Genomic DNA, 115,343 nt, shown 5'->3' with positions numbered 1-115,343 from the left:
TCGTTCCACACATCGAAAGGTTGACATTCTTCCAGGAGATTCAGTCATTATCGCAGCTACTCCAGTACCAGGTAATGAAAAATACGTTGGACGCACAATTGATGAGCTGTTCCGTCTGGGTGCCAATGTATATTACAGCGCAGCTAATCCAGGTATCCACGTTTCTGGACACGGAAGCCAGGAAGAACTCAAGCTGATGCTGAATCTGATGAAACCAAAGTTCTTCTTGCCAATTCATGGTGAGTTCAGAATGCAACGTCGTCACGCTCTTCTTGCTGAAGGCGTAGGTATTGAGCCTGAAAATATCTTTATCACGGATATCGGTGAAGTCATTGAAATTCAGAATGGTGGAGCACGCAGAGCTGGTAAAGTTACAGCAGGTAACGTACTGATCGATGGACTAGGCGTAGGGGATGTAGGAAATATCGTATTGCGCGACCGCAAATTGCTGTCACAGGACGGTATTTTGGTGGTTGTTGTTACGCTGAGCAAGCAAGACGGAACGATTAAATCGGGACCAGATATCATTTCCCGAGGTTTCGTATATGTCCGTGAATCGGAAGGTTTGCTGGATGAAGCGAATCGTATTGTCTCAAGTACACTGCATAAGCTCATGAGTGAAAATGTAAATGAATGGGCTTCCCTCAAGACAAACGTCAAGGATGCACTAGGTCGCTTCTTGTATGAGCAAACTCGTCGGAGACCGATGATCCTGCCAATTATAATGGAAGTGTGATTCAATTGAAATTTGTTCAAAAACCTGAATTAAAAACTTAAGTCACAGGCACACAGTCGCCTCTCTTCCCGCAGGAAATATTGGACGGTTTCCGCGGGAGGAGAGGCTTTTTTGATTTCCCGAGACAAGGAAAATCATGGGGTCGGGTATAAAATATTCCATTTACATCCCATACTATAGGGTGAATACGGGTCATATAGATGCGTAAAGCGAAAGGAAGATCACCCATATGGAACAATACAGCAATCTAACATCTGGCAACGAGGAAACGGAAGCGCCAGATCAACCAGAAATTGGGCAAAGACCCGCTTTGCCTGCTATGGAGGCTTTGCAGCAGCTGGGTCAAACCTCCATGCCTGGAGGCGAGTCCAATATTTTTTGCATGACGATTATCGGTCAGATTGAAGGGCATCTCATTTTACCGCCTCAAAACAAAACGACAAAATATGAGCACATTATTCCCCAGTTGGTAGCGGCAGAACAAAATCCTCGTATCGAAGGATTAATGATTTTGCTGAATACAGTTGGTGGTGATGTAGAGGCAGGACTGGCTATTGCTGAAATGATCGCATCGATGAGTAAACCAACGGTGACCATTGTCATAGGTGGGGGGCATAGCATCGGTGTGCCTATTGCTGTGTCTTCCACTTATTCCTACATTGCGGAGAGTGCGACGATGACCATTCATCCCATTCGTATGAACGGTCTGGTCATTGGAGTACCACAAACTTTTGAATACATGGAAAAAATGCAGGAACGTGTTGTACGCTTCGTCGTTTCTCATTCTCGTATTACAGAAGAGCAGTTTAAGGAACTGATGTTTAAAACCGGTGAGTTAAACCGCGATATTGGTACAGCGGTTGGGGGAGCCGATGCAGTGAAGTATGGATTGATGGACGCGGTTGGAGGCATCGGAGAGGCTTTAAAACAGCTGAACACCATTATTGAAACGCGGCGTCAGCAAAACGGGATCGCTGGGATTCAACAGCAGGCTCCGTATGCTCCTTTTTCTCCTAGTGCCACAGGAACTCCTACAGAGACACTGTCAGGGGAGGCTAGTGGGGAGCTACCACAATGACACTATATACTGTAATGCCAATGGAAATGGTATGGCAAGGGATGTGGAAAGAGGCTGAGGAGTTTGCAGAGGTTCGGGTAGACGGTCTACTTATGCAAGTACAGCCGCTTGAAACTCGTCGGGGGATCATTGTACGGTTGTTGGACTGTCCACTGGAAGCCTACCTGAATCCGCGTTATGGACCAGGTCAAGTCATCGAGTGGTCGTAGAAGGTGTCGAATAGTTTAGAAATAGGTCATTTACTGTTGAAAAAGAACATATGTGCGGATACCGGGTGACGTGGTATAATATTCTTCTGGGGGGTGACCTTGTATGTCCAGAAGAAGAAAAAGAAAAAAGAAAGCCGCATTTGGCGGAGTTCTAAAATTTGAAATTTACGGCATTGTGCTGATTACATTAGCGGTCATTGCGTTGTCGGGTGAAGCGGCAGTTGGTCGGTCGCTATCCAAGATGTTTGGGCTCGTACTGGGGAAATTCTATTTTGTTATCCCTCTCATTGGCATTTATTATGGTCTGATGGTGATGATTCACCGCAAGTGGCCGAACCAGTGGAACTCCCGCAAAACGGGTTTGCTCCTGTTAGTATTTGCCTTTACACTTATGAGTTCTATCTCATCTATGGAGCAGCGTTTGGGGCCGATCAACGCGCTTCAGCCGGGCGGAGTGATGACCCAGATACATATAGATATGCGTGAGCAGTTGCTGTCGCCTGACCAGCAGGGTCATACCTCAATGCTGAACAAGGATATCAGCGGGGGTTACGTAGGCGCATTGCAGCTTACTGTTCTGTTATGGCTGTTTGGTCTCACGGGAGCTAAACTGATCATGATTGTTATGTTCGTCATTTGTTTCATGCTGATGACCCAACTGTCCTATGTGGATTTGGTACGGATTGTAAAGACCAAGCTGCTGACAGCCGGGGGAAGTGTGCGCAAAAAATGGACTGGTAAAGCTACTCCGCTTTCAGCATCAAGCAAAGGCAGTGGAAATAGAAAAATCAAGTCTGAGCCCATTCCTGCCTATGAGGAAGACATGGATGATGACTTTGACGAAATGCAGCCTCCTGCACGCAAACAGCCGATTTTCTTCCAGTTGTTTGGTCTCAAAAACTCAGATAAAGCGGACAAGGATGAGCATTCCGTCGATACGGATGAGGATGATCATGATCTTCCATATGAAGCTGAGGACGCGCAGGTCCAGTGGAGAAACGGCAACCAGAGTGAAGAGATGTCTGACGTAGTCGAACACGTTGAGCAGGAAGCTGCAACTCCGGTAAAAAGGTCGCCGATTATTAGGGATTTCTTCGAACAAGTAAAGCATGAGGAAAGAAGACCGGAAGCTGAATTTGGAGAGTCCCTGACAGGGGCAGAGCAGCCAACTTCCATTATTGACGAATCCCTGGATGATGACTTTGTGGATGCCAATGCAAATACGGATATGGATGATTCGACAGCGATCCAGGGGACATTAGAAGGTGCTCAGGGACAAGCTCAGACGATTGCAACTGGGGTGGCAGGCGAAGAGGCTGAAGGTAACCATACAGCTATTCCGGCTCCGCCGCCGCCTAAACCGTACAAGCTCCCATCATTTCGTTTACTTGCTAAACCACAAAACGCAGGCAAAGGTATGGGACAAAAGGATTACATGCAAACGGCACGCAAGCTGGAGGCAACGCTGGAAAGCTTCGGTGTGCGGGCGAAGGTGCTGGAGGTTGTCCGTGGTCCTGCCGTAACGCGTTATGAAATTCAGCCGGACATTGGAGTAAAGGTCAGCCGCATTGTGAGTCTGACGGATGACATTGCGCTTGCGCTTGCTGCCAAAGATATCCGTATGGAGGCTCCGATTCCTGGCAAATCTGCTATCGGAATTGAGGTTCCGAATAATGAAGTTTCCATTGTAACGATGCGTGAAGTAATGGAGACAACCGTTTTCCAGGAGTCAGCTTCCAATTTATCTATTGCATTCGGACGTGATATCGCAGGACAGACGATTGTCGGTAATTTGGCCAAGATGCCCCATCTGCTTGTAGCTGGGGCAACAGGTTCGGGTAAATCAGTGTGTATCAATGGGATCATTACGAGTATTTTATACAAAGCAAAGCCGGATGAGGTCAAATTTTTGATGGTCGATCCTAAAATGGTGGAGTTGAACGTGTACAACGGAATCCCGCATTTGTTGGCTCCGGTCGTGACTGATCCAAAGCGAGCCTCACTTGCATTGAAGAAAATTGTAGTTGAAATGGAAAAAAGATATGAGTTATTTTCCAAATCAGGAACCCGTAATATTGAGGGCTATAATAATCTGATGAAAGATAACCCGGATGCATTTCTGCCTTACATCGTCGTTATTGTGGACGAGTTGGCAGATTTAATGATGGTAGCTGCGGGAGATGTGGAGGATGCGATTGCACGACTTGCCCAAATGGCGCGTGCAGCAGGCATCCACCTTATCATTGCAACGCAAAGACCTTCGGTTGACGTAATTACCGGGGTGATTAAAGCCAATATTCCTTCACGTATTGCCTTCGGCGTTTCCTCGCAGGTAGACTCCCGTACCATATTGGACATGGGTGGAGCCGAGAAGCTACTCGGACGTGGTGATATGCTGTTCATGCCAATGGGTGCTTCCAAACCAGTCCGCGTTCAGGGAGCATTCATGAGCGATCAAGAAGTCGAAAATATTGTTAGCTACGTACGTGAACAGGGTGAAGCGCAGTATGATGAAACGCTAGTGCCGGAGGTGGAAGAGGTATCGGCTGATGCAGATGAAATGCTGGATGAGCTGTACGATCAGGCTGTCAACATCATTTTAGAGGCTAAACAAGCTTCCGTTTCGCTCCTTCAGCGCCGTATGCGGATCGGTTATACACGTGCTGCTCGACTGATTGACTCCATGGAAGCTCGCGGAGTCATCGGCCCTTACGAGGGCAGCAAGCCCCGTGAGGTCCTTATCTCAATGGAGCAATATCAGCAAAATAAAGTAAGTTCCTAAGCATGATCTCTATCCAGCACTACATTAAAACGCTGTTTGTTCGCATGGTGGTTGTTCTAATATGACAACTCCAAGTGCACAAACAGTGTTTTTTTGTGATGTTTTTTGAGGTGTGGCGACTACCTGCTGAAAGAAGATTAAAAGGGTGAATAGCTTTAAGCGGAGCTTGTCATAATAAACGTAGCCATCCTGTTAATCCCACAAAAGAAAGGTAGAGCGCAGCATATGAAAAAGACAATGGTCTGGATTTGCACGGGTATCCTCGCAGCCTCGGCTATTACGTACACAGGACTTTTTAAAAGTGACTCTGCACAGCAGCAAGCAGAGCCGCTGAGCACACAGCAGAAAGTACAAGCGGCGCAACCTTCCCAGCCGACATTCAGCTCGGGAGCGGTTGATTTTGGATCTTATGGTCAGGATGTATATGAGTTGCAATCACGTTTGAAGTTGCTGGGCTTTTTTGGCGGGAAAGTGGACAGCCATTTTGGCAGCAGTACACTAAAAGCTGTTAAGGGTTTTCAAAAGGAATTTGGCATCCGTCCCGATGGAGTGGTCGGAGCAAAGACGAAATTAAAGCTGGTGAATGCTACTCCTAACTGGAAGCCAACGGAAACTCCTATGCATCGTAACAATCAAGGTTCCGCTCAGGGACAGACAGCGGACAATAACGATAAAGCAGATCAAAATGATGAAACGATGGGATCGGCCAACACCATGGGACTATCTGAAAACGATCTTAAAATTATGGCCAACGCGGTCTACGGTGAATCCCGCGGCGAGCCGTTTGAAGGACAAGTTGCCGTCGCGGCTGTTATTTTGAACAGGGTCAAGTCACCTAGCTTTCCCAACTCACCATCTGGAGTGATCTTTCAACCAGGAGCTTTCACAGCTGTAGCAGACGGTCAAATCTGGCTCACACCGAATGAGACTGCACAAAAGGCGGTACGCCAAGCCCTGAACGGTTGGGATCCAAGCGGAGGATGTCTCTATTATTTTAACCCAAAAACAGCCACCTCCAAATGGATTTGGACCCGTCCGCAGGTGAAAACCATCGGGGAACATATTTTTTGCATGTAATACGCCGAAGCAGCCGGGAGCTTGTCTCCGGTTGCTTCTTGGCTTTTGCATGGTTAGAATAAAGATTGGTACACTTTACCTCTTTACAGGAGGATGATTTACAGCAGCTAATGCTAATCAAAGGCTAGACGCAAATTGACGTCACAAAGGAGTTTTGGACTTGAACAAAACAGGTTTCGAGCGTGGCACACGCAGACAACTGAGGATTCATGTACTGCCGACCAAGCGCTTTAAGACGTTTGCTATATCATTGTATGTAGGCACTCCGCTACGGGAGGACACCGTAACTCGAGTGGGGCTGGTACCTTTCGTTCTGCGACGGGGTACAGAATCGTATCCGCAGACTACACAATTCAGAGAACAGTTAGAGCAATTGTATGGCGCGGGTTTCGGTTTCGATGTGTATAAACGTGGAGATTATCAGATCGTGCAATTTCGCATGGATACAATTAATGACAGCTTTGTAAATAGTCCAAATAGTTTACTGGATCGTTCGTTTTCTTTTCTCGGAGAAGTGCTAACGAAGCCTGCATTGGAAAATGGTGCATTTCAAACGGGATATGTCCAGCAGGAACGAGAAAATGTGCGTAAGAAGCTGGAATCTATAGTTAACGATAAAATACGTTATGCTGGTGAGCGCTGTATGGAGGAAATGTGCAAGGATGAGCCTTATCGTCTGCACCCTCTTGGTCAACGATCTGATCTGGACAGTATAGATGCACAGAGCTTGTATAAGGCTTATGGAGAATGGCTGAATCATGCCAGCATGGATTTATACGTTGTGGGAGATACGACGCTAGAAGAAGTTGAGAAGTTTGTTGATCGCTATTTTCAATTGAATCGTTCAGCGGAAACAGGGTATGTTCCTGAACAGCTCAAGTCGGTAGAGCGTGATGTTCAAACCGTTGTAGAGCGTCTTGATGTGAACCAGGGCAAGCTCAACATGGGGTTGCGCACCCCTATTACGTATGGAGACGATCGCTATGCTTCCGCTCTGATGTACAATGGCATTCTGGGCGGGTATCCGCATTCAAAGCTGTTCGTTAATGTGAGGGAGAAGGAAAGTTTGGCGTATTACGCTTCATCACGGTATGACGGGCATAAAGGTATTGGTACGATTCAATCTGGTATTGAAATTCCTAATTATGAAAAAGCGGTTACTATTATCCGCAAGCAACTGGAAGATACGCAAAACGGAGCGATTACTGAGCTGGAAATGACCCAAACGCAGGCGATGATTCGCAACTTGCTAAAGGAGATGCAGGATTCCGCTTTTGAAATGATCGCCTATGATTTTAACAGACAGCTTTCCGGTAAAGAACGGACAGTAGATGAGCTGCTGAGTCAGGTGGAGGCAGTCAAGGTGCAGGATGTTCAGGATGCCGCCCGGACGTTCCGACTGGACACTATTTATTTCTTGAGAGACCAGAAGGGGGAATAGCGGTGGAGCATATACCTTATGAGCATTTGCAGGAAACGCTGTACTATGAAGTAATGGATAACGGTTTACACGTTTATGTGTTGCCCAAACCGGGTTTTCAGAAGACATACGCCACATTTGCAACTAAATACGGCTCAGTTGATAATCATTTCCGCGTAGAAGGTCAACAGCCCGTAAAGGTGCCGGATGGCATAGCCCATTTTTTGGAGCATAAAATGTTTGAAGAGCCTGAAGGCGATATTTTTGCTACCTTTTCCTCTAATGGGGCATCGGCGAACGCATTTACGAGCTTTGATCAAACAGTATATCTGTTTTCGGCAACCGAGCGTATTCAAGAAAATTTGACCACGCTGGTCAATTTTGTGCAGCATCCTTACTTTACAGATGAAAATGTAGAAAAGGAAAAAGGCATTATCGGCCAGGAAATTAATATGTATGAAGATAACCCCGATTGGCGGAGTTACTTTGGTCTGATCGAGGCGTTGTACAAGGTCCATCCGGTGCATATAGATATCGCAGGTACTGTTCAATCCATCAGTACGATTACAAAAGAAACGCTGTACAGTTGCTATGAAGCTTTCTACCACCCAAGCAATATGATTCTTTTTGTAGTGGGCGGAGTGGATCCAGCTGAAGTAATAGAGCTGGTACGTAACAATCAGGCCAAAAAGGACTATAAGCCGCAGGGAGAGATTGAGCGGATTTTCGACGATGAACCCACTACAGTTGCAGAACCACGTCGTGAGGTGAAGCTGGCCGTTTCTCTGCCAAAGCTACTGTTTGGATTCAAGGAGGCTGAAGTAGGCCTAACGGGTGAAGAATTACTTCGTCATGATCTGGAAACCAAGCTGATGCTTGATCTCCTGTTTGGTTCCAGTACACAACTATATCAAAAGCTTTACGATGAGGATCTGATTTCGGACAGTTTTGGTCATGAGTACAATAGTACGCAGCAATATGCATTCTCTGCAATCGGCGGGGATACCAAAGACCCGGATCGGCTGTTGGCGAGAATACGTGAAGAGGTGGAGTCCATTCAGAAGCAGGGCTTTGCAGCAGAACATTTTGAACGGGCACGCAAAAAGAAAATCGGTGGTTATCTGCGTACACTCAATTCACCAGAAAATATTGCACATGAATTTACAAGACATCGCTTCCGGGGCAGTGATTTTTTCCAACTTCTTCCTATTTATGAAAGTATCACGCTTGAGGATGTAAATCGCCGTCTAAAAGACCATGTCCAGTGGGATCAACTCGCAATATCACTAGTGGTGAGTCCGTAATGTCCAGGGAGAGGGAAACGATGACCACCGGGGGCGGAGAATTAAAAGCAATTGGCGATACAACGGTGCTGATTACAGGAGCGAGTGGCGGAATTGGTGCGGCAATTGCTGAGCGTTTTGCAGCTGTAGGGATGAATGTTGTCATTCACTATATGAAGTCTCATGAAAAAGCAAATGAAGTTGCCCGTCGTTGCATGGCTTATTCAGGCAAGGTAATGACCGTGTCAGCGGATCTGCGGAGCAAGGAGCAGATCGAACGCATGCGGGAAAAGCTGGATAATCACGGGATGAAGCCGGATATTCTTGTGAACAACGCCGGATTATCTCATTATGGGCTGTTGACAGATGTTTCGGAAGAGGAATGGGACGAAGTGATGGCCGTCAATGTTAAGGGAACCTTTATGTGCACGCAGGTTTTTATGCCACATATGATTTCCCAACGCTATGGCCGCATTGTGAATGTTTCCTCCGTGTGGGGGATATGTGGCGCATCGTGCGAGGTGTTGTATTCCACCACCAAGGGAGGCATTAACGCTTTCACTAAAGCGTTGGCTCAAGAGGTAGCACCTTCCGGGGTGACAGTGAATGCTGTAGCTCCAGGTGCAGTGGATACGTCGATGCTGGATCATTTGGATAAAGGCGAAATTACCAGTTTGGAAGAAGAAATTCCTGCCGGACGGTTGGCTCGACCTGATGAAATATCTTCCCTGGTTTATTTTCTTGCGCTTCCTGAGTCAGGTTATATTAATGGCCAGGTCATAAGTCCTAATGGAGGATGGGTGACTTAAGGGATAGCGCTTGGAGGAATCCACCAGTATAGTAAGCGTCTGAGAAGAGCATATTATAACTGTTGATTTTAAATCTGAATCATCTAAGGAGGATTTAAGTATGTCAACAGTTGTTCAGAATTTTGATGTTTGGAAAAAGTTCCTTGGTCAGCGTGTAGAGCAAGCGGAGAAGCTGGGAATCAGCCAAGATACCATTTCAGAGCTTGCTTATGAAATCGGTGATTTTCTGGATGAGAAGGTCGACCCAGCGAACCACTCCAACCGCGCACTGAAAGAACTGTGGGGAGTTGCCGATGAGGACGAGCGTCACACCATCGCCCGGCTAATGGTTAAATTGGCTAAGAGCAACGCATAAGTAGGAACCAACATGAAAAGCTCCCTTTTGGGGGCTTTTCTGTAATGGTTACAGAGCTGTTCTTGTAATTCCATTGTAATTTATATATCATAAACGTGATTGAGGCTTACAACACAATGTAGCCTATCGAATTTCAATAATTGGTTTTGTCGAAAGATGTTATTTTATGATACAATAATGCTTTGATTTGGAGTTGTTGACGGTTTGAATGTGAATGAGGTGCTAACGTGACGGAAGAAACGAAACAGTGGTACATGGAGTACAAGATACATAAAAATCGACCCGGACTGCTGGGAGACATTGCTTCCATGCTTGGTATTCTGGGGGTTAATATACTGACAATCAACGGTGTTGAAGGTGAAAGACGGGGGATGTTGCTTGAAACGGACGATGACGAGAAAATACGCATTCTCGGAGACACGTTAAAAAAAGCGAGCAACATTACAGTCACGGCCTTACGTGCTCCGAGACTGGTTGATATATTGGCAGTAAGACACGGCCGTTACATCGATCGGGATTCAGATGATCGTAAAACATTTCGCTTTACACGCGATGAGCTTGGGTTGCTGGTCGATTTTTTGGGTGAAGTATTAAAGAGGGACGGCAATCAGGTGATCGGTCTTCGCGGGATGCCGCGTGTGGGCAAAACGGAATCCATTATTGCCAGTAGTGTATGCGCAATGAAGCGTTGGACTTTTGTGTCTTCAACGTTACTACGACAGACGGTGCGCAGTCAGCTCTCTGAAGAAGAAATGAACCCAAACAATGTGTTTATTATTGATGGTATTGTGAGTACAATTCGGTCAAATGAAAGACATTATCACCTGCTTCAGGAAATCATGAGCATGCCAAGTACTAAAGTGATTGAGCATCCTGATGTATTTGTACGTGAATCAGGATACAGCTTTGACGATTTCAATATCATTATTGAACTTCGCAATAATCCGGCTGAGGAAATTATTTATGATACCTTTACAGCCAGTTATACAGAAGATCTTTAAATAAGCGTAATTATACAAGGAGATGATGACATGTCAGAACTGGGTCAGCAATTAAAGGAGGCCCGGCTGCAAAAAGGATTGAGCCTTGACGATGTTCAGGAAATGACGAAGATACGCAAACGTTATCTGGAAGCCATTGAGACGGGCGATTACAAAGTGCTGCCGGGAAGCTTTTATGTCAGAGCTTTTATTAAAACATACGCTGAAACTGTCGGGTTGAACCCCGATGAGATTCTGGAAGGGCATCAAAGCAATGTGCCTGAACCTGAGCCGGAAGCAGTGATGGAGCCTGTTACACAGAAACGCTCCAGCCGTCCCGCCACGATTGGTAATCTTAAATGGTTGCCTACAGCGTTAATGTGGCTTTTTCTAGTTCTCATTGTTGGGGTTATTTATGCTTATTGGGTGAGCAACAACCATTCAACTCCAAAAACAGCAGAAAACACAACGCCGATTACAACACCAAGTACAACACCAAGCACGTCTACTCCTGATACCACTACGACACAGCCGAACAATGGTCAAACGACGGCTCCAAATGGTGCTGGTGGGAAGACTCCTGATGCGGGGCAAACCGGACAAACTCAGCCAGATGGTACGGGGAATACGGATGCTACTACTCCAGATACTGGACAGCAGCCGGATACGACTACACCACAACAAGGTATAACTGTGGCACAGGACGGCAAGCAAGGCAAGACGACGATTTTCAAAGTTTCCAGTGCAACGGGAGCCACAGCCAAGGTTGATATTAAAGCTACGGGTGAAAGCTGGCTTGAAGTGTACAAGGGACAAAATTCCCGTGGAGAAAAGCTGAGCTACGGTATGACTAAAAGTGGAGATGCCATGTCTTTCGATATTGGTCCGGAAGGTTTATATATCAAATCAGGACGGTCTTCTGCCACAGATATTTCCGTAGCAGGTCAACCGATAACAGATAATAAATCGACTACACGTGTACTGATCCAGCAAGGAGAAGCTTCTTCGACCGGAACGAGTGCAGGAGTGACGGGTTCACCTGCAGATTCTACGACAGGTAGCAGTACGGATTCAGCACAAAATGGTACAGATTCTACAACTACTGATGGTGAATAAACGCCTTGGTGCGAGGAAATACTAATGACTGTAATTCCTGGAAAGGCAGTCATTTCATTTTCCGCAAAGTGAGGTGTATACGTTATGACCGTCAGCTGGATTGTGACTGGGCTCGGTATCATTGTCAGTTTACTGGGCTATTATCTGACACCGAATGCATGGGGCTATGGCATACTGGGCTTTGGTCTTGCTCACATTGTGCTTGGACTCTTGGATATGTTCCGAACTCCAACACGAAGCCATAATTAGATATTTTGACCGTAATTGAAATAAAGGCGTTTTTGTCAGGAAAACTGGCAAGAACGCCTTTTTAGTCAACGGATTATTGGATTTTTGTAAATGACTAGCCTATAATTAGATATTGAACTTTGTTGTGGAAAGGAAAGTGAAACGATGGCTTCAGAAAATTCATTTGATATCGTCTCCAAAATGGATATGCAGGAGTTAACAAATGCGGTTCATCAGACGGAGCGTGAAATTGAAACACGATTTGATTTCAAGGATAGCAAAAGTAGCCTCAAGCTTGAGAAAGAAGCTCTTACGATTGCATCGGAAGACGAGTACAAGCTGAATGCGGTGATTGATATTTTGCAATCTAAAATGGCCAAACGAGGTCTGTCCCTTAAAAATGTGGAGTATGGCAAATTGGAACCCGCTTCTCTAGGTTCAGTGCGTCAGCGTCTTTCGCTTAAGCAGGGAATTGATCAAGATAATGCCAAGAAAATTAATATTCTTATTCGGGACTCCAAGCTAAAAGTCAAAAGTCAGATTCAAGGTGATCAAATCCGAGTAACTGGAAAAAACAGGGATGATTTACAGGCGATCATTCAATTGCTACGTAAAGCTGATTTGCCATTGGAGCTTCAATTTACAAACATGAAATAAAGCCGTTTTCCCTCATATATTTTGTAGGAAAAAACGTTGCTTGATGTGCGGCAGGTTATTTTGACATGCGTTTTGCGCCATATTATACTTGTAACGAAAATGCAGACAATTCAGGTGTATAGCGCTCGTCGAAAGCGATTTACATAGGATTGAATTTAATCCGAAAACTGCCATTTGTAATCAAGTACGATAATCAGGGGAGAGTGTGTTGTGAATTTACCCAACAGAATTACAATAACGCGGATTTGCCTTATCCCGGTGATGATGCTGGCTTTGCTGGTGGACTTTGATTTTTATCCGCCGCCGATTGAGATCGGAGCTTTCAAGCTGCCGTATAATCAGCTGATTGCGGCTATCATTTTCCTTGTAGCAGCCAGCACGGATGGTCTTGACGGATATTTGGCACGTAAAAATAATATGGTCACCAATTTGGGCAAGCTGTTGGACCCCCTTGCTGATAAGCTTTTGGTAACCGCTATTTTGGTTTCCTTGGTAGAAATGGGGAAAATTGATTCATGGATTGTCGTTGTGATTGTTAGCCGTGAGTTTGCGGTTACGGGGCTGCGTCAGATTGCCTTACTGGATGGGTCTGTGGTTGCTGCAAGCAATTGGGGCAAATTAAAGACGATCATCCAGATCGTTGCTATTGTAGCGCTGCTCATTAATAATTTCCCGTTTGTTTTTCTTGGTATACCGTTTGATTTAATAGCGATATGGGCAGCAGTGTTGATCACCATTTATTCGGGTATTGATTATTTCGTGAAAAATATCCATTTGCTGAGCTCCTCCAAAGTTTAACAGGATAAATTTTATGGAAACAGCAATAGGGACTAAACTTATTGCTGTTTCTTTATATAATTCCCATAATATTCGCAGTACAGGAGGAAGAATTGATGAAAGCTGAAATAATTGCAGTAGGAACAGAGTTATTACTCGGACAAATAGTGAATACAAATGCTCAATATTTGTCACAAGAGCTGGCTACAATTGGAATCGATGTATATTTTCAGACTGTGGTTGGCGATAACATAGATCGGCTTCAGGAAGCGATAAGAATTGCTCAGAAGCGTGCGGATATTATTTTGTTTTCCGGCGGTCTGGGGCCGACTCAGGATGATTTGACGAAAGAGGCGATAGCGGCTGTATTGGGGCGAAAATTGCACATAGATCGTCTTGCAATGGACAAGCTAGATCAATTTTTCCGTAACCGTGGGGTAGAAATGACCGAGAATAACCGCCGGCAGGCGCTTTCTATTGAAGGTGCTACTCCACTTGAAAATGAGACAGGGCTAGCTGTGGGCGACGCGATTGCACAGGACGGTAAATTTTATGTAGTTTTGCCTGGACCGCCTAAGGAACTCAAACCCATGTTTGCAAACCATGCGAAACCTTGGTTGCTTCAGCAAGCATTGAGCGGTGAGGAAATGCCAATTTATTCGAAAATGCTAAAATTTGCAGGGATCGGTGAGTCAGCTCTTGAAACCCATTTGTTAGATTTGATCCAATCCCAGACAGATCCTACGATTGCTCCTTATGCCAAGGAAGGGGAAGTCACGATCCGTATATCCACCAAGGCGGCCAGCGAAAGTGAAGCATTAATTAAGTTGACAGCTACGGAAGTAGAAATTCAGCAGCGTCTTTCGGAGTATATGTATGCAAGCGAGGATGTTGCGCTGGAGAAGGTTATCGTAGATCTAATGGCCAAACGCGAACTCACTGTGAGTGCGGCAGAAAGCTGTACAGGTGGAATGCTGATGGAACAGATTACTTCTATACCTGGCAGTGCTGCTATGTTTCAAGGTGGCATCGTGTGCTATTCCAATGAAATGAAGATGAAGTTACTCAACGTGCCTTATGATTATTTGGAAGGGGACCATGCGCCAGGCGCAGTGAGTAAGGAAGTAGCCCTTGTGCTTGCAGAGCAGGCGAGAATGATCATGGATAGCGATTTTGGACTTTCAGTTACTGGTGTAGCTGGGCCTGGGTATTCCGAACGGAAGCCAGTCGGTCTAGTGTATATTGGCATTGCTGAACGCGACAAGGAAACGGAAGTACATGAACTGAGACTGAGTGGCAACCGTGAAACAATCCGACTGCGATCAGTTAAAGCAATCCTGTACAGATTGTGGCGCAGGCTGGTAGAGAACGAGAAACTCTCTTAAACATCTATGTACAGTGTGACTCGTAGAGTTGTTTTAGATAGATATTCATGGTATAATCATCTTATCGGAAGAACCGTTGCAAAGCCTTTTGCCAGCGGTTCTTTTTTTGTTTTAAGAGACAGGTGTAATTATAGAAGAGAGTTGTGCGAATAAAAAAAACGAATGTATGTTCGAAAAAATGCTTGGCAAGCGTGTCAAAACAAGGTATTATTAAAGTACAAACAATGAAGGATGTGAGTTTATTGTCAGATCGTCGTGCTGCGCTGGATATGGCGCTCCGTCAAATAGAAAAGCAATTTGGTAAAGGTTCCATTATGAAGTTGGGTGAGTCTACCCATATGCAAGTGGAAACGATCCCCAGTGGTTCGATTGCTTTGGATATTGCGTTAGGAACGGGCGGCTTTCCAAGAGGCCGGGTTATTGAAATATACGGACCGGAATCATCCGGTAAAACGACAGTAGCTCTTCACGCTATCGCAGAGGTGCAAAAAACAGGCGGACAAGCCGCCTTTATCGACGCCGAGCATGCGCTTGATCCGTCGTATGCAAGCAAGCTGGGTGTCAATATTGATGAGTTGTTACTATCGCAACCAGATACAGGAGAGCAGGCGCTTGAGATTGCCGAAGCCCTTGTACGTAGTGGAGCAGTAGACATTGTAGTTGTTGACTCCGTAGCGGCACTTGTGCCCAAGGCAGAGATTGAAGGCGAAATGGGAGATTCCCACGTTGGTCTTCAAGCACGTTTGATGTCTCAGGCATTGCGTAAGCTTTCTGGAGCCATTAATAAGTCGAAAACCATTGCTATTTTTATTAACCAGCTACGTGAAAAAGTAGGTGTTATGTTCGGTAACCCTGAAACAACACCAGGTGGACGCGCCTTGAAGTTTTACTCTACGGTACGTTTGGATGTTCGTCGTATTGAAAGTTTGAAAATGGGTAACGACATTGTGGGTAACCGCACACGTATTAAAGTCGTGAAGAACAAAGTTGCCCCTCCTTTCCGTCAGGCTGAGGTGGATATTATGTACGGTGAGGGTATTTCCAAAGAAGGTAGCTTGATCGATATCGGTACGGAGCATGACATTGTCGACAAGAGCGGAGCCTGGTATTCCTACGAAGGTGAGCGCCTTGGTCAGGGACGTGAGAATGCTAAACAATTTTTGAAGGAAAATCCGAATATTGCTAGTACGATCGAACAAAAAATTCGGGTGGCCAGCAATTTGGTTACGACGGTTGCTCCGCCTACAGAAGAAGAGTTGGCACAGCAAGCGAAGGAAGAACAGGAATTGTTGGAGCTTGAATAAAGCTTGGTGAACCCTGATTTGTGAACTGGGGCCAGGGTTATGGCACCGTCCGTTTGAATAGCATGATTCTGATGCCCTGCACAGTTGTGCAGGGCATTTTTGCATCAACTAAAGTCTGCTTTGTCGCGGAATCTAACTTTGCGTAGCAGGTGTTCAAAGGCTGCTTTCGTGAATTTCAAAGTGAGGGAAATATATTGCAGTTGGACGATGAAGATGAATACACTTCGGAAGCAAATAAGCAACAAGGGATTTCTCTTTTTCCGGATCATGAGGAATTGATGATTACTAGGGTAGAGCAGGGACAGGGACGCAAACGTGGAAGGTATATCATTCATTTTGGTCCGTATTCGCTGTCTGTATTAGAAGATGTAATGATCAAGTACAATATGTTCAAAGGAACGTCATTTGATAAAAAAGAACTGGAAGATATCGTTCTGGCAGATGAAAAGCAACAGGCTTATGTACTTGCGCTTCGCTATTTGGGGCGAAAGCCTCGCACACGTCAGGAAATTGCCCAACGTTTGTTACAAAAAGAACTGGATCAGTCTGTTATTGACGAAGTAATGGTTCGACTGCAAAGGGAACAACTCGTAGATGATGATTTATACGCCCGCCAATGGGCAAGGCAGCGCATAACTAGCCAACGTAAGGGGAAGATGTGGGTTAGGCAAGAACTTCGTCAGAAGGGCATCTCTAAAGCCTCTATTGGTGAAGCGTTAGGTGAGATCACCGATAATGAGGAGTGGGAGAGCGCTTTGACGGTCGGACGTAAGAAATGGAATCAGATACGTGGTGATATAATGGAGAAAAAAAGGAAAACCTACCCTTTTCTCATGAGACGCGGATATTCGGGGGATATGACACGCCGAGTGGTCAATCATCTCACTGCGGCCGAGCATGACGTTGCTTCAGATGACGAGGAATTGTTGCAGTGGGAGGAATAGTTGCCAAACGGCTGCTGAACCTTTGGCTAGTATGAACGGATAGGATGAGCTAGTTATTACAGGGAAAGCTGCATGGTAGTCTACTAATGTTTGCATTCCCTTGACAATGCCATTTGTCAAATAATAAAATATATATGAAACGATACTTGTGGAACGCCCTTTTTCCTTCCAAAAAAGCGGAATCCACGGGTGAGTTCTCATCGCCAAATAACAAGTGATGCCGCTATGCCAGGCGGAATTGTACATGTGAAAGCATGTGCATATGAAATGAAACGACCTTGTGTCGTTGTCTTAGTTTGACGATCAAAGTAAATGTGACAATTGCAAAAAGTCCCAAGGAATGCCTTGGAGGAACCAACGGGGAGGTGAACAGTATGATGACTGCGATCTGGTTCGTTCTCGTTGCTGTAGCCGCGTTATTCTTTGGGTTCGGGATTGGTTATTTTATTCGCAAATCTATTGCAGAAGCTAAGATCTCCAGTGCGGAAGAAGCTGCCGCGCAAATCGTGGAGAACGCGAAAAAAGAGGCAGAAGCGCTGAAGAAGGAAACGGTATTGGAAGCGAAAGATGAAATCCACCGCATTCGTGCCGAAGCTGAAAAAGAAACTCGTGAACGTCGCAATGAAATTCAACGACAGGAACGAAGATTGCTGCAAAAAGAAGAATCGCTGGATAAAAAATTGGAATCGCTGGAACGCAAAGAAGAACAAGTGGCCAACAAAGAGAAACGAATCGATGAAACCCAGCAGCAAATTGATTTGATTTACAAGAGTCAGGTAACTGAGTTGGAACGTATTTCCAATCTGACGATGGAGGATGCAAGAAGTATTATTCTGACCAACGTAGAACAGGAAGTTCGTCATGAAACAGCTCAGATGATTAAAGAAATTGAACAGCAGGCCAAAGAAGAAGCGGACAAAAAGTCTCGTGAAATCATCACACTGGCCATCCAACGCTGTGCGGCAGATCATGTAGCAGAAACGACGGTTTCTGTTGTCACATTGCCGAACGAAGAAATGAAAGGCCGGATTATCGGGCGCGAAGGCCGTAATATCCGTGCACTTGAAACTCTTACAGGAATCGACCTCATTATTGATGATACGCCGGAAGCTGTTATATTGTCTGGATTTGATCCGATTCGTAGAGAGATTGCGCGTACTGCGCTTGAAAAGCTCGTAGCGGACGGACGGATACATCCGGCTCGTATTGAAGAGATGGTGGAAAAATCCCGTAAAGAGGTGGACGAACGAATCCGTGAGTATGGTGAGCAGGCCACCTTTGAGGTGGGCGTGCATAGCTTGCATCCGGATTTGATCAAGATCTTGGGACGTCTCAAGTTCCGTACGAGTTACGGACAGAACGTATTGAAGCACTCGATGGAAGTTGCATACTTGACAGGTCTGATGGCCGGGGAACTGGGCGAAGACGTTGTACTGGCAAGACGGGCAGGATTGCTGCATGACATCGGGAAGGCGCTGGATCACGAAGTGGAAGGATCGCACGTTGAAATTGGCGTGGAACTGGCGAAGAAGTACAAGGAACACCCGGTCGTCATCAACAGCATTGCTTCACATCACGGCGACTGCGAAGCGACTTCAGTGATCGCCATGCTGGTTGGGGCGGCAGATGCCCTGTCAGCAGCAAGACCGGGAGCGCGGCGTGAAACGCTAGAGACGTACATCCGTCGTCTTGAGAAGCTGGAACGCATCTCCGAATCTTTTGAAGGCGTTGAAAAATCATACGCGATTCAAGCCGGACGCGAAGTTCGTGTCATGGTACAGCCAGAGAAAATTGATGATGCGGAAGCATTCCGACTGGCCCGTGATATTACGAAAACGATTGAGAATGAACTGGACTATCCGGGACATATCAAGGTTACCGTCATACGCGAGACCCGTGCGGTAGAATACGCAAAATAAAAGCATTTCAATGAAAAGTGGCCGCTGCTTGTAGGGCCACTTTTCATTATGTAAGGCAGACTAGGGAGGGCTTTCTATCAACGTATTATTTATTGGAGACATCGTCGGCAGTGTAGGCAGAAAGGCATTGAGGGAGAATCTCCCTTCGCTAAAATCAAAATACAACCCGCATGTTATTATCGTAAACGGAGAAAATGCGGCTTCGGGAAGAGGAATTACCCCAGCCATCGCCAGAGAATTTTTTGATTGGGGCGTTCATGGGATTACGATGGGAAATCATACTTGGGACAATAAGGAAATATTTGATTTTATAGATGATGAGCCACGGATCATCCGCCCGGCTAACTTTCCACCAGGAACACCAGGCCGGGGGTATACCGTTGTAAAAGGTGGAGGTAAAGAGCTGGCTATTGTTAATCTGCAAGGTAGAACCTTTTTGCCAGCTATTGACTGTCCATTCCGTGCAGCAGATGAAATTGTCGATGAACTACGGAAAAAACATAAGCATATCCTAGTTGATTTTCACGCCGAAGCAACCTCGGAAAAAATCGCTATGGGTTGGCATTTGGATGGACGTGCTTCAATCGTGGTAGGTACGCACACACATGTACAGAGTAATGACGATACGATTTTGCCACAAGGAACTGCGTATCAGACAGATGCGGGAATGGTAGGTCCTTATGAGGGAGTGCTTGGGATGCAAAAAGAGGCTGTGTTACAGAAATTCCAGACCCAGCTTCCGGTACGTTTTCAAGTGGACATGGGCAAATGGCACTTTCATGCCATCAGCGTAGAACTGAATGATAATGATGGAAAAGCCCGCAAAATTCAGAAAATTAGACTTAAAGAAGATGAATGGCGGATGGATTAACTTTTTTGTGAGCTACTTAAGGAAAGAATAAGGAAAACTGTCACCAAAAAGCAGGAATTATTTGCTGACCCTCGAATAACATCTAATAGTGGAATCAAACCATCATCATTCCCAGGGGAGGTACTTACTATGGATGTATTAAAAGTATCAGCAAAATCCAATCCCAATTCAGTTGCAGGCGCACTCGCTGGAGTACTGCGTGAACGCGGAAATGCAGAATTACAGGCGATTGGAGCGGGTGCACTAAACCAAGCCATTAAAGCGGTAGCCATTGCCCGGGGATTTGTCGCACCAAGCGGAGTGGATTTGATTTGTATTCCTGCTTTTACAGACATTGTTATTGATGGAGAAGATCGGACTGCGATCAAATTGATTGTAGAACCAAGATAATAAATGTAAGTTGCCTGAGCCTGTTTACGATTTGTAAACGGGCTTTTTTGCATTGTGAGTCTGTTACTATGATTTTTTAAAATAAATTTGTAGTGCTTCAATCTATAAATGGAGGTAAGATGCATGAATGATAAGCTAAAAGTGAATTGGCCTGTTGTTGACTTTCATTGTGATGTGTTATGTAAAATGCAACTCAATACGCAGATTGATTTCAGTCATCCATCGCTTGATGTCACAAAAGAACGTTTGCTAGAAGGTAACGTGCGGTTGCAAACGTTTGCTATATATATTTCACAGGTATTGGGCATGCCAAGATTTGAGCATGTGGTTCGTCAAATTGAGCTGTTCAGGCAGCATGTTACCTCTATCTCAGGTGGGTTGAGACCATTGCTGTGGAAGGAAGACTTGGCAATGTGGGGGCATCAGATGGAGCAAGTAAAACAGGTAGGAGAAGAGAAGCGCACGGAAAAGTTAACGTATGTGGATGGTAAGGGGACGGATCATACATGGGTACCTTGGGCTTTGCTCTCACTGGAGGGGGTAGATGCGCTGGAAGGGAACCCGTTTTATGCAGAATTGTGCTATGCCATGGGAATACGATTGATTGGGCTGACATGGAATTATGCGAACTGGGCGGCTGACGGCATTATGGAACATAGAGGAGGCGGGCTGACTAGCAAGGGGCGTGATTTGGTCAATCGCTGTAATGACCTGGGACTGCTGCTAGATGTGTCGCATTTGTCCGTACAGGGCTTCTGGGAGGTGCTGGAGGAGGCTGCTCTACCACCCATCGCCTCGCATTCGAATGCCTTTGCGAGATGTGCTCATCCTCGTAATCTACGGGATGAACAGATTCGTGCACTGATCGCTCGTAACGGACGGATTGGTTTGACCTTCGTCACGATGTTTCTCAAAGAGCAGGGTACGGTAACCGCTGAGGATCTGCTACCGCACATTGAGCATATTTGTTCATTAGGCGGCGAAAGGCATTTGATGTTTGGCTCTGATTTTGACGGTATCGAGCACCATGTGCAAGGGCTGGAGCACTCGGGTAAATTTCCGGTTTTTGCAGAACTGCTGCTGAAGCATTACCCTGAGGAGCTAGTCAAGGGGTGGCTGGGAGGACATGCACTGGAATACCTGCAAACGAATTTGCCTTCCAAAGTGTCTTCTTAAATAGCTATATACTAAGAGTTATTATTGGCTGCGAATACCTTGACAAAGTGAGAACGATTACGAAATAATTGGAGCATCTTAGAATTTCATGGTGCTAAAATAAGCATAAATAAGGCAGACGTTGGAGCAAGACTGAGGGGACACCATGCTGCACCGCCATATCAGAGGGGGCTCCATTACACAATGTTAATAAAGAAGGTTACCTGGCTTGAGCTCTTTTATGACTTATTGTTCGTAGCTGCTGTCTCTAAGGCCACTCATGTATTACTACATGTTGAGCATGGTAGTATTTCGTGGGAACATATGGAAAAGTTTATTATGATTTTTATCCCAATATGGTGGGCTTGGGTGGGGCAAACGGTCTACAACAATCGTTTTGGGCAAGACAGTATAACGCATCGAATTTTTATGATCCTGCAATTGTTTTTCGTGTTGATCATGACCGCCAGCCTTAATATAGATTTTGATGCGTATTATGTATCTTTTTTTGTTGGCTATATTGGGTTAAGAGGTTTGACTGTCGTTCAATATTTACTTTCGGCACCCAAAGAAACGGCTCATAAACAGGAAACAGCTCGTTTTTTTGGTACCTATTTTTGGATTGGAATAGTCATCTCTAGTTTCTCCCTCTTCTTTGATTCTTGGGTTCGATATTTGATTTTATATACCGGTATAGCTATTGATATCCTCGTTCCTTTGATTGGCCGTAAAAAGTTGGTGATCACACCAATCCATACGGAGCATCTTTTAGAACGCTTTGCACAGTTCACCTTAATTCTGCTTGGCGAATCTGTGATAAGTATGCTTTCTGTTTTACAATCCGATCATTTTACGGTTTCTTCTGTTGTATTTGCTGCTTTGGCTTTTGTATTAGTCATCGCAATCTGGTGGCAATATTTTGAGAATATGGAGAAGCGCGTAGATAAATCAAAACAATCAGCAGGCCAGACTATTATTTATGGTCATTTGTTTATTTATCTTTCCCTTAGCATGCTAGCTGCTTCGATTCAGCTCTTGTTTTTGGGACAAGTAGACTATATCTTTGTGCTTTGCTTTACCTTTGCTTCTGTTTTTATTTACTTTTTGTCGGTTTTGCTGGTATTTCATCAGTACAGATTAAGTCATCTTAAACCTCGTCTCAGAGTCATTTTTTTCTTGACTGGAATACTCTGTGTCCTGTTTATCCTTAATATATTTATTGTCGTTCCCCCTCATCTCATCGTAGCTGAAATCATGCTTTTCTTTCTCCTGTTCGCTAAAACGACGGTTTGATCCGACTTTATATGGAGGATATTTAACGCTGATTGGGGCGAAAAAGGGAACTTTATGCGCTCTCCTTTTCTTTCTTGGCAAAATAGGAGTATAATAGCATGGATGTGTAAAGTATTGTATAGAGAAAAAGGAGTGACCACACGATGAGTAAAATCGTACCTGTCGGCGTTTCCGCCCGTCATATTCACCTGACTCAAGAGCATATTGAAATTTTGTTCGGAGCAGGCTATCAATTAACTGAATTTAAACCATTGTCCCAACCAGGACAATTTGCCGCAAATGAAACGGTAGCTGTAATTGGTTCTAAGGGCCAATTTGATAAGGTTCGCATTTTGGGACCTGCTCGTCCCGCTTCCCAATTGGAAATCTCTCGCACTGATTCCTTTGCTATTGGTGTAAAAGCACCTGTACGCGAATCTGGTAGCATTGATGGTACACCAGGAATCACGGTAAAAGGACCAGCTGGTGAAGTGGAACTGCAAGAAGGCGTGATTGTAGCAGCCCGCCATATTCATTTCCATACATCTGATGCAGCTAAATGGGACATTAAGGACAAGCAGTTGCTGAAAGTACGTGTCGGCGGCGAACGTGGCCTTGTATTTGAAAATGTTCTTGCACGTGTGTCCGATTCTTTTGCTTTGGATATGCACATTGATACAGATGAAGCGAACGGAGCCGGTGTGAAAAACGGTGACAACGCTGAAATCGTAGACTAATATACACGTATTTAAATGGGAAGGCTTAAAGAGTCCGATTCTTGCAAAAGAATCGGGCTTTTTACATACTATATAATTTATAAATACTTCACTTATGTACAAAAAGAACATGAGTTCAAATTACACTCCATGGTATCTGCGGTTGATCTATGGCGATGGCCTATAAATCATGCTATAATTTAGTGTAATGCCTTTTTTAAAGGTTTTTTAGAACTTAAGATAAATTTACCCATGCCTAAAAATACAGTAAAATTACAAATTAGCTCGTGAAATAGATGGTGTAAGGAGTGACTAAGGAATGGAAAAGAAAACAAAAGATTACTCCAAATATTTTGATTTCTCGGATGCGAAGATTATTTCTGAAGATGAGCATAGCAAAAAGATCCGTATTCGCGGACGTGAAATCAACATTATGGCGGAGCCGAACCATAGAAAAGAAAAGCAGCGCGGTAAAGAGGACGTACAGGTATTGTATGATAACACAGTTCCGGATGAGCTCAAGCATATCGGTGAGGGAAAGCATTATATCGTATACACATTTGGTTGCCAAATGAACGAGCATGATTCCGAAACCATAAAAGGCTTGCTGGAGCAAATGGGCTACCAGGCAACCGAGGATCGGAAGGAAGCAGACATCATTTTACTGAACACTTGTGCTATCCGTGAAAATGCGGAGGATAAAGTGTTTGGCGAGTTGGGTCACCTCAAGCATCTCAAAACAGAAAAGCCAGGATTACTGCTTGGCGTGTGTGGCTGCATGTCACAGGAAGAGAATGTCGTTAACCGAATTATGCAAAAACACGGTTTTGTTGATATGATTTTTGGTACCCATAATATTCATCGTCTGCCTCAGCTCGTCAAGGAAGCACTCTTTAGCAAAGAAATGGTGGTCGAAGTGTGGTCTAAGGAAGGCGACATTATCGAAAACTTGCCGAAGAAGCGTGAGGGTATGCGGGCTTGGGTGAACATTATGTACGGTTGTGATAAATTTTGCACCTATTGCATTGTTCCCTTTACACGTGGTAAGGAAAGAAGCCGTCGTCCAGAGGATGTAATCGCTGAGGTACGGGATTTGGCACGTCAAGGCTTTAAAGAAATTACCTTACTGGGGCAGAATGTTAACGCTTATGGCAAGGATTTGAAAGATTTGAATTACAGATTCGGGGATCTGATGGATGATATGCGCAAAATCAATATCCCGCGTGTACGTTTTACGACATCACATCCACGTGATTTTGATGACCATTTGGTTGAAGTGCTTGGTAAGGGTGGCAATTTGGTGGAGCATATTCATCTGCCTGTTCAATCCGGTAATACGGATATATTGAAGAAAATGAACCGAAAATATACCCGTGAGCGTGTTCTGGAACTGGCCGCGAAGATTAAAGCAGCTGTTCCGCATGTTTCTCTGACAACAGATATCATCGTAGGTTTCCCGGGCGAAACAGACGAGCAGTTTGAAGATACTCTATCTCTGGTGCGCGAGGTCGGATATGACTTTGCCTACACATTTATTTATTCACCACGTGAAGGTACGCCAGCTGCTTCGATGGAAGATAATGTGCCTATGTCGGTCAAAAAAGAGCGTCTCCGGCGTCTGAACATTGCTGTGAACCAAAACAGCCTTCGCTTTAATAGTCGTTTGCGTGGCGAAGTGGTTGAAGTGCTGGTGGAAGGCGAGAGCAAAAATGACAGCAAAGTGCTTGCCGGTCGGACCCGTTCCAATAAGCTTGTACATTTTGAGGGTTCTAAGGACCTGATTGGTTCCTTTGTTCAAGTGAAAATTACGGAACCTATGACCTTTTACATCAAAGGTGATCTGGTTGAAACGGCTGTAGCGGTTAACGGATAAAAGAATTTCTAACGGGTTGCATGCGGTCTGAGTAAAGGGCTGTGTGCAAGGCCGTCTAAGTGAGAAAAGGAGCGATGGGCAATGACAGAGGAGCGGTTGCAACAAACAGAACTTCAATCGGCGGCGCGCCAGCATGATCATTTGGTCAATCGCGAAATGATATTGGCAAAAGCCAAAGAATTGGCAGGTATTTTGGGTAGCAGTGAGGAAGTACAGGTATTCCGGAAAGCAGAAGAAAAGATTCAGGATCATGGGCGCATCCAGCAACTGATTGCAACGATGAAAAAGAAGCAAAAGGAAATTGTAGCATTTGAATCCTTGAAGAATCAAAAAATGATTGCCAAAATAGAGGCCGAGCTACAGGAGCTTCAGGAAGAGCTTGACGGTATTCCAATTGTCACGGAGTTTCAGCAGAGTCAGGTGGAAATTAATGAGCTACTGCAAATGGTAATCATGGCGATCCGTGATACCGTTGCTGAGAAGGTGAACGTAGAAGAGGGGAAAAGCACTTCCTCGTCGAATTGCAGTGATTAGAGTGAAATCTATGGTGTGGAGGCGTAGCTTCCACGCCTTTTTTTCGAAAGCAATTTACTATCGTATGTGTTTATAAGACATCAGAGAAATGGGACAACATCGAAGGGATGGAAGCAAGGGAATGGATAAGTTGGGTAAGATGCTAGAGGGAGAAAATAATACTTTTTGGGAGTATTTAGGGTGTGAGCTGATTGCAGCTGATGCAAACGAGGTACAGATCGCTTTGGAGGCCAAACAAGAGCATACCAATGTGATGGGTATTGTCCATGGGGGTGTACTTACTTCATTGATGGATCAGGCGATGGGGATGGTCAGTATGGCTTCACGGAATATGGATCCATGTGTAACGACGAACCTGAATGTTCATTTCTTGTCAGCCATGAGGAAAGGACGACTGGAGGTTAGGGCGCGAATTCTTCATCAAGGAGGTCGAACTATAACCACTGAGGCGGAAGTAAGAGATAGTGAAGGCACACTCGGTTCTACATCTACAGCAACCTTCCGAGTATTACGTACACAAGCAAGTGATTCAGGCAAGGCCTGACACTTGACAAAAATTTTTATTATGTCATAATGAATTTATCAAAACGATATAATATGGTGATGCCAATGGATAGCAATCGTATAAACGAAGAGGCGCAAAAGGCGTCGTACAACATTAAGAAATACCGTACCCCGGATGGAGCTCCAGCGGATATCGTTATGTTTACCTTAACGAAGCGGGAGCGCAAGACGGTAACAAAGACATTGCCTATTCGAGAGCTGAAAGTGATGCTCATCAAGCGCCGCAGTTGGCCGTTTGCAGGACGCTGGGCGTTGCCTGGAGGGTTTTGTCAGGAAGATGAATCTATGTATGGAGCTGCCAAGAGGGAGCTGTTAGAGGAAACGGGTGTGGACGGCGGGCATCTGGAGTATTTGGGTGTATATAGTGGACCGGGACGTGATCCGCGCGGGTGGATTATATCACATGCATTTTTTGCGCTGGTAGAAGAATGGATGTTGGAACAGCGTCAGGCGGCCGATGATGCTTCCGAGGTCGGGTTATTCACGATCCGCGAAGCGTTGGAGGAATTGGAGCTGGCATTCGATCACCGGGATATCATAGTAGATGCTTATCGCAAAATTCAGTTACAGATGCTTCAGACGACGATCGCCAAGCAGTTTTTACCGCTACATTTTACACTGGGTGAATTATATCAGGTGATTCAGAGTGTCGTACCGGATTTCGAAGAGCCAAACTTTATTCGCAAAATAACATCGACTCGTAGCAGGCAGGGAATACTGGAAGAGGTGCGTGATGAGAACGGCAAACCGCTCAGTTCCAACCAGTATTCACAAAGACCTGCACAGTTGTACCGTTTTAGTGACAGAGTACCGCGTTTATCTATCTACACGTAACGTCTAATGTAATAGGTTACGCATAGAATGTACAATTTCACTTTGAGGATAAGGAGCTGACCGTACGATGCAGGCACTAATTGTTATTGATTACACGAAAGATTTTGTGGACGGTAGTTTGCCTGTAGGACAACCTGCGATTGAGTTGGATGAACGGATCGCAGCAATTACGCAGGCATACGTGGATCAAGGGGACTTTGTTGTCATGGCTGTGGATTTGCATGAGGAGAACGACCTTTATCACCCGGAGAGCAAGCTGTTTCCTCCACATAATATACGTGGAACCAACGGACGACATTTGTATGGCAAGCTTCGTAGCCTCTATGAGCAACAAAGTGATCTTATCTACTGGTTGGATAAAACACGGTACAGTGCTTTTGCGGGCACAGATCTGGAGCTCAAGCTGCGTGAACGTGGCATTCTGGAAGTTCATCTGATTGGTGTGTGTACAGATATATGTGTACTGCATACGGCTGTAGATGCTTATAACAAAGGTTTTGCTATTACTGTATACAAGGACGTTGTGGCGAGCTTTAATCAAGCTGGACATGATTGGGCTTTGGGTCATTTTGAAGGAAGTCTTGGAGCCGCGGTACGGTCGGCTGAGGATACGGTTTTACGCCAGAAGAAGTAAAATAACTTAACGATTGTGAACCAATGTCCGATAACAAAATGGAGCCGGATATTGCTGAATCTGGGCAGATGAGGCGGTACGCTGCCACCACAAACCTGGAGACAGTCAGAGAGGATGATTACGATGCAGTCAACGAGCCTCGCATTACATACAGATAAATATCAGATTAATATGATGTACGCCCATTGGGTGAACGGAAGTCATCAGCGTAAAGCTGTGTTCGAGGCGTATTTCCGTAAACTCCCTTTTGGTAATGGATACGCCGTGTTCGCTGGTCTGGAACGCATTGTGAATTATATTGCAAATTTGCGGTTTACAGAAGAGGACATTCGCTACCTGTCTGAACAGGAGGAGAAATACGATCCCATGTTCATGGAGGCGCTTCGCCAGTTTAAGTTTGGTGGAACGGTCCATTCGATGAAAGAAGGGGCACTTGTTTTCCCAAACGAGCCTCTGGTACGTGTTGAAGGAACGATTATGGAAACGCAGCTTGTCGAGACGGCATTGTTGAATTTTATGAACTATCAGACACTCATTGCGACAAAGGCATCACGCATCAAGCAGGTGGCAAGTGACGATACACTGCTCGAATTTGGGACACGGCGTGCGCAGGAAGCTGATGCGGCGATTTGGGGAGCACGAGCAGCTTATGTGGCAGGTTTTGACGCGACTTCTAATATGCTGGCAGGCGAGCACTTTGGAATCCCGACGAAGGGGACACATGCCCATTCATGGGTGCAGACCTTTATGACGGAGCAGGAGGCGTTTGACGTATACGCGAAGGTTTTGCCAGACCAGGTTACACTGTTGGTAGACACCTTTGACACGCTGGAAAGCGGTGTTCCTCATGCAATTCGGACAGCAAAAATGCTGGAGAGTCAGGGCAAGCGTATGAATGCAATCCGTCTGGATAGCGGTGACTTGGCTTATCTATCCATTCAGGCGCGGGAAATGCTCGATGCTGAAGGTTTAGATTACGTACAAATTGTAGCTTCCAATGATTTGGACGAAAATACGATTTTTAACCTGAAAGCCCAAGGGGCACGTATTGATGTATGGGGTGTAGGAACACAGCTTATTACGGCTTCAGATCAACCTTCGCTTGGCGGGGTGTACAAGCTGGTTGAGCGTGAAGTGGATGGCGAAATGTTGCCGACGATTAAGATCTCGGGTAACCCAGAAAAAGTATCCACACCAGGCAAGAAGGATGTATATCGCATTGTGGATAAGAAGAAAGGGAGAGCTGTAGCCGATTATATTTCTTTCCCGGATGAAGAGCGTCCGCGTAATGGTAAGCGCCTGAAGCTGTTTAACCCTTTACATCCGTATATGAAGAAGTATGTAGAAAATTATGAAGCCGTGCCAATGCTTGAGCCTATTTTTATAAATGGACAGAAGGTATATGAGCTTCCTGAGCTGGATGAAATTCGTGCCTACCATACTTCACAGTTGAAATTGTTTTGGCCAGAATATTTGCGGAAGCTGAACCCTGAAATTTATCGTGTAAATCTGAGCGAGAAGGTATGGGAGTTGAAGCAAAAGCTGATCGACAGCTATATGCAGCCCGAAGTTGAAGAAAAAGAATAGTTGGAAGAGGCACCTCATGAATGTATGGGGTGCCTTTTTGTGTCGCGGCATGTAGGAAATAGGAGCTTATTTATAAATTTCTCTCATCACATGTCGTAGCTCAGGGACAATAATGCGTTCCATTGCCAAACGAACGGCTCCGCGTGAGCCAGGCATAGAAAATACAGCTGTCCGACCCACAGTACCAGCTACAGCCCGGCTTAATATAGCTGCTGAACCAATGTCCTCAGAAAAGCTTAAATAACGGAAGATTTCCCCAAAGCCAGGTAGTTCCTTATCCAGTAGAGAGGAGACGGCTTCATATGTAGTATCACGTGGAGAAATACCGGTACCGCCTGTCAAAAGTACAGCCTCGATGTCATTCTGTGCCGCTGCTTCGGATACTAACTGCTGAATACCTTCGTAGTCATCCTTGACGATGACATATCGAACAACCTTATATCCATTGGTTTCTAGTAGATCCATGAGCAGTTGTCCCCCGGTATCTGTTTCCACGGTACGTGTGTCCGAGACAGTCACGACCATGCAATTAACCTGTTGCGGGGATTCCTGTCGATGCTCCTCTACGGAAGACATATTCATTAAAATGTTCACTCCTTGATCGATGGTTAGACATACACTTTTTACAATAGAGCAATGACTGAGCGTATGCAAGTCAGAAACAGGGGCTAAAAATCCATGTGATTAATATCCTTGCACTTACATACTGGAATATAGTACACTTCCTTACATAAGTCGGGATTGTTTTGTTTTTATTTTATTGTAAGCGCGCACATCAAATGATTAATCTCAAGGGTCAGCGGGTAATAGTACAGCAGGGTCAACAACTGGGAGGTAATGTAATATGAATCATTCATACCAACAATGCGTGGATGCTTGCCTGGAATGTATGAACGCTTGCAATGTATGTTACGTAGCGAGTTTGAAGGAATATGATTTAGCTATGCTGCGTGAATGTATTCGAGTGAGTAGGGAATGTGCAGAAATATGCGGATTTGCTGCTCAAATGCTGCAGCGCGGAACGGACTTCGCCGAGCAAATCTGTGAGCTGTGCGCCAAGGCCTGTGAGGTATGTGCTGCTGAATGCAGCAAGCATTCCCATGATCATTGCAAACATTGTGCAGAAGCCTGCCGTCGTTGCGTTCAGGCATGCCGCCAATTGGTGGCAGTGTAATTACATATATGGAACTAGTGCCTGAAGAGGAAATAAAAGGTTGCTTTCTACTGAATAGGTTTGTATAATGATTGGAATTAACGTCATGGAACGGGAGAGTAGCAGCGGAGCCGTATCATTACAGCGAGCCGGAAGAGGTGGAAGCCGGTATGAGGTCCGATGTGAAGCGCACCCGGGAGACGGTTGATCCAACGAGCAGAATTTCTAGTAGATCAGCCCGGCAGACACCGTTATTAGTCATTGGAGTGAAATCGCGATTTGTGTAAGTTAGCTTTAGCTGCACAACCGATTTACGAAGAGTGGTACCGCGGGGATATTGAAGTTCTCGTCTCTTGAATTATTTCAAGAGGCGGGAGCTTTTTTTGTTAGATTCTATAAAAAGAAGGAGAGAGATCATGTTAGTGAGTATTGCTGCTCAAGCGATATTGGCCCATACGGGCTTGGAGGAAAAAGAAATTTTATCTTTATTCGAGGTGCCTCCGCAGCCTGAATGGGGAGATGTAGCGTTTCCCTGTTTTGTGCTGGCTAAAAAGTTTCGAAAGTCTCCGCAGCACATTGCAATGGAATTAGCGGAGCTAGTGAGCCATGAAGAAGGTTTAACTGCTTCAGCATCGGGTGCCTACGTAAATATAATATTGGATCGATCGGTTCATATTCCGCTTATGCTTGCTGAATTGAGCAAAGCTGATTTCCTCAGGCCTAATATCGGACACGGACAGCGGGTGGTCATTGATATGTCTTCGCCCAATATTGCCAAACCGTTTGGTATTGGTCATCTTCGCTCTACTGTTATTGGTGCTGCCTTGTATCGTATTCTTGGTGAAACCGGATATGTTCCAATTAGTGTGAATCATCTTGGAGATTGGGGAACACAGTTTGGCAAGCAAATTGCGGCCTATAAAAGATGGGGAAATGAGGAGCAGCTACAACATGATCCGATTGGTGAATCGCTGAAGCTATATGTTCGTTTTCATAAGGAGGCCGAGCATGATCCGACTTTGGAGGATGAAGGCCGCGAGTGGTTCCGACGTTTGGAGCATGGGGATGCTGAGGCTCAACAACTATGGAAATTTTTTGTTGAAGTCAGTCTGGGTGAATTTGATCGTATGTACCAGCGCCTGAACATTACATTTGACCATGTGCTGGGAGAAAGTTTTTACAATGATAAGATGCAGGCAGTTGTTGCTCAATTAAGAGCAAAGGGATTGCTGGAGGAAAGTGATGGCGCGCTCGTAGTTCGTCTGGAAGACGAGGAACTGCCGCCATGTCTTATTCTAAAAAAGGATGGGACTACCATTTATCCGACACGTGATCTGGCAACAGCCATTTATCGTCATGAAGTGATGAAGGCTGATCGGCTTCTGTACGTCGTTGGTGGGGAACAGAAGCTGCATTTCCAGCAGGTGTTTGCGGTGCTGAAACATGCAGGAGAGGCATGGGCGGAGCAGTGTGAGCATGTGGCGTTTGGATTAATGCGGTTTGCGGGTAAGAAAATGTCTACAAGACGTGGAAAAGTTGTCAAACTGGAAGAGGTGCTGGATGAAGCTATAGCCCGTGCTCAAGCCATCATTACTCAGAAGAATCCCGATTTGCAGGAACAACAGGCAGTAGCAGAGGACGTTGGTATTGGGGCGATTATTTTTGGTGACTTAAAAAACAACCGTCTGAATGAAGTGGATTTTTCGTTGGAGGAGGCGCTGACCTTTGAAGGTGAGACCGGGCCTTATGTGCAGTATACTCATGCGCGCATACGCAGCCTTCTGGAGAAAGCTCATGCCCGCGCCGATGTTGATGTTACTACTAATTCTAGCGACAACGCCCTTGTCCAAGATAGCCATTCTCGTGATTTGAATGACATATCGGATGGAATATTTGGTGACGCAGGTTGGGCGCTGCTTAAGCAGTTGGATCGTTATCACGGACAACTGATACGTGCGGCTCGCCAACTGGAGCCTTCGGTTATTGCGAGATTTGCACTGGATACGGCCCAGGCGTTCAACCGTTTTTACGCCAAGGAAAGGATTGTCGATGGTGGACGCTGGCGTATTCAATTGGCGGAACAAACTGCGGATATTCTAGCATGCGCGCTGCAACTTCTTGGTCTGAAAGCACCGAATCGGATGTAAGCAAAGCGAACAAAGGGGAGCGAGGTTTGCCGGCAGGATACTGCTACCCAGATCCGGTTCTTCCAAGGGGATACTGTAAAAGGTAATCTGTCACAGGCACTTTTGAGGATGTATAAAGATAGTGAGCAGAAAAGAGTTAGACGGGTTACACTAATCGCAGCTATTGCACAGTTTTGCAACCAATTTGTGCATATTTGAAACATTTGATGCTTTTATTGCGTCGGTAAGTATAGAAGCAAAGTAAACATGGAGGTGTATCTCATGAAAAAAAATAAAAGCGTGGCAGTTGCCCTGCTTGTCGTCTGCTCATTGGCTGTGGCTACGTCGGCTTCTGCTTTTCGTGATATAAAGGGAGCTGAACAGGAGAAGATCGTAAACTCACTTCAGGATAAAGGAATTATCCAAGGAATAACCAAGGATAAATTTGCACCGGATCAAACGCTCACCTATGCACAAGGAGTGCATTTGGTTGTTCGTGCGATGGATCTTCAGGTAATGCCTGATTTCACAACGGGTTCCTTTGCAAACATTCCGGCTTCCGCATGGTATGCCCAGTCCTATCGGATTGCGGCCCAACACCAAATCCCTTTGTCACCAGATATTGATCCAAGCACCCGTATGACAAGAGAACAATTTGCGAATATTCTGTATAAAGCAGTGAGTGCAACGGGTGAATATCCAACTGTCCGTATGTTAATTAATGTAGCGGATGGCAAAAAATTAGATCAGGAATCAAACGCAGCAGTTCAATTCCTACTGTTGACCAAAATTGCAAAATTGGACGAACAGAGCAACTTTAACCCGGATCGTAAAGTAACGCGGATGGAGGCAGCAGAAATGGTCTATAACGCATCCGAATTTGTACAAAGTCATAAAACGGTTGAAGCTACTCCTGAAAATCCGGCTGAGCCTGTAGATCCGGTTCAACAAAACAATATTAGTATGAGTGTAGAGAAGGCAAATGACCAGCAGAACAAAGTGACAATTACCCGTCTGCAGGCACCTAATCCAGGTTACGGCATTGAAGTGGATCACATCGACTACGTAGATGATACGAATGCAGTAATTTACTACAAGCTGACAAGTCCAAAGCCAGGGGAAATGAATATTCAGGTCATTACGGATACCCACACAAGCACATTGGTAGACAGCAAGTATAAGGTTACGCTTAAAGCAGTAGATGGAACAGTGCTTCCGCCCACCGAAACAGGCACGTCTGTAGCTAAATAAAATTACGAGCCATATGTTATAGATATAAATAAAACCAGCGAGCCTCCAATTTGTAGGGGAGACTTGCTGGTTTTTTTTATACCAAATGTTAATCGTTAGCCCTAAGCAATAGGGCTATTCAAGCTTTAAATGCTGACTTTGCCTGCAAGTAGGTCATCTTGCGCAGCATGCGTAGCAGAGGATGCAGCCGAATCTGTTGCAACTGTTCCCGACTGGAGCTGATACATTTGGAAGTAACGACCACCTTGGGCCATAAGTTCGTCATGGCTACCCCGTTCAACAATTTCACCCCGATGAAGCACCAAAATTTGGTCCGCACTGCGAATGGTGGACAAACGGTGAGCAATGATAAAGGTCGTACGTCCCTTCTTGAGTACCTCAAGAGCGGATTGGATGAGCGCTTCCGTTTCGGTGTCAATATTGGCAGTAGCTTCATCCAGAATTAAAATTGCGGGATCAAAGGCTAGTGCACGAGCGAAGGAAATAAGCTGGCGTTGCCCGGCTGATAAAGTGCTACCTTTTTCAATAACAGGCTCATCGAATCCTTGCGGCAAATGGGCCAGCAATTTGTCGGCTCCAACATCATGCAGCGCTTTATTCACCTGTTCTCTCGTGATTCGGCTGTCTTCGAGACTGACATTAGAGGCTACCGTACCTGTAAACAAATATGGATCTTGAAGAACAATACCCATATGATGGCGAAGCCATTGCTTAGGGATGTCTTTGACAGACGTTCCGTCAATGGTGATCGTTCCTTTTTGCGGATCATAGAACCGGAATAGCAGGTTAATAATCGAACTTTTGCCTGATCCGGTATGACCGACAAGGGCAACTGTTTGCCCGGGCTGTGCTGTAAAGGAAATATGTTTAAGTACATCATCCTTTTTGTAGGCAAAGGAAACGTCGTTAAACTCTACCTGGCCTTTGTAGCGCGGCATCGTGCCGTCCGTCACCGGCTCTCCAGTTTCGTCCATCAACTCAAATACGCGTCCTGAGGATACGATGGAAGTATCCAGTACGGCGAGTTGGTTGACCATACCCGTCATAGGTTGGAACAGTCGACCCAGCACATCGACGAAGGCATACAATACGCCTAGTGAAACAGCACTACCTGTAGTTCCGAGCGCCTCAGATCCGAAATACCACAACACGACGGCAAAGGCGAGATTTCTCAACACGTTGACTAAATTGTGCGAAGTGAAGGCGTTCAAATTCAGCATTTTATTCTGATGCTTCATATAGTCATCATTCAGTTCTTCAAACTCTTGCTGCGTTTGTTTCTGGTGCCGAAACACGCGAATAATGGACATCCCTTGAATCGATTCATTGATAATCGCATTAATTTCACTGAGTCTGGACCGAATGATTGTATTATAGCGGGTGGCGACCTTGCGATACAATATAATCCACAAGATCAATAACGGTACAATAAACAGAGAGATAAGACCCAGTCTGAAGTCTAGCAAAAAGAGTGCAACATATACTCCTGCCATCGTCACAATCCCTGAAGTGAAATTGGAGAGCACAGCCACAAACAAATCTTTGACTGCCTCAGTGTCATTCGTAACACGGGATACGACTTTGCCTGCGGGCAAGTTATCAAAAAAGTAAACTGGCAACCGCTGGATGTGCGCGTAGAGATCAAGCCGAAGCTTTTGTATGACCTTGTTCGCAGAGGATTGCAGCCAGTATGTTTTGCCGAATTCAGCAAAAATGGAAATAACCAGGAAGAAGCAATACCAGCCAATCAGCTGAAAGATACCGGGCATTTCCGGTTTGTAAAAGCTATACAGTTCATCAGCTGTCAGAGCCTTAGCTTCATAGCGAAAGGTGTCGGAGCCGCGTGTCACAGTCAGCGTTCCGTTCGTAAAGGAGCGGTTACCGTCAGCCACTTGAACCGAGCCATCGACAAATACGAAAGATTTCCCAACTTGTAAAATCCTCGCTTCGCGACCTTTAGTCTCCCCGGACTCAAAGCGATCTTCACGCTTAAAGTGGGTTCCAGCATAGCTTACAGTTCCGTCCACACGAGTTGTTTCATAAAATGGTTTTTCAATAGCGAGCATATGGTCGTCGATCATCGTTTTGGCGATGAAGGGACCAGCCAGCTCGGCGGCTACTCCGATAGCCAAAGCGATGAGAGCGGCGATAAAGCCTGCTTTGCTCGTCAGCGCGTACTGAAATAGCCTTTTGCCGATATTGGGTTTCATTAGGATACCTCCCCTGAGGTCAGATCAGATTCCACTTGTTGCCGTACATACTGTTGTCGGTACCATCCGTCAGCCTGAAGCAGCTCGCTGTGGGTCCCTTCCTCAATAATGCGTCCTTGCTCCAGCACGACGATCCGGTCTGCATGTTCTACAGCAGAGAGGCGGTGGGTGGAGATCAAGGTTGTTTTACCCGAGCGCTTACGTCGGATATTGTCAATAATCCTTGCTTCCGTCCGGGCATCTACTGCAGATAGTGCATCGTCGAGCAATAGAATATCCGGATCACCGATAAAGGCGCGAGCCAGCGAAACACGCTGCTTCTGGCCGCCGGACAGGGCGATACCTTTTTCTCCGACCAGTGTATCCAGCCCATCAGACAGGGTACCTAAATCCTGGTCGAAGGCAGCAGTACGGATAGCTTCCATAATGTCGTCGTCATCTGCATGAGGTTTTCCGAATTGAATGTTCTCGCGCACCGATTTGGAAAACAAAATTTGCTCTTGTGGCACATAGCCGATCCAGCTGTGTAGTTGTTCTACTGCAATGTCCTCTAGACGTATGCCGGAGATTAAAATATCACCACTACCCGTCGGATATTCATGTAGTAGCTGTTTGAGCAGCGTGGATTTCCCACTGCCTGTTCTACCGACGACGCCTAGCGTTTCTCCGCGTTTGAGCTCCAGACTCACATGTGACAGATTGTCAATAGTTGAGGTAGGGTAACGGAAGGTAACGTCTTTCATCCTGATGGATTCGAGGCGATCCACTGGAACAGGTTGAGCCGCATCTTGAACATCTGGCTGGACATCGAGAGTTTCATTAACCCGGTCCAAGGAAGCGCTACCGCGCTGCATAATGTTAATCAGCTCTCCAATGGCAAACATCGGCCAAATCATCATTCCTAGATACATATTAAAGGAGACCAGTTCGCCTAGCGTGATATCGTTATGAAATACCAGATAAATACCATACCCGAGTCCAATGACGTAGCTAAGTCCTACACATAAACGAATTGTTGGTTCAAAGAGAGCATCCATCCGAGCGACAGCCAGATTTTTACGAAATACATCGTCGGTAATATCAGCGAAACGCTTTTCGTCCATTCGTTCTTGTACATAGGCGCGAATGACTCGGATACCTGCCACGGATTCCAACACCTGATCGTTCATATCACCAAATGCATCTTGTGCCAGTGTGTAACGCTCGTGAACGGCTTTACCGTAAATGCTCATAGCCAGTGCGATAAAAGGTAGGGGCAGGATAGCTGCCAGTGTCAACTTCCAACTGATTAGAGTGCCCATGGCAACTAATACCACGCTCAGATAGACCGTAGAGTCTGTCAGTGTCAGCATGCCGAAGCCCGCTGTACTTGCTACGGAGCGAAGGTCGTTCGTGGCACGAGCCATCAGATCCCCAGTGCGGTTGCGTTCAAAAAATGGAGGGGTCATTCGCAGCAGATGATTCATAAAGCGTGTGCGCAGTAGGCGTTCCACCAGATTGGCACCACCAAACAGCTTGTGCATCCATATGTACGTAATGTAGTAGATGACGGCTAGAATGCCTATGATGTACAAAATATAACGCCAAAGTGAGGACCAGGAAATCGAACCGCGCACAATTTCATCAATGGCACTACCTAGCAGCCGAGGTGGAGCAAGCTCCAGTACACCAACGGCTATCAGCAAAAACAATCCAATGGAGTATCGGCTTCGTTCTCTTTTAAAAAACCAGCTTAAATTTTTAAGTACCGAAAACAAGAGGAATCCCATCCTTTCATGACAAGTTCATTCGAGAGTTGTGTACCATTTTGAAGAAACAACAGGGCTTGCTGCCACAAGTATGATCCAGCAACAGGCGCAAAAAAGGCATACCGTCCGCAGACGATATGCCTTAAATCTCAATATCATATGGCGCGCAGGTATTTTCAGCACACTCACCACTGAAAAACTGCTCAAACGCAGGCAGCCACTCGTATTAAACCATACAACGCGAATGGCCCAATTTTGAAGGATGCGACAGGGGAGATGCTCCGGTATGAAGTTGTTGTGTTTGTAGATGTGGGTAAAATGCAATAGGAAATTTTAGCACCGGTAACACTCCTTTCTTCCTCAAAATGGGTTCATTCTAACATGAGTAATCGTTCGAATTGGTAATAAATTTCAAAATGGATCTCGTATGGTTGAATCTTAACACCCTTTTTTGCGAATTGTCAAACCTTTTTCAAAAAAATGTATATGGCTTGTCCAAGAAGTCCGCTGGGTTGGAACGGTTGGTGGTCATTCTAAAAGATGCTATGATATAGTTGGCAGACGTCATTGTACAAGGAGATGAGCATAACGTATGAGCATACAGGTAACTGAACCTGCGGCACAGTGGTACATTAAGGAGCTTAGTTTGAATCGTGGAGATTCGATCCGTTTTTTTGTTCGCTATAGCTCTGGCGGCGGGTTGCATCCAGGCTTTTCTCTGGGAATTGCCGTAGAGCCTCCGCAGCACCCCGTATTACAGCATGAAGCGGCTGGCATTACGTTTTATATGGAGGACCAGGATTACTGGTATCTGAAGGGCCATCATCTGGAAGTTAAGTATTTGGAGGAACATGATGACATTATTTACACCTATGTTGAGGATGAACAAGCTTAGTGTTCCACTGTCAATCATAGCGTGCAAATAGTTGTTCTTGGACATGAAAAGCGGCGGAGTATCGTGTTACAGGAGATAAGCCTGTACATGATGCTCCGCCGCTTTTTTGTGGTCAAGGCGGGTATGTCGTATGTCAAGGGTTGTTAAGTATCGGGCCATCGAGTGCAAAATCAAAATCATCAATGTCGTACACATGTACAGGTACGGAAGCTTCGATAATGCGGTGGATCCAGTCCAATTGATCCGTCAGAATGGGTAAAGATTCACGCTGAGCTGTCAACACCAGTTCAGTCTCAATTGGATCAAAATATTCTCCGTAATGCGCTGTATCAACAGCATTAATGATGATGAGTGATGTATTGGCATCGAATAGAATAGGCAAGCTCTTGGCCCAAGGCATCTGAAGGGCACGCCGAATTTTTTTCTGATTCAACGGTTCCTCAAAATAACTGATCAGCTCGCTTACCTTCCGCTTCACATGTTGATCGTCCATAGGATTATCCATGAGCGGCTCTGTGCTATCCTGGAATTCGTATAGCTCTAGCAGTGATGTGTAAGGCACTATATATTCCACAGGGGCGGGAGATGTAAGTAGTTGGCCGTATATAGCCACCATTACAGCTTCCGTTACAAATTGTCGAGACATCGGTCAAGCCTCCTGCATTTACCAAATTATGCGATATGAGTATACCACAAAGCGGGACTGAATTCAGCCCGACATGCAGATTGCTATCATGTATTCCTATATTTGTTGTACGAATTTAGCTGCGGCCGATTAACAAGGAAAGCAATCCGGCAGCAATCAGAGGTCCAACAGGAACTCCTTTAAAGAAGGCAACGCCAATGACGGTCCCGATCAGTAGACCTGTCACAATAATGGGCTGTCCAGACATTAAAGTTACTCCGCGGCCGCCAAGATAGGCTACCAGAATTCCGATACCAATCGCGAGCAGAGATTTCCAGTGCAGGAAAGACTCCATCACCTGATTAATACTGATTTTACCGCTGGCTAGCGGGGTCATGACCCCGATCGTCAAAATAATAATTCCGATCGTCAGGCCATACTTTTCAAGCCAGGGGAAAGCAGTGTGAAAGCTGGTTACCCGCAGTAGCAGTAATACAACCATGGCAATAGTCACGGTAGAGTTGCCACTAACAATCCCAAGACCAGCCAATACCAGTAAGATAAGTGAGCTGTAATCCATACAGATGTTCTCCTTCGTTTATTTAGCTTTGGATATGTTCGGCGATTTGTTGCCCGTGCCAGCGGCCTGTTTCAATAAACACTTCATTGGCATTGCTGCCTGAAGCGATGACCCCAGCGACATATATACCTGGGATGTTCGTTTCCATCGTGGCAGGATTAAATTCTGGTTTGTCCAGATCCTCAGCCATGTGGACGCCGACAGACTCCAGCAGTTTTCGCTCCGGGTGAAATCCAGTCAGTGCCAGTACAAAATCATTTTCGAGTCGGAATGCTTCAGTGTCCAGCGGAGTGACTACGACATGGTCTGGATGGATTTCGGTAATGCGTGCGCCTAAGTGCAGCGTGATTTTCCCTTTTTGTACCATGCTGTCAAACAGTGGACGTACCCACGGCTTGATGTATTGGGACAACTCGCTTCGACGATATACCATATCAATCGTAGCTCCGACCCGCACCAATTCCATCGCAGCATCTACCGCAGAGTTACTGCCACCGATGACTGCGACCCGGGTTCCTGTATAGGGATGGGCTTCGCTGAAATAGTGCGTGACTTTATCCAATTGTTCCCCGGGAATGCCCAAATAGTTCGGATGATCAAAATATCCTGTAGCCACTACGACATAGCGGGACGAATACGTTTTGGTTATTTCTCCTTTGCTCAGGGTATGTACGGTAAATGTACCGTCATCCTGGCGATGAATGGACTGGGCCTCCTCATAATGCTGAATGTTCAAGTTATAATGAGTGGCTACCTTACGATAGTACGCCAGTGCTTCATGACGATAAGGTTTGTCATTAGGGGTGCTGAATGGAACATCACCGATTTCCAGTAGTTCGGCGGTGCTAAAAAACTGCATGTTCGTCGGATACAGAAAAATGGAGTGAACGATGTTGCTTTTTTCAATAATGACAGTTTGCAAACCTCTGCGGCTGCATTCGATTGCAGCGGATAGTCCGCAGGGTCCGCCACCGATAATGATTACGTCGTGCATTTGGATGAACCTCCAGTTGTATTGGTTTATTACGCCAGTTTTGTAGGGTTAACATTATTTTGACGTTTAAAAACGGATCTCAGGATTGAAGTAAATAGCTCAGTATGTGAGAAGTTTTCAAATAATAATCCTACCGCAATGCGAACACAATATCCAGCCGTTTTCAGAAAGAGATGACGGACAGTGAAGATTGACAGCCACTTTTAGCAAACATATAATTAGATATATATCTATTTTGTATGATTGAATTCGCTTGCATAGCAAGTATGTACTAGTGAAAAGAGGTGCAATAACGATGCAACTGGATAAAATGGTCAATTATCATAAAGCACTTGCTGATCCAACGCGAATGCGGATATTACTTCTTTTGTCCCGTGGGGAGATGCATGGCCAAGCTTTGGCGAAAAAGCTGAATTTATCACAGCCGACTGTTACACATCATGCTTCCAAACTCCGTGAGGCTGGGTTGATTAAGGAACGACGTGATAAAAACACGGTGTATTTTACACTGAATCCAGAGCTGATCCGGCAGCATGCCGAGGCGACGGTGCAATTTATTTTTGAAAAAGGAGAGAGGGAGGAAGATATGTCAGAGTTGAATGAAACGCTGGAGGCGTCGGTCTTACGCAATTTTTTTTCCAAGGACGGCAAGTTGCGCCAAATCCCCGCACAGTATAAGAAAAAATTGATTGTACTTCAGATGCTGGCAGAAAAGCTGGAGCCAGGCCGTATGTATCCTGAACGTGAATTAAACGAGTGGATCAAGCAATACCATGAGGATTTTGCAACGATTCGGCGTGAGCTGATTATGCATCAGTTTATGTACAGGGAACGGGAAATGTACGAATTGAACCCGCGTGAGATGTGGACACGCTGGGATCAGGTACGCTAAACGAAACTTGACAAAGATTTCAAAAAAGTTTCGTAGCAGCCTTGACAGACAATTGATGGACTTGTATGATAAAGGAAATTTTAGGAGGAGGCGATGTTATATGCGTACGAACATGAATGGGTGGGTTCAGCAGCAGAATGACTTGTCTCCCGCACGGACGATGCACGGTTAAAGACTGTATAGATCTATAGTCTTGGCTTAGCAGTTGGTTGGACAGTAGAACCAACGAAATCCGCAGGGAGTGATTCCCTGCGGATTTTTTATGGTTAGGCGTCTTGTTATCCAGTTGTTGATTCTGGGGAGTGGTCCTTGAGAGACTGCTTGCTTAAGTGAACGAACGGATCACATCGGCCTGAATCGTATACCCTCCGCAGGGAAACCCCTGCGGATTTTTTGCGTTGTTTGCATGCGGGGAGAAAAAAATGTACACCTATCGAATAACACTACGATCAAAAATAAACGATGATTTCAGGAGGAAAACAATGAGTATACATGAATACGGTTGGTCTGATTATTGGAACGGTTTTTGGGACCAATGGAAGCAAAGCTATGAGGAAAGAGCAGGAAATACACAGGTACGTCCTGCCCGCTTGATTGCCGATTATGGACAAAAGGTGAAGCTTATCACAATGGATGGAGAACGCTGGGGAGCGGCTTCAGGTAAGCTACGACATGCTATGGTAGATCCGGCGGAAATGCCGGCTGTAGGGGACTGGCTGGCAATCACCACGTCGGATGAAGTGTCGGATGCAGTAATTCATGCCGTCTTGCCACGTAAAAGTCGAATATCTAGGCAGGCCGCGGGCTTTGAGACGAAGGAGCAACTGATCGCGACAAATGTGGATACGCTTTTCCTTGTTAATGCGCTGAATCATGATTTTAATATGCGCAGACTGGAACGGTATTTAATTATGGCTTGGAACAGCGGGGTAAACCCGGTTGTCGTTTTGAGTAAGAGTGATCTTTGTGAAGATGTCGAACAACGGGTTGCTGAAGCGGAGGGAGTTGCCCCTGGTGTACCTGTTATCGTTATTTCTGCTTTGCAAAACGAAGGCAGAGAGCAACTGGAGGCGTTTCTTCAACCTGGCTGTACAGTTGCTTTGACAGGCTCTTCCGGTAGTGGCAAATCCACGATAGTAAACTGGCTCTCCGGGTCTGAAGTTCAACTGACACAGGATGTGAGGGAGGAAGACAGCCGGGGCAGGCACACAACCACTCACCGACAGCTTTTTCCCATCGCAAAGCAAGCTGTTCTACTGGATACACCCGGCATGCGTGAGCTTAATCTGTGGGATGATTCCATGGGTGTCGCTCATACCTTTACGGATATTATGGAAACGGCGCAGCAATGCCGTTTTGCAGATTGCAAGCATAAGGGCGAAGCTGGATGTGCAGTGGAGGAAGCTATAGAGAGAGGGGAATTGTCGGAATCCAGAGTGAACAATTATCGCAAAATGCAGCGTGAACTGGAATATCAGGCGCGTAAGGAAGCAGATCGACGCAGGAAAGATAGCCGTTCAAGCACAGCCCCGGGTCGTAGGGATCAGCGAAGCGGCTGGCGACGTGATGTGGAGTGGTAAGCCAAGCTGCAGTGAAGCATCAAATGTAAAAATATAAGAAAATCTAAGTTGTAGTCGGCATAGGGTATAAAGGGGTGAATATATGCCGAACTACAGCATTGTGGTGGATTTATCGGATCGTCGTTTATATTTGAAAGATGGAGATCAGATTGTTCTTAGTTATCCAGTCGGTATTGGCAAGCTGGCTACACAGACACCGCATGGGCAATTTACGATTATTAACAAACAGCCCAATCCCGGCGGCCCTTTCGGAGCGTTCTGGATGGGGCTGTCCAAGCCGCATTATGGCATTCATGGCACCAATGAGCCATGGTCCATTGGCAAGATGGTGTCACATGGCTGCATTCGAATGCAGAATAAGGATGTGCTTGAGCTTCAGGAAAAGGTAAGTATAGGCACGCCAGTCACGATACAGCCGTAGCGGCTAGAAGACACTAGATTCTGTATCTACTCAGACGTGGAAACCGCGTCCTAGGCTGTATCTGTGAAGCGTATCTCATGGCGAACGGCCGTAACTTTAGGTTAGATACTGCGTTTAGTTACGATTTGGGTTGGATAGGGATACGGGCTTCAATCTGTTTGGAGCCCTCTTTGTCGTCTGCGGATTTGGCTAACGGTCCCGAAAGGCGTTCCCCTTGTGTACCGTACGCCTGTTTGGCGTTAGTCCACATATCTTCGTTCGGTTCGAAAATTATAACTATGGTATAGTGGTTGGCAAGGCTCGGCTTTTTGACCCTCATGCTGAAGGAGCCGTCAGGCATAACTTTGGTTTGATCATCGTAGCCAAACTGCCATCGTCCCGGAAAATCAATCGTGAGTTTGACGTCCGATCCTTCCAGCAAATTGCTGCGCGCATATACATGATAATAGTTACCTTCTTGCTTCACATCAGGCTTAATCCACACTTGAGGGCTACCGTAGTCCTTAGGTTTGTTCCAGACGGGCTTAACTAAAGGGGTATTGCGTTCTTGTTCAGGATCAAATTCAGCCCCAATCCGAACTTCATGCAGAAGCTGTTTGTTTTCTTCGTATTGATATACATAAGGACCTTCTAATTTGTTGCCACCGCTGCCATACAGATTTCGTATTTCATTGTCTTGGTCATCTGGACGGAACAGAACAGTCAGATCCATACTGCCCTGTATTCCGGGGCGTTGTACCTGGAGTACAAAACTTCCATCCTTTTGAACGGTTGTCTCATCCGTGTACCCAGTTAACAGGGAGTTTTTGACCGCAAGATTCCCTTTAATTCGTGCTCCGGCCGGGAGGTTGGAATGTCCTGTAACCTTCACGGTATTTTTATCAATGCTAACGCCACCTGATATTTCGACATAGCTGCTGCCTTGCTTATGGACAGGTGTATGATTGGCAGCTCGTTCATCAAGGGATGATGCGCCTTGGTTGGGATTACCCGTTACGGTGTAGGCACGTGCTTCAGCTTCATGTTGGGCCATACTCCGGGTTGAAGCTTTTTCCCTGCTGCATGCAGCCAGCATCGTTAGGATTAAGAATGCACATAAAAGGTTCCAGCCTATTTTGGTAATCATGTGTTTACTCATGGTTTTTGCTCGCTCCTTGTCCATAGCTTCCAGGCTTAACGTGATAAAATTTTCGAAACTTTATGTATTTACCCTAATTAAAGGGTATGTAATCCCGTCTGCTTTATCCTATAAGTAACGTCCTGTTTAAACAACAGACAGAATGGTTAAAAATGGATAGCCTGATCATCCCCTTGAAAAGCAGGGGCAGCTTGCTGTAAAGGAGCCTGAGTCATATGTCCATTGACCGTTTTATCTTAAAAAAGCTGGACAACTGCCGGGAAGAGCATACACGCGCTAATTTACTAGAACTGTTTAGAATACGGATTGAGAAGGCGCAGAATAAGGAACGAGGCGGTAAAAAAGGTTATCGCAGAATACTTTAAATAGAGTCTAATCAAATGCATAAGCTGCGGTAAGTCACATGTATCATGTTTCAAAGCTGCTGATATGGAGAGGGTGCTGAAATGCCCCTCTCTTTTTTGTGTCTAATGTGGACAAAAAAAGTCCCTCTTAATAGAGGGACAATGCCAATGAATCATTTTCACTAACGCTATGCAGGATGGCTTCACAACCGACAATCTCTATACTGATCAAAGAGTTAAGACATTTTTGAAGGGCGCGCTTGCCGCTGGAGATTTTATTCTCCAAAGTGTTACTTAGAAGTTTTAATGTTTTTTGTACCGGTTGCTTATTTTCTTGATTGAAGTATACGGGAATACGTTTGTTTTGAAATGTAATTAATGTTCTCACAAAAATCACCTCGCCTGAGTTATTTCATGGCTTAATTGTAGTGCCCGTTTCTTAAAATTACCTTAAAAACACCTTATAAAAACATAAAGGTCTGAAAAATTTACAAAGTGTTCACAACAATCTAGGTAACAATCGAATTTAGTTCTAACTAATCGACAATATGACGTATATCCCCATATTAAAAACAATTAAATACATATTATTGATGCTAATGGCTCTACTAATGTGAGAAAATATGACTAAAGTCGCTGTTTTATTTTTGGAGTGGGTATTTTGTAACAAATTGACAGTCTAATAGTCGGATGCTACAGTTACGATAGCCATATTTCCGTAGAAATAGGCTTTTTGCGTGAACTTTGCTATATATTAAGGATCGGGAGGGATGACAGATGATCCTGACCGTGCTTTCAGGACGACAGGAAACAGAGTGGTTTGACATCGAGGTAGCTGATGAATACTCGGTGGAACATTTAAAGTTGATGCTGGGTGTGCGCATTTTCGGCGAGCCTCCAGCGGAAGGCATGCAATATATTATGGAAGCAAAGTTCCCGGAAGGGCTTTGGTTCAGGGTGGGGGATAACCAGCTACTCACAGGATCAGGCTTGCGGGAAGGCTGTACTGTGCGTATTCAGCGCGCTTTTTCGACAACTCAGGACGAAGCGCCTGTGTATGGAAGGCGTTCTCTGTTTCAAAGTGAAAAAAATGGGTAAATACACACATGAAATTATATGAAACCTTGGTAAAATGAAATAGTAAGCGAAAAGGGGGACTTTTGTCTTGAATGCATTATACCAGCGATCCCCGAGATTAAGGCCGGCGCTCCGAGAGGAGAAGCTGGAGATTTTACGGCCTCCGGCTGAGCCGAGCAAGCCGTCTTTTTCTATTATATCTATACTTATTCCGTTAATGATGACGTTGGTGACTATAGGCTTTTACGTATATATGAGCAAAACAGGTAAGATGGGCAACAGTAACTATTTGATGTTCCAGATGGTTACTGTGGTCATGATGCTTACATCTTATACGATTCCTTTTTTCGTCTATCTAAATAATAAGAAGGAATACAAGCGTAAGCTTGAGGAACGGGACCGCATGTACCGGGAACAGCTCCAAAAGCATCGTGAAGAACTTGAAATGAAACGCGAGGAGCAAATTCGCACACTATATGAAATTCACGGTGACCCGCAAATATGCACTCAAATTGTCAAAAACCGCAACAGTTCACTCTGGGAACGATCACCGGAGGATGAGGACTTTTTGCAGGTGCGTATTGGGACTGGACAAGTTCCCTTCCATATTAAATTGCAAATTCCACGCCCAGACGGTTATGATCGAGATCCTTTGTTGGGAGCTGCGGATGAACTGGAAGAAGAGTTTCGTCTGGTAGACGCTGCTTCCATTGCATTACCGCTGTTTCAATCCAAAGTGGTTGGATTGGTCGGCGAACGGGAGCATACCCTTGCTGCGTTAAGAGTCATCTTGGCACAAGTGACGGTTCGTCACTCGCCAGATGAAGTGAAAATTGCTTCCTTCTATGACGAGCGAGAGGAAAGTGAATGGACTTGGATGCGCTGGCTCCCACATGTGTGGGATGATGACCGAATCCAGAGAATGATGTCAGACCGCAGTAGCAGTGCACATCAACTAGCTGATTTTCTGTTTGCCAGACTGAACCGCCGTAAAAATAATCGCAATGATCGTCAGGGCAGAGGGATGGAAGTCCCGTGTTATGTCGTGGTTTTATCTGACACCCAGCTGATTGAGGAAGAACCGTTGCTGCCGTTGTTACTGGAGGACGGCCGAGCCATTGATGCGTGTACGATTGTGCTGGCTTCTCGTAAAGAGGCTTTGCCGATGCAGTGTCAACTGATTGTGGAGGCTTCCAAAGAGCAGGGCGTATATGCCCGTAAATCAGAATCGGCGGAGGTTGAACAGCAAAGTTTTAAACCGGATCGTTTATCAAAAGAGGAAGCCGATGCATTGGCGCGGTACATGGCTCCTATTCGCTTGAAGCGTTCCTCTGCTTCTGATATTCCCGCTGTGCTACCTCTGTTTGATATGATGAGCGTAGCGAGTGTAGAAGAACTGGACGTGGCAGATCGGTGGCGACGTAACCGCCATCCTGATACCTTACCCGTACCGATGGGCGTGCGAGCAGGCGGCAAGAAGATTATGATTAACCTGCATGATAAGATAGAGCGTCAAGGACATGGTCCCCATGGCTTGATCGCCGGTACAACGGGTTCAGGGAAGAGTGAGGTTATCCAATCCATCGTAGCCTCGCTTGCTGCCGAGTTTCATCCGCATGATCTGGCTTTTATGCTGATCGATTACAAGGGTGGAGGCATGTCCAACACGTTCGTTAACTTGCCGCATGTGGTGGGTACGATTACGAACTTGGACAATAATTTGATTGAACGTGCCAAAATATCTCTTAAAGCAGAACTGGTTCGTCGACAGAAGATATTGAACGATGCAGGCAATTTACAGCATATTGATGAATATTACAGACTACTCCGGCAGCGGCAGGAACAACCGCTGCCTCATCTGGTTATTATTATTGATGAATTTGCACAATTAAAGCGGGATCAGCCAGAGTTCATGGACGAGCTAATCAGTATTGCTGCGATTGGGCGTACACTAGGTGTCCATCTGATTTTGGCGACGCAAAAGCCCGCAGGTGTCGTGGATGATAAGATCTGGAGTAACTCCAGGTTCCGCATCTGCTTACGGGTGCAAAGCGAAGGTGATAGCCGTGACATGTTGAAAATACCGAATGCTGCGTGGATTACGAAGCCGGGACGAGGATATTTTCAAGTGGGTAGCGACGAGGTTTTTGAAGAGATGCAGTTTGCTTGGAGCGGTGCGCCGTATATAGGCAACAGCGATATTTCTTCTGCACTACCTGTCCATGAAGTGAGACTGAACGGGAAACGTGAAGCGCTACTGACGGGTGGAGAACGGGCAAGCTCAGGCTTAAAAGGTGAAGAAGCTCCTAAACAGCTTCAAGTATTTATTGATTATATTGCGAATGAGGCTGCTAAAGCAGGGATCGAACGACTTCAGGGACCGTGGCTTCCACCGCTGCCTGAATTGCTGGATTTAACAAATCTGCCTGCATGCACCGAAATAGATAGTACATCATCATCTTTGGAGCTGAAGGCTCTTATGGGTCTGGTCGATGATTTGCCCAATCAGCGGCAGGAGCCGATTTATGCATCGCTGGATCATGGTCATTGGGCTGTGTATGGCATGCCGGGCATGGGGAAAACTACCTTTTTGCATACATTGCTGATGTCCACGGCTCAGCGTTTTACTGCGAATCATTGGAATGGTTATATCATTGATATGGGTCGAACGATGCGCGACTTTGGGGAACTTCCCCAAATCGGGGCTGTTATGATGGCTGAGGAGGATGACCGGATCAAGCGATTGTTCCGTTATCTGTTCAAGATGGTGGCCGTACGCAAGGAAATGCTTTCCGAGGCTGGTGTCAAAACAATAAGCTCTTATCGACGTTCTGCTGTCGAGGATATTCCGCAAATTGTCGTAGTCATTGATGGATATCTTAATTTCCGTAATGCTTATCCAGATGAAAATGAACTGCTGGAATCTCTTTTGCGAGAAGGAGGTAGTCTAGGTATCACGTTTATCATTACGGCGAACCGGATTACCGATGTGTTTGAGAAATTCCGCAGTAACATACCGAATGCTGTTTCTTTTGAAATGTCCGACCCGAGTGACTATTATTATGCGGTAGGACGACCAGCCAAAACGCCAGGACCGTTAATTCCAGGCCGCGCCTTGGTTAAAGGACATGTTCCTCCGCTGGAGTTCCAAACGGCTTTGCCTTCACCAGGTGAAGATGAGGCGGAACGATCAGCACGGTTACGTCGCAATATCGCTGGCATTGCGCAGGAATGGAAAGGCAAGCACGCACCAGCCATTCTTCCATTACCTGAGCGGATTCCACTGTCGGAACTGCTTCAGCAGTGGGATCGGACAAGTGGACCCTCGGGCGCACTTCCTTATGAGGTGCCTGTAGGTCTACAGAGTGACGATCTTGAGCCTTTTCTCCTGAATCTAAAAGAAGGGCCCAATTTTATCGTGGGTAGTCCAATGGAGGGTGGAAAAACCTCTTTTCTAATGAGTTGGATTATATCGCTCGCTTATTACACATCACCTAATCAATTGGAAGTCTATACGATTGATACACGCTATGGAGGCGGAGGACTATCTAGATTACGGCATCTTCCTCATGTTAAGGCTGCTGCCGAAAGCGAAGAAGAAATGGGGCCTCTGGTACAGAAAGTGTATGATATCGTTCAACAGCGGAACAAGGAAGGGAATGATCCCGAATTGCTCCTGGTCATTGATGATGCGGATATGTTAAGTAAGCAACTGAACGATTTTATGATAAAGGATCAGCTCTCCGCCATTGTACGGTTGGGACGTGATCGCAATGTGCATGTCGTGCTATCGGGTGTGCCATCTGATTTTCCTACCTTTGGGGTGGACTGGTTTAATGATGTCAAGGCAAGCCAAAGCGGTATGCTATTTGGAACACTAGATTCGAATGATCTATCGTTCTTTCGTATCCCTTATTCGGAGGCGAACGCCGCTGCTGGTGGCCTAAAAGTCCTGCCACCTGGGCAGGGATACTACGTACGGCGCAAATTTACCAGGATAAAAGCGGCAATTCCCTTCTCAGAGCAAGTGAGCTGTGAGGATTGGATAACGAAAATTCGTGACCGATGGCATGTTGTAGTTTGAAGGGAGGTGGCTCATAATGTTAACGTTTCAAGCTTCCAAGCAGAAGTTAATAACCCTTAAGGCGAAGGAACTGTTTTTTCTAGCAGGCGTATTGGGTTCTGACAGACTGCTTGGGGTGGAAGATCCGTTTAAGGGCTATCTAGCAGAGGAGTTGGCGGAAGAGTGGGAGCAGGTAAAAGCTACTCTTTTGGAAAAGGGTTATCTAAAGCGGGCAGATAAGGGCAAAGAGCTAGCAATGCCTCCTACCGTTTTTTCAAGAGTCGCTATCGCGGGATTATCCAACAGGGCTTGCCGTATACGCTATGTGCGGGGAGGCAAGCAGTTTGAAGGCTATCTCCATTGCACGAACGAACGTGTAGTGGAACTCGTGAAATCCGCTGATGAACCCGATGAGTATCGACTGTACGATCTGGGTAATGTGGAAAAGGCTTGCGAAACATTGATTGATAAAATGGGTTGGGTAGATCGACTTGTGCCTGAATCCCCCGCACTTATGTTCTCCAAGCAGGCATTTAATAAAATTTACGAGCAGTCGGCAGGAGAAAGTGTATCTCTGATCAGCAGTAAACTGACCGAGGCTAGCGGAGATGCAGAGGGGTCTGCAAGCCTGGCTCAGTCTTTGAGTTCCCGTGTAGCCGAGGGAGAATTGCAATTGCTGGTCTGGAACGGTAGGGAGTGGGAGTCACAACGGGCAGCCTTTGTCCTGTGTCCCGCAATGAACTGGATATTTCGGATGAGCTCTAGTGGTAACGGAGACTGGCTGATTGCAGCTATGGCTTCAAGAGATCAGTTTGTGGATTTATTATTAAATTGGTTGAAACAGTCGGCAGTGAATGAAGAAGTGACAGAAGAAGGGTGATGGATATGCGCATTCGAGTTGAACCGGATGTGCTTCGGGGGCTTAGCGGGCAGCTACAGCATGCGGCGGAGCAAATTCAACAGTTAACAGCAGGTTTGGAGCAGGCATTACAATCGCTGGATTGGGATGTATCTGCACGCGAGGCGATCTTGAATCATTGGATGCAGGCCAAGCGGATGTCAGAACAGATCCATGCTTACCTCCATACATCAGGTACACAACTGAACCGAAAGGCAGAGCAGTTTCAGTCTGTTGACCACAACTATCAAACGATTCTGTCATTTGCCAGCCAACCATTGGGACGACCCGTCACGATGCTCGATTGGTCGAATCAGCAATCACCGTCTATTCTGCCTGGGCAAGCTTCGGAAGGAGGCAGTCTGATTTCAAACCCGCAGTCTGTCGTACATGCCATTGCTGGTGTACAGTCTTCGGATATAGAAACGTTGCATCAGGATATTCTGATGCAGGCGTCTTCTAGCAGTCCGCAGGATTGGTATTTTACTGATCCGTCTACAGCAAGAGATCAGCCTGTCGCATAGTTGGGAACGCGTTCCGGGACAATCTGGATCGACTGCAAAATTTACTTGAATTCGTTTCGCAATTCCCGGCTTTATGGGACTTATTAGGTGGTTGTTTTGTTAATATTATACTGTTAGGTGCTGTTTTATAGTTAAAAAGTGGGATTATAACAATTAGGTCCTTTGCCTTTTGTAGGGAATTAAATAGCCATAGTACAATTTGAACCAGATAAACAAAAACATTATTTATCATCAAGGAGGACGCAAAAAATGGCAGGACGCATTTTAATTACCCCAGAACAGGTTGATCAGGTGGCTAACCAATTTAAACAAAGTGGTGAGCAAAGCCAGCAAATCGTTTCCAGTTTGACACAGTCCATCTCAGGTATGGAAGGTCAATGGGAAGGTATGACTAAGCAACGCTTCTTCCAAGAGTTTCAGGAAGCTAGCAAACAAATGCAAGCTTTCGTAACGACTTTGAATAGCATCAGCCAAGAATTGACAGCTATCGCTAACAAATTCCGTACGGTTGACCAAACGAAATAAGTTGCCTTGCCTGATAGGGATCAACTTATCATACACCACTCTATAAAGAAGCAATATGTGAGCCATTCCTCATGGTTTGGCACAGGATGTTCAGGAAAAACCGGGCGATCTTCGGATACCCGGTTTTCTTGCCATCCATAGATGTATATAATAAGGTGAGGAATACTAGCATACTGAATGATGTAAGGAGAGGGATGTTTCATGTCTTTTCAACCGAATCCGGGAGACGAATTGATCATAAACGGCACAGCTTATGTGGTTGGGCGACATCCCGCTGCACCCGGTTTAGCCTATGCTCAAGCAGGGCGACAGGGAATTGTATACCAGCTAAATGCCAAAAACGGAGCGCCGCATGAGGCCAAAGCCCTTAAGGTGTTTTTTCCGAAGTTCCGCATCCCGGCTATGGTTTATCAATCGGAGCATATGGAAGCATACGGGGATATTCCCGGTTTGCAGGTATGCAAGCGTGATGTGCTCACTCCAGAAAGAAACGGAAGTCTGATCGCCGAGCAGCCTGATTTGCTGTATGCGGTGCTGATGCCATGGGTTCACGGTATGACATGGTTCGATTGTCTCACAGATCAGCGTCAGCTTGAGGCTTCCGATAGTCTGGCTTTGGCCAGAGCATTGGCAGGGATCGGTTCAGCTATGGAGCAAAAAGGATTGGCGCATTGTGATTTATCGGCGCCGAATGTAATGCTTCCGTTTTTTTCTGAAGTGGAACTGCCTCAAGGCACGTCAGCTGTGGAATTGGTGGACGTGGAACAAATGTATAGTACTAAAATGGATCGTCCAGATGCTCTATTGGCAGGTTCGCCAGGGTATGCCGCCCATCGTACCGTCCACAGCGGGTTATGGAGTGCGTATGCAGACCGTTTTGCAGGGGCAATTATTATAGGAGAAATGCTAGGCTGGTCTGACCGTGTAGTAGTGGACAAAGCGTGGGGCGAAAGTTATTTTGATCAGCATGAAATGCAGACGCCTTGTGAACGTTATTTTATTTTACGAAAATCACTTGAATCCCGGTGGGGCAGCAAGGTGGTAGAATTGTTCAGCCGTGCCTGGGATAGTCAGGATTTAAGCAGTTGCCCTACTTTTGGCGAATGGCTGGTTGTACTTAATGCGGTTACTGAGCAGAAAATTCCAGTTGAGGCTATAGAACCGGAGCCTACTGCGACAGAAACAATAGAATCGGCAGCGGTGGGCGGCCTTGCCAGTGAAGCTGCACCCTCTTTGTCAGCGCCTGCACCGCTCAAAGCTGAACAGGCTGCATTGCTAAATCAGGCTGCTCTGGAGCAGGGAGAGCGTGGGGTAACGGACAAGCTGTTCCGACAGGCACGTGATTTGGAGCAGCAAAACAAACCTGCTGCAGCTCTAGAAGTATACCGGTCGTTGTATCATTTTGTAGAAGACGGTAGTCCTCTGCATGTGGAGGTGTCGGCTGCGATCACAGGGCTAGAGGAGCAGTTGAATCCCAAGACGCCAGAGCAACCTGAAAAATCAAAAGCCTGGTATCGCTCCAAAGCATTTATCGTGACAACTGCGGCCGCAGTCGTTCTATTGGCAGCTGGAATCCCAGCCATGAATATTCTTGCAGATCAGTCCAATCAGCGGCAAATCGAGGCAGCCAAGCAGGAAGAGGCAGCGAAGGCTGCAAAGGCGGCCGAGGAAAAGCTGGCAGCCGAGCAGGAAGCGGCTCAAAAATTGCTGACGGAGAAACAACGACAGGAAGCGGAACAGCAGACCAAACAACAGGCACTTGCTGCTCAAAAGCAACAGGAGGAGCAGAAGAAACAGCAAGCCCTTATCGCTCAACAGGTTAAATATGAAGCTTATCTCGCCCAAAAGGAACAAAACAAGCAGGCGGCTGCCAAGTTGGCGAAGCAAAAAGCGTATGATCAACAGGCAAAGTATGAAAAATACTTGGCTTTGAAAAAAGAGCAGGAAGCTCGTGCCGCCCAGGAAGAGGCAGCTCGTAAGGCAGCAGCCGAGGCGGAACAAAAGCAAAAAGAGTCCTTGCATGCACGAAACAAGGAGAACGTTCTTCAGCTTATTTCCCTGTACAACAAGGCGTATGCCTCTCAGGAAGGTGGAAGCGCTGCGAAGGCTAAGAGCTTTGCCAAGCGTTTTAGAACACTATATGATAGTAATCCTTCTTATTATCGTTCGGTAGGTGAAGTGGGATATCGGGCTTCCTCGATTTATAACTTTTTAGGAGATACGAATTTTAGACTGCCTAAAATTTAATATTTCATATGTTTATATATGGGCGGAATGATAGATGGAGATAGAAGGTAACTGAGGGGAGCATGTACAAACCATGAATTATACAATACAGGCTTCACAACGTACTCCCGCCCTGATCATTTACCTGATTGACATCAGCGCGTCGATGAACATGCTGATGGAGGGGCGGCGGCGTATTGACGTTGTATATGAAGCTATATCGTTGGCGATCCGGCAGATGGTTTTTCGGTCAACCAAAGGAAATCGGCTGACAGCGCGCTATCGGATTGCGATTTTGGCTTATAGTGACGACGTGTATGACCTGCTGAATGGTGTTAAGGGGATAGATGAAATTGCGGCCATTGGCTCGTTGCCCGATTTGACACCCAAACGATTCTCAGATTCTGCAAAAGCCTTCTTGCAGGCTGAACGTATTTTGCAGGCAGAATTACCAGGGATGCAGGATTGCCCTGCACCATTGGTCTGTCATATGACAGATGGGGTTTCTACAGGCGATGATCCAGAACCGATTGCGAAGCGTATTATGAGCATGAGTGTACCGGACGGTAATGTACTGGTGGAAAATATATTTTTATCCGACAGGTTGCTGGAAACGCCTATTCAGGACCCCCGTCGATGGAAAGGTCTGACACATAATACGCCGTTGCAGGATGAACATGCTGTGAAATTGCGTGATATGTCTTCTGTACTGCCTGAAAGCTATCGGGAAATGCTATTTGAGGCGGATTATCAGTTAGGTGAAGGAGCCATTATGATGCTGCCCGGAACCTGTGCGGAACTGGTGTCCATTGGGTTCCAAATGTCGGCCGCAACGCCTGTACGGTAAGGAGGTAAAAGCATGAATCCACTGCTGTCCCTGCTCCCCGCGAGCAAAAAAAAGGGAATGAATGCAAGGCTGACTCAGCAATTTGCTTACATAAGCTCTCAGACAGGCGATCAGCCATTATCATCTCATCACAGTCGTTTTATGTGTCGTTATGGCTATGGAAGGTCTGCCGAATCTGCCAGTATGGGAGAAAGCGGACAGGATTTCGCCGCAGTACGTATTCATAAATCCGTCTGTTGTTTTGTCTTGTGTGATGGTGTCGGGCTCAGTTACCGAGGAGATTTTGCAGCCCGCTATCTGGGTTCTTCTTTACTGGATTGGATGGAACGGGGACAAGATCTGTCTGCTGATCAGTTGAGGGGGTATCTTGAACGTTTGGCAGGTACAGCGGCAGAGGAACTGGATCGGCAGCCTTTGGATCATGAATCAGGCTTAATGCGTTCGGTATTGGAAGATAAACGTCGTCAGGGAAGCCAGTCCATGTATATTTGCGGTAAAATCGAACTGCCGAAGCGTGGTAGCCGTGGCCGTCTCCGACTTGCCTGGCAGGGGGATTCACGTTTGCGACTATGGAATGGTGCCGAGGAAATCAGCGAGCTGTTCGATCATACCTTCTCTACAGCGGAGCGCTGGTCTACAAGTCGTGGGCCGATTGGAGGGAAGCCTCATTGGTATGAAAGAAGCATACCCGCAGATATGCCGATGAGATTACAGGTATATACGGACGGTTTATCCGATTTAGACCCCATTCGCGAGCCTGTCCCTGATGAGCAGATACAGGTATTGCTGGATGCATCCCATACCGGGGGACTTGATGATGATGCTGCATTTATTGAGTTGCAGTGGTAAATAAATAAGAAAAGGACGTTATACAACCATGGATATGGATGTATACGTCCTTTTTTTGATGAATACATAGAACATAACGATTCTTTAAGATATTTGTAGAATGTAACGAGGAAGAGAAGGAAAGAAGCGCTAATACGCGTAATATTCGTACTTTTCTTAAATATCGCAAAGGAATAGCAAAAAATGCGCAAAAATGGTGATTATAAAGTATATCCTTTTGGGTAATCTTGTGATTATACAGATTACTGAAAGGGAGCGATACATATGAGCTACACATATGCAGGAGGCGCGCGCTTTGAAGGCAAAACCGCTCTAATCACGGGAGCTGGTTCTGGGATTGGCAAGGCAACGGCCATTCAGATGGCTAGAGAAGGAGCGAATGTCGCTCTTTTTGACGTAAGTAATGAGCGCATTTCGGAGACGGAAAGAGAAATTAATGCTATACGTGAAGGATCAGCGCGGGCTTTTGACGTGGACATTGCCGATCCGGTGCGTGTGGAAAAGGCAGTTCTGGAAGCGGTTGAATTATTTGGCGGGCTGCATATCATTTTTGCCAATGCGGGGATTAACGGGGTCGTCGGACCGATTGAGGATCTGAGCATTGAGGATTGGCGGCAAACATTGTCCACGAATCTGGATGGTACCTTCCTGACGGTGAAGTATACAATACCACATTTGAAAAAGAACGGTGGCGGCAGCATTATTATTACCAGCTCCATTAATGGAAATCAGCGCTTTACCAGCTTTGGGATGTCAGCCTATAGCACATCGAAGGCGGGTCAAACCGGTTTTGCTAAAATGGCTGCGCTGGAGCTGGCTAAGTTCCGTATTCGTGTGAATGTCATCTATCCGGGTGCCATTTCGACGAATATTGATGAAACCACGGAGAAATCGGAAGGGTTAAAGCAAATTACCATCCCCGTCCAGTTTCCTGAAGGAGGACAACCGTTGGCTGATGGACCGGGTCAACCCGAGCAGGTAGCTGATTTGGTAACATTTTTGGCCTCTGATCATTCGCGTCACATTACTGGCGCACAAATTGTAATTGATGGGGCAGAGTCGTTATTGTTTTAGAAAATACTGTCCATACGCTGATCGACAGCCTGGATGACAAATATGTTGACTATTACTTTCATCAGCTTCACGATGCTTGGTGATATGTACAATGCTCGCAATGGGCGCGATGAGAGGCAATGATGCAGGGGAATGAGGCAAGAATATGAGGGCGTACAGGGGATAAAATGCGGAAGAACCACCGAAGGATGAAAAATCCAGTGCGGTGGTTCTTTTTTTTCACTCGTCTTGTATGCCATCATTATAGGGGGAGGCGATGAAGGATGTTCCAGGATTTCAAGCTCGTAAGTGACCGCCCGGTCTCGATACAAGTAAAAGAATACGTCAATCGTTTAATTATAAAAGGGGCGCTTCAGGCGGATCAGAAGCTACCTTCCACACGAGAAATGAGCGTTCTGCTTAAGGTGAGCCGCAATACAGTCATTGCAGCCTATGAAGGCTTGGAGGATGACGGATTTACGTATGCGATTCCCGGAAAGGGTAGTTATGTGGCCGCTATGGTGGGCCAGTCGGCCGTAGATAACGGAGGATCTGACGGTTCTGCCACCTGGGAGATCGACTGGAAGGCAAGAATGAACGAGTATGCTGTATCGGCTGTTGATCTGGATATGATGAAGCAGGGCATTCGTGCCCAAAAGGGAACTATCTCGTTCACAAGCATCGCTCCGGATGAGCAGCTGTTTGATCTGGGGGATGTAAGGCGAGCTTTTATGGATCGGATGGCAATCGAAGGGCAGGTGCTGCTCAACTACGGCTATGCTAAGGGCTACAAGCCGCTGATTGATTACCTGATGCATTATATGGAGAACAAGGGCGTTGATATAATTGGCAAGGATATGCTGATTACAGGCGGTTTTACAGAAGGCTTTGACATTGTGCTGTCGGCTTTACGTCCTTCTGCACGCCGCGGAGCGGCAATTTGTGAAAATCCGACCCATCACACAGCGATCAAAAATTTGAAGTTGCAAGGATTTGAGATTACCGGCATTCCGATGGAGCGTGACGGTATTGATGTGGAGCGGCTAGAGGAGGTACTGCAGACCAATAGCTTCGATTTGGCCTATTTGACTCCTTCCTATCACAATCCGACAGGCATCGTCATGTCGCCGGCAAAGCGCAGCGCTGTTATGAAGTTAATGGCGCGCCATCAGATTCCGGTGATCGAGGATGGATTCAATGAGGAGCTACGCTACTCGGGAGCGCATGTTGCGCCCTTAATAGCGACAGCAGGGCAAGGGAACGGAGTAATCTATATAGGCAGCTTCTCCAAGGTGCTGTTCCCTGGCTTGCGAGTAGGCTGGGTGCTTGGAGACCGAGCACTGATTGACACTCTGGAAAGCATTAAGCGTGCGCGCACCATTCATACCTCAACAATCGATCAATCGATTTTATACCAATATATGCTTAACGGAAATTTCGATAAACATGTAAAAAAAGCACGTACAGAGTATAAACGCAAATATGAGCTTACAAAGGCATGCTGTGAAGCACATCTTCCTGAGGCACAGGTGTCTGGTGACGGGGGCTTGCATTTATTCCTTACCTTCCCGACAGACGTAAATACACGCCAGCTGCTAGAAGCTTGCACAGAACAGGGCGTCATTTTCACACCGGGAGACAAGTTTTTTATTCAAGAAGGCGAAGGGACGAATACATTGCGGCTTGGGTTTTCACGAGTAACAGATGAAAATATCGAACGGGGTATTCAAATAATCGGTAAACAGACGCGTAACTTTCTTAAGGCATAAGGATTAAGAAAAGAGCTATAGAGACGGAATGTTGTTCTGAAGAAGCACTAGCGATCGGATGAACATCCGTAGCCACATAAAGATTTTGAAGAAAAATGAGGTGTCATGATGAAAATTGGCGTTATTATGGGCGGTATTTCCTCTGAGCGTGAGATTTCTCTGCAGACAGGTCAAGAGATGATCAATCATTTGGATCGCAGCCGTTATGAAGTGGTTCCAATGGTGATCGAGCAGCGAGCGGATTTAATCGTGCAGGTCCAGCAGGCAGGCATCGATATCGCGCTGCTGGCACTGCATGGTCAGTATGGCGAGGACGGCACGGTGCAGGGAGCGCTGGAGACACTGGGCATTCCCTACACAGGCAGCGGTGTCCTGGCAAGCAGCTTATGCATGAATAAGCAGTTGTCCAAGACGCTGCTGAAGGCAGCGGGTGTGCATACGCCTGCAGGCCTTTGTTGGCAGGGGATGGACGATTATGATCCGCAGGTGGTGGAGCGTTTGGGCTACCCGGTTATTGTGAAGCCGAATACGGGAGGATCCAGCATTGGCATCCAGCTTGTACAAAATGAGAAGGAGCTGCTACCAGCTGTTCAGGAGGCTTGCAGCTTGGATCAAGCGATCTTGATTGAGCCCTATTATAAAGGGACGGAGATTACCTGCTCCATCGTAGATGGCGAGGTATTACCAATTATTAGCATTAGCTCGGCTCGTTCGAAGTGGTTCGACTACAAAGCAAAATATGAGGTCGGCGGTGCTGAGGAGAAGGTGGTCGAGCTTCCCCCCGTTATTGAGCAGCGTGTGCGCGAGGCGGCACTGGCCAGCTACCGGCTACTGCAATGTAAGGTCTATGCAAGGGTCGATATGATTTTGTGTCAGGATAGACCTTACGTGCTGGAAGTGAACACATTACCGGGAATGACCGCCAACAGCCTGCTTCCGAAGAGTGCGGCAGCTGCGGGTATAACCTTTACACATTTACTGGACCATATTATTGCCAGCTCGCTCCATGAGCGGAAACAGGAATGGAGGATGGCGTAATATGTTTAGTGAAAAGGGGACAGGGCGGTTTGTATCCTCGCGTGTACGGGATATTCGGCCATCGGGAATTCGCGCTTTTTTTGATCTGAATGCAGCAGGCGGAGGTACAATCGCCCTTGGGGTCGGAGAGCCTGATTTTGTTACACCGGAAAAGGTACGTGAAGCTTGCATTCAGGCATTGCGTGAAGGACAGACGAAATATACTTCGAATGCCGGCTTGATGGAGCTGCGGGAGGAGATCTCTGCTTATTTTTCCGGCAGCTTCGCGCTTTCCTATGACCCTGAGCAGGAAATGATTGTGACGGTGGGGAGCAGTGAAGCCGTCGACCTGGCGCTGCGAGCAGTGATCGATCCGGGTGACGAGGTGCTGATTCCAGCGCCAAGCTATATTGCCTATGAACCCATTACCCATCTGCATGGTGGTAAAATTGTAGAGGTGGCGGCTACGGCAGAGGAGCAATTCAAGCTGACCCCGCAAGCGCTGCAAGCGGCAATTACACCTCATTCAAAGGTTTTAATGATCAATTATCCTTGTAATCCGACTGGGACAGTTATGACGGAGCAGGATTGGATGCCAATTACAGAGCTCATTATCAAACATAATCTGGTCGTCATTTCGGATGAAGTGTATGCCGAACTGACTTACGGGAGAAAGCATGTCAGTATCGCCTCCTTGCCGGGCATGAAGGAGCGTACGATTGTCATCAGCGGTTTTTCCAAAGCATTTGCGATGACAGGCTGGCGGGTAGGCTATGCGTGCGGTCCGCATGAGCTGATTGCCGGCATGCTGAAAATCCATCAGTACACAGCCATGTGTGCGCCCACCATTGCACAGATTGCCGCGCTGGAATCATTGCGCCATGGCTTGGCTGCCAAGGATGAGATGATGGCGAGCTACAACGAACGTCGCAAGCTGTTTGTGGCAGGCTTGAATGCAATCGGGCTTGCTTGTCATGAGCCTGAAGGGGCTTTCTATGCCTTCCCTTCAATTACTTCTAGTGGCATGTCATCTGATCAGTTTGCACTTCGTATGCTGAAGGAAGCGAAGGTGGCGGTCGTACCGGGACATGTATTCGGATCAGGCGGAGAGGGCTTTATTCGCTGCTCATATGCAGCCTCGCTCGTCGATTTGGAGAAGGCGCTGGAACGGATGGGAAGGTTTATGCAGGTAATGCAGCCGGTATGATGAACAGGGTTAATAACTCGAATTTTGCCGAACGTCTTTATGAAATATTTTACAATACCTTTATGTTTTTTGAAAACATAAAGGTATTTTTCTAGGGCGTGTATTCAAACTATAAATCATAGTTAAATGATGGTAAATTGAGATATGAAAAGACGATACGAAATACGCGACGATCAATGGGATCAAATTAAAAAACGATCATGCCATTTTGCATTAATTAAACATGTGGAACCCGTCGGTGATCAGCGGCATTACCCGCACAGCCAGCTCGGAGGGGGGCTCTGTTCTTCCCTCCAGGTTCCAGCGGTAGGTAACACCGTATAAAGACCAGCTTAACAGGGTTGCTGCGGTTGCGAGCGACTTCGAGTCCGCAGCGGCGTCTGCTCCAGAGATCAGCTGAAGGGTGAGTTTCTCAAGATGCAGCTTGATATTTTCTTCAAGCAAGAGGGCCACTGAATCGTATTTCTTGAAGCAGTGGTGGCTTGTTTCATGGTAATTACATAATGCCACAATAAGCTCCAGAAGCGTCTTCTTCGTCAAAGGTCCTTTCGTATCGACTTTACAGACTACCATATTCGTAAATGCGTCCAGCAAAAAGGCTTCGAACAGCGCATATTTATCCGGGAAATGTGCATAGAAGGTCGCCCGGTTAATCGTGGCTGCCTTGGTGATGTCACCGATAGTTATCGAGTTGAAGTCCATGATGTTCAACTGCTGGATGAAAGCATCCAGAATTAATTGACGTGTCCGAATGACGCGCGGGTCGTTTGGATTGGGAGGAAGTACACCAGCCATCCTTTGAACACTCCTTTTCAGTAAAGATACTAATCTCTTATTATAAACATGTGTTGAATAGACAACAATTATTATCTCCCAATACGACAGTTTTTTTCACTTCTTGCTTAAGCAACAAATTAGTCGGATTGTTGGTTGAAGCGGGAACAGGAGCTTGATACTATTGCACTCATATCCACTTTGAAAATAATTATTGAAACTATAGGAGGCGTTATTCTTGACTAAAGAGCAGCAGCAAACTCATTCACTGGAGGCCTTATTTGAACCTCATACGGTTCATCAATTAACTATACCTAACCGGATTGTAATGTCGCCGATGGCGCGTGCTTTTGCACCGGAAGGAGTGCCGGGTGAGGATACTGCCGCCTATTACCGACGCCGCGCAGAGAACGGGGTAGGGCTCGTCATCACCGTAGGCATGATTGACCATCCGGCTGCAACAAGTGAGCCCGGACTTCCTAGTATCTTTGGCGAAGCCGCTTTGAACGGCTGGAGGGAAGTGGTCAGACAGGTCCATGAGTCTGGAGGGGTCATATTCCCGCAGTTATCGCATATGGGGATGATTCGCCCCGTGGGTTCCCAGCCTTACCCGGACGCTCCGTCGATTGGGCCTTCGGGACTGGATATGCAGGGGAACAAAGTAAGCGAGCCGATGACGGAAAAAGAAATTGCCAAGGTCATCCAATCCTTTGCCGATGCGGCAGTAAATGCACAGCAGGTTGGCTTCGACGGAATTGAGCTGTCGGGCGGTCACGGCTTACTGATCGACCAATTCTTCTGGAAGAAAACCAATCAACGGACGGACCGCTATGGCGGCGATTTCCTGAAGCGTACCCGGTTTGCAGCCGAGATTGTCCAGGCAGTCCGCGCTGCCGTCGGCCCGGATTATCCGATCTCCATGCGCCTGTCCCAGTGGAAAATGGCAGATTATACGGCGAAGCTGGTAGATACGCCGGAGCAGCTGGAGCAATTCCTGACTGTGCTGGTACAAGCGGGCGTAGACATTTTTCATATCTCGACGCGCCGATTCTGGGAACCGGAATTTGCAGGTTCGGAGCTTAGTCTTGCCGGATGGGTGAGGAAGCTCACCGGGAAGACAACGATTACTGTTGGCTCCGTAGGCATGGACAATGATCCCGCAGATGGAGAGGAGGCAGACAACCAAGGACTGAAGGAGCTGCTGAAGCGGCTGGATAACTGTGAGTTTGATCTGGTAGCTGTCGGACGCGCGCTCCTGGGTGATCCGGCATGGGCGAAGAAAATCCGGGAGGGACGGACAGAGGACATTCTAGCCTTTACTCCTGAGTCTGCAGCCAATCTGTATTGATTGCGTGCTTGTCATAAGAAGGTGACATAAGAAAACCAAACAAGCAGGTTAAGACATCCAGTCTTGATCCGCTTGTTTGATTTCATAAATTAGGGTGATGGTATATTGTATAAAGACAATGTAAACAACCAAACGAAAACAGATGGACGATAAGATCAGAAAAAGAATACACTGACGAAGACGATTGCGGCCTGCTATCCCCAAACCGAAATCCAAAAGTGTATCAGGCTGTGCGGTTTGGAAGGACGGCGACGGTTCAGTACAATTCCGTTAGGATGGGCTGATCTTACAGCAAAAAGATGATTTTCACTTCCATGGACACCATAAACGCCCGCCGTTTGATAATGTGAATGCCCTATTTTCTTTTGCCTATACACTGCTGTCCAACGATATGAAATGGGCACTGGAAGCTGTGGGCTTGGATGCTTATGTAGGTTTTCTGCATAGAGGTTGTTCAGAGTGAGCCTTATTGGCATTGGATGTGATGGAAGAACTTCGAGAAGTATATGCCGGCCGTTTTATCCTTACATTGATTAATAAGAAAAATGATTAAATAAAAGATTTTACAAAAAAAGAAAACGGGGCTGCCATGATAAACGATGTTACAAGGAAAAATCGTAATGAAGGCATGGCACAATGAAACAGGATAGGATTATTTATCCCTATGTGAATGTATTTCGGATTTTACCCAATTCGACGTTTAAAGTACGAACTCGAAGAGTTGATAGACAAAACAGAAGACAGCTTGCGCTTCTACAACTTAGAAGATAACTACAAAAAGAAAGTGGATCATATAGGGGCCAAAGAAGCTTACGATATGGAAAGGACGCTGATTCTGTAAGGTGCGAATGTGAAGCTCACATAAAAATCCCGGGTCCTTCGCACCTCGAAAAATGTCGAAAAGCAATTGAATCGGTTGCCTTTAGAAAAGGGCAATGGTTGATCCAAGCCTTTTTGGCATCGTTTTTTGCGAGAATGTGTGGAATTGATATCATTAGGGTATGAATTACTGCATTTTCGCTGTCGCACTCCATGTGAGTGCGTGAATGATATGAAAAAAGAAGTCTTATTTCGTGGCCTGCCCAGCAGTGAATAAGTGCAAATTTCTTTTTAACGGATTCCTTATTCGACAAATTCCCCCTTACTTTTATGCAACAATTAACTAGCATTTACAATGGTTGAAGTATAAATTAAGGTGGGAGTTGCTTATGAGAATTTCCATGAGTAAGTTTCTAAAGCGCTATTTGGGCTACGCAATAGGTATAGGGTTATTTTACGCTTTGGGATATCAGATGAGCGCTATGGGAATCTATGCAATTTTGACAGGAATTGTGATTGGAGAAATAATCAACTTCGCATTATCAAAGCGAGAGAAATGACCTATGTATCCCTTGATTTGCATCAACATCAGGGGATTTTTCATGTAATTAAAAGGTCCAACAGAGTTTCTGCATGGGACCTCTATATCATTTACTGGTGAGAATGACATGGGGAAATGAATCCGTCATGTCAACATTGTGAAACCTTTTATTTCGGCAATCCAATTTTACTTTTGCTATTCGTTTTCACAATCTTCCCTTGTGTGTAAGTTATGCTGAATTTTCGTTATAAACATTAGCTGCATAATATATTGACAGATGGTTAATTATGGAGAAGAATAGAGGGTGATTTTTAAAATAATGGAATTTTTATGTGAAGGGTGGTTATGACTTGAAGCATACACCTACGATTTCAGCGGAGTTTGAGGATTATCTAAAACAAAATGATATGACGTTGAGTCAATTTGCCGAATATTCAGGGGTTCATCAAAGAACGCTTAGTCATTGGATTACTCAGCATCGTCCTGTTTCTGTACAGCAGCTAGACCGAATTACTGTGGCTATGGATTTGCTGGAAGGCTATTTTTACGATCTATACATAGAAAATTACATCATTGACCTTTCCCCGAATTTTAGGCGAATTGAGCCATTATTGTATCGTTGTGCGGAGCTGGACAAGCTGGATGCAATCCGTCGAATGGTTGGACATATCATGGATAATCCGCTATATGCGACCAGGCTATTTGATGTTGCAGAAGCATTATTTGAACAGGGACGACATGCTGCTGCGCTGCCTCTCTATGAGAATGTCGCAGAAGTGGAGAAATATCAGCATTCTGAACGCTTGGCCATCTGCCAATATCGTATATTCTCGATTCAAGTTGGAGACGATCAGAGCCGTAATCTCAAGGCAGCAACGCTATTTGAACCCTTCGTGGAACGTCTGGATGAAATAGACCAGCTTGATGCTTTAAAAGATTTGGCGAATGTGTATCGTTCTTTGCGCTTATGGGACAGGCTTGATGTGACCGCTCGAAAAATGAGAGATAAAGCGGAAATCCAATATACATTAGATCATCAGCAGAAAAAACGAAAGCCTGCGGAACTAGAAAAGAGGCTGAGCCGTCCATTGTTTGTGTACATCACCTATTCTGATTTATTGTGTGCCAGTGTATATGAGGACAAAGGAGATTATGAGCAGGCATTAGAATATACATACGCTTACGCTAATTTAGATTGGGTCAAAGAGACAGACGAGGATACTCTGCATTGGATTAAACTATTTCAAAATTGGGCGCTATGTAATACTTACGTTAATAAATTATTATCTGGAGATATAAGTGTGCTTCCGGATTATGTTGAATATATTAGTGTATCATCAAACACCACTAAAGAAATGGTTACTCAACTATTGAATATTATGATGGCGGCTAACCGATTTCAAGTTGATGTGGATGAAGTACTTAAGCAGTTCGAAACGGAGATAGATTCGATCACCCAACAGCAACCATCTGCTGATATGTACACTCATCAAGTGGTTCCAGAACAATTAACGCGTTTTAAATATGAACTGGCTAAATACTACTTAAATAAAGGTAATTATTCATATGGATTTAAAAATTTACTAGACGTTTTATCTAAATCATTAATCATTAACAAAGAAGCCTTTTTCATTAGCTGCATAAGATTATTTGAGCAGTTCAAACAATTTGCAGACTTTAGATTGTGTACAAAGTATGAAAGTTTAGTTAGAGAAGGGCGAAAAGAAAGATTATTTTATTATTAATAGTTATTAAACATTTCTCAGTATTTATTCCAAGCTGAATAAAATAAAATGTATATGGAAAACGAAGAAGGCAGAATGTTGCTGTGCAAGTAATGCGGTCGCATTTGCCATGGATTTTAACCCTATCTGACTTTATTCATGAAATACAGGGGCGGTGACGATGGGAAGCAACATCGGGCTGCGTAGCAAAGCAATAGTTGAATTTTAAGTTCATCTTGTAGGAGTCTGTGGCACTTTAAATAAACATAAAACGCCAAAAAAGTGCCTCTGGAATGCTCCAGAAGCACTTTTTTTGTCGAGCAAATTTTCAAAAAATCCAAAAATTTACGTTTTGTATTAGGATATGACACAGAAGGGGGAATCATGCTGATGAATCCAGGTGTGACTTTACTTCGTGTCGAACGGGCCAGAAAAAGACTGTACCAAGTCCAGAAGAAATACGGATTTTTAACGCATCCCAAAGTGATTGAACAATCCATGAAACTGGATGAACTATTGAATCAATACCAAACCTGCAAAATGAAATCTTAGCTAATGTGTGTGCATGACGCGCTTTTAAAGGAAGAAGACGAACTCCAATCCCCAAACCCCAATCAAAATTCTAAATCCTATACTTATGAAGAGGTGATAACGTTGTTGAACAAACGAAATCCTGTAACTCCTTTTGGCTGGAAAATCAAAGAAAAGCTAGTTGAGAGGCAAATGGATCAGAGAACATTTGTGATACCTATCATATTCCTGCTAGCCGTTTGTCCAATCTCATTCACGGAACACGTAAGGCCAAAAAATATAGAGTGCAAGTATCTCAATTGCTTGGGATCGAAGAATAACCCCCTTTCTCCTTTATGTAAACAGGACATACTAATGATATGTAAGCTACAGTGGCAAAGGACTCCAGGTTTCTTTAATATAGATTGTACATAGGATGTTTAATACAAGGAGTGGAAAGGGGCGATGGGGATGTTCTCCAGAATGGCAGAGCAGAAGATTGCCGAGGCGATGGCCAAAGGTGAATTTGATCATTTACCGGGAGAGGGCAAGCCACTGGTGATCGAGGATTTGTCACATGTTCCAGAGGAGCTGCGGATGTCGTACAAGCTGTTGAAGAATGCAGGCATTTTACCGGAAGAGCTTCAGTTACAAAAGGAATGTGTCCAGTTACGTGATTTGCTTCACGCTTGCCATGAGGCAGGAGAGCAACAGCGGATCAGTCGCAGGCTGACTGAAAAATCACTACGTCTCCGTATGCTGCTGGAGGAAAGAGGGCTGAATACGTCATCTGTATTTTATGAATATGAGTCCGCTATGCGTAAGCGACTGGAGGAATAGAAGCGAGAGGAGCAAAGGGCGGAATGCCCTTGCCCGTACACTTTAATCTCCGTGCTTTACCTCATTACCGTTGCAGTGCAGATAATCTCGTGAGGCATTGTTTCGTCAGGATGACAGGTTCTTTGGGCAGTTTGTCCAAATGAAAGTCATCGATTAAATCCACAGCCTTCACAGGCTCAGGTGAATCCAGCAGCCCTGAAAAATAGGCGAGCCAGCCAATGACTGCTTCCGGTGTGACCCCTTGTCGGCGCATAGCTCGGAGTGCTACGCCACCATGTCGTTTGGCCAGCCTTCGCCCATCAGGGCCTAGGACAAGGGGAACGTGTGCAAAACGTGGCGGCTGCAACCCCAAAGCTTGGTACAGCAATAGCTGGCGGGGAGTCGAATCGAGAAGATCATACCCGCGTAGTACGTCGGTCATATGCATATCCGCATCATCGACAACGACAGCCAGCTGATAGGAAAACATGCCGTCGGCTCGTTTGACGATAAAATCGCCCCCCTCAGCCGCACCAAAGGCCACATGACCTGCTACCTGATCATGAAACGAAATAACGGCATCTGTATGTTGCGGTACTTTAAAGCGAAGTGAAGGGAGTTTATGCTGTGCTTTGGCTACTGCATCTTGAGAGCTAAGGTTACGACATACCCCCGAATACGCAGGCCCTTCACCAGACAGTCCATGTGGAGCATGGGCGGCGGCCAGAATGTCGGCCCGACTGCAAAAACAAGGATACAGTAAATCTTGCCTCTGTAGTTTCTCCAATGCAGACTGGTAGCGTTCCAGCCGTTGGCTTTGAGTGTAGGAACCGTAGGGACCGCCTATGTCGGGTCCTTCGTCCCAATTCAGCCCGATCCAGCGCAAGTCTTCCATAATCCCTTGCGCCAACTGGCTGCGAGCTCGCGTCATATCAATATCTTCCATGCGCAAAATATAGGTTCCGCCCAGGGAACGAACGTGCAGCCAGGATAATAAGGCAGTACGAGCGTTTCCTAAGTGTATCCATCCCGATGGTGTTGGGGCAAATCGCCCTCTGATGGGTTGGGCCTGTAATTCCATACGAAAGTGACCTCGATTCTATGTTCCGTCCTTCAGCAATCCATATCAAACTACATTATAAAACGATCTTGCCGCGAGTGCATCCCGACAGGTATAGGAGCTAACACAGAAAACTTACATAGCTGCGATGGCCAGACGGGAAATTTAAATATCTGTATAATAGATTTAGAAGAATTATGCACGACAGACCGAAGAGAAGTCCCAGAGGGCAGCTTAGCATTTTCTATTCAGTGCTCGATAATTACAGGTAATGAAAAATTCACAATAATAAAGAAATTAAAACTTAGATTCTACGCATCAAGCGTATCATTGGAGAGATTTCATTGACAGATAAACAACTGCCTATTATGCAAGTGATCCCCGAGCTTAAACATACACTGCAATCCCATTCGGCGGCGGTACTGATTGCACAGCCGGGAGCGGGGAAAACGACGGTAACACCTCTGGAGCTACTGCATGAGCCGTGGCTGGCAGGGCAAAAGATGATTATGCTGGAGCCGAGGCGTTTGGCAGCGCGTGCAGCAGCAGCGCAAATGGCAAAAGCGCTCGGAGAGCCCACCGGGAAGACCGTGGGTTATCGGGTTCGTATGGATACAAAGGTAGGGCCAAACACACGGATTGAAGTGGTTACGGAAGGCGTACTGACCCGGATGCTGCAACATGATCAGGCGTTGGAGGGAGTCGGCCTGATTATTTTTGATGAGTTTCATGAACGCAGCCTGCATGCAGATTTGGGATTGGCACTTGCCCTGCAAAGCCAGGCACTGTTGCGACCGGATTTGAAGATATTAATCATGTCTGCCACCCTGGAGGCAGAGCCTGTATGTAGATTATTAGGGGATGCGCCATTGCTGGAATGTCCAGGCACTGTATTTCCGGTAAAAACCTTTCATATATCCAAACCTTCGTCAACTTCATTAGAGTCCTTTACGGTTGAGACGGTAGAAAAGGTACTCCATGCTCATGAAGGTGATCTGCTGGTGTTTTTACCAGGGGCTAGAGAAATTCACAGAACGGAACGAGAATTGGCTTCAAAGCATTTACCAGCACATGTCAAGGTCATTCCGCTGTATGGGAGCATGAAGCTGGAGCAGCAGGATGAAGCAATACGCCCGTCGGCTTCGGGCAGTCGAAAAGTGGTATTGGCCACTTCAATTGCCGAGTCTAGCTTGACCATCGCCGGAATCACGGTGGTGATCGACAGCGGACTATCGCGGGAGTCTGTATTTTCCGCGCGAACCGGCATGAGCCGTTTGACCACGGTCAAGGTGTCCAAGGCCTCCGCCGATCAGCGGCGCGGACGGGCGGGCCGCCTCCAGCCGGGCGTATGCTACCGGCTGTGGAGCGCGCAGGAGCAAGCCGCGCTCCCCGATGCCAGCCGCCCGGAAATCGCCGCGGCGGATCTGGCCCCGCTCGCGCTGGAGCTAGCGGCCTGGGGCGTGCGCGAGCCCGCCGAGCTGGCCTGGCTGGATGCCCCGCCTGAGGCGGCGTACCGCCAGGCCACAGGTCTGCTGCACCAGCTCGGCTGCCTGGGTGAAGCAGCCGATGGCACTACAGGCGGCATTACCGCGCATGGGCGCGAGGTGTCCGCCCTGGGCACGCACCCGCGCCTCGGGCACATGCTGTTGCGCGCAGCCGCCCTCGGCCTGGCACCAACTGCCAGCCGTCTGGCTGCGCTGCTGCAAGAGCGGGACCCGTTCCGCGCTCATGGCGGAACGGATTTACGCCCGCGACTGGACGCCTTGCGCGAGGCGACCCATGCCCGCAGCACCCACAGCCTGCTGCGGACGGCAGACGATACGGTGATTCGCCGTATCGTGCAGGAGAGCCGGCAGCTGCTAGCCACGCTGCCGACAGCAGCCGCAGCGCAGGACGAGCCTGATGGCTCCGCGGCTTGCGGGCTGCTGTTGGCCTTTGCGTATCCGGATCGGATCGCGCAGGGCCGGGGGGATGGCCGCTTTTTGCTTAGCGGCGGTCGGGGGGCGCGACTCCGACAAGTGGAGTGGATGTCGCGTTCGTCCTATCTCGTCGCCGCTGAAGTGGACGACGAGGGAGCAGACGGTGCCATTCAGTTGGCGGCACCAATTGAACTGCAAGAGCTGGTCGAGCATTGCAGTGAAATGCTGTTGGAACAAGCTAACGTATACTGGGATAGCTCCGCCTCAGCAGTGAGAGCCCGCAAAGTACTGCGGCTGGGCTCACTTGTCTTAAAGGAAACGTCCTATGAGCGACCTCCGGCAGAGGAAGTAGCTGCTGCCTTGATGCAGGGTGTCCGTGAACGAGGTCTAAAGCTGCTGTCATGGAATCGGCAAACCCTCCAGTTGCAGGCGCGTTTGATTTTTATGCACTTCTCGGCCCCTGAGGACTGGCCGGATTGCACGGAATCGGCATTGCTGGATTCTCTGGAAGCGTGGCTGCTACCTTTTGCTATAGGAGCCAAAAATGTATCCGATCTGCAACGGCTGGACAGTGCTGCATTGCTGCTTGGCAGGCTGGATTGGGAACAGCGGCAGCTGCTTGATCAGGAAGCGCCGACGCATATCCGCGTACCCAGCGGTTCCCGCATTCCTGTCGATTATTCAAATCCTGAGGCACCAGCGCTGGCCGTACGACTACAAGAGTTGTTCGGTATGGGGGATACGCCTCGTATTGGACGCGGACGTGTGCCAATTGTATTGCATTTACTGTCACCTGCCCAGCGACCTGTCCAAGTGACTTCCGACTTGTCCAGCTTCTGGAGCGAGGCTTATTTTGAGGTCAAAAAGGATCTAAAGGGCAGATATCCCAAGCATTATTGGCCGGATGATCCACTGGAAGCTGTGGCGACCAACAGAGCAAAGCCAAAGCGTTAAATAGAAGCTATTTTATGCTAATCGACTTTTTGAATTTTTGTAAAATCGTTTAAACGTCATAATAGTGGGGTAATGAAAAACGAACCACTCAACACTAAAATATTTGGGAGGTAACTATCATGGCTAATAACTTAAACGATTATAATGAAAAGAAAATTGTTGGTGTTTTTGATACAGAACAGGAAGCATCTCGTGCGATAGGACAATTGCAGAGCAAAGGAATTCCAAGCAGTGAGATTTCTGTGATCACCCGTGACCGTGACGAGCTGAGGACGATTAGCGAAGAGACAGGCACGAAGGCACCGGAGGGTGTAGCGACAGGTGCGGCTACAGGTGGAGTTGTAGGCGGTGTCGCTGGCTTGCTGGCAGGCATCGGGGCCTTGGCTATTCCGGGTATCGGACCTATCCTTGCCGCTGGACCTATCGCGGCTACTCTTACCGGAGCAGCTGTCGGAGCGGGAGCAGGTGGCTTGGTCGGTGGACTGGTCGGGCTGGGCATTCCAGAGGATGATGCACGTCAATACGAGACCTACGTCGATCAGGGCAAGATTTTAGTGCTGGTGGATTCCGCTGACCATCACAGGGATGTTTATGATATTTTCCGCACCAACCGTTCGCTGAATGCGGATCGTTACAGAACGTATGATGATACGGTGGCGGACACGCCGCGTACAGATGTGTACACAGATACTAGAAGGAACCTGTAAACACCTTACGGCTAGTTAAGAGAGTGATGTACAGTAGGCTTTCCTATTTCCTTTGCATATAGGTTGTTTTTACAGCAGCAGTCTCCCTGAGAGGGAGGACTGCTGCTTTTACATATTTTTACTCATTGATAAACCTGAGATAAACGATGCTTTGCATGCCGTTGGCACGTTTAACCTTCTATATATTTTTACAGAATTGTCGTTATAATAGATTGAGGATTTTGCAAAAATCCTGGATTTATAAATTGCTAGATGTAACAGGAGAGTGACATGAGTCAAAAAGAGAGAATTTCCGAAGTCGCTTTGCTGAGAGGGCTGGCTTTTGCGGCCGTTGTTCTTCAGCATTCCGTCGCACACTATGCGGTTGCGCAGGGGGCGCGCATCCAGGACGGGGTATTGATGACACTTTTACTGCTATGTTCCAAATTTGCAGTTCCTGTGTTTGTATTTATCACTGGAATGGTGTTATTTTACAATTATGATGGAGCCTTAAAGTACGGAACGTTTTTACGTAAAAGATTCATGGACATCATCGTTCCTTATATCATATGGTCTCTTTTATACGAATTGGGAAATCAGCTTGCCCAAAGTGGTGGATATATTCACCCACTTGATTTTTTCCAGAAGTTGTTGAACGGGAAAAGCAGCTATCATCTATGGTACATCGTTATGATTATCCAGTGTTATGTGTTATTTCCCGTGTTTCGTTATGCGGTCCGTCATTTGTCTGCGCTGCTGCCGTCAAAATGGCGACCCGCTGCATTGGCTGGATTCGGCGTGCTATATATTTTGCTCATGTTCGCCGTTGGACCCGTATACCAAGCGATGGATAAGCTCCAGCTTCCGGTTATTACCTCTTGGTTTACCCTGTACGCTGACCGGAATGTGATCTATTTTTTCTTTTATTTTGTGCTAGGAGCGGCAGCCGGGATGAACGTCAAGCGTTGGAATGCTTGGGTAACCAAAGCACAGATGATATACTGGCCGTTGTTTATCGTGATTACAGGCTACTTACTGTATGAGATGATCGGTCAGTTCCAGACGCCGCGAGGTACAGTTATTTCCTTTAACTATTTATCTCTGCTGCGTCCGATCATGGCTGTATATTGCGTTGCGTCTATTTTTGTAGCTTATCGGGTAGCGACGTGGATTGCTCATAAGGGGGGACGTGCGGCGAGTATGCTGACGGCCATCGGAACGTTGTCCTATGGAGCGTATCTCATGCATGCCTTTATGCTACGTATGACCTATTATTTTGACGAGACGTTGTTTGCAGACTGGAGTCACGTTCTTCGTACGCTGGCTTCATTCGTTCTCTGTATGATCTTTTCCGTTGCTGGAACATGGTTGCTGGCACGTTTGCCTCTGGGCAAATGGATCGTGGGGCTTCGGGTTCGTCCTCGCCCGAATGGAGGTCCGCCAGCCTTACAAAAGCAAGCCTGATTTGATAACCCAATCACATATGTTCACAAGAGTATCCCAACGCCAAGAAATAAGGCCAAGGGATACTTTTCTATCTACATTTGTTTAATAGTACACATACTGATAGACTGGATGTTCACATCCATATGGGGAGGGTCGCTGAATGAGTGGTCCAGATATAAGAAGCGTTTTTCCGATGAAAAATATTAGAAGTCTGTGTTTTTTGAACAATGTAGTGATTAATCCATATATCGAAATCGGGGATTATACCTATTATGACGATGATGATAACCCTTTGGATTTTGAGAAAAATGTCCTTTACCATTTTGATTTTATAGGGGACAAATTAAAGATTGGTAAGTTTTGCGCGATTGCAGCCAAAGCCAAATTCATTATGAATGGCGCTAATCATAATACCAATGCGTTTACCACTTTTCCTTTTGGAGCGTTTGGCGGAGATTGGGAAGTTGGTGTACCCAATTTAAGTGGGGGCTACAAAGGGGACACTGTGGTTGGAAATGATGTTTGGATTGGTTACAATGCTACCATTATGCCCGGAGTTCAAATTGGTGATGGCGCGATCATTGCGTCAAATGCCGTGGTGACAAAAGATGTTCTGCCATATTCCATTGTAGGAGGAAATCCCGCGAAGTTAATTCGTTATCGGTTTGATGAGGAAACTATAGCGATGCTCCAAACCCTGAAATGGTGGGACTGGGACATCCAAAAAATAACAGAATATATTCCTGTTTTGACAAGTAACGATACGGAGGCCTTAAAACAATTAATCCAGTCTTCGTAATCTGTAACTCTATTTTTTTAGCTTTAGTTACATTATTTCAACATATGAAAAATTCATAATAGCAAGAACAATAAAATCATTTCTCAGCGCTTCGCACACTACTCTATATCGCCTCATTCTATATCTCTCACCATCTTAAAACAGGTCACAAGGGATGGAGAGTTCTCATAAACTCTTATCTCATCAAAGGAAATAGTGTATGGACGCAGAGTGGTTTATAATGGAAGATAAGGTGCACGAATAAGGTGTGGAGGAGGCTGTGAAATGGCGTTTATGATATCCCAGCGGGCTTTTATCAAAATTTATCTGATCACAATGGTGGAGAGGCATCGCGGTTATGGATATCAGATGCTCGAATCGATGAAGGATGAGTTTAGTGGCTTTGGATATGTTCCGCCTCAGAGCGAGGTTTACCGGGCGCTGCATGAGCTGGTACAGGAAGGCGTTTTTTACCGTACCAAGCGATTGAAAGGAACAGACCCGCGCGTGGATTTTCAGGAGATTGTACTCTATCACTTTACAGATGATGGGGAGGAGAAAGCCCGATTGTACAAGAAGCAGGTCAAAGCTGATTTGGACCGTTGCTTAGGTATGCTGCATAAAGCGGAACAAGACAACTATTCCTAACCACGAAAGGATGAGAATGATGGGTAGAAAGCTGAAATGGGGAATTTTAGGCACTGCGGAGATCGCCCAAATCGCTGTAATTCCTGCGATTCAGCAATCCGAACGCGGAGAAGTGCTTGGGATTGCTAGTCGTAATGCGGATAAAGCCGCTGAGGCCGCCCGGGAGTTCGATATTCCGAAAAGTTATGGAAGCTATGATGAACTGTTGGCTGATCCTGAAATCGGAGCGGTGTATATTCCGTTGCCAAACCATCTGCATGAAGAGTGGACCATTCGGGCAGCGGAGGCTGGGAAGCACGTTTTGTGTGAAAAACCATCTTCTCTTAGCTCGGCTGGGACAAGCCGCATGATTGAAGCATGTCAACGTGCAGGAGTGATCTTTGCAGAGGCTTTTATGTATCGCTATCATCCCAAACATCGAAGAATTAAGGAAATTATCAATAGTGGGGAAATTGGTGACATTCGCGGCATCCATTGCACATTTACGTTTAACAATACCGATCAGGCAGATAATGTGCGCTTTAATAAAAACATGGGCGGCGGCTCGCTATATGATGTGGGCGTCTATCCGATATCAGCCGCTCGTATGTATTTGGACCGGGAGCCGGAGGCAGTGACGGTACATGCCTTATTTTCCCCGGAGCATGACAACGTCGATATGATGGCTTCCGGCTTGCTGGAATTTCCGGGTGGAGTCAACCTTACTTTCGATTGTGGCATGTGGGCAGCCAACCGTTCCAACATGGAAATTCTCGGTAGCAAGGGTACGATTGCGATGCCCAAAATGTTCGGTTGGGAAAGAACGTCTGTAGTACCGCAAATTTTCGTCCACGTCGGTTCGGTTACGCGTGAGGAACGTCTGAAAGGTTTTAATTCCTTTGAACTGCAAGCGGATGCTTTTGCTAAAGCGGTGCTTGACGGTGTCCCGTTGCCGTATGAGCCAGAAGATGCGGTGAGCAATATGAAGGTGATCGACGCTTGTATTGAGTCAGCTCGCAGTCGAAAACGGATAGAAATTGGATAAACGGGATCACCGTATTCCCGTAAGGCATAAAAAAGCAGCCTGTCCAAAGGACAAGCTGCTTTTTTAGATGAACGAATACATAAGCGTATAGCATTACATATTTTCATCATAATCGGTGACATCACGCTTGGCGGCAGTTGCAGGCGAGTTCGATGTACCGTATTTTTCTACGGCATCCCATGCGCCCGCATCGTCAAATCGTCCTGCATTTCGTTGGCGAACCTCACCTGCACCCTTGGGTGGCGGAGTCATGACCTGTTCCTCTACCGGGCGGTCATTCGATAATTCTCGAGTTGGCGTGTGCTCGACGGTATAGGCTGTATATGGAATGGCTTGCAACCGTTCAAAAGGAATTTCTTCCCCGCTCTCCACACATATCCCGTACGTCCCATCCTTCATCCGTTGAAGGGCTGCATTGACCTGCTCCAGCTCGTCTTGCAGCGAATCATTAATCGCCAGATCACGGGACCGTTCAAAGGTTTCTGTCCCTATATCAGCGGGGTGGTTGTCATAGGACGAGAGCTCACCTGTAGAATCTGTCAGTGTTTCTCCCAATGGAGCGTTTTCCTGACCGTTTTGTTCAAAATGCTTTTCTAAATCCTTTTTCTGCTCCAACAACATATGTTTCAGCTCTGCAAGCTGCGAATCGTTCAAGTGGTTCATGATCATCTCTCCCCTTCGTGGTCTGGATAAGTTACACGTATGCTCTGTTATACCCGTTCATAGGGCTGGGCAATCAGCAGAGACTTTTATTCCCAGCCTAGAATGTGATATAAAAAGAATAGTGTGTTAAGGAGGGAATAACCGATGGATGAACATATGAAGCGTCGTCTGGATAAGCAAAAGCAGTTGTTTAAGCAACTGGGCATTCAGCTGGACGCGCTCTCCATTCATGAGAAACAGTTTAAGAATAAAATGCGCGGCTATGATCCGGACGAGGTGGATGCCTTTCTGGATGAAGTGATCAAGGATTACGAACGCTTTTATGCGAATATAGCCGACCTGATGGACAAGTGGCAGGAGCAGCAGGCAACCATACGTGATTTGAAAAATGCACCCAAGCCTGCCGCCGACCTTAATGGACTTGACCGTCGTCAACTGGAGGATATCGTTAAGCAGTTGGAATATAGTGTACGCCAATTAAAAGTGCGAGTACGTCCTGAAAATGACTATTTTCCGGAGTAAGGTGCAGTAAGCACTGTGTTGGTGCCTCTATTGTGGTATGATGGAAACATGCATTTTACCAAACATTTAATGAGGCACACACATAAAGGTGGTTAACATGAGTACCCATTTTTCCGTTAGTATCCATTGTCTGCTTCTTCTGGCTGAAGGGGCACCGGAGCGAATGACATCGTCACTTATTGCTTCCAGCATCAATACAAACCCGGTAGTTGTGAGAAGGATTATGAGCCGACTCAAGCAAGCGGGTTTGGTGGATTCGTCGCCTGGAGCACGCGGCTTTCGTCTAAGCATGTCCAGTTCAAACATCAATCTGAAAATGATCTATGAGGCGACCAAGGATGAAGGTCCGTTGTTCGCCATCCATACCGATAGCAATCATAATTGTGAGGTAGGCAGGAACATAGACGCATTGTTGGATGGTTTATATACCGTGGCAGAGCAGAAAATACAGGCGTTTTTCGAGACCGTTACGCTGCGAGATCTGGAGCAGGCACTTCAGCAGCGCGTGGGGCAACAAAGTTCATCTGTGTAAAGACGCTGGTAAGGAGAAATTGATATGAAAATCATCGTACTTTCAGACACTCATATGCCGCATAGAAGCAAAACGTTGCCTAGTCGGCTTGTACAGGAGTTAAAAGGCAGTGACCTCATTCTCCATGCCGGAGACTGGACGGATTGGTTCGTATATGAACGTCTAGCTGAGTTTGCGCCTGTGCAAGGCATTGCCGGAAACAATGATGGAATGGACATCGTGGAGCGTTTAGGCTATCAGCGAATCGTTGAAGTTGAAGGCAAGCGGATCGGTATGGTTCACGGTCACGGCTGGCGAGGAACGACAGAAAATATCGCATTGAATACGTTTAAGGGAGAAACGCTGGATTGCCTGATTTATGGACATTCGCATATTCCGGTGGTCAAAACGATTGACGGTCAGCTTGTCCTTAATCCGGGGTCTCCGACGGACAAACGTGGCGAAGACGAATATTCATTTATCGTGCTGACGATTGAAGCTGATCAGATGGAAGCACAGCTTGTTCTTTATCCAGATAAACATTGATTTAAAACCAACAACTGTTGATTAAAGGGGAAGCTATGGCTATTTTTGAATTGGAACCAATGAAGCATCATGTGTTGATCTGCAATGGAGGCACATGTATGCGACATGAGGGTGAAGAAGTTACACAGGCAATTAGGGATGAAATTCGTAAACAAAATGCAGAAGCATATATTCACACGACCAGAACTCGCTGTAATGGGCGTTGTCATGATGCTGCGGTTGTGATCGTATATCCTCAAGGGGACTGGTATGGTCAAATGACCCCTGACTCGGGGACTCAACTGGTGCAGAAGCTCGTAACGGGAGAGAAGCTGGAACCTCATCTTTTTCATGAGTGTACAGGTCAATCCAGTTCGGAATAATTCAATCAACCATCTATAAGTACATGAGTAGAGAAAATCTTTGCAGAGATTTTCTCTTTTTTGCGTTTAATCCCCGATGTGAAAGGTAAAAGTATACTGTGGACACCAATCCGATAGGGAGGGAAGTAAAATGGCCCCATTTGAAGATAACCTGCACGATCAGAATCAGCAGAAAGGACAGACGGGGAAAGGAATAACGGAGTCTAAACATCAGAAACAGTCGATCAATCGAGATCATGCAGAGCAGTATCCGACAGAGCAGGAAAGCTTGTTCGACCGTTTTGAGATCGAGCAGACGGTAGACGCCATTCCTGTAGAGGATTTGAAGATGGAAAGACAGGAGGAGAGAGACAAGGATGCAACCAAGCACACCTCTTCCAGTGAGAAAAAATATAATGGTGGCGTATAATTATCAACTAACTGGTAATATTTAAAAAGAAATCTCTTGACTTTAAGATATATGTAATGTATATTAAGTTACGAAAAGTAATTAATTTTTCTCAGGAGGTAACAAAATGGCTAAAGACTTCTTCACAGCTCTGAAAGACAGACGCTCCTATTATGGTATTAGCAAAGAACAGGTCATTTCTGACCAACGGATTCAAGAGATTGTAGAGGAAGCTGTTAAGTACACACCTACCTCTTTCAACTCCCAAACTTCACGTGCTGTAGTGTTGCTCGGAGAGCATCATGATAAACTGTGGAATATTACAGAAGATATTTTACGTGAGGTTGTAGGCAATGAGGAGCAATTCAAGTCTACTGCCGAGAAAATGAACGGTTTCCGCAGCGGATACGGAACAGTCTTGTTCTTTGAAGACAATAACGTGGTGGCTGGTCTGCAACAACAATTTGAAGCCTATGCGGACAATTTCCCAATCTGGTCCAACCAATCTAATGGTATGCTGCAATTGGTGGTATGGACGGCTCTGGAGCAAGAAGGACTGGGGGCATCCCTTCAGCATTACAACCCATTGATTGATGAAAAAGTGAAAAACGAATGGAACATTCCTGAGCATTGGAAACTGATTGCTGAAATGCCATTTGGTAAACCGACATTCCAACCAGGTGAAAAAGAATTCCAGCCTGTTGAAGAACGCGTAAAAACATTTAAATAATTATAATTTTCACGATAAAATGACGATTCAGGCTCGGCCTGGTAAAGCACTGTGGGTATCCACAGTGCTTTTTGTCATTCCATTTTTAAGGCATATAGGCTTTGATATGGACGGACACAGGGGTTAATTCATCCGTTAGTGGGTGATATTATGTTTAAAATTGGATGAGAAGTTTACATTGGTGTTATTGCGGTTTTATGCAGATGTCTAGGATAACGCGCATTCAAAGGAGGAAAAATGATGAACTATGATTGCATTATTGTTGGTGGGGGAATTGCCGGATTGCAAGCAGCGATTCAATTGGGGAGATACAGCAGTCATCGAGTTCTAGTGATAGATTCGGGCTATGGTCGATCTACGCTGTGCCACCAGTATCATAATATTTTGGGCTTTCCTGACGGAATTTCTGGTGAAGAGCTGCGACGGCTTGGACGTAATGAAGCCACAAAACTAGGTACTGAGTTTATTGTAGGGAAGGCGGTAAAAGCCGCCAAAAGAGATGAGCTTTTTGACATTCAAGTAGAGGCAGAAACCGTGTATTCATCTAAGACGCTGTTGTTAGCTACAGGGCTAACGGACCGTTTTCCAAAGCTGGATGGTTTACAAGCCTGCTTGGGCAACAGTGTATATGTGTGCCCGGATTGTGACGGTTATGAGGTTCAGGATCGCAGCACGGTCGTCATGGGAGCAGGCAAAGCAGGAGCTTCCATGGCACTGATTTTATCAGCGCGCACCGATCAACTTGTTTATGTCAATCATGAGCGTTCAGAGGTGCCGGACGAGCTGATTGTGAAGCTGCGGGAAAAAGGGATTGGCTATAAGGAAGAAGCCATTTCTGAGATTATAACCGGAGCACCGGGCTGTTTTGAAGGAGTGCGGCTGGCTGATGGACAAGTGGTTCGAGCAGAGCGGGGCTTTTTAGCTTTTGGCAGCAATCATGTTCATTCAGAGCTGGCAGAGCAACTGGGTGTACATCTGCTGCACAATAAGCATATTGAAACTCATCCTCGCAGCAAAATGACAAATGTGGAAAATGTATGGGTAGCCGGGGACTTAGGAGCTCATGCCGAGCAAGCGACTGTGGCGATGGGAGAAGGGGCTATGTCAGCGATTTGGATACACAAGGTATTAACTGGTATGAAAACAAAAGTACCGCAGCTCTGAGAGCTGCGGTTTAGAACGATGGGCGTGTACTCGTTGGGAGTTGAAGTTCAAAGCGTTTAAATTGATCGCTAATGCCATACTTACGTAAAATTTCCGCTTGTTTGTTACCGATGAGATCAAAATGCGGATAGGGCTGACGCTGATGAATATATTGGGGGTCTAATCCGTTTTGGTTGCACCATAAGCGCAGCTTGTCCAAATCAGAACATCCTACCTTGGTGACAGTTGTAATGCCTGGAAAGCGATCATCCAGCCAGTAATGTGTCAGAAAAGCAATTTCACCACGACTGACCTTTCTTTTCCAGGCCATAAGTTCCTGGCGGGTAATGCCAAATGCCATCGTTCTCATCCTTCCTTGGCCCATTCTGAAATTATGAGCTGCTGAGCGGTTGTCCCATTATTTTCGTACGTATTATGATCCACATGGGGTAACACAATAACAGGAGACCATGTGTGGCGACCTCCTGTTAGCAGTTAAAGCCATCTCTCGGCCCAGCTCTCCACACCATTCAATGCATCACCTAGCTCTTTACCCTTGCGTGTCAGCGAATACTCAGTACGCACAGGCCGCTCAGTGATGACATTGCGAAGGATCAGGCCGGAAAGCTCTAGTTCCTTGATGCGTTCGTTCAGCATGCGTTTGCTAAGATCAGGTATGGAGACGTGAATTTCACTAAATCGTTTGGGATGTTCCATCAAAGTATGAATGATGAGAGCGGTCCATTTTTTGCTGATGATCTGAAAGGACTGTTCCACCTTACCGCACAAAAGCTTAGGCTGCCTGTCGTCGCTCATCTGAATCCCCTCAATTTCATTGTTGTTTTAAACAGTATACTAAAAGTAACTCTGTATACCAATAGTAACTATAACGCTTTGTATCAACTGTGACATATTTAACAGTTTTTTCTCTTTCCTTTCGTCAATCATACCACAGAAAACGTTATCATTACAGGATATATCGAATGTTCACGATTTCGCTAAAATTTGATTGACTTGCCCCTTATTTTGGGTGTATTATGGGTTACGTTAATTCCTCAGGTAACTTTTAATAACCTCATCTTTATAATGGGAAGAAGGAATAATTCATGGATTCAATGACATTTGTCTTATTTGGAGCGACAGGGGATTTGGCAAAACGCAAAATTTACCCTGCCTTGTATAATTTGTTTGTAGAAGGTAAAATTCCGGCTTCCTTTTCTGTAATTGGGATGGGGCGTCGTGAAGTGGCGGACGAGCAATTTCAAAGTAATGTAGAGCAATCCATTAAGGATTTTTCCAGACACGTGAATGAAGACCGTGCACAGATGGATCAGTTCTTAAGTGCTTTCCGTTACAGCGCATTGAACGTCAACCACCCGGAAGATTATAAAAAGCTGCTACAGCTTGCTGAGCAACGTGAAAATGACTTGGGAATTCCGGGGAACCGCATGTTTTACTTATCGGTGGCACCGGAATTTTTTGATGTGATTGCCCTCAATATTCGCGAGAGTGGTCTAGCTGAAACAAAGGGTTGGAAACGGCTCATTATTGAAAAACCATTTGGACATGATCTGGAATCCGCACGTGAGCTGAATGATCGCCTAAGCAGAACCTTTGCTGAGGATGAGATTTATCGTATTGACCATTACTTAGGTAAGCCCATGGTGCAAAACCTGGAAGCCTTAAAATTTGCTAATCCATTGCTCCAAGGAATATGGAACAATCAATACATCGCCAATGTGCAAATTACCGCTTCCGAGACTGTAGGGGTGGAGGAGCGAGCGGGATACTATGATCATTCCGGCGCTATTCGTGATATGGTACAAAATCACATGCTGCAGGTGTTGATGATGACGGCTATGAACAAGCCGGGACATGTCACGGCTGACCAGGTGCGTGACGAAAAAAGCAAGGTGATGGACGCGCTTCGTGCGCTTGATCCTTCCGACATTGCTTCCAACGTGGTTAGAGGCCAATATACCAACGGTGAGATCAACGGAAAAGCAGTTCCTTCCTATAAAGAAGAGCCGGATATCGGACCTGATTCGCAAAATGATACTTTCATTTCAGCTCGCCTATGGATTGACAACGAACAATGGTCTGGTGTGCCGTTCTATATTCGTACCGGCAAACGTATGAAAGAAAAATCTACTCGTATCGTCGTGGAATTCAAAAAGGACAGCACAGATCCTTATGCCGCTCAAGGGCAACCGACTGACCCGAACTTGCTGATCATCCATGTTAACCCGGATGAAAAGGTAACGCTGCGTCTGAATAGCAGAGACCCGCTAAACGCTGGTCAACTGGAAACGGTTCTGATGAATTATCATTCCGAGGCCAAGGATGTACCAGAAGCCTATGAGCGCCTCATCTTTGATGCGTTGCGCGGCGATTCCACCTTTTTTGCTCATTGGAACGAAGTTGAGCTTTCATGGGTGTGGGTTCAACCTGTACTGGAAGCTTTTGCTCGTGGTGAGGTTCCACTTCACACGTATGCAGCAGGCTCTTACGGTCCAGAAGCTTCAGATCAATTGTTAGAGGAGCAAGGCTTTACATGGTGGTTGGACGAAAAGTCCGAAAGCTCTGAGAAAGCAGTCGTTCGTTCTTAACACTTATAAGAAAGTATATACAAAATATGTTTGCTACGGCAGGAGGCCTTTACTATGCAAGTAGGATTAATTGGTTTGGGAAAAATGGGCTTGAATCTCGGAAAAAATTTGATCGATCATAAGCATGAACTTGTCGCTTACGACGTCAATGCGGCCGCAATTCAAGAAATGAAGGATTATGGAGCTAAAGGTGCTTCTACATTGGAAGAGCTTGTACAGACAACTCAATCCCCTAGAGTATTATGGATTATGGTTCCTCACCAAATTGTTGATTCTGTGCTGGATCAGCTTCAACCGATGTTGTCCAAAGGGGACATCATTATTGAAGGTGGTAATTCTCATTACAAAGAGTCTATTGCTCGTCATGCCCGTCTTCAAGAATATGGTATCAGCTTCATGGATGCTGGAACTTCAGGCGGGATGGAAGGCGCACGTAATGGCGCTTGTTACATGATCGGTGGCGATCCGGAAGCTTGGTCGGTTGTTGAGCCTATTTTCCGCGACACAGCAGTGGAAAATGGATATTTGTATGCAGGTAAATCTGGAAGCGGACATTTTCTGAAAATGGTTCATAACGGTGTGGAATACGGCATGATGGCTTCCATCGGTGAAGGATTTGAAGTGCTAGAAAAAAGCAGCTTTGACTTTGATTATGAACAAGTAGCGCGCGTGTGGAACAACGGTTCTGTTATTCGCTCTTGGCTGATGGGTTTGACTGAACGTGCATTTTCCAAAGATGCAAACCTGGACGAAATTCGTGGGGTTATGCACTCTTCTGGTGAAGGAAAATGGACGGTTGAGGAAGCATTGGACATTCAGGCTGCAACTCCAGTCATTGCTTTGTCCCTGCTGATGCGCTATCGTTCTCTTGATGCGGACACGTTTAACGGGAAAGTGGTTGCTGCGTTGCGCAATGAATTTGGCGGTCACGCGGTAGAAAAGAAGTAATAACAATATAAGTTAGTATCTATCCCCGTAGCTTCACAACTGCGGGGATATTGCTATATGTTTTGTTGTTTATTGGATTTTTGCAAAAGCTGCATATGCATATTTTTCCTTGTATATCCGCACAATAGGTGAAAAAGGCGGAAGGATGAATAGCAAATGTGCAAGAGGTTTTCGTTATCGGCTGATTTGGATGAGGTAAGGGATCACTTTGGTATACAACGGGTGATGTATTATTACAAAACACGCTATAACATGAGTCCCACTCAGCATGTTCCAATTGTGCTGTATCAGGATGGAGAACGGGTACTTGATGAATTTCGCTGGGGATTTATTCCCTACTGGGGCAAGGATTGTGTCAATGCAGACTTGAATACGGTTCGGGTAAATCCGACTTATCGCAAGATGGTGGAAACCCGGCGCTGTATCATTCCATGCAATGGATTTTATTACTGGCGAAAATTGGGTAAACGCATGTGTGCTGTACGGGTGGTACTGCCGGAACAGAAGATGTTTGCGGTCGCGGGGCTATATGAAGTATGGCAGGATAGTCGTAAGGAGCCTTTACGCACCTGTACGATGATGACAGTTCAGGCCAATACGGATATACGTGAATTCGATACCCGTATGCCAGCTATTTTGGAAGCTGATCATATAGATTCATGGCTAGATCCGTCTGTCCAGAACATAGATGAGCTGTTGCCTCTACTGCGCACATATGAGAAAGGGGACATGAGTACCTATCCAGTGACCCCGCTGGTGGCCAATGATGAACATGATAACCGTGAATGTATTCAGGAAATGGATTTGCAGTGGTCCTGGATTAAACCTTAAACATATGGAGATTTTCATCCATGATTGATCATAAGCTTCCCGCCGCCTGCATAGGTATGTATTGGGGAACAAGCGTCATGATCCGGGGAGAGGGGAAACGGCCGAAGGAGTATCTCATATGGGATGGAGGCGATTGGAATGAGTAACGATACACTCATCCAGCTGCTGGTGCTCATGGTGACGATCATCGGTCTGGTCCAAAACCGGTAAGTGGCAGGTTCCAGAAGGCGGGAGAATTGCCGTAGGCAATCTTCCGTTTTTTTTGTGTTAAAAAGCTCGCAGATTAAGGAAGCTTACGGTACAATAGATGCTAGGCTACAGGTGACAAGACACCTGAATATACGTCTACATACGATATATTTTTAAGGGAGAGCAAATCATGAGTGAATTAACTTCATTACCACCAGCCCAAAAAAGAAAATTGCTGTTTAGCGCAGGGCTCAGCTGGTTGTTTGATGCTATGGATGTGGGGCTGCTTTCATTTATAGTCGCAGCGTTGGCAAAGGAGTGGCATCTGGGATCTGAGCAAATTGGACTGCTAACTGCAATGAATTCGATAGGAATGGTGTTCGGAGCCGCTTTGGCGGGGATTTTGGCGGATCGTTACGGCAGACGTGCCATATTAGTGTGGACATTGTTGATCTTTTCTATTGCCAGTGGATTATCCGCTTTGGCGACAGGTCTCGGAATGCTGCTGGTACTGCGTTTTATTGCTGGTGCAGGCTTGGGTGGGGAATTGCCTGTTGCTTCGACGCTGGTGTCAGAATCAGTACCTGTGAAAGAACGAGGAAGAGCGGTTGTCCTGCTGGAAAGCTTTTGGGCGGCAGGCTGGATCCTTTCGGCTCTTATTGCTTATTTTGTTATTCCAAAGTATGGTTGGCAAATGGCGTTTATTCTCGGCGCAGTACCTGCGCTGTACGCTCTTTATCTGCGCAGAGCTATTGATGATTCACCGCGTTATAAGCAGCAAAGCGTCAAACTTCCGCTGCGTGCACGATTGGCTTCGATTTGGTCGGGACCCCATCGCAAGTCTACGCTGATGCTGTGGATTTTATGGTTCACAGTTGTATTTTCATACTACGGCATGTTCCTGTGGCTACCGAGCATGATGTTTATGAAAGGTTTCGAACTGGTTAAAAGCTTTGAGTATGTGCTGATCATGACGCTTGCGCAACTACCGGGTTACTTTACCGCCGCTTATCTAATTGAAAAGCTGGGCCGCAAATTCGTACTGATCATCTACTTGCTGCTCACAGCAGTGTCCGCTATTTGGTTTGGCACCTCGGAAACGGCGGGAATGCTGTTGGCTGCTGGTATCTGCTTGTCCTTTTTTAATCTTGGTGCATGGGGAGCCATGTACGCCTATACTCCAGAATTGTACCCGACAGCTGTACGTTCAACTGGTGTGGGTATGGCGGCTGCGTTTGGCCGTATTGGAGGCGTTATCGGGCCTTTTGCGGTCGGTATACTCGTAGGACAGGGCGTAGCGCTACCATCTATCTTTGTGATTTTCTTCGTAGCTATCTTGATCGGAGCTGCGGCTGTATGGTTGCTGGGTACGGAAACCAAAAATCAGGAGATTGACTAACCTTTACATTCACCTGTGTAAAGATTCATAATATAAGAGAGAGGAGTGACCTGAAATGGAGCATACCTTTCTGCTCAAGGCAGACTGGAACGGGGGGCGCAACAGCGACGGCCATATTGAGGCTGGACAGTTGCGGACAGCAATTTCGATCCCGGCTGAGATGGGAGGCCCTGGTGTGGGCACCAATCCAGATGAAATGCTGCTCGGTGCCGCTGCTACCTGCTATTTGATTACGTTGGCGGCGATGATGGAGCGCGCGAGTCTCCCGGTGGCATCACTGGCGCTGGAATCCGAAGGGATTGTCGATGTAACGAACAATATTTTTACATATCGCCGAATTGTGCATCGTCCGCAGGTTCAATTGGCTGCCGATGCGACAGAATCGCAGATCGAACAAGCATTGCGACTGGCAGAGCAGGCAGAAACCTCATGCATGATCTCGCGTGCCGTTGCGGGAAATGTGGCGTTGTCCACAGAGCCCGTGGTGGAGCGCGCCTCTTAAAGCGATATTTGTAACAGGAGCAATCATTCCAATTGCCCATCATTTTTTTAATCCAAGGAGGACACAACCATGACAGCACAACAAAAATTGCTCGTATTTGCAGGCTCTTACGCCGAATTGGAAGGTAACGGAGTTTATTCGTACACTTTTAATGAACAGACAGGAGCACTTACACTACAGGATGAGTTCTCCGGCTTGAAAAATCCTACATTCCTGAATGTGGACGTCAAAAATCGGAAGCTGTATTCCATTGGAGAGACGACTTCTGCTGCAGGAGCGAAAGTAGGCGAAGCCTCTGCTTTCGAAATTGACCCAGTTAAAGGAACATTTACATTGCTGAATCGTGCGGAAAACGTGGGTGCAACAACTTGCCACATTCAGCGTGATCCATCTGATCGTTACCTTATTGTAGTCAGCTACCACGGTGGCATGGTGGGACTCGTGTCCCTGACTGAGGACGGACGTATCGGTGAGTTGCTGGATGTTAAACAGCATGAGGGCAAAGGAGCGCATCCTGAACGTCAGGATCGTCCACATCCACATTCCAGTTTCTTTAGTCCGGACGGCCGCTTCCTGTTCGTACAAGATCTCGGTCTGGATCTGATCCGCGTTTACACTATTGATGACAGCAAAGGACAACTGGTGTTTCATGGTGAAACGAAAACCCATGCAGGTGCAGGTCCACGTCATTTGACGTTCCACCCGAATGGTAAATTTGCTTTTGTCATTAACGAAGTGGATTCTTCCATTACTTCTTTTGCATATGATGCAGAGGCTGGCAAGCTCACTGAGCTTGAGAGCGTACCGACATTGCCGTCTGACTTTACAGGTGAAAACACAACTGCTGAAATTGCGATTTCGGGGGATGGAGCTTATCTGTACGGTTCCAACCGTGGGCATGACAGCATTGTGGTATACGCTGTAGACGAAGCAACTGGCAAGCTGAGCCTAGTCGAGCATGTATCTGCTGAAGGAGAGCATCCACGCCATTTTGCTTTGACTCCAAATGGTGACCATATGCTCGTGGCCAACCGCGACACCAACAACATCGTTACGTTCAAAGTGGACAAGGCAAGTGGACGCTTGACCTACACCGGGCAACAAGTAACCGTATCCAAGCCAGTATGCGTACAGCCTTTTTACTTTTCTGTGTAAAAGGAGCGTTACATTTATATCATGCGGAGTGGTTAAGTGATAGTGATGCGAATAATGGTCGCTACGAGGACGGTGTATTCTTCCGAACGCTCCGCTTCTTGAGAACGATTCCGTCCTCTCCGCTGCTTTAGTGCTTTTGGCGACCATTTTTTTATGCAGAAACAATAAACGAATACGTTATATGTTGATGGTACTGATAGATTAACCAAGCATATAAAATTTTTTAGTAAAAACGGCTCGTAGAATAACCTACAGCCGTTTTTATTTTAGGACTTAGTCATTTCTAAAGAAGTCACTACCTACAAAAATAATATAAAATTTTATGGTTACAAATAAATACGAATAATCTTGGTAGCAAAAGGGTACATATGTTATAAGCGGGATAAGAACCCCTCAAGCACTCCGATAATGCAAATCTAGGACAAGCATTGTGAGTTCCATATAAGGGTTAGAGGCTTTAAATAAAAGTATTATATTTGGCCTAAGTATCATCTTAGCCCATTATTTTTATAGTGACGATATTATGAAAAATGAGAATGGTAGAGATAAGCTGAGTAACGAAGCGGGCAGATGGACTTCGGAGAAGCGATAGCGTTCGCCTTTGGAACCTGATTTTAACCATTTAAAATATAAATTCAAAAAATCAGGTTCCAACAGCGATTGGAGAAACCATCTGTTGCGTAGTGGGCCTCACAGACCGATAAGAGTATATAAAGGAGAGATTCACATGAAAATTATCATTACACAACAGGAAGCTGTCGACAAAGGAATATGGACAGAGATCATGGGGATGTTTGCTGTAAACAAAGAGGACGAAGTATGGCAAAATGAAGAGTTTATTCTCACCGAAGAACAGGCACGTCAGGTCGGGTTATTAAGATAGCAAAGATAAATAGGACTTATTATCAAGTTTTAGGACCAAGTCTTAAAAAATCGTAACTTCTTTTTTATGTATCTGATACACTTTTTAACCGTGCAACGTTTATGATAAGTACACAAGGGTAATGAAGCTTACAGACACCGTGTACATACCCAAACGGCAAGGAGAGATCAGACATGATGAAACTAGCTTCGAAATGGACCGTATTGGCTTTAATGATGATGCTGATTACGACGGCTGGGGCAACAGCGCAAGGCTACACGCCTGTAGCAGCTGCTGAAAATCAGGAGACCGTATATATAAACCAAATGGAGATTCGTGACGGACAGATTTATTTGTCGGCAGACCCGATTGAATGGTATGAAGGCGCGGCAGCTGACAAAGCATTATTGGAGCATGAAGGAAATACAGGATTGGATGGAGCTCCAGATGGCTACTACATCGTAAACAATTCCGTGCAAAATGACGTGTATCAGGTTGCACCAGATGCTTCGGTAGAGGTGCAGATTTATGATCACACGGGTAATATAGAAGATACAGACGTGCAATGGAATGAATCGATTCCTCTGGCACAGTTTGAGAAAGATTTTGCTAAAAAGGACGTTCTGGACCTCAGTCAATTTCCATACCATGTTACGCTTCGTGAGGGTAAAGTTGTAAAAATCGTGCAGCAATTCATTCCTTAAAATAGAAGTAATCTCATTTCACAAACACGTGCTTTCACTTGATTATAGATCAGGGGAGCACGTGTTTTTTATACTTTATAACAAAAAAGAGGATATCCAGCCCATATAGGGCGCGGATATCCTCTTCTCTTCATAATATATGATTAGAACGATTTTGCTGTGTCCACTGCACGTTGTACGGCAGAAGCAACGATTTCTTGTGCTTGATCTGGAGCTTGGTTATGTCCTTCCAGAACAACTTTCACGATGTCCTTTACTCCGAAGAAGGATAAGATGTTGTTCATGTAGTTCAAAGACATTTCAGCTGCAGCAGCTGGTCCTTCGGAATAAACGCCGCCTCTTGCATTCAACAGGGCTACTTTAGTTTCAGTTACGAGACCAACTGGACCTTCAGCAGTGTATTTGAATGTTTTACCAGCTTGGTTCAGGTAATCAATGTACGTATGCAGTACAGCTGGAATCGTCATGTTCCAGAGCGGGAAAGCAAATACGACTTTGTCTGCTGCCAGAAATTGATCCAGGTAGCCATTAGCGATGTTTGCCAGGCGAGCTTCTTCTGCGTTCAGCTCCATGCCTCTAGCGGATTTGAACGTGCCGTTGATCATGTTAGCGTTCAAATAAGGAAGCTCGACGGAGAACAGGTCCAGCTCAGTGATTTCATCAGTTGGGTGGGAAGACTTGTAGCTTTCTACGAAGGCGTTATACAATTTAACTGTTGCAGATTCTTCAGCTGTACGATCATTAGCTTTGACAAATAATACTTTAGACATGATTTATTTCCCCCTAAGTAAGTTGAATAAGTAAGTTAAGTTAGTAAGTTACCACGTAATATTACAATATAAAGATAATATCTGTCAACACTTTTATATTAAATTTACTTTGAAAAGCTACTTTATTTTTTACACTATAAATTTTACGTGTTTCTTTTGCAAAATATCAGTTTTGCGGTAAAATTTAAATGTAAAGTTTAATGAAGAGAATGGTTTGAGTAGGGGAATAAGAAAATGAACATGGTGCCTGCAAGATATGGCACAATAGTTGAACGAAAAAAGGTGAGTAGCTTGAAGATAGGTTTTTTTGATTCAGGATTGGGTGGAATTACAGTATTGTCCGAGGCACTAAGACGTTTGCCAAACGAAAATTTTGTATACATGGCGGATACGCTTCATGTGCCTTACGGGACGAAAACTCCCCAAGAGGTGCTTGGTTATGTCAAGGCTTCAGTAGAAACGATCCTTAAAGAAGATGTTAAGGCATTGGTCATTGCCTGCAATACGGCTACAAGTATCGCGGTTGCGGAGCTAAGGAAGGAATATCCTATTCCGATTATTGGTATGGAGCCAGCTGTGAAGCCAGCGGTCGAGATGAACCGAGCCAATGGTAAAAGAGTTCTGGTGTTAGCCACACCATTGACGTTGAAACAATCCTGTTATGCAGCGCTGGTATCCAGGGTTGACGATCATGGGAGCGTGGACTCACTACCTCTGCCGGAGCTAGTACATTATTGCGAACAGTTGAATTTTGACCGGGCAGAAATGTTCGAATATTTTAACCGTGAGCTGTCTTCGTTCAATCTCGACATATATGGCACGGTGGTATTGGGATGTACTCATTATCCTTTTTATAAGGAAATTCTAAGGGAACTACTACCTTCTCATATTCAGTTAATTGACGGGAGCCAGGGAACAGTTAGGCGGTTGAAACAGGTGTTGTCTGAGCGTAATTTGCTGGAACCTTCGCCAAAATCCGGTCCATCGCAGGAGGGACACATTACATTTCTATGTTCTAGTCAGGATGAGGCCTATGTGCATAAGATGGAGCGGGCGCTTGAAATCTATGCGGAGCATGAAAAGATTTATTTTTAAAAGAAGAGTGGCTGGCGAACGTGTGGGAGCTAAATGAAATATCCAAGTCGCCAGCCGCATTGTGGATCAGATGCATGGAGGGAGGCGTGAGATGGATGTTCAACTGATCCTGAATGAGCTTCACGAAACGGACGTGCTTGAAAGCCGTATGCGAAATCTCAAACCACTGACCGGCGGAACTTCGAGCAAAGTGGTAGTTGTCATGGACGGAACTAAGCCGCGATACGTGATTAAGCAAAATAATCCCGCTGTCGTAGAAGCCGAGGCAGAATTCTTACATACCTATGTACAGATTGAGAAACTATCGCGTTTGGTTTATGTAGATCCGTTGCACCGTTATTTGGTATACACGTTCAGGTCAGGGTTCACACAGTATCAAGGAAGAAACAAAAGCGATTTGTTGCTTCGTCTGGCAACGGAGGTGATCTCGCACTATAAGCCTCTGTGGGGTACATAATTTTGTGTTTACCGAAAACGGCACATTGACGGGTATTATTGACCCTGATCCAGTGATAGGAGAACCTCTGTATGATCTGATATACGCCTTTTGTTCTTCACCGGATAGGCTGACCGTCGATATTATTTTGCCTGCCATAGAGAAGCTTGAGCCGGAGATGACAGGGGAATACGAGCTGAACAGGGAAGTGTTAATGGGATTATATTTTCGTATAGCCACCTGCATTCGTCATCATCCGGAAGATCTCGATCAATATACAGAAGCGTGGACCTATTGGCTGAACAGGGTTCGCTGAAAGGAAGAGGGAATATGAGCATACAAGGATGAGATCATATTTGCTTTTTGATATCAAATTTGGAGAAATCGATACATTTTTATCAAAAAGTACTAGAGAATATCAAAAAACTTGATTTTCAACCCAATGCAGATAGATGCAAGCAACAGAAATAATACTCCACTCCAGGTAATCAGGTGTGTTCCCATCTGTGATAGAAACCATCCGCCTAGGGTGGTGCCAATCGTGACACCTAAATTTGCAAAGGAGACAAACAAGCTATTAGCAAATTCAGGTGCTTCTGAGGCCTCCGAAGTTAACCAAGTTTGACTTACAATCAGACCTCCGGTAAAAACAGCCCCCCATATAATTATTATTATAATCATGGGAATGTAGTAACTCCCGATATAATATATCAGAAAATAGATGGACCCAAGCACAAGGGGATAAAAAATAATTGTTTTTACCATGTTTCTGCTTAAATATTTAGCGGTTTGCATATTGCCAATGATACCGCTCGCGCCAAAAAGAATTAACATGATACTTACTATTTTACCGCTCATACCTGTCACTACTTCGAGATATTCAGCAAAATAGGAATAGACAGAGTATAAGGACGCTAAGATAAAACAAGCGGCTGCGACGTTAAGCCATAGTTGTGGTTTTGCCAAAACATTCAATTGTTTGCCAAAGGTCAACTTTCCCTCAACCGGTAGAGATGGAATAAAAAATAAAATTCCAAGTAGTGCAATTGCATTGATGACTGAAGAAAAAAGAAATGCAGCTTCAAGTGAAAACTGATCCCCAATAAAAGATGTGACCGGAACGCCTAATACCATCCCTATAGTTAACCCGTTAAAAACTTTAGCCACCGCTATGGCACTTTGTTCTTTTGAAACAGAGCTTGCAGCTGCTGCAAATGCTACAGAGAAATAAACTGGATGAAGAAAAGCGGGTAAAAGTCGAAACATCATCAAGGCATTATAACTCGGAGCAAAGGCGGAAAAAAGATTAGAAATTGTAAAAACAACAAGTACGCCAGCCAAAATTTTTTTTCGATTTATTCCAGAAAATAAAAGAGTCATGAACGGACCGGAAATTGCAATGATCAAAGCAAACATGCTTACGAGCATACCTGCCTGAGATGCACTTATTTGGAAATTGGTGGTGACTTTCGGCAAAATGCCCACTATGCCAAATTCTGTATTTGTAATGCCAAATACGCCGAGAGCAATAGCATATGTGGGAAATGACTTATTCAAGCGCAAGTGAGATCATCCTTTCATTATATAATATGAACTAATCGCATTTGTTTAGTTGGTATTTAGATAGAAACTCTTAAACACCAAATGAAAAACAGCAAAGAACTCATTCCATTTGATGTATTGTGAGTTTTTAATAGAGAAAATCTGTTCTACTTACTCGGAAAATTCTTGCTTTAATTGGTAATTGTTTTCCATCTCCTTATACGTCACGATTTTATCAGCGAGTAAATCAAGATTATTCTGGAGTTCCATTATTTTCTTTTGAACTTCTTTATAGTGTTCTTCGAGAAGAATCCTCCTTGCAGTTAGAGTTGAATCACCTTGCCTCCGAAGTTCGGCGATTACTAGCATTTTGGTAATCGACATTCCAGTGGCTTTAAGACGAGTTAGAAACTTAATCCAAGTAACGTCCGCTGAAGAATAACAACGATACCCATTTTCATTGCGATCAATGTAACATAGAAGACCTATATTCTCATAATAGCGAAGGGTGTGGACACTAAGACCTGTAACAGTTGCGACTTGTCGAATGGTTAATAACTTTTCCATGAAACAAAGTATATACCTTTGAGTAAACTCTAGTGCAAGTCTTTTTTGTTATATTGATATCTGTAATAGTTGTAGTAGGTCATGTACGACTTGATTTCTCGTTTAACTTCGTCCAGGGGTACATGTTTTTGCCCTTTGAGGCCCACCTACATGATAGCCAACTTTAAACCGAGTCTGGTTTCTGCGTATCGCCAATCATGCCTCTTTTGGAAAAAAATTCGCAAGAGAACGCTTCCATTATTCGGCGTCGGAGCTGTCAAAGTCCATCCCAGCCGGTGAAGCACTTCCAGCAACCGCGTAGGAACATGCAAAGATTAGGATAGCCCATGTTTTGCACTGCTGTCCCGAATTTCTAACTGATGCGATATGGACCAGTGGACAGCCGCCAATTCCTGTCCTCTAATAAGCTTAATGAGATTGCGGGCGGCGACCATGCCCAGTTCGGATGCTGAATATCGGACAGTTGACAATTTAGGCCGGATTATTGTAGCCATATCAATGTCGTCAAATCCCAAGAAGGAGACCTGTTCAGGTATTTTCACCCCATTCTCGGTCAGAAAGTTCATAGCGCCTATGGCAATTCGGTCCGTCGCGCAGAACACCGCACTAGGCAATGGGCCTGAATGATACAGTTTTCTCATCGAGGTTACGCCATCTTCAACTGAAAAGCCGCTTTCCAACACACGTTCAGGACGTACTGGCAGGTGAGCGGCCTTCAATGCCTGTTCATAGCCCAAAAAACGCTGACTGCCCACTGAAATATCCCCCGCTGCTCCCCGCAGCATCGCGATATCCTGATGTCCCTGCTGAATTAGATAAGTTACCGCTTCAAAAGCAGCCGTTATGTTGTCAACATGTACGGAAGGAATGGATTGGTCTCGAAAATCCCGTCCGACAAGGATGCAGGGAATTCCCGCCGCTTCAATGAGCGCGAATAGCGCATCCCGGATTCCGCTTACCGATATGATAATTCCGCTCGCCTGCATTTCACGGAACATATTGTAATAGTGTATTTCAGAGTCCGCGTCCCCCCCTGACAAGGCGATTATGACATCGAAGCCGTATAGATGCGCTACTTGATTGATGCCTTCAACCATGTCATCAAAGACGTTGTTTTTAATCTCGGGCAGAAGTACTCCAATCAGAGATGTATTATTCTTTACCAGTGTCCGTGCTATGGCATTTGGGCGGAATTGAGTGGCTTCAAGGACATCTAGAACTCGTTTGCGTATTTCACTGTTCACCGTCTGGCTATTATTGATCACTCTGGAAACCGTTGAAATGGAGACGTTGGCCATTCGAGCCACATCTTTTATAGTCATTTTCATTGTACACACCGACTTTCAAGCAAGTATTTATTTAGAAAAAGGTTCTCAAAGTGAATTGAATTTATTATATCAGTTTATTGAATTGTTTATTGAGTTTAACAAAGATTCCAGAGCAAAGAAAGCGCTTGACCTTGGTTTGTAGGGAGAGTATAATCAACTCCGGAAAACGTTTTCTAGTATTTTTTGGTCATAATTGATTGTTTTTACCAAATAACTAGCTGAATTCAAGGTATTTCAGCTTGTTTTTATGATTATAAAGAAAACGTTTTCCTAATGGCTTGGGATTGTAGAGAATAACAAGGGAAAAGGAGCATGAGCATGAGAAGTTCAAGCGATATTGTTGTAATGGGAAATGAGGCTTCAATGCAAACCGGTTCAAATATTACGCTGAAAGAAAAGATGGGTTATGGATTCGGTGATTTTGCCAGCCAGTTGCTGTTTGCCGCCGCAATGACTTTTCTGTCCTACTTTTACACAGATGTAATCGGGATCAGCGCCGGGGTCATTGGTACTTTAATGCTAGTTGCGCGTGTACTGGATGCGTTTATTGATGTCGCGATTGGGGCTTTGATCGATAAAACGAAGAGCAGACACGGGAAGGCCCGTCCTTGGTTACTGTGGATGTCCGGGCCATTTGCGTTGTCTGGAATTCTCTTGTTCACGGTTCCAAGTGGAAATATGACGATCACTATTCTATACATTTACGTTACCTATCTGCTGATGAACATTATCTATTCCAGCATTAATGTCCCTTATGGTGTGCTTAATTCCATGATAACGCAGGATTCTTACCAGCGCTCTCTGCTTAATATTTTTCGTATGTCTCTGGCGAATATTGGTGCCTTGCTAATTAATTTTTTCACCCTTCCGTTAGTGAAGTCGTTCGGCGGCGGTCAAAAGGGGTGGATTTTCACCTTTATTCTGTTTGGTTTGCTCGGAACCTTCTTATTTCTCGTTACCTTCTTCAGTACCAAGGAAAGGGTTACTCCATCTGTTGTACAGAAGCCAATTCCGTTTGGACGTGCTTTTGGAGCGCTGATGCGTAATAAGTATTGGAAATTGATTCTTGGGTTTGCTGTGGTCTATTTCATAAATAACTCACTGGGCACAGGTATGAATATTTACTACGCACGTTATGTGTTAAAAGACGCCAATCTGATTGGGGTGCTCGGCATATCCTTACTCCTTCCTTCCCTGCTTGGTTATCTGTTATTGCCTCCCGTCGTCAAGCGGATCGGGAAACGAAATTCATCCATTATCGGAAGTATCCTCCTGATTGTGGGATCGCTTGTTATTGCCGTCAGTCCCGCAAGTCTTATGGCGGTCTGCCTGGGACTCGTTATTAAAGCCCTTGGACATGCCGCTATTCTCGGAACCTTCTTTGCTATGTTGTCAGATACCATTGAGTATGGCGAATGGAAGACAGGGATGCGCACCGAAGGACTGGTGTACAGTGCGGGTAGTTTCGGCACAAAAGCGGGAGGCGGTTTCGGAGCGGCACTCATCGGTTGGGGACTGGCATTGGGAGGATATGCTGGTGGACAAGCTACAATCAGTGCCACAGCGCTAGCGTCTATTCATTTCATGTTTATCTACGTTCCAATTATCTTGGCTGCCCTGCAAATTTTATTGCTGGCATTTTACAACCTAGATAAATTATTTCCGGGTATTGTCAAAGAGCTTGAATTCTTAAAAAACGCTAAATAAGGAGAGGAAAGCAAATGGAGAAGAAATGGTGGAAAGAAGCCGTATTCAAACCATTATCCACTAAAATTTCTCTAATTCTTTGCTTCCTTTATATTGATGATCATTTCCCCTACTAAAAACAAAACACTTTGCTTAAAAATTCGAGAGTGCTTTATCCCTTCTACTTCCTTTTGAGTTTCTATTCTTTGAATCTCATATTTATCAGAACTATAAGGTAGGTCAACTAAGGTTATGAAGCTCAATGATCTGAGAAGCCCCTACCTGTGGGCTTAGGAAACGTTAGCTGAATAAAAGAGCGGTAGTCTAGAATTTTAACTATAAAAACCGACGATGTTTTTTTCTTGACCAGTTCAAAAAAGGACTATAACATCAATCTTGATGATGTTATAGTCCTTTTTTGATAAGAAATTATTATTTTAACGAGGCATAGACTCTAGGGCGTGTCTTCAAAGTGTTTAAGTAGGAATATATTGGTTAAAACCATTAAATGAGTACACGATATGAAATTCAAGATCAACAATGGCGGCAGATTCAAGATCTTTTTCCACCTGAACGAAAACCACAAGGAGGACGTTCTGCAGTGGACAATCGAATCATGTTGAATACCACGCTTATCAAGCTGAGAACTTTCAATTTCACCATTTTGCCCGGACGAGAACGGAATGAACAGGACAAAAGGTCGGTCTATTTTACAGATCCAGACGGACATAAGTTTGAATTCCACACAGGACAATTGCAGGACCGCTTGGAATATTATAAAAAAGATAAAAAGCATATGACTTTTTATGATTGATTAATTGACGTGTAGGTATTAAGTAATAATTGGGTCGCATTTAGGAGGAATACGGAAGGATGTCACTTTCTCAGGAAAACGGTTCCAAGCAAGCACAAGTCGTTAAAACAATGACGGTTTTTGCAATCACTTGGCCGATCTTTATAGAGATGTTGTTTCACATTTTGATGGGTAGCGTGGATACGTTCATGCTAAGCCATGTTTCTGATGAGGTTGTATCGGCTGTGGGGGTGTCAAGACAGTTGATTGAATTTACGATTATACTGTTCAATCTGCTTGGTCTTGGTGTAGGTGTGATCATTGCTCAGCTATTGGGGGCGCAAAAGCATGTGGATGCAAGCCGTGTTACGGCTTCGGCACTAACCTTTAATCTGGTGTTTGGTCTGGCGCTGAGTTTGATGTTTATTGTGAGCCGGGATTTTTTGCTATCTTTTTACCATATTACCCCGACGATCAAGGAAAATGCAGAGATCTATATGATGCTGGCAGGGGGTTCGCTATTTCTGGAAGCGCTTATGCTAACCGCAGGTCCGGTTATTCGATCGCATGGTTTTACTAAAGATACGATGATCGTGGGCATTGGTATGAATATTTTACATATTGTAGGAAATGCATTGCTCATTTATGGCTGGTTTGGTCTGCCGCAAATGGGAGTGGCGGGAGCAGCGATTTCAACGGTTATTAGCCGTGCTGTAGCATGTGTCTGGATTTTTCTACTGCTGTACAAGCGTGTAAGTGTGCCGATTCGCATACGGTATTATGTACAGCTCCAATGGAGTAAGCTGGTAGCCATCCTGAAGATTGGTATTCCTGCTGGGCTGGAATGGTTGTCTTATCAACTTAGCCAAATGATGGTGACCCGGTTTGTCAGCTTTATGGGTACAACGGCGATTGCAACTCATTTTTATACGAATACGATTGTATACTTCTTTATGGTATTTGGAATGGCCGTAGGTGAGGGGACAGAGATTATTGTTGCCCGCCTGATTGGAGCAGGAGACAAGGAAAAGGCCTATCATCAACTTTTACGGAGCCTGAAATGGTCTTTGGTCATTACGATTGCTGTGATCGTGGTAGTATCCTTTTTCCGATATGAAGTGATGGCGATCTTTACAGATGAGCCGGCGATCATTCAATTAGGGGCAGCGATTTTGCTATTCTGTATATTGCTGGAGCCGGGCCGTGTGTTTAATCATGTTGTCATTAACTCCTTGCGAGCAGCGGGAGATGTTCAGTTCCCGTTAATGATGGCCATTATTTCAATGTGGGGGATTAAAATCCCGCTAGCATATGTGCTGGGCATTTATATGGGATATGGTGTGCTGGGTGTGTGGATTGCACATGCCTGCGATGAGTGGGTACGAGGCATTTTCCACTATTTACGCTGGAAGGGGCGGAAATGGCAGCATAAATCGCTGTTATCTAAGGCTGAACTTCAGGCGGAATCAGTCTAAGGCTGAAAGAGATTCTACAACAGACATTCTCCAAGCGAATTGGGGGATGTCTGTTTTTTTTTTTTACAAAAATAAGCAAAATGGGGATGTTCAAACTTTCCAAAAATTGCTAGAATATAGTAACCTCGAACGTAGTAGAGGTTTTCAAATTTTTCAAAGTTTCAAAGTTTCAAAGACGGATGGTTTCCGATTGAATCCATGAAGGAGGGAATAGGATGGAACGTAAAGTGCATATCATTCCTTACCAAGTGATCAAGCAGGAGCAACAAGTGAATGAAATACCGCGAGGGGTAGAGCTGATTCAGGCTCCTGCGGTATGGAACCAGACTCGAGGCCGAGGCGTGAAGGTGGCGGTGCTGGACACGGGCTGTGATTCGGACCATCCTGATTTGAAGGCGCGCATTATTGGCGGCCGGAATTTCACGGATGATGATCAAGGTAATCCGGAAATTTTCAAGGATTACAACGGTCATGGTACGCATGTGGCGGGAACTATTGCGGCAGCAGAAAATGCGGATGGTGTCGTGGGTGTTGCTCCAGAGGCAGACCTGCTCATCATCAAAGTGCTAAACAAGCAGGGCTCCGGTCAATATGACTGGATTATTCAAGGCATCTATTATGCGATTGAGCAAAAGGCAGATATCATATCGATGTCACTTGGCGGTCCCGAGGATGTGCCAGAGCTTCATGAAGCAGTAAAAAAGGCTGTAGCTAGCCAAATCTTAGTCATCTGTGCAGCTGGAAATGAGGGAGACGGTGACGACAGAACGGACGAGCTCGGCTACCCCGGCTGCTATAATGAAGTGATCAGCGTAGGTGCTATCAACTTTGATAGGCATGCCTCAGAATTCAGTAATTCAAATAATGAGGTGGATTTGGTTGCACCGGGAGAAGATATTTTGTCCACCGTTCCGGGCGGCAAATATGCGACCTTTAGCGGAACTTCGATGGCTACTCCGCACGTAGCAGGTGCATTGGCGTTGATTAAGCAGCTGGCGAATGCGAGCTTTGAGCGTGATCTTACAGAACCGGAATTATACGCACAACTCATCAAACGCACGATTCCACTCGGCAATTCTCCTAAGCTGGAGGGCAACGGTCTACTGTACTTGACGGCAGTGGAGGAGCTCACCCGCATTTTCGACGCACAACGTGTAGCTGGAATACTCACTACAGGATCATTGAAGGTTAAATAAACCGTAACTTCAGCTTCGGATATATAGCGGCTCTCCTAAAGGGAGGGTCGTTTTTTTGGATTTCAAATCTTAGGAAAAACTCCATTTACATTGCATTCAAATGTCGGGTAACATATACCTCAAAGATAGGCATGAGTCAGAAGTGGAGGATGAATATGAACGATATCATGGCGCAAGCTAACGAGCTTAGACGAACAGGGCAAGCAGAGAAAGCACGTAAGCTTCTTTTAAAGGCATTAGAACAGCAGCAAAATGATGCAGAATTGTGGTATCAGACAGCTTGGACACATGATTCATTGGGCTTAGAGAGGGAAGCGGTTGCCTATTATGAAAAAAGCCTAGGTATGGCGTTATCCGCAGAATCAAGGAAAGGAGCCATCCTGGGATTAAGCAGTACATATCGTGTATTGGGAGATTACGCCAAGGCGAAAGCGTGGTTGGACACAGGAATGAACGAATTTCCGGATTACAGACCGTTTCGGGTATTTTACGCGATGGTGTTATACAATCTGGGGGAATACGGGAAAGCCATGCAGGAGCTGCTAATGGAGGTGGCTGAGACGACCTCGGATTTATCTACACAGGAGTACTCACGTGCTATTCAATATTATGCAGATAAACTGGATCAGATCGAGGCATAGGTGAACCGGAGTGAGAGCATAAGCAGTAACGTATATATATGCTCGTACATAAAAAGATCACAGTCAGAGAGCAGTAATTCTCTTCCCTGACTGTGATCTTTTACTGTTTATTGTTTAGCTATAGGGTCCGTAACTTGATGAGTTATATAACTGTGATTACTGCGCACCTTCAGTAACGGCAATTTCTTTCTCCAGGTTTTCTCTGGACAGGTTGGCCTTCAAGTAATCCGGGGTATCGGGCAGGACCAGATGCAGATTGGATTTTTGACAAATGCGGATGGTACACTTTTCGACGATAAAATCAAAGACATGCCCGCCACCAGTGCGTTCATCGTTAATAAAATGCAGATGAAATCCGGCTACCCCAATACCTTGAGCATAGGCAGGTGTCCAAAAACCTGTAATCACGCCGGAAGCCTCATTAAAAGTGAAGGTAGGCTGTGACTTGGTCGCTTCGATAAAAGGTTTGTATGGTTTAACTTGGTGAGGCACGGTCCGTGTCTTTACTTCATGAAAAGTGCCATCCATACGGAAGGCATAGAACAGATTACGGCTTGGAAACAACGTTAACAGCAGAGCTTCCAGCTCTTCACGATGCATAGGGCGGTCAATAGTATATGTGAAATCTTCCTGGAAAAAGGTGACGGTGGAAAAAGGTGTAGTTTCTTCCGGTTTTACGCGATGGGCCGTACCGTCTGGAAGCAAGTGATAAAATTCACCATCGAACGCGATCATCTCGCCATTCAGTTGATCAAAGGTACCAATTCCGAAATCCCCGTGCTTTTGTAACTCCTCAAAGGCAACAACTCCGTCATAAAGACCATCTAATAGAGCAAGCATAGTGGAGGTTTGGTAAATATCATGATCAGCTTCTTGCTTGGTTTCCAATTGCGCAACGGTCATGGCAATACACTTCCTTTTATAATTGTATGCATTTATTTTCTTTCTTTTTCAATAATAAACGTAAAATTTCAGTAAATAACATGAATAACTCAAAAAAATCATAAAAAAAACGTTATACTCCATAATTGTCATAAAGCCGTCACGAGTGAGGCTTGGTTAAGGTTAGTTTAATTGGTTAGGCAGCAGTTTACGTCCCAACTGGATGTTATCCTGATAATCAATCGGAATATCGACGACCACAGGACCATCGGTATGAAGTGCCTGCTGCAATACACTTTCTAGTTCTTCAGGAGAGTGCACGCGTAATCCAGTGGCGCCGAAGCTTTCAGCATATTTCACTACATCAACATCTCCAAATTTTACACCAGACGTTCTTCCGTATTTAATCTGTTGTTGAAAAGCGACCATGTCATAGGAACCATCTCTCCATACGATATGCACCAACGGTGAGTTAAGACGTACGGCGGTTTCGAGCTCCATGGATGAAAAAAGAAATCCTCCGTCTCCAGAAATAGAAACGACTTTGTGACCGGGATTGACGAGCGTGGCAGCAATCCCCCAAGGCAGCGCTACGCCTAGCGTCTGCATTCCGTTGCTGAATAGAAGGCGCCGCGGTTCATACGAACGGAAATATCGTGCCATCCAAATATAGTGTGAACCGACATCACAGGTGACTGTGACGTTATCATCAATCAGGCTGCGCAGTGTACGAATAAATTGCAATGGATGAATCAGAAAATCATGCTTGTGTGCGGGAACAGCCGCTTGCTCGTTTAGATCATGGCGCAGACGATTCAATTGTTCGCAGGAGGATTTAGGTAGCTTTAAGGTAGGTAATTCTTCTGCAAGGCTACCCACAATCAGGGCTATATTTCCGATTAGCTCGTAGTCCGGTTGATAATCATGATCAATATCGGCTTGATGGTCATCCAGATGAATGAGTGTTCGGTTTGCCGGAATGTTCCAGTTTTTTGGATCGTATTCGATAGGATCATAGCCAATCGTCAGTACCAAATCTGCGGCTCCAAGAAGCATATCACCCGGTTGATTGTGGAACAGACCCACTCTTCCAAAATAGTGGTCTTCTAGTTCACGGGAGATGGCTCCAGCGGCCTGGAAGGTTTCGACAACAGGCAGATCTGTATCTCGGATGAGAGCACGGATAGCTGCGGTGGCTTCAGGCGTGCTGGCTTTCATGCCGAGAAGAAGTACGGGCAGCTTGGCTTTTTTGATTTGCTCTGCGACTTGTTTGATGAGTCCGGCGGGTGCGGTTCCGAGTTGGGGAAGAGAAACCTTCTCAATGACTGTTACTTCAGATGACGAAGTCAACACGTCCTGCGGCAGGCTGACGAATGTGGCTCCAGGCTGGGCTGAGGTCGCAATTCGAAATGCATTAGCAATTGCTTCCGGTACATTATCAGGATGTTCTACTTCTACACTGTATTTGGTGATGGGCTCGAATAGTCCGGCGTTATCCATAGATTGGTGCGTGCGTTTCAAGCGTTCAGATCTTGGGACTGCACCCGCAATGGCGACGACAGGATCACTTTCTGCATTAGCGGTGACAAGTCCTGTCGCCAAGTTAGATGCGCCTGGACCTGAGGTAACAATGCATACGCCCGGTTTACCGGTTAATCGACCGACTGCCGCTGCCATAAAGGCGGCATTTTGTTCATGACGACATACGATCAATTCGGGCCCCCGATCTTGAAGAACATCAAAAACAGAATCGATCTTGGCACCTGGAATGCCAAAAATATGGGTAACCCCTTGCTTGATCAAGCAATCGACAACAAGGTCGGCTCCTTTTGTATCGGATATAGTTTTAGTTTGAACAGCTTGCACTTTTGTACTCAATGCTACCACCTCTTCTTCTTCTCTGTGAAATAACTAATGAAATACTTTTAATGTAAATCAATGGATGTATATTGCAATTATAATACAATAACTGGTATTTTCAAGAAAGAAATTTTCAGAAAAAAAGAGAAAAATATATAAAACGTTTTCAAAGTTTGATCTATCAAGGAAAATTAAAATTGTGGAATTTTCTTGTGGTGTCGGTCATCGAGAAGGTATAGAACAGATCTGTCCCAAATGGAGGCAGATCATTTTTATCCGCTCACATGATAAAAATCACTTTCCTCTACAAAGGATAGCGGTTACAATGTAATTGTTGTTAACGTAAACATTAAATTTAAGGTGAAGCAAACCAGTATGACATGATGTACAGGTATCATATTATAGTTGTATTTTCCTGTACAAATCATATGGATTTCCCACTGCTATGGGGAATGTAATTGTTAAAGGGCAAGTAGTATCTCGAACATTTTTGTTAACGTTAACAAATTTGCTAGGAAACACGATTACAGAAGGGATGAGAAAGTAATGACCAAAGCGTTTTTAGACGAAAACTTTTTGTTGAGCAATCCAACGGCTGAAACCTTATATCATCAGTATGCCAAGGATATGCCGATTATTGACTATCATTGCCATTTAAGTCCACAAGAAATTTATGAAAATAAAAAGTTCAAGAATATTACGGAAGCCTGGTTGTACGGAGATCATTACAAGTGGAGACTTATGCGGGCCAATGGGGTTGAGGAACGCCTGATTACGGGGGATGGTGAAGATTATGACAAGTTTTTAGCTTGGGCCAAAACCGTACCTACACTAATCGGCAATCCGCTGTACCATTGGACGCATTTGGAGCTTCAACGCTTTTTTGGTGTCTATGAGCTGCTGAATGAACAGAGCGCACCTGTAATCTGGGAAAAGGTAAACCAAAAGCTGCAGGGAAAGGGCTTTGGCGCACGAGATCTGATTGTGAACTCGAAGGTAACTGTGGTGTGCACCACGGATGATCCGACGGACCATCTCGAATACCACAAACAAATCAGCAAGCTGAACGATTTCCCAGTGGCAGTGCTGCCAAGCTTCCGCCCCGACAAAGCTTTGGAAATTAATCGCGAAACTTTCCAGCCTTGGGTGACTCGGTTGGGTGAAGTCAGTGGACTGGATGTTTCTGGACTGGAAGGGTTTTTGAATGCGCTGGCAAGCCGGGTGCGCCATTTCCATGCTGCCGGAGGTCGGGTATCTGATCATGCGCTCGATACTGTTGTCTATGAAGAAACGACACTGGAGGAAGCAGCAGCCATATTCAGCAAGGGGCTGGAGGAAGGCCATGTGACTCCTTTAGAGGAGGCGAAATATAAATCGTACGTTTTGGTTTTTCTTGGCAAACAGTATGCAGAACATGGCTGGGCTATGCAATACCACATTCACGCGCTGCGTAACAACAACACGGCTATGTTCCGTCATCTGGGACCGGATACAGGCTACGATGCCGTAAATGATGGCTCGATCGCTCGTCCATTGGCGGCATTGCTGGACGCACAGGAGATGGCAGGAGGATTACCGAGAACGATTTTGTATTCGCTTAATTCTGTTGATTATCCAGTACTGGCAAGTCTCGCGGGCTGCTTCCAATCCGGTGGAACTGTAGGGAAAATCCAGTTTGGCACGGCATGGTGGTATAACGACCACATCGAAGGTATGCAGGAGCAGATGAAGTTGCTGGCTAACTACGGGGTGCTGTCCCGCTTTATTGGTATGCTGACGGATTCCCGCAGCTTCCTATCCTACACACGCCATGAATATTTCCGCCGTATACTTTGTGACTTAATCGGAACGTGGGTTCAGGAGGGTAAGGCGCCTGAGGATCTGGAACTGCTCGGAGCAATGGTACAAAATATTTGCTACAATAACGCCGAGCAATATTTTAATTTCCCAACGGTTGTTCATAGTAAGTAAAGTTATTGCCTAGGTGAGAACTCACTAACTTCATAGAAAGAGCTCTTGCCAGGAGCTTGTTTGAAAACTCCCGGTAAGAGCAATTGAAAATAAATTAGTTATCAACTGAGGATTTTGCAAAAATCTCATAAGCGACTTCCAATGAACAAGATATAGATCGAAATGGTTTAGTTCGTCTATATTTTGCACTTCGGAGCGACTGGAATCGAATTTTGCAAAATCCTGAACTAATTATGTGAAAATAATTACAAACATAGAGGAGTGTGTAGGTATGGGAGTGCCTATCGTGCAGGAGAGCGTCCAAACTGACAACAAGACAGGCGAGCATATTAGCCTGAAAGAAAAGATTTCGTATGGTATGGGTGACTTTGGAAACGGATTCATGTTTGATTTGGGGCAGTTGTATTTGCTGAAATTTTTTACAGATGTAGCTGGGGTTTCTGCAGGAGCCGCCGCAGGCATTTTCTTGGTCAGCAAGCTGTTTGCCGCCGTCTGTGATCCCATTGTCGGGTCCTTTGTTGATTATCGCAAACATATCGGTACACGTGGAAAATTTAGACCTTTTCTTATCGTTGGAAGCGTTATCCTTGCAATTCTTACGATTCTTACCTTTATTTCGCCGAATATTTCGCCTACTGGAAAACTCATTTACGCTTATGCGTCCTATATGATCTGGGGAATTGGCTACTCTATTGTAAACATTCCATACGGCTCGCTGGGTGCCGCTATTACGCAGGATACTCATCAGCGTGCCTCATTGTCATCTTTCCGTCAGGCGGGATCTCTGGGCGCATTATTCGTCACCAGTGTCGTTGTCATGCCGCTTATTTTACTGTTTCCTAACCACCATGTTGGCTATCCGGTTGTGATGGGGATTATGTCACTCATTGGTGTGATCGCTTTCATCATATGTTACCGAGGAACGAAAGAACGTATTATTAGCCAGTCCGGGCCAAAAGAGAAGCTATCTATAGGCGTTATTGTGCATACCTTTACGAATAACAAGCCTTTGCTGGTACTCGTTTTGATGACGATTTTCACCATATCCGCGTACAATATCAAGTCCGCACTGCTGATCTATTTTGCCGAATATAACTTGGGGCATGTAGAATTAATGGCTTATATGAATTTTATTATTATCGGTTCGTCGCTACTGGGTGTGTTATTCCTGCCCAAGCTGGTACGGCGCTTCGGTAAACGAAAAACAGCCATACTGGGGATGCTGGTTAGTGTCATTGCCGACTCCATTAACTTTTTTATGCCTTCCAATGTATACATTTTCACAATCCTGGCCAGTATTTCGTTCATTGGTATTAGTATTCCTAACGGGGTGACCTGGGCATTCGTGTCCGATATCATTGATTATGGCGAATGGTCATCCGGAGAGCGTAAAGAAGGGATTACTTACTCGTTATTTAACTTTTCACGTAAGCTGGCTCAATCCTTGTCTGGCTTTCTATCGGGTATTGGACTAGCGCTCATCGGGTATGTTCCGAATGTGGTTCAGTCCTCTGGAACGCTGCTTGGGATCAAGGCATTGCTTTGTCTCTATCCGGCTGTTGCCCTGGCTTTGGCCATGCTGGTCATCGGTAAAATGTACAAGCTGACGGACAGCAGACATGCAGAAATGGTTCAAGAGTTACAACGTCGACATGCGGATAACCGCGTATAATTTGTGAAAGTCTTCTTTTCCGGGCGGCTCCTGTGGTATGGTGGGTATATAATTTTTTTAGAGCCTCACTAAGGAAAGGATACGTATATGGCAGCTACCATTAAGGACATTGCCAAATTGGCTAATGTTTCCCATACAACCGTCTCCCGGGCGCTCAATAACAGCCCGCTGATTAAAGAAGATACGAAACGCAAAATTATGGAGTTGGCAGAGCAACTCAATTACATCCCAAATTTTAATGCCAAAAGCCTGGTTCTCCAGCGCTCGCATACGATTGGCCTGTTTTTCACCAGTATTTCTGAAGGCACCAGCTCCAGTTTTTTTGCGGATACCATCCGTGGAGTTAATCATGTCATTGGGGTAGATTACAATCTGTTTGTGCGAGGAATTGACGATTACGCCGATTTTTCGGCCATTCACCGCAAGCGTTTTGATGGTATCATTCTAATGAGCCAGAGCGAGGCGGACAACCCTTTTATTTATCATGTGCTCGGTCAAGGTATTCCGCTTGTTGTTCTGAATCGGCAGGTGTCCGGGGCGGGGATTGTAAATGTGATTTCTAATGATAAAGAAGGGTCCTATGAAGCGGTCTCCTTTCTCGTTGAAAGTGGGCATGAACGCATTGCGATCATTGAAGGGGTAGAAGGCTTCAAGTCTACCCAGCAACGCCGCGAGGGTTTTATGAATGCGTTAATTGATAGTGGCAAGCCGATTCGACATGAATATATCGTGCAAGGCCATTATGATACTGAAAGCGGAAGCCAGGCAATGAAGCAACTGCTTTCCTTGCAGGAGCCGCCGACAGCGGTATTTTGCTCTAACGATGATATGGCTATTGGGGCAATGAATGCGGTATTCGAAAATGGCTTGAAGGTACCAGAGGATATCTCTGTCATTGGTTTTGACGATATCGGGTTCTCAATGTATACGACTCCACCGTTAACAACGGTCAAAAGACCGATTGAGCAGATAAGTGAGCGCGGAGCCGCCTGCATTCTGGAACGAATTCAGTCACCGTCCAATGAGGGTGAGCTTATATTTATGGAGACCGCGCTCATGAAGCGGAAATCAACGGCAGGCAGACCACGCTGAGTCTCGTTTAATTAACAGGCAGGCCAAAGGGGCAGAAACCATGCTAGATGTATGGTTTCTGCCTCTTTTAGGTTAAAATGTGCTCCGCTTCGTCTGTATTTAACGAAAGAGATTGGTTTTAGCTAGTTCTACAATCTCGTCACCGCGTCCGTTCAGCATCGCTTTCATCATCCACAGTGTAAATCCTTCTGCTTGTTTAAGATTAATTTTGGGTGGCATGGATAGCTCTTGACGGTTAACCACCACGTCTACCACAACAGGGCCATCATGAGCCAATGCTTGCTGAATGGCATCCTCCAGCATTGTCGGATCTTCAACCCGGATGCCCTTGAGTCCCATGGCTTGCGCTACAGCACCAAAATCAGGATTCACCAGTTCCGTGCCGTTTTCCAGGAATCCGGCCGCTTTCATTTCCAACTCGACAAAACCGAGAGCGCCATTATTGAAAACAATGACTTTAATAGGCAGCTGATGCTGCTTCAGGGTGAGCAGGTCGCCCATCAGCATCGTGAGTCCGCCATCGCCTGAGAGGGCAATCACTTGTCGGTCAGGCTCAGTGGCCTGCGCTCCGATCGCCTGCGGCAGGGCATTTGCCATCGTGCCATGGTTGAACGAGCCGAGAAGCCGACGCTGACCGTTCATCTGCAAATAACGCGCCGCCCATACAGTGGGAGTACCGACATCACAAGTGAAAATAGCATTTTCCTGCGCGGCGTCACTGATGACCTTGGCGAGATATTGCGGATGGATCGGCGTATGACCTGGTTTACCGACGGCAAGATCATCCAACTCCTGGCGTACCTTGGTATAGTGGGAGACGGTTTTCTCTAGATGCTTGGAGTCATGCTCTGATGTTAAATGCGGTAGCAGCATTTCCAATGTGGCTTTTACATCCCCGCATAAACCATACGTCAACGGAGTACGTCTGCCGAGATGGGCTGGCTCTATATCTACCTGTAGGACAATCGCATCCTCAGGGTAAAATTGTCTGTAAGGGAAGTCTGTTCCGAGCATAAGCAGGACGTCACAATCCATGATCGCATGGTACCCGGAAGAATACCCGATCAGTCCGGTCAATCCAGCATAATAAGGGTTGTCATACTCCAGATATTCCTTGCCTCGCAGAGCGGATACCATGGGGGACTTTAGCTTGTCACATAACTGCATGAGCAAGTCGTGAGATTGTGCACAGCCAGCGCCGCATAGTAACGTAATTCGTTTGCCTTTATTCAAATATTCGGCCAGTCGGGAAATTTCGGAAGCGGACGGATGCACTACAGGTGCAGTGGGATGGTAGACATGTTCAGGGACGGGTACCTTTTCCGCCTCCAAAGCTGCTACATCACCGGGAAGAACAATGACGGATACACCTGAACGTGAAATTGCCTGTTGAATGGCCATGGTCACCGTTCTGGGAATTTGACGCGGTGTCGTAATAACCTCACAGAAGTGACTGCATTCTCCGAAAAGATGCTCAGGATGGGTAGCTTGAAAATATTCACTTCCGATTTCGTCGCTTGGAATATGAGCGGCAATAGCCAGTACAGGCACCCGATTGCGGTGGCAATCATATAAACCATTAATCAGATGTAAATTTCCGGGACCACTGCTTCCAGCACATACAGCAATGCTGCCACTAAGGTCAGCATCTGCTCCAGCTGCAAAGGCAGCCACTTCTTCATGCCTTACATGAATCCATTCAATTTGACCGTTGCTGCGAATGGAATCAACCATATTATTTAGAGAATCTCCAACAATGCCATAAATCCGCTTGACCCCTGCATTGACCAAAACTTGTACAATAGTATCTGCGATTGTCTTCATAGATGTTCCTCCTGCCTAGTAAGTAGTGTTATCCTGCCCGTGCTTTCTTGCGTCTATTCTTCTGAAATGTATATAAGAGCAAGGTCTCGGGATAGGGTGATAGTTAGCCTTAACCGTCTTAGATCAGGTGCGAAACAACAGAAAAAGGACGATATACTTGCAGATTTTTATATAAACGTATATGTTAACGTGTTCATATTATTGTCATTATTATTTTTTTAAACTAAAAATGTTGATAAAACTATTTTGTTAACGTGTGCATTGTGATAAAATAACGATGAAATCATTATGGTAATTGTGGGAGGTTACTCCGGATGAAACAAGTAGATGAATTAGACCAATTAAACAGAAAAAGCTTTATCGTTACTGAACCACTTCCTGAGAGGGTGCTGCAATTCGGGGAAGGGAACTTCCTGCGTGCTTTTGTAGACTGGCAATTTGACAAAATGAATAAGCTGGCAGAATGGAATACGGGAGTTGTGATTGTACAACCGCAGCCAGGAGGCCTCGTGGAGAAGCTTAACGAGCAGGATGGCCTGTATACGGTTATTCTTGAAGGGATCAAGGATGGGAAGGCCATGAAGGAGCATACCGTTGTGGAGTGCGTCACTCGTGGGATTAATCCGTACGGTTCGGACTTTTTGGAGTATGAAGCATTATCCCAAAAGCCGGAGCTGCGTTTTGTCGTGTCGAACACGACGGAAGCGGGGATCGCTTATGCCCCAGAGGATCAATTGGGAGATCGTCCGCAAAAGAGCTTTCCAGGCAAGCTAGCCGCCTTTCTGTACAAGCGCTTTCAATTCTTCGGGGGCGATCAGAGCAAGGGATTGGTGATCATTCCGTGCGAGCTCATCGACCGTAATGGAGACGCTCTCAAGGAAATCGTACTGAAATATGCGGACCAATGGAAGCTTGGGGCTGAGTTTATTGCATGGTTGGAGGAATCGAATACGTTCTGCAACAGTTTGGTCGATCGGATTGTACCTGGTTATCCCAAAGACCGAATCCATGAAATTCAAGCAGAAATGGGTTACAAGGACGATTTGGTTGTTGTGGGTGAACAGTATCATTTATGGGTTATTGAAGGGCCACAGTGGCTTAAAGAAGAATTACCTGCGCATTTGGCCGGATTGAATGTACTGATTGTCGACGATATGGCGCCCTACCGTACACGGAAAGTACGCATTTTGAATGGAGCACATACGGCGCTTACACCTGTAGCTTATTTATATGGCCTGGACACGGTGGGGCAGGCGGTCGAGCATGAGATTATGGGAAACTTTATCCAGTCGCTGATTCGAGAAGAAATTATTCCGACGCTGGACTCGCCAGAAGCGGAATTGAATGTATATGCCGATGATGTTATTGAACGATTCCGTAATCCCTATGTAAGTCATTATGTTATGAGTATCGCACTAAATTCGGTGTCCAAGTTCAAGACACGGAACTTGCCATCTTTGCTCCAGTATGTGGAGCAACGTAAGGCGCTGCCTGTCAAAATCGTGTTTTCACTGGCGTCCTTGCTCGTATTTTACCGGGGTGACAGAAATGGCGAGTCGATTGCGTTGGCTGACGAAGCTGAAGTGTTGAGTACGTTTGGTGAACTGTGGAGTCAATATGACGGTACTCTTGCCGGGGCGAAGCAATTGACTGCGCTGGCACTTGGCCGGCAGTCATGGTGGGGTCAAGACCTGAATCAGATCGAAGGACTGGCTGAACAAACGGCACAGCACGTGTATGAAATTACAAGCAGAGGAATGAAGGAGACGCTCGATTCTCTAACCGGGAACAGCGTGCCCAGAGCATAAGCAAGGAGGAGACCGGAATGCTGGAATTCATTCAAATTCATGATCAAGATAACGTGGCTGTCGCCTTGCGTGATTACAAGCAGGGAGAGACACTGGCGTGGGGAGCACAAGAAGAACAACGGGTGGAGCTAGCCGAGGATGTAGCACGTGGGCATAAAATCGCCTTGCAGGATATACCTGAAGGTGGGTATGTTCTGAAATATGGATATCCCATCGGTCATGCCATTCAGCCCATTCAGGCAGGTCAGCATGTGCATACGCATAATACGAAGACGAACCTGACAGGCGTGGAGGAGTACACTTATAAGCCTAAGCCAGCTCCTCATTTATATGAACAGGAGAGTCGTACGTTTCAAGGTTTTCGGCGAAAGGACGGTCGTGTGGGGATTCGCAATGAGTTGTGGATTGTGCCGACGGTCGGCTGTGTGAACGGGATCGCTGAACTTATTTTAAACCGTTTTAAGCAGGAAGCTGGAGATATTTCACCTTTTGAAAATGCACTTGTGCTCAAGCATAACTATGGTTGTTCTCAGTTGGGTGACGATCATGCACATACACGCACGATTTTGATCGATGCCGTAAAACATGCGAACGCAGGTGGCGTACTTGTACTGGGTTTGGGTTGTGAGAACAATGAAATGAAAGAATTTAAGGAAGCCATCGGGGAATATGATTCGGAGCGGGTAAAGTTTTTGCTTTCCCAGGATGTGTCGGATGAAGTAGAGGAAGGGGTAAGGCTGCTCCACGAAATTTTTGCGGCCGTGCAAGAAGATCGACGGGAACCTGTACCTTTGTCTGAGCTCAACATCGGCTTGAAATGCGGTGGATCTGATGGCTTATCGGGTATTACTGCCAATCCATTACTCGGACGATTGTCGGATTATATGGCCGCGCAAGGTGGAACAACGGTATTGACAGAAGTACCTGAAATGTTCGGGGCGGAGACGATTTTAATGGAGCGCGCTGCCGATGAGCAAGTATTTAATAAGATCGTACATCTGATTAACGATTTCAAACAATATTTTCTGGATTACAAGCAGCCAGTATACGAAAATCCGTCACCGGGCAATAAAGCAGGGGGCATCACGACACTGGAGGATAAATCACTGGGCTGCACGCAAAAATCCGGGTCTTCCACGGTCACTGATGTCATTCAGTACGGGGAACGTCTCAAGACGAAGGGACTCAACCTGCTCAGCGCGCCGGGGAACGATCTGGTGGCATCTTCAGCTCTCGCCGCAGCGGGCTGCCAGCTCGTCATTTTCACAACCGGACGCGGTACGCCGTTTGGCTCCTTTGTTCCGACGATGAAGGTCTCAACCAACTCGCCGTTGTATAAAGCTAAACCTCATTGGATCGACTATAACGCTGGTTCACTGGTGGAGGATGTCAGTATGGAAGAAGCGCTCCGCAACTTTGTCGATTACATTGTCGATGTAGCCAGCGGAACCTGGGTGAACAATGAGAAAAACAATTTCAGAGAGCTCGCTATTTTTAAAAACGGTGTTACGTTGTAAAAGGCTGTAGTGTAAGGGAGGCGGAATTATTCCGCTTCCTTTTTTGTGTTTGTATGCTTCAAAATAGGCATGTTAGACTTACTGCAAAACATGCAATATCGATTTTTAAATGAGGGGGGAAGTACAAGTGCAAAATGAAATTGTTGCTTATCGTGAAGAAAATCATGATCAACTCGTTGATATTTGGGAGCGGGCTGTACGCCGGACGCACACATTTTTGTCGGAAGAGGACATTCACTTTTATCATCATATCGTACGCAATGGTGTTTTAAAAGAACTTGAAGTTTGGATGGAATGGAATACAAGTCAAGAACCAACAGGTTTTATCGGGCTGGACGGATTGAAAATAGAGATGCTGTTTGTGGACCCTGAACGGCATGGGCAGGGCATAGGCAGCCGACTCATCCAGTATGCTGAAAAAATAAAAGGGAAGCATCTCAAAGTGGACGTGAATGAGCAGAACGAGAAAGCGTATGCTTTCTACAGACATTACGGCTTTGTACAAACGGGGCGATCTGCACTGGATGGATCAGGTAAGGCATTTCCTTTGCTTCACATGGAAATGAACAAGTG

At 45.7% G+C, this 115,343-nt stretch carries 109 protein-coding genes, 3 pseudogenes and 1 other annotated feature (2 of these 113 running past the window's edge); of the genes and pseudogenes, 92 read left to right on the top strand and 20 right to left on the bottom strand.

Features of this window, described 5'->3' with window-relative positions:
- From MHB46_RS04275 to MHB46_RS04135, 29 genes are all read left to right on the top strand, one after another.
- Nucleotides 1-736: the final stretch of a ribonuclease J gene (locus MHB46_RS04275; RefSeq protein ID WP_013309942.1), read on the top strand. It extends 944 nt beyond the left edge of the window; the window shows 736 of its 1,680 coding nt (coding positions 945-1,680); its start codon lies off the left edge, out of view; the stop codon is at nt 734-736.
- Between the two features lie 229 nt (nt 737-965).
- Nucleotides 966-1,814 carry a ClpP family protease gene (locus MHB46_RS04270; protein WP_341161697.1) on the top strand — a complete coding sequence of 283 codons (849 nt, stop codon included), beginning with the start codon at nt 966-968 and terminating at the stop codon, nt 1,812-1,814.
- Nucleotides 1,811-2,023: a YlzJ-like family protein gene (locus MHB46_RS04265; protein WP_165175610.1), complete on the top strand. Its 213-nt coding sequence runs from the start codon at nt 1,811-1,813 to the stop codon at nt 2,021-2,023. Before MHB46_RS04270 ends, MHB46_RS04265 begins: the two co-directional genes overlap by 4 nt.
- A 103-nt stretch (nt 2,024-2,126) precedes the next feature.
- Nucleotides 2,127-4,805, top strand: coding sequence for an FtsK/SpoIIIE family DNA translocase (locus tag MHB46_RS04260; protein WP_341161696.1), 2,679 nt, complete (start codon nt 2,127-2,129; stop codon nt 4,803-4,805).
- 225 nt (nt 4,806-5,030) lie between these two features.
- Complete coding sequence (sleB, locus tag MHB46_RS04255; RefSeq protein ID WP_322159332.1) at nt 5,031-5,882, top strand: spore cortex-lytic enzyme; 852 nt, start codon at nt 5,031-5,033, stop codon at nt 5,880-5,882.
- 160 nt (nt 5,883-6,042) lie between these two features.
- Nucleotides 6,043-7,323 carry an EF-P 5-aminopentanol modification-associated protein YfmF gene (gene yfmF / locus MHB46_RS04250; protein WP_341161695.1) on the top strand — a complete coding sequence of 427 codons (1,281 nt, stop codon included), beginning with the start codon at nt 6,043-6,045 and terminating at the stop codon, nt 7,321-7,323.
- 2 nt (nt 7,324-7,325) lie between these two features.
- Nucleotides 7,326-8,606, top strand: coding sequence for an EF-P 5-aminopentanol modification-associated protein YfmH (gene yfmH, locus MHB46_RS04245; RefSeq protein WP_341161694.1), 1,281 nt, complete (start codon nt 7,326-7,328; stop codon nt 8,604-8,606).
- Nucleotides 8,607-8,626: 20 nt separating this feature from the next.
- Nucleotides 8,627-9,394: an elongation factor P 5-aminopentanone reductase gene (gene ymfI, locus MHB46_RS04240; RefSeq protein ID WP_165175604.1), complete on the top strand. Its 768-nt coding sequence runs from the start codon at nt 8,627-8,629 to the stop codon at nt 9,392-9,394.
- A gap of 100 nt (nt 9,395-9,494) precedes the next feature.
- Entirely contained in the window at nt 9,495-9,749 is a 255-nt protein-coding gene (locus MHB46_RS04235; protein ID WP_013309950.1) for a DUF3243 domain-containing protein, read from the top strand.
- 227 nt (nt 9,750-9,976) lie between these two features.
- Nucleotides 9,977-10,750, top strand: coding sequence for a DUF3388 domain-containing protein (locus tag MHB46_RS04230; RefSeq protein WP_013370747.1), 774 nt, complete (start codon nt 9,977-9,979; stop codon nt 10,748-10,750).
- Between the two features lie 30 nt (nt 10,751-10,780).
- Nucleotides 10,781-11,845, top strand: a complete 1,065-nt coding sequence (locus MHB46_RS04225) for a RodZ family helix-turn-helix domain-containing protein (protein ID WP_341161693.1) — start codon at nt 10,781-10,783, stop codon at nt 11,843-11,845.
- A gap of 84 nt (nt 11,846-11,929) precedes the next feature.
- Entirely contained in the window at nt 11,930-12,094 is a 165-nt protein-coding gene (locus tag MHB46_RS04220; protein ID WP_023988236.1) for a hypothetical protein, read from the top strand.
- Between the two features lie 144 nt (nt 12,095-12,238).
- Nucleotides 12,239-12,730, top strand: a complete 492-nt coding sequence (locus MHB46_RS04215) for a YajQ family cyclic di-GMP-binding protein (protein WP_013309953.1) — start codon at nt 12,239-12,241, stop codon at nt 12,728-12,730.
- A gap of 210 nt (nt 12,731-12,940) precedes the next feature.
- Nucleotides 12,941-13,528: a CDP-diacylglycerol--glycerol-3-phosphate 3-phosphatidyltransferase gene (gene pgsA / locus MHB46_RS04210; RefSeq protein ID WP_013309954.1), complete on the top strand. Its 588-nt coding sequence runs from the start codon at nt 12,941-12,943 to the stop codon at nt 13,526-13,528.
- A 95-nt stretch (nt 13,529-13,623) separates the two neighbouring features.
- Nucleotides 13,624-14,892 (top strand): competence/damage-inducible protein A, encoded by a 1,269-nt coding sequence (locus MHB46_RS04205; protein ID WP_250261587.1) that lies wholly within the window; start codon nt 13,624-13,626, stop codon nt 14,890-14,892.
- A gap of 242 nt (nt 14,893-15,134) precedes the next feature.
- Nucleotides 15,135-16,196, top strand: a complete 1,062-nt coding sequence (gene recA, locus MHB46_RS04200; RefSeq protein ID WP_103047842.1) for a recombinase RecA — start codon at nt 15,135-15,137, stop codon at nt 16,194-16,196.
- A gap of 194 nt (nt 16,197-16,390) precedes the next feature.
- Nucleotides 16,391-17,140 (top strand): regulatory protein RecX, encoded by a 750-nt coding sequence (locus MHB46_RS04195; protein WP_061829419.1) that lies wholly within the window; start codon nt 16,391-16,393, stop codon nt 17,138-17,140.
- 374 nt (nt 17,141-17,514) lie between these two features.
- Entirely contained in the window at nt 17,515-19,059 is a 1,545-nt protein-coding gene (rny, locus tag MHB46_RS04190) for a ribonuclease Y (protein ID WP_013309958.1), read from the top strand.
- 76 nt (nt 19,060-19,135) lie between these two features.
- On the top strand, nt 19,136-19,930 hold the full coding sequence (locus MHB46_RS04185) for a TIGR00282 family metallophosphoesterase (RefSeq protein WP_165176691.1): 795 nt from the start codon (nt 19,136-19,138) through the stop codon (nt 19,928-19,930).
- 129 nt (nt 19,931-20,059) lie between these two features.
- Nucleotides 20,060-20,320, top strand: coding sequence for a stage V sporulation protein S (locus MHB46_RS04180; protein WP_007430104.1), 261 nt, complete (start codon nt 20,060-20,062; stop codon nt 20,318-20,320).
- Nucleotides 20,321-20,443: 123 nt separating this feature from the next.
- Nucleotides 20,444-21,496 (top strand): dipeptidase, encoded by a 1,053-nt coding sequence (locus MHB46_RS04175; protein ID WP_341161692.1) that lies wholly within the window; start codon nt 20,444-20,446, stop codon nt 21,494-21,496.
- A gap of 183 nt (nt 21,497-21,679) precedes the next feature.
- Nucleotides 21,680-22,768, top strand: a complete 1,089-nt coding sequence (locus MHB46_RS04170) for a low temperature requirement protein A (protein ID WP_341161691.1) — start codon at nt 21,680-21,682, stop codon at nt 22,766-22,768.
- A 143-nt stretch (nt 22,769-22,911) separates the two neighbouring features.
- Nucleotides 22,912-23,484, top strand: a complete 573-nt coding sequence (gene pduL / locus MHB46_RS04165; RefSeq protein ID WP_013309962.1) for a phosphate propanoyltransferase — start codon at nt 22,912-22,914, stop codon at nt 23,482-23,484.
- Nucleotides 23,485-23,782: 298 nt separating this feature from the next.
- Nucleotides 23,783-25,336: a tRNA (N6-isopentenyl adenosine(37)-C2)-methylthiotransferase MiaB gene (gene miaB, locus MHB46_RS04160; protein WP_165175595.1), complete on the top strand. Its 1,554-nt coding sequence runs from the start codon at nt 23,783-23,785 to the stop codon at nt 25,334-25,336.
- 81 nt (nt 25,337-25,417) lie between these two features.
- Entirely contained in the window at nt 25,418-25,870 is a 453-nt protein-coding gene (locus tag MHB46_RS04155) for a RicAFT regulatory complex protein RicA family protein (RefSeq protein WP_023988245.1), read from the top strand.
- A 121-nt stretch (nt 25,871-25,991) separates the two neighbouring features.
- Nucleotides 25,992-26,414 (top strand): PaaI family thioesterase, encoded by a 423-nt coding sequence (locus tag MHB46_RS04150; protein WP_341161690.1) that lies wholly within the window; start codon nt 25,992-25,994, stop codon nt 26,412-26,414.
- Nucleotides 26,415-26,479: 65 nt separating this feature from the next.
- On the top strand, nt 26,480-27,268 hold the full coding sequence (locus tag MHB46_RS04145) for an NUDIX domain-containing protein (RefSeq protein ID WP_023988247.1): 789 nt from the start codon (nt 26,480-26,482) through the stop codon (nt 27,266-27,268).
- A gap of 67 nt (nt 27,269-27,335) precedes the next feature.
- Complete coding sequence (locus tag MHB46_RS04140) at nt 27,336-27,902, top strand: cysteine hydrolase family protein (RefSeq protein WP_341161689.1); 567 nt, start codon at nt 27,336-27,338, stop codon at nt 27,900-27,902.
- 123 nt (nt 27,903-28,025) lie between these two features.
- On the top strand, nt 28,026-29,489 hold the full coding sequence (locus MHB46_RS04135) for a nicotinate phosphoribosyltransferase (protein WP_023988249.1): 1,464 nt from the start codon (nt 28,026-28,028) through the stop codon (nt 29,487-29,489).
- A 66-nt stretch (nt 29,490-29,555) separates the two neighbouring features.
- Here the strand turns inward: MHB46_RS04135 and MHB46_RS04130 are convergent, their stop codons facing one another.
- Complete coding sequence (locus tag MHB46_RS04130) at nt 29,556-30,071, bottom strand: MogA/MoaB family molybdenum cofactor biosynthesis protein (protein WP_341161688.1); 516 nt, start codon at nt 30,069-30,071, stop codon at nt 29,556-29,558.
- Nucleotides 30,072-30,333: 262 nt separating this feature from the next.
- Between MHB46_RS04130 and MHB46_RS04125 the strand changes: the two genes are divergently transcribed.
- The 3 genes from MHB46_RS04125 (at nt 30,334) to MHB46_RS04115 (ending at nt 34,019) form a co-directional block, all read left to right on the top strand.
- On the top strand, nt 30,334-30,663 hold the full coding sequence (locus MHB46_RS04125; protein WP_023988251.1) for a four-helix bundle copper-binding protein: 330 nt from the start codon (nt 30,334-30,336) through the stop codon (nt 30,661-30,663).
- 77 nt (nt 30,664-30,740) lie between these two features.
- Nucleotides 30,741-30,999, top strand: a binding site (T-box leader).
- A 59-nt stretch (nt 31,000-31,058) separates the two neighbouring features.
- Nucleotides 31,059-32,789, top strand: a complete 1,731-nt coding sequence (gene argS, locus MHB46_RS04120) for an arginine--tRNA ligase (protein WP_341161687.1) — start codon at nt 31,059-31,061, stop codon at nt 32,787-32,789.
- Nucleotides 32,790-33,050: 261 nt separating this feature from the next.
- Nucleotides 33,051-34,019, top strand: a complete 969-nt coding sequence (locus MHB46_RS04115) for an S-layer homology domain-containing protein (protein ID WP_341161686.1) — start codon at nt 33,051-33,053, stop codon at nt 34,017-34,019.
- Nucleotides 34,020-34,144: 125 nt separating this feature from the next.
- Here the strand turns inward: MHB46_RS04115 and MHB46_RS04110 are convergent, their stop codons facing one another.
- Both MHB46_RS04110 and MHB46_RS04105 read right to left on the bottom strand, forming a co-directional pair.
- A complete protein-coding gene (locus MHB46_RS04110; RefSeq protein WP_341161685.1) occupies nt 34,145-36,229 on the bottom strand; it encodes an ABC transporter ATP-binding protein in 2,085 nt (694 codons plus the stop codon).
- A complete protein-coding gene (locus MHB46_RS04105; RefSeq protein WP_165175590.1) occupies nt 36,229-37,986 on the bottom strand; it encodes an ABC transporter ATP-binding protein in 1,758 nt (585 codons plus the stop codon). Before MHB46_RS04105 ends, MHB46_RS04110 begins: the two co-directional genes overlap by 1 nt.
- A gap of 583 nt (nt 37,987-38,569) precedes the next feature.
- Between MHB46_RS04105 and MHB46_RS04100 the strand changes: the two genes are divergently transcribed.
- Entirely contained in the window at nt 38,570-38,872 is a 303-nt protein-coding gene (locus MHB46_RS04100) for a HesB/YadR/YfhF family protein (RefSeq protein WP_061829410.1), read from the top strand.
- Nucleotides 38,873-39,005: 133 nt separating this feature from the next.
- Here the strand turns inward: MHB46_RS04100 and MHB46_RS04095 are convergent, their stop codons facing one another.
- The 3 genes from MHB46_RS04095 to MHB46_RS04085 form a co-directional block, all read right to left on the bottom strand.
- Complete coding sequence (locus MHB46_RS04095; protein ID WP_023988256.1) at nt 39,006-39,518, bottom strand: hypothetical protein; 513 nt, start codon at nt 39,516-39,518, stop codon at nt 39,006-39,008.
- Between the two features lie 115 nt (nt 39,519-39,633).
- Nucleotides 39,634-40,077 carry a DUF441 domain-containing protein gene (locus tag MHB46_RS04090; protein WP_029517055.1) on the bottom strand — a complete coding sequence of 148 codons (444 nt, stop codon included), beginning with the start codon at nt 40,075-40,077 and terminating at the stop codon, nt 39,634-39,636.
- A gap of 22 nt (nt 40,078-40,099) precedes the next feature.
- Nucleotides 40,100-41,071, bottom strand: a complete 972-nt coding sequence (locus MHB46_RS04085) for a YpdA family putative bacillithiol disulfide reductase (protein WP_341161684.1) — start codon at nt 41,069-41,071, stop codon at nt 40,100-40,102.
- Between the two features lie 295 nt (nt 41,072-41,366).
- On the opposite strand from MHB46_RS04085, the gene MHB46_RS04080 reads away from it, so the two are divergent.
- The 3 genes from MHB46_RS04080 (at nt 41,367) to MHB46_RS04070 (ending at nt 43,964) form a co-directional block, all read left to right on the top strand.
- On the top strand, nt 41,367-41,963 hold the full coding sequence (locus MHB46_RS04080) for a DUF2087 domain-containing protein (protein ID WP_341161683.1): 597 nt from the start codon (nt 41,367-41,369) through the stop codon (nt 41,961-41,963).
- Nucleotides 41,964-42,445: 482 nt separating this feature from the next.
- Entirely contained in the window at nt 42,446-43,543 is a 1,098-nt protein-coding gene (gene rsgA / locus MHB46_RS04075; RefSeq protein WP_250261576.1) for a ribosome small subunit-dependent GTPase A, read from the top strand.
- 82 nt (nt 43,544-43,625) lie between these two features.
- The gene (locus tag MHB46_RS04070) at nt 43,626-43,964 is read left to right on the top strand and encodes a L,D-transpeptidase (protein WP_023988260.1); all 339 of its coding nucleotides are present in this window, start codon (nt 43,626-43,628) and stop codon (nt 43,962-43,964) included.
- Nucleotides 43,965-44,082: 118 nt separating this feature from the next.
- Here the strand turns inward: MHB46_RS04070 and MHB46_RS04065 are convergent, their stop codons facing one another.
- Nucleotides 44,083-45,102 carry a flagellar motor protein MotB gene (locus MHB46_RS04065; RefSeq protein ID WP_322171703.1) on the bottom strand — a complete coding sequence of 340 codons (1,020 nt, stop codon included), beginning with the start codon at nt 45,100-45,102 and terminating at the stop codon, nt 44,083-44,085.
- A 215-nt stretch (nt 45,103-45,317) separates the two neighbouring features.
- Between MHB46_RS04065 and MHB46_RS04060 the strand changes: the two genes are divergently transcribed.
- Nucleotides 45,318-45,467, top strand: coding sequence for a hypothetical protein (locus MHB46_RS04060; RefSeq protein ID WP_023988262.1), 150 nt, complete (start codon nt 45,318-45,320; stop codon nt 45,465-45,467).
- A 127-nt stretch (nt 45,468-45,594) separates the two neighbouring features.
- On the opposite strand, the gene MHB46_RS04055 is transcribed toward MHB46_RS04060, so the two are convergent.
- The gene (locus tag MHB46_RS04055; protein WP_013370782.1) at nt 45,595-45,834 is read right to left on the bottom strand and encodes a hypothetical protein; all 240 of its coding nucleotides are present in this window, start codon (nt 45,832-45,834) and stop codon (nt 45,595-45,597) included.
- Between the two features lie 389 nt (nt 45,835-46,223).
- Between MHB46_RS04055 and MHB46_RS04050 the strand changes: the two genes are divergently transcribed.
- The 12 genes from MHB46_RS04050 to MHB46_RS03995 all read left to right on the top strand — a co-directional run bounded on the left by MHB46_RS04050 (nt 46,224) and on the right by MHB46_RS03995 (nt 61,501).
- Complete coding sequence (locus tag MHB46_RS04050; RefSeq protein WP_023988263.1) at nt 46,224-46,544, top strand: hypothetical protein; 321 nt, start codon at nt 46,224-46,226, stop codon at nt 46,542-46,544.
- A gap of 67 nt (nt 46,545-46,611) precedes the next feature.
- Complete coding sequence (gene essC, locus MHB46_RS04045) at nt 46,612-50,607, top strand: type VII secretion protein EssC (protein ID WP_341161682.1); 3,996 nt, start codon at nt 46,612-46,614, stop codon at nt 50,605-50,607.
- 16 nt (nt 50,608-50,623) lie between these two features.
- Nucleotides 50,624-51,466 (top strand): hypothetical protein, encoded by an 843-nt coding sequence (locus MHB46_RS04040; RefSeq protein ID WP_250261573.1) that lies wholly within the window; start codon nt 50,624-50,626, stop codon nt 51,464-51,466.
- A gap of 5 nt (nt 51,467-51,471) precedes the next feature.
- The gene (locus tag MHB46_RS04035) at nt 51,472-52,008 is read left to right on the top strand and encodes a WXG100 family type VII secretion target (RefSeq protein WP_061829458.1); all 537 of its coding nucleotides are present in this window, start codon (nt 51,472-51,474) and stop codon (nt 52,006-52,008) included.
- Between the two features lie 249 nt (nt 52,009-52,257).
- On the top strand, nt 52,258-52,533 hold the full coding sequence (locus tag MHB46_RS04030) for a WXG100 family type VII secretion target (protein ID WP_013309990.1): 276 nt from the start codon (nt 52,258-52,260) through the stop codon (nt 52,531-52,533).
- A gap of 201 nt (nt 52,534-52,734) precedes the next feature.
- Nucleotides 52,735-54,780, top strand: a complete 2,046-nt coding sequence (locus MHB46_RS04025) for a hypothetical protein (RefSeq protein ID WP_341161681.1) — start codon at nt 52,735-52,737, stop codon at nt 54,778-54,780.
- Nucleotides 54,781-54,853: 73 nt separating this feature from the next.
- Entirely contained in the window at nt 54,854-55,606 is a 753-nt protein-coding gene (locus MHB46_RS04020; protein ID WP_013309992.1) for a vWA domain-containing protein, read from the top strand.
- A 12-nt stretch (nt 55,607-55,618) separates the two neighbouring features.
- On the top strand, nt 55,619-56,455 hold the full coding sequence (locus MHB46_RS04015) for a hypothetical protein (protein WP_023988268.1): 837 nt from the start codon (nt 55,619-55,621) through the stop codon (nt 56,453-56,455).
- 264 nt (nt 56,456-56,719) lie between these two features.
- A complete protein-coding gene (locus MHB46_RS04010) occupies nt 56,720-57,529 on the top strand; it encodes an SDR family oxidoreductase (protein WP_341161680.1) in 810 nt (269 codons plus the stop codon).
- A 263-nt stretch (nt 57,530-57,792) separates the two neighbouring features.
- Entirely contained in the window at nt 57,793-59,277 is a 1,485-nt protein-coding gene (locus MHB46_RS04005; protein WP_341161679.1) for an aminotransferase-like domain-containing protein, read from the top strand.
- Nucleotides 59,278-59,385: 108 nt separating this feature from the next.
- Nucleotides 59,386-60,315, top strand: coding sequence for a D-alanine--D-alanine ligase (locus tag MHB46_RS04000; protein ID WP_341163683.1), 930 nt, complete (start codon nt 59,386-59,388; stop codon nt 60,313-60,315).
- A 1-nt stretch (nt 60,316) separates the two neighbouring features.
- Nucleotides 60,317-61,501, top strand: a complete 1,185-nt coding sequence (locus tag MHB46_RS03995) for an aminotransferase class I/II-fold pyridoxal phosphate-dependent enzyme (RefSeq protein ID WP_341161678.1) — start codon at nt 60,317-60,319, stop codon at nt 61,499-61,501.
- Nucleotides 61,502-61,714: 213 nt separating this feature from the next.
- Here the strand turns inward: MHB46_RS03995 and MHB46_RS03990 are convergent, their stop codons facing one another.
- The gene (locus MHB46_RS03990; protein WP_134902881.1) at nt 61,715-62,296 is read right to left on the bottom strand and encodes a TetR/AcrR family transcriptional regulator; all 582 of its coding nucleotides are present in this window, start codon (nt 62,294-62,296) and stop codon (nt 61,715-61,717) included.
- Between the two features lie 217 nt (nt 62,297-62,513).
- Between MHB46_RS03990 and MHB46_RS03985 the strand changes: the two genes are divergently transcribed.
- The 7 genes and pseudogenes from MHB46_RS03985 (at nt 62,514) to MHB46_RS03955 (ending at nt 68,057) form a co-directional block, all read left to right on the top strand.
- Nucleotides 62,514-63,623 (top strand): NADH:flavin oxidoreductase, encoded by a 1,110-nt coding sequence (locus MHB46_RS03985; RefSeq protein ID WP_341161677.1) that lies wholly within the window; start codon nt 62,514-62,516, stop codon nt 63,621-63,623.
- Nucleotides 63,624-63,871: 248 nt separating this feature from the next.
- Nucleotides 63,872-64,295 (top strand): annotated as a pseudogene (cas1, locus tag MHB46_RS26195) (CRISPR-associated endonuclease Cas1); the annotation flags it as partial.
- A 536-nt stretch (nt 64,296-64,831) separates the two neighbouring features.
- The gene (locus MHB46_RS03975; RefSeq protein ID WP_341161676.1) at nt 64,832-65,002 is read left to right on the top strand and encodes a hypothetical protein; all 171 of its coding nucleotides are present in this window, start codon (nt 64,832-64,834) and stop codon (nt 65,000-65,002) included.
- 331 nt (nt 65,003-65,333) lie between these two features.
- On the top strand, nt 65,334-66,728 hold the full coding sequence (locus tag MHB46_RS03970; RefSeq protein WP_341161675.1) for a helix-turn-helix domain-containing protein: 1,395 nt from the start codon (nt 65,334-65,336) through the stop codon (nt 66,726-66,728).
- 363 nt (nt 66,729-67,091) lie between these two features.
- On the top strand, nt 67,092-67,259 hold the full coding sequence (locus MHB46_RS03965) for an aspartyl-phosphate phosphatase Spo0E family protein (protein ID WP_019687040.1): 168 nt from the start codon (nt 67,092-67,094) through the stop codon (nt 67,257-67,259).
- Between the two features lie 105 nt (nt 67,260-67,364).
- Nucleotides 67,365-67,558: pseudogene (locus tag MHB46_RS03960) on the top strand (XRE family transcriptional regulator).
- 124 nt (nt 67,559-67,682) lie between these two features.
- The gene (locus tag MHB46_RS03955; RefSeq protein ID WP_076264218.1) at nt 67,683-68,057 is read left to right on the top strand and encodes a DnaJ family domain-containing protein; all 375 of its coding nucleotides are present in this window, start codon (nt 67,683-67,685) and stop codon (nt 68,055-68,057) included.
- A gap of 64 nt (nt 68,058-68,121) precedes the next feature.
- On the opposite strand, the gene gluQRS is transcribed toward MHB46_RS03955, so the two are convergent.
- A complete protein-coding gene (gene gluQRS / locus MHB46_RS03950) occupies nt 68,122-69,117 on the bottom strand; it encodes a tRNA glutamyl-Q(34) synthetase GluQRS (protein ID WP_341161674.1) in 996 nt (331 codons plus the stop codon).
- A gap of 323 nt (nt 69,118-69,440) precedes the next feature.
- On the opposite strand from gluQRS, the gene hrpB reads away from it, so the two are divergent.
- The 6 genes from hrpB (at nt 69,441) to MHB46_RS03920 (ending at nt 76,551) form a co-directional block, all read left to right on the top strand.
- Nucleotides 69,441-71,969, top strand: coding sequence for an ATP-dependent helicase HrpB (gene hrpB / locus MHB46_RS03945; RefSeq protein ID WP_341161673.1), 2,529 nt, complete (start codon nt 69,441-69,443; stop codon nt 71,967-71,969).
- 119 nt (nt 71,970-72,088) lie between these two features.
- Complete coding sequence (locus tag MHB46_RS03940) at nt 72,089-72,676, top strand: general stress protein (RefSeq protein WP_103047817.1); 588 nt, start codon at nt 72,089-72,091, stop codon at nt 72,674-72,676.
- A gap of 270 nt (nt 72,677-72,946) precedes the next feature.
- Nucleotides 72,947-74,119 (top strand): acyltransferase, encoded by a 1,173-nt coding sequence (locus MHB46_RS03935; protein WP_341161672.1) that lies wholly within the window; start codon nt 72,947-72,949, stop codon nt 74,117-74,119.
- A gap of 142 nt (nt 74,120-74,261) precedes the next feature.
- Entirely contained in the window at nt 74,262-74,900 is a 639-nt protein-coding gene (locus tag MHB46_RS03930) for a CatB-related O-acetyltransferase (protein ID WP_341161671.1), read from the top strand.
- A 264-nt stretch (nt 74,901-75,164) separates the two neighbouring features.
- Nucleotides 75,165-75,527, top strand: a complete 363-nt coding sequence (locus MHB46_RS03925) for a helix-turn-helix transcriptional regulator (protein ID WP_013310011.1) — start codon at nt 75,165-75,167, stop codon at nt 75,525-75,527.
- Between the two features lie 19 nt (nt 75,528-75,546).
- Nucleotides 75,547-76,551, top strand: a complete 1,005-nt coding sequence (locus tag MHB46_RS03920; RefSeq protein WP_061830313.1) for a Gfo/Idh/MocA family protein — start codon at nt 75,547-75,549, stop codon at nt 76,549-76,551.
- A 93-nt stretch (nt 76,552-76,644) separates the two neighbouring features.
- Here the strand turns inward: MHB46_RS03920 and MHB46_RS03915 are convergent, their stop codons facing one another.
- Complete coding sequence (locus tag MHB46_RS03915; protein WP_061830314.1) at nt 76,645-77,214, bottom strand: TraR/DksA C4-type zinc finger protein; 570 nt, start codon at nt 77,212-77,214, stop codon at nt 76,645-76,647.
- A 144-nt stretch (nt 77,215-77,358) separates the two neighbouring features.
- Between MHB46_RS03915 and MHB46_RS03910 the strand changes: the two genes are divergently transcribed.
- The 7 genes from MHB46_RS03910 to MHB46_RS03880 all read left to right on the top strand — a co-directional run bounded on the left by MHB46_RS03910 (nt 77,359) and on the right by MHB46_RS03880 (nt 81,437).
- Nucleotides 77,359-77,736, top strand: a complete 378-nt coding sequence (locus MHB46_RS03910; RefSeq protein ID WP_023988297.1) for a DivIVA domain-containing protein — start codon at nt 77,359-77,361, stop codon at nt 77,734-77,736.
- Between the two features lie 97 nt (nt 77,737-77,833).
- On the top strand, nt 77,834-78,268 hold the full coding sequence (locus tag MHB46_RS03905; RefSeq protein ID WP_013310015.1) for an Rrf2 family transcriptional regulator: 435 nt from the start codon (nt 77,834-77,836) through the stop codon (nt 78,266-78,268).
- Between the two features lie 24 nt (nt 78,269-78,292).
- Nucleotides 78,293-78,793 carry a metallophosphoesterase family protein gene (locus MHB46_RS03900; protein ID WP_165175558.1) on the top strand — a complete coding sequence of 167 codons (501 nt, stop codon included), beginning with the start codon at nt 78,293-78,295 and terminating at the stop codon, nt 78,791-78,793.
- 35 nt (nt 78,794-78,828) lie between these two features.
- A complete protein-coding gene (locus MHB46_RS03895) occupies nt 78,829-79,155 on the top strand; it encodes a (2Fe-2S) ferredoxin domain-containing protein (protein ID WP_061830316.1) in 327 nt (108 codons plus the stop codon).
- A gap of 130 nt (nt 79,156-79,285) precedes the next feature.
- Entirely contained in the window at nt 79,286-79,564 is a 279-nt protein-coding gene (locus tag MHB46_RS03890) for a hypothetical protein (protein ID WP_165175556.1), read from the top strand.
- A gap of 106 nt (nt 79,565-79,670) precedes the next feature.
- On the top strand, nt 79,671-80,273 hold the full coding sequence (locus tag MHB46_RS03885; protein ID WP_025722870.1) for a nitroreductase family protein: 603 nt from the start codon (nt 79,671-79,673) through the stop codon (nt 80,271-80,273).
- A gap of 240 nt (nt 80,274-80,513) precedes the next feature.
- Entirely contained in the window at nt 80,514-81,437 is a 924-nt protein-coding gene (locus tag MHB46_RS03880; protein WP_341163682.1) for an NAD(P)/FAD-dependent oxidoreductase, read from the top strand.
- Between the two features lie 10 nt (nt 81,438-81,447).
- Here the strand turns inward: MHB46_RS03880 and MHB46_RS03875 are convergent, their stop codons facing one another.
- Nucleotides 81,448-81,777, bottom strand: coding sequence for a hypothetical protein (locus tag MHB46_RS03875; protein ID WP_165175555.1), 330 nt, complete (start codon nt 81,775-81,777; stop codon nt 81,448-81,450).
- 134 nt (nt 81,778-81,911) lie between these two features.
- Nucleotides 81,912-82,232 (bottom strand): winged helix-turn-helix transcriptional regulator, encoded by a 321-nt coding sequence (locus MHB46_RS03870; RefSeq protein ID WP_007430161.1) that lies wholly within the window; start codon nt 82,230-82,232, stop codon nt 81,912-81,914.
- A gap of 290 nt (nt 82,233-82,522) precedes the next feature.
- On the opposite strand from MHB46_RS03870, the gene zwf reads away from it, so the two are divergent.
- The 9 genes from zwf to MHB46_RS03825 all read left to right on the top strand — a co-directional run bounded on the left by zwf (nt 82,523) and on the right by MHB46_RS03825 (nt 90,615).
- Nucleotides 82,523-84,025, top strand: coding sequence for a glucose-6-phosphate dehydrogenase (gene zwf, locus MHB46_RS03865; RefSeq protein WP_069291758.1), 1,503 nt, complete (start codon nt 82,523-82,525; stop codon nt 84,023-84,025).
- A gap of 54 nt (nt 84,026-84,079) precedes the next feature.
- Nucleotides 84,080-84,973, top strand: coding sequence for a phosphogluconate dehydrogenase (NAD(+)-dependent, decarboxylating) (gnd, locus tag MHB46_RS03860; protein ID WP_341161670.1), 894 nt, complete (start codon nt 84,080-84,082; stop codon nt 84,971-84,973).
- Nucleotides 84,974-85,129: 156 nt separating this feature from the next.
- Entirely contained in the window at nt 85,130-85,804 is a 675-nt protein-coding gene (locus MHB46_RS03855) for an SOS response-associated peptidase (protein ID WP_341161669.1), read from the top strand.
- 20 nt (nt 85,805-85,824) lie between these two features.
- Nucleotides 85,825-85,950, top strand: a complete 126-nt coding sequence (locus tag MHB46_RS03850) for a hypothetical protein (RefSeq protein WP_268819851.1) — start codon at nt 85,825-85,827, stop codon at nt 85,948-85,950.
- Between the two features lie 233 nt (nt 85,951-86,183).
- Nucleotides 86,184-87,392 (top strand): MFS transporter, encoded by a 1,209-nt coding sequence (locus MHB46_RS03845; protein WP_341161668.1) that lies wholly within the window; start codon nt 86,184-86,186, stop codon nt 87,390-87,392.
- 55 nt (nt 87,393-87,447) lie between these two features.
- Nucleotides 87,448-87,894, top strand: coding sequence for an OsmC family protein (locus tag MHB46_RS03840; RefSeq protein WP_311082862.1), 447 nt, complete (start codon nt 87,448-87,450; stop codon nt 87,892-87,894).
- A 69-nt stretch (nt 87,895-87,963) separates the two neighbouring features.
- Complete coding sequence (locus MHB46_RS03835) at nt 87,964-89,049, top strand: lactonase family protein (protein WP_341161667.1); 1,086 nt, start codon at nt 87,964-87,966, stop codon at nt 89,047-89,049.
- 727 nt (nt 89,050-89,776) lie between these two features.
- Complete coding sequence (locus MHB46_RS03830) at nt 89,777-89,932, top strand: hypothetical protein (RefSeq protein WP_341161666.1); 156 nt, start codon at nt 89,777-89,779, stop codon at nt 89,930-89,932.
- Between the two features lie 173 nt (nt 89,933-90,105).
- A complete protein-coding gene (locus MHB46_RS03825) occupies nt 90,106-90,615 on the top strand; it encodes a hypothetical protein (RefSeq protein WP_061830325.1) in 510 nt (169 codons plus the stop codon).
- Between the two features lie 143 nt (nt 90,616-90,758).
- Here MHB46_RS03825 and MHB46_RS03820 read toward each other — a convergent pair whose 3' ends face one another.
- Nucleotides 90,759-91,385, bottom strand: coding sequence for an FMN-dependent NADH-azoreductase (locus MHB46_RS03820; RefSeq protein WP_043882169.1), 627 nt, complete (start codon nt 91,383-91,385; stop codon nt 90,759-90,761).
- A 240-nt stretch (nt 91,386-91,625) separates the two neighbouring features.
- On the opposite strand from MHB46_RS03820, the gene murI reads away from it, so the two are divergent.
- The 3 genes from murI (at nt 91,626) to MHB46_RS03805 (ending at nt 93,232) form a co-directional block, all read left to right on the top strand.
- The gene (gene murI / locus MHB46_RS03815; protein ID WP_341163681.1) at nt 91,626-92,480 is read left to right on the top strand and encodes a glutamate racemase; all 855 of its coding nucleotides are present in this window, start codon (nt 91,626-91,628) and stop codon (nt 92,478-92,480) included.
- 91 nt (nt 92,481-92,571) lie between these two features.
- The gene (locus tag MHB46_RS03810) at nt 92,572-92,937 is read left to right on the top strand and encodes a hypothetical protein (RefSeq protein ID WP_341161665.1); all 366 of its coding nucleotides are present in this window, start codon (nt 92,572-92,574) and stop codon (nt 92,935-92,937) included.
- Between the two features lie 4 nt (nt 92,938-92,941).
- Nucleotides 92,942-93,232 (top strand): hypothetical protein, encoded by a 291-nt coding sequence (locus MHB46_RS03805; RefSeq protein WP_341161664.1) that lies wholly within the window; start codon nt 92,942-92,944, stop codon nt 93,230-93,232.
- 92 nt (nt 93,233-93,324) lie between these two features.
- Here the strand turns inward: MHB46_RS03805 and MHB46_RS03800 are convergent, their stop codons facing one another.
- The 3 genes from MHB46_RS03800 to MHB46_RS03790 form a co-directional block, all read right to left on the bottom strand.
- Nucleotides 93,325-94,479, bottom strand: a complete 1,155-nt coding sequence (locus MHB46_RS03800) for an MFS transporter (RefSeq protein WP_341161663.1) — start codon at nt 94,477-94,479, stop codon at nt 93,325-93,327.
- 150 nt (nt 94,480-94,629) lie between these two features.
- On the bottom strand, nt 94,630-95,025 hold the full coding sequence (locus tag MHB46_RS03795; protein WP_341161662.1) for a MerR family transcriptional regulator: 396 nt from the start codon (nt 95,023-95,025) through the stop codon (nt 94,630-94,632).
- A 314-nt stretch (nt 95,026-95,339) separates the two neighbouring features.
- Nucleotides 95,340-96,353, bottom strand: coding sequence for a LacI family DNA-binding transcriptional regulator (locus tag MHB46_RS03790; protein WP_341161661.1), 1,014 nt, complete (start codon nt 96,351-96,353; stop codon nt 95,340-95,342).
- A 318-nt stretch (nt 96,354-96,671) separates the two neighbouring features.
- Here MHB46_RS03790 and MHB46_RS03785 point away from each other — a divergent pair, with 318 nt between their 5' ends.
- The 5 genes and pseudogenes from MHB46_RS03785 (at nt 96,672) to MHB46_RS03765 (ending at nt 102,144) form a co-directional block, all read left to right on the top strand.
- The gene (locus MHB46_RS03785; protein WP_341161660.1) at nt 96,672-98,060 is read left to right on the top strand and encodes an MFS transporter; all 1,389 of its coding nucleotides are present in this window, start codon (nt 96,672-96,674) and stop codon (nt 98,058-98,060) included.
- Between the two features lie 640 nt (nt 98,061-98,700).
- Nucleotides 98,701-98,853 (top strand): annotated as a pseudogene (locus MHB46_RS03780) (metallothiol transferase FosB); the annotation flags it as partial.
- Nucleotides 98,854-98,912: 59 nt separating this feature from the next.
- On the top strand, nt 98,913-100,307 hold the full coding sequence (locus MHB46_RS03775; protein WP_341161659.1) for an MATE family efflux transporter: 1,395 nt from the start codon (nt 98,913-98,915) through the stop codon (nt 100,305-100,307).
- A 215-nt stretch (nt 100,308-100,522) separates the two neighbouring features.
- A complete protein-coding gene (locus tag MHB46_RS03770; RefSeq protein WP_165175535.1) occupies nt 100,523-101,503 on the top strand; it encodes a S8 family peptidase in 981 nt (326 codons plus the stop codon).
- 155 nt (nt 101,504-101,658) lie between these two features.
- Nucleotides 101,659-102,144 (top strand): tetratricopeptide repeat protein, encoded by a 486-nt coding sequence (locus tag MHB46_RS03765; protein WP_165175533.1) that lies wholly within the window; start codon nt 101,659-101,661, stop codon nt 102,142-102,144.
- Nucleotides 102,145-102,300: 156 nt separating this feature from the next.
- Here MHB46_RS03765 and budA read toward each other — a convergent pair whose 3' ends face one another.
- Both budA and alsS read right to left on the bottom strand, forming a co-directional pair.
- Nucleotides 102,301-103,047, bottom strand: a complete 747-nt coding sequence (gene budA / locus MHB46_RS03760; RefSeq protein WP_025722973.1) for an acetolactate decarboxylase — start codon at nt 103,045-103,047, stop codon at nt 102,301-102,303.
- Nucleotides 103,048-103,209: 162 nt separating this feature from the next.
- Nucleotides 103,210-104,913 (bottom strand): acetolactate synthase AlsS, encoded by a 1,704-nt coding sequence (gene alsS, locus MHB46_RS03755; protein ID WP_341161658.1) that lies wholly within the window; start codon nt 104,911-104,913, stop codon nt 103,210-103,212.
- A gap of 519 nt (nt 104,914-105,432) precedes the next feature.
- Between alsS and uxaC the strand changes: the two genes are divergently transcribed.
- From uxaC to MHB46_RS03740, 3 genes are all read left to right on the top strand, one after another.
- The gene (uxaC, locus tag MHB46_RS03750) at nt 105,433-106,857 is read left to right on the top strand and encodes a glucuronate isomerase (RefSeq protein WP_341161657.1); all 1,425 of its coding nucleotides are present in this window, start codon (nt 105,433-105,435) and stop codon (nt 106,855-106,857) included.
- A gap of 271 nt (nt 106,858-107,128) precedes the next feature.
- Nucleotides 107,129-108,529, top strand: coding sequence for an MFS transporter (locus tag MHB46_RS03745; protein ID WP_061830333.1), 1,401 nt, complete (start codon nt 107,129-107,131; stop codon nt 108,527-108,529).
- An 87-nt stretch (nt 108,530-108,616) separates the two neighbouring features.
- The gene (locus tag MHB46_RS03740; RefSeq protein ID WP_069079639.1) at nt 108,617-109,621 is read left to right on the top strand and encodes a LacI family DNA-binding transcriptional regulator; all 1,005 of its coding nucleotides are present in this window, start codon (nt 108,617-108,619) and stop codon (nt 109,619-109,621) included.
- Between the two features lie 99 nt (nt 109,622-109,720).
- Here MHB46_RS03740 and poxB read toward each other — a convergent pair whose 3' ends face one another.
- A complete protein-coding gene (poxB, locus tag MHB46_RS03735; protein ID WP_341161656.1) occupies nt 109,721-111,445 on the bottom strand; it encodes a ubiquinone-dependent pyruvate dehydrogenase in 1,725 nt (574 codons plus the stop codon).
- Between the two features lie 314 nt (nt 111,446-111,759).
- Here poxB and MHB46_RS03730 point away from each other — a divergent pair, with 314 nt between their 5' ends.
- The 3 genes from MHB46_RS03730 to MHB46_RS03720 form a co-directional block, all read left to right on the top strand.
- The gene (locus tag MHB46_RS03730) at nt 111,760-113,253 is read left to right on the top strand and encodes a tagaturonate reductase (protein WP_341161655.1); all 1,494 of its coding nucleotides are present in this window, start codon (nt 111,760-111,762) and stop codon (nt 113,251-113,253) included.
- Between the two features lie 17 nt (nt 113,254-113,270).
- Nucleotides 113,271-114,770, top strand: a complete 1,500-nt coding sequence (locus MHB46_RS03725; protein ID WP_209941876.1) for a UxaA family hydrolase — start codon at nt 113,271-113,273, stop codon at nt 114,768-114,770.
- Nucleotides 114,771-114,897: 127 nt separating this feature from the next.
- Nucleotides 114,898-115,343, top strand: the 5' portion of a protein-coding gene (locus MHB46_RS03720; RefSeq protein WP_341161654.1) for a GNAT family N-acetyltransferase. It continues 1 nt past the right edge of the window; only the first 446 of its 447 coding nucleotides appear in the window; the start codon lies at nt 114,898-114,900; the stop codon is cut by the window's right edge — 2 of its three bases fall inside, at nt 115,342-115,343.

This window comes from Paenibacillus sp. FSL H7-0703, assembly GCF_038003485.1.
GTDB lineage: Bacteria > Bacillota > Bacilli > Paenibacillales > Paenibacillaceae > Paenibacillus > Paenibacillus polymyxa_B.
This window is presented reverse-complemented; position numbering and strand designations above follow the sequence as displayed.

What these genes read in the sequence shown, in the direction of transcription:
- MHB46_RS04025 (WP_341161681.1), top strand. Translation starts at nt 52,735, where the DNA reads ATGTCTTTTCAACCGAATCCGGGAGACGAATTGATCATAAACGGCACA.
- MHB46_RS04095 (WP_023988256.1), bottom strand. Translation starts at nt 39,518, where the DNA reads ATGTCTCGACAATTTGTAACGGAAGCTGTAATGGTGGCTATATACGGC.
- MHB46_RS04065 (WP_322171703.1), bottom strand. Translation starts at nt 45,102, where the DNA reads ATGAGTAAACACATGATTACCAAAATAGGCTGGAACCTTTTATGTGCA.
- MHB46_RS03835 (WP_341161667.1), top strand. Translation starts at nt 87,964, where the DNA reads ATGACAGCACAACAAAAATTGCTCGTATTTGCAGGCTCTTACGCCGAA.
- rny (WP_013309958.1), top strand. Translation starts at nt 17,515, where the DNA reads ATGATGACTGCGATCTGGTTCGTTCTCGTTGCTGTAGCCGCGTTATTC.
- MHB46_RS03920 (WP_061830313.1), top strand. Translation starts at nt 75,547, where the DNA reads ATGGGTAGAAAGCTGAAATGGGGAATTTTAGGCACTGCGGAGATCGCC.
- poxB (WP_341161656.1), bottom strand. Translation starts at nt 111,445, where the DNA reads ATGAAGACAATCGCAGATACTATTGTACAAGTTTTGGTCAATGCAGGG.
- MHB46_RS04125 (WP_023988251.1), top strand. Translation starts at nt 30,334, where the DNA reads ATGAATCATTCATACCAACAATGCGTGGATGCTTGCCTGGAATGTATG.
- MHB46_RS03825 (WP_061830325.1), top strand. Translation starts at nt 90,106, where the DNA reads ATGATGAAACTAGCTTCGAAATGGACCGTATTGGCTTTAATGATGATG.
- MHB46_RS04100 (WP_061829410.1), top strand. Translation starts at nt 38,570, where the DNA reads ATGAGCATACAGGTAACTGAACCTGCGGCACAGTGGTACATTAAGGAG.
- MHB46_RS04030 (WP_013309990.1), top strand. Translation starts at nt 52,258, where the DNA reads ATGGCAGGACGCATTTTAATTACCCCAGAACAGGTTGATCAGGTGGCT.
- MHB46_RS04000 (WP_341163683.1), top strand. Translation starts at nt 59,386, where the DNA reads ATGAAAATTGGCGTTATTATGGGCGGTATTTCCTCTGAGCGTGAGATT.
- MHB46_RS04205 (WP_250261587.1), top strand. Translation starts at nt 13,624, where the DNA reads ATGAAAGCTGAAATAATTGCAGTAGGAACAGAGTTATTACTCGGACAA.
- MHB46_RS03830 (WP_341161666.1), top strand. Translation starts at nt 89,777, where the DNA reads ATGAAAATTATCATTACACAACAGGAAGCTGTCGACAAAGGAATATGG.
- MHB46_RS04015 (WP_023988268.1), top strand. Translation starts at nt 55,619, where the DNA reads ATGAATCCACTGCTGTCCCTGCTCCCCGCGAGCAAAAAAAAGGGAATG.
- MHB46_RS04180 (WP_007430104.1), top strand. Translation starts at nt 20,060, where the DNA reads ATGGATGTATTAAAAGTATCAGCAAAATCCAATCCCAATTCAGTTGCA.
- MHB46_RS04005 (WP_341161679.1), top strand. Translation starts at nt 57,793, where the DNA reads ATGTTCCAGGATTTCAAGCTCGTAAGTGACCGCCCGGTCTCGATACAA.
- MHB46_RS04070 (WP_023988260.1), top strand. Translation starts at nt 43,626, where the DNA reads ATGCCGAACTACAGCATTGTGGTGGATTTATCGGATCGTCGTTTATAT.
- MHB46_RS03990 (WP_134902881.1), bottom strand. Translation starts at nt 62,296, where the DNA reads ATGGCTGGTGTACTTCCTCCCAATCCAAACGACCCGCGCGTCATTCGG.
- MHB46_RS03880 (WP_341163682.1), top strand. Translation starts at nt 80,514, where the DNA reads ATGAACTATGATTGCATTATTGTTGGTGGGGGAATTGCCGGATTGCAA.
- MHB46_RS04170 (WP_341161691.1), top strand. Translation starts at nt 21,680, where the DNA reads ATGTTAATAAAGAAGGTTACCTGGCTTGAGCTCTTTTATGACTTATTG.
- MHB46_RS03895 (WP_061830316.1), top strand. Translation starts at nt 78,829, where the DNA reads ATGGCTATTTTTGAATTGGAACCAATGAAGCATCATGTGTTGATCTGC.
- murI (WP_341163681.1), top strand. Translation starts at nt 91,626, where the DNA reads ATGGTGCCTGCAAGATATGGCACAATAGTTGAACGAAAAAAGGTGAGT.
- MHB46_RS04050 (WP_023988263.1), top strand. Translation starts at nt 46,224, where the DNA reads ATGATCCTGACCGTGCTTTCAGGACGACAGGAAACAGAGTGGTTTGAC.
- MHB46_RS03770 (WP_165175535.1), top strand. Translation starts at nt 100,523, where the DNA reads ATGGAACGTAAAGTGCATATCATTCCTTACCAAGTGATCAAGCAGGAG.
- gnd (WP_341161670.1), top strand. Translation starts at nt 84,080, where the DNA reads ATGCAAGTAGGATTAATTGGTTTGGGAAAAATGGGCTTGAATCTCGGA.
- MHB46_RS03810 (WP_341161665.1), top strand. Translation starts at nt 92,572, where the DNA reads ATGGATGTTCAACTGATCCTGAATGAGCTTCACGAAACGGACGTGCTT.
- MHB46_RS03915 (WP_061830314.1), bottom strand. Translation starts at nt 77,214, where the DNA reads ATGAACCACTTGAACGATTCGCAGCTTGCAGAGCTGAAACATATGTTG.
- MHB46_RS03740 (WP_069079639.1), top strand. Translation starts at nt 108,617, where the DNA reads ATGGCAGCTACCATTAAGGACATTGCCAAATTGGCTAATGTTTCCCAT.
- pduL (WP_013309962.1), top strand. Translation starts at nt 22,912, where the DNA reads ATGAGTAAAATCGTACCTGTCGGCGTTTCCGCCCGTCATATTCACCTG.
- MHB46_RS03795 (WP_341161662.1), bottom strand. Translation starts at nt 95,025, where the DNA reads ATGGAAAAGTTATTAACCATTCGACAAGTCGCAACTGTTACAGGTCTT.
- uxaC (WP_341161657.1), top strand. Translation starts at nt 105,433, where the DNA reads ATGACCAAAGCGTTTTTAGACGAAAACTTTTTGTTGAGCAATCCAACG.
- MHB46_RS03820 (WP_043882169.1), bottom strand. Translation starts at nt 91,385, where the DNA reads ATGTCTAAAGTATTATTTGTCAAAGCTAATGATCGTACAGCTGAAGAA.
- MHB46_RS04155 (WP_023988245.1), top strand. Translation starts at nt 25,418, where the DNA reads ATGACAGAGGAGCGGTTGCAACAAACAGAACTTCAATCGGCGGCGCGC.
- MHB46_RS03955 (WP_076264218.1), top strand. Translation starts at nt 67,683, where the DNA reads ATGGGGATGTTCTCCAGAATGGCAGAGCAGAAGATTGCCGAGGCGATG.
- MHB46_RS04225 (WP_341161693.1), top strand. Translation starts at nt 10,781, where the DNA reads ATGTCAGAACTGGGTCAGCAATTAAAGGAGGCCCGGCTGCAAAAAGGA.
- MHB46_RS04145 (WP_023988247.1), top strand. Translation starts at nt 26,480, where the DNA reads ATGGATAGCAATCGTATAAACGAAGAGGCGCAAAAGGCGTCGTACAAC.
- MHB46_RS03775 (WP_341161659.1), top strand. Translation starts at nt 98,913, where the DNA reads ATGTCACTTTCTCAGGAAAACGGTTCCAAGCAAGCACAAGTCGTTAAA.
- argS (WP_341161687.1), top strand. Translation starts at nt 31,059, where the DNA reads ATGTTAGTGAGTATTGCTGCTCAAGCGATATTGGCCCATACGGGCTTG.
- MHB46_RS03925 (WP_013310011.1), top strand. Translation starts at nt 75,165, where the DNA reads ATGGCGTTTATGATATCCCAGCGGGCTTTTATCAAAATTTATCTGATC.
- MHB46_RS03850 (WP_268819851.1), top strand. Translation starts at nt 85,825, where the DNA reads ATGATTGATCATAAGCTTCCCGCCGCCTGCATAGGTATGTATTGGGGA.
- MHB46_RS03905 (WP_013310015.1), top strand. Translation starts at nt 77,834, where the DNA reads ATGAGTACCCATTTTTCCGTTAGTATCCATTGTCTGCTTCTTCTGGCT.
- MHB46_RS03730 (WP_341161655.1), top strand. Translation starts at nt 111,760, where the DNA reads ATGAAACAAGTAGATGAATTAGACCAATTAAACAGAAAAAGCTTTATC.
- MHB46_RS03725 (WP_209941876.1), top strand. Translation starts at nt 113,271, where the DNA reads ATGCTGGAATTCATTCAAATTCATGATCAAGATAACGTGGCTGTCGCC.
- MHB46_RS03765 (WP_165175533.1), top strand. Translation starts at nt 101,659, where the DNA reads ATGAACGATATCATGGCGCAAGCTAACGAGCTTAGACGAACAGGGCAA.
- MHB46_RS03845 (WP_341161668.1), top strand. Translation starts at nt 86,184, where the DNA reads ATGAGTGAATTAACTTCATTACCACCAGCCCAAAAAAGAAAATTGCTG.
- MHB46_RS04130 (WP_341161688.1), bottom strand. Translation starts at nt 30,071, where the DNA reads ATGAATATGTCTTCCGTAGAGGAGCATCGACAGGAATCCCCGCAACAG.
- MHB46_RS03935 (WP_341161672.1), top strand. Translation starts at nt 72,947, where the DNA reads ATGAGTCAAAAAGAGAGAATTTCCGAAGTCGCTTTGCTGAGAGGGCTG.
- miaB (WP_165175595.1), top strand. Translation starts at nt 23,783, where the DNA reads ATGGAAAAGAAAACAAAAGATTACTCCAAATATTTTGATTTCTCGGAT.
- MHB46_RS03875 (WP_165175555.1), bottom strand. Translation starts at nt 81,777, where the DNA reads ATGGCATTTGGCATTACCCGCCAGGAACTTATGGCCTGGAAAAGAAAG.
- MHB46_RS04010 (WP_341161680.1), top strand. Translation starts at nt 56,720, where the DNA reads ATGAGCTACACATATGCAGGAGGCGCGCGCTTTGAAGGCAAAACCGCT.
- MHB46_RS04035 (WP_061829458.1), top strand. Translation starts at nt 51,472, where the DNA reads ATGCGCATTCGAGTTGAACCGGATGTGCTTCGGGGGCTTAGCGGGCAG.
- MHB46_RS03840 (WP_311082862.1), top strand. Translation starts at nt 87,448, where the DNA reads ATGGAGCATACCTTTCTGCTCAAGGCAGACTGGAACGGGGGGCGCAAC.
- MHB46_RS03940 (WP_103047817.1), top strand. Translation starts at nt 72,089, where the DNA reads ATGGCTAATAACTTAAACGATTATAATGAAAAGAAAATTGTTGGTGTT.
- MHB46_RS03885 (WP_025722870.1), top strand. Translation starts at nt 79,671, where the DNA reads ATGGCTAAAGACTTCTTCACAGCTCTGAAAGACAGACGCTCCTATTAT.
- MHB46_RS04135 (WP_023988249.1), top strand. Translation starts at nt 28,026, where the DNA reads ATGCAGTCAACGAGCCTCGCATTACATACAGATAAATATCAGATTAAT.
- MHB46_RS03975 (WP_341161676.1), top strand. Translation starts at nt 64,832, where the DNA reads ATGAGAATTTCCATGAGTAAGTTTCTAAAGCGCTATTTGGGCTACGCA.
- MHB46_RS03900 (WP_165175558.1), top strand. Translation starts at nt 78,293, where the DNA reads ATGAAAATCATCGTACTTTCAGACACTCATATGCCGCATAGAAGCAAA.
- MHB46_RS04235 (WP_013309950.1), top strand. Translation starts at nt 9,495, where the DNA reads ATGTCAACAGTTGTTCAGAATTTTGATGTTTGGAAAAAGTTCCTTGGT.
- MHB46_RS03745 (WP_061830333.1), top strand. Translation starts at nt 107,129, where the DNA reads ATGGGAGTGCCTATCGTGCAGGAGAGCGTCCAAACTGACAACAAGACA.
- MHB46_RS04175 (WP_341161692.1), top strand. Translation starts at nt 20,444, where the DNA reads ATGAATGATAAGCTAAAAGTGAATTGGCCTGTTGTTGACTTTCATTGT.
- MHB46_RS04140 (WP_341161689.1), top strand. Translation starts at nt 27,336, where the DNA reads ATGCAGGCACTAATTGTTATTGATTACACGAAAGATTTTGTGGACGGT.
- MHB46_RS03855 (WP_341161669.1), top strand. Translation starts at nt 85,130, where the DNA reads ATGTGCAAGAGGTTTTCGTTATCGGCTGATTTGGATGAGGTAAGGGAT.
- MHB46_RS04265 (WP_165175610.1), top strand. Translation starts at nt 1,811, where the DNA reads ATGACACTATATACTGTAATGCCAATGGAAATGGTATGGCAAGGGATG.
- MHB46_RS03870 (WP_007430161.1), bottom strand. Translation starts at nt 82,232, where the DNA reads ATGAGCGACGACAGGCAGCCTAAGCTTTTGTGCGGTAAGGTGGAACAG.
- MHB46_RS03790 (WP_341161661.1), bottom strand. Translation starts at nt 96,353, where the DNA reads ATGAAAATGACTATAAAAGATGTGGCTCGAATGGCCAACGTCTCCATT.
- MHB46_RS04260 (WP_341161696.1), top strand. Translation starts at nt 2,127, where the DNA reads ATGTCCAGAAGAAGAAAAAGAAAAAAGAAAGCCGCATTTGGCGGAGTT.
- MHB46_RS04110 (WP_341161685.1), bottom strand. Translation starts at nt 36,229, where the DNA reads ATGAAACCCAATATCGGCAAAAGGCTATTTCAGTACGCGCTGACGAGC.
- MHB46_RS04085 (WP_341161684.1), bottom strand. Translation starts at nt 41,071, where the DNA reads ATGCACGACGTAATCATTATCGGTGGCGGACCCTGCGGACTATCCGCT.
- MHB46_RS03965 (WP_019687040.1), top strand. Translation starts at nt 67,092, where the DNA reads ATGCTGATGAATCCAGGTGTGACTTTACTTCGTGTCGAACGGGCCAGA.
- MHB46_RS04215 (WP_013309953.1), top strand. Translation starts at nt 12,239, where the DNA reads ATGGCTTCAGAAAATTCATTTGATATCGTCTCCAAAATGGATATGCAG.
- MHB46_RS04080 (WP_341161683.1), top strand. Translation starts at nt 41,367, where the DNA reads ATGCAACTGGATAAAATGGTCAATTATCATAAAGCACTTGCTGATCCA.
- MHB46_RS04020 (WP_013309992.1), top strand. Translation starts at nt 54,854, where the DNA reads ATGAATTATACAATACAGGCTTCACAACGTACTCCCGCCCTGATCATT.
- gluQRS (WP_341161674.1), bottom strand. Translation starts at nt 69,117, where the DNA reads ATGGAATTACAGGCCCAACCCATCAGAGGGCGATTTGCCCCAACACCA.
- MHB46_RS04220 (WP_023988236.1), top strand. Translation starts at nt 11,930, where the DNA reads ATGACCGTCAGCTGGATTGTGACTGGGCTCGGTATCATTGTCAGTTTA.
- MHB46_RS04060 (WP_023988262.1), top strand. Translation starts at nt 45,318, where the DNA reads ATGTCCATTGACCGTTTTATCTTAAAAAAGCTGGACAACTGCCGGGAA.
- MHB46_RS03910 (WP_023988297.1), top strand. Translation starts at nt 77,359, where the DNA reads ATGGATGAACATATGAAGCGTCGTCTGGATAAGCAAAAGCAGTTGTTT.
- rsgA (WP_250261576.1), top strand. Translation starts at nt 42,446, where the DNA reads ATGAGTATACATGAATACGGTTGGTCTGATTATTGGAACGGTTTTTGG.
- zwf (WP_069291758.1), top strand. Translation starts at nt 82,523, where the DNA reads ATGGATTCAATGACATTTGTCTTATTTGGAGCGACAGGGGATTTGGCA.
- MHB46_RS04090 (WP_029517055.1), bottom strand. Translation starts at nt 40,077, where the DNA reads ATGGATTACAGCTCACTTATCTTACTGGTATTGGCTGGTCTTGGGATT.
- MHB46_RS03995 (WP_341161678.1), top strand. Translation starts at nt 60,317, where the DNA reads ATGTTTAGTGAAAAGGGGACAGGGCGGTTTGTATCCTCGCGTGTACGG.
- MHB46_RS04150 (WP_341161690.1), top strand. Translation starts at nt 25,992, where the DNA reads ATGGATAAGTTGGGTAAGATGCTAGAGGGAGAAAATAATACTTTTTGG.
- MHB46_RS03890 (WP_165175556.1), top strand. Translation starts at nt 79,286, where the DNA reads ATGGCCCCATTTGAAGATAACCTGCACGATCAGAATCAGCAGAAAGGA.
- MHB46_RS03785 (WP_341161660.1), top strand. Translation starts at nt 96,672, where the DNA reads ATGAGAAGTTCAAGCGATATTGTTGTAATGGGAAATGAGGCTTCAATG.
- sleB (WP_322159332.1), top strand. Translation starts at nt 5,031, where the DNA reads ATGAAAAAGACAATGGTCTGGATTTGCACGGGTATCCTCGCAGCCTCG.
- MHB46_RS04270 (WP_341161697.1), top strand. Translation starts at nt 966, where the DNA reads ATGGAACAATACAGCAATCTAACATCTGGCAACGAGGAAACGGAAGCG.
- MHB46_RS03930 (WP_341161671.1), top strand. Translation starts at nt 74,262, where the DNA reads ATGAGTGGTCCAGATATAAGAAGCGTTTTTCCGATGAAAAATATTAGA.
- MHB46_RS04040 (WP_250261573.1), top strand. Translation starts at nt 50,624, where the DNA reads ATGTTAACGTTTCAAGCTTCCAAGCAGAAGTTAATAACCCTTAAGGCG.
- budA (WP_025722973.1), bottom strand. Translation starts at nt 103,047, where the DNA reads ATGACCGTTGCGCAATTGGAAACCAAGCAAGAAGCTGATCATGATATT.
- MHB46_RS04115 (WP_341161686.1), top strand. Translation starts at nt 33,051, where the DNA reads ATGAAAAAAAATAAAAGCGTGGCAGTTGCCCTGCTTGTCGTCTGCTCA.
- ymfI (WP_165175604.1), top strand. Translation starts at nt 8,627, where the DNA reads ATGACCACCGGGGGCGGAGAATTAAAAGCAATTGGCGATACAACGGTG.